This window comes from Streptomyces gilvus (assembly GCF_022513565.1).
Classification (GTDB): Bacteria; Actinomycetota; Actinomycetes; order Streptomycetales; family Streptomycetaceae; genus Streptomyces; species Streptomyces gilvus.
In genome coordinates, this window is sequence record NZ_JAKWBE010000005.1 from 56,196 (window position 1) to 171,538 (window position 115,343).

Consider the following 115,343-nt stretch of genomic DNA (forward strand, 5'->3'; position numbering starts at 1 on the left):
CCCTGGGCGGCTGGGACTCCCAGGCCCAGCCCAGCCAGGAGATCCAGTTCACGCCCGCCCGCGTGATCATGCAGGACTTCACCGGCGTTCCCTGTGTCGTGGACCTCGCCACCATGCGTGAGGCCGTCAAGGAGCTGGGCGGCGACCCGGCGAAGATCAACCCGCTGGCGCCGGCCGAGCTGGTCATCGACCACTCCGTCATCGCGGACAAGTTCGGCACGAACGACGCCTTCAAGCAGAACGTCGAGCTGGAGTACGGCCGCAACAAGGAGCGCTACCAGTTCCTGCGCTGGGGCCAGACCGCCTTCGACGAGTTCAAGGTCGTCCCGCCCGGCACCGGCATCGTCCACCAGGTGAACATCGAGCACCTGGCCCGTACGGTCATGGTCCGGGGTGGGCAGGCGTACCCCGACACCCTCGTCGGCACCGACTCGCACACCACCATGGTCAACGGCCTCGGCGTCCTCGGCTGGGGCGTCGGCGGCATCGAGGCCGAGGCCGCGATGCTCGGTCAGCCGGTCTCCATGCTCATCCCGCGCGTCGTCGGCTTCAAGCTCACCGGTGAGCTGCAGCCCGGCACCACCGCCACCGACCTGGTGCTCACCATCACCGAGATGCTGCGCAAGCACGGTGTGGTCGGCAAGTTCGTCGAGTTCTACGGCGAGGGTGTCGCGGCGACGAGCCTCGCCAACCGCGCCACCATCGGCAACATGTCCCCGGAGTTCGGCTCCACCGCCGCGATCTTCCCGATCGACGACGAGACCCTGAACTACCTGCGCCTGACCGGCCGCAGCGACCAGCAGGTCGCGCTGGTCGAGGCGTACGCCAAGGAGCAGGGCCTCTGGCTGGACCCGAAGGCCGAGCCGGACTTCTCCGAGAAGCTGGAGCTCGACCTCTCCACGGTCGTGCCCTCCATCGCCGGCCCGAAGCGCCCGCAGGACCGTATCGTCCTCGCCAACGCGGCCCAGCAGTTCAAGTCCGACGTCCTCAACTACGTCGACTCCGTGGACGAGTCCGGCAAGGAGTCCTTCCCGGCGTCCGACGCCCCGGCCGTCGCGCCGAACGGCGTGCCGTCCAACCCGGTCACCGTCACCGCCCCCGACGGCTCGACGTACGAGATCGACCACGGCGCCGTCACGGTCGCGGCCATCACCTCCTGCACCAACACCTCCAACCCGTACGTCATGGTCGCCGCCGCGCTCGTCGCGAAGAAGGCCGTGGAGAAGGGCCTGACCCGCAAGCCGTGGGTCAAGACCACCCTCGCCCCGGGTTCCAAGGTCGTCACCGACTACTTCGACAAGGCGGGCCTGACCCCGTACCTCGACAAGGTCGGCTTCAACCTGGTCGGTTACGGCTGCACCACCTGCATCGGCAACTCCGGCCCGCTGCCGGAGGAGGTCTCCAAGGCCGTCAACGACCACGACCTCGCGGTCACCTCGGTCCTCTCCGGCAACCGCAACTTCGAGGGCCGGATCAACCCCGACGTCAAGATGAACTACCTGGCCTCCCCGCCGCTGGTCGTCGCCTACGCCATCGCGGGCTCCATGAAGGTGGACATCACCAAGGACGCCCTGGGCATCGACCAGGACGGCAACCCGGTCTTCCTGAAGGACATCTGGCCCTCCGAGGCCGAGGTCAACGACGTCGTGGCCAACGCCATCGGCGAGGACATGTTCAACAAGTCCTACCAGGACGTCTTCGCGGGCGACGCCCAGTGGCAGGCCCTGCCGATCCCGACCGGCAACACCTTCGAGTGGGACCCGGAGTCCACCTACGTCCGCAAGCCCCCCTACTTCGAGGGCATGCAGCACGAGCCGTCCCCGGTCTCCGACATCTCCGGCGCCCGCGTCCTGGCCAAGCTGGGCGACTCGGTCACCACCGACCACATCTCCCCGGCCGGCGCGATCAAGGCCGACACCCCGGCCGGCAAGTACCTCACGGAGCACGGCGTCGAGCGCCGCGACTTCAACAGCTACGGCTCCCGCCGCGGCAACCACGAGGTCATGATCCGCGGCACGTTCGCCAACATCCGCCTGCGCAACCAGATCGCGCCGGGCACCGAGGGCGGCTACACCCGCGACTTCACGCAGGACGGCGGGCCGGTCTCCTTCATCTACGACGCCTCCCGCAACTACATCGAGCAGGGCGTCCCGCTCGTCGTCCTCGCGGGCAAGGAGTACGGCTCCGGCTCGTCCCGCGACTGGGCCGCGAAGGGCACCGCGCTGCTCGGCGTCAAGGCCGTCATCGCCGAGTCCTACGAGCGCATCCACCGCTCGAACCTCATCGGCATGGGCGTCCTGCCGCTGCAGTTCCCGGAGGGCGGCTCGGCCCAGGCCCTCGGTCTGACCGGCGAGGAGACCTTCTCCATCACCGGCGTCGAGGAGCTCAACGACGGCACCACCCCGCGCACGGTGAAGGTCACCACCGACACCGGCGTCGAGTTCGACGCGGTCGTCCGCATCGACACCCCCGGTGAGGCCGACTACTACCGCAACGGCGGCATCATGCAGTACGTGCTGCGCAGCCTGATCCGCAAGTAGGCGGTACGGCAGGGCAGTCGGGCCACGGAAGGGTCGTATCCCCGTATGTCGGGGGTGCGGCCCTTCCGCCGTTTCCCCCCGATGTCATCACCGACCCTCAGGCTGAACACAGGGTTCCGACAGCGGACCGGGACAGTATCGAGACATGTCAGGCACCCTGGGGTCCCCCTCCGTCCGCGTCCGTGCGACCGCCGTCGGCCACGCGTTCTCCCCCCGGCACCCGGTCGACGGTCCCCGGACGCCGGCGGTCCGCGCCGCGGGCGGCAGGGACCACACGGGCGGGCCGGCGGAGGACGGCAGATGACCGGCCGCCCGCGCGCCCGCTCCCCGCGCACCCGCGCCCGCTCCCCGCGCGCCCGCTCCCTTCGCGCCCGCCTGCTCCTGTTCGTCACCGCCACGCTCGTCGTGGTGTGCGCCGCGATGGCGCTCACCACCGCCCTGGTCCAGCGCGGCTATCTGATGGGCGACCTCGACGACCGCGTCACCGACGCCGTCGCACGCAACCTGGACGGCGCCCAGTCCCGCCCCGACGACCCGACGAGCCTGTCCTTCCTCACCGAGAACGGACACCCCGCCGGGATGCTCGCCGCCCGGCTCGACGCCGACGGCACCGTCCTCGCGGCGGCGCGCGTCACCCAGGGCGCCCCACCGCACGCCCTCACCGCCGCCCAGCGCGCCGCCCTGCGGGGCATCGCCCCCGACGGCTCCGCACACACCCGCACCCTCCCCGGCCTCGGCACCTACCGCGTCGCCGCCGCCCAGAGCGGGGGTGTGCGCGTGCTGACCGGGCTGCCCATGGACGACGTACAGCACACCCTCGGCGCGCTCGTGCTCGCCGAGGCCGGGGTCGCCGCGCTCGGGCTGACCGCGGCCGGCGTCGTCTGCGCGGTGGTCATCCGACGCCAGCTGCGCCCCCTGGGCCGGGTCGCCGCCACCGCGGTCGAGGTCTCCCGGGCCCGGCTGGACCACGGCGAGGTCACCGGCCTCACCCGCGTCCCGGCCGGGGACACCGACCCCGGCAGCGAGGCCGGGCAGGTCGGCGCCGCGCTCAACCGGATGATCGACCACATCGAGTCCTCCCTCGCCGAACGGCAGCGCGGCGAGGAGCGCGTCCGGCGCAGCGAGGAACGCATGCGGCGCTTCCTGGCCGACGCCGGCCACGAGCTGCGCACCCCGCTGGCCGCGATCGCCGGGTACGCGGAGCTGATGAACCGCGGCGCGGACCGTGTCGAGCCGGTCCTGGCCTGGCGCCGGGTCTCGGCGGAGTCGGCCCGGATGACCGGCCTGGTGGAGGACCTGCTGCTGCTCGCCCGGCTGGACGAGGGCCGGCCCCTGGAGGCGGGCGAGGTCGACCTCGCGGCCGTCGTCGCCGAGGCGCTGTGGGACGCGCGGGCGGCGGGCGACGGCCACGACTGGCGGCTCGCGCTCCACGTGGACGAGGCCCCGGCCGTGGTCACCGGCGACATGAGGCGTCTGCACCAGGTGGTGGCGGCCCTGCTGGCCAACGCCCGCACGCACACACCGGTCGGCACGACCGTGACGGCGGAGGTGCGGTCGGCGGGGGAGCGCTGTGTGATCCGGGTACGCGACGACGGGCCGGGGATCCCGGCCGAGCTGCTGCCGACGGTCTTCGAGCCCTTCACCCGGGCCGACACCTCCAGGTACCGTGCGCCGGGTTCGACGGGCGGCTCGGGACTGGGGCTGGCCGTCGCGGCGGCGATCGTGTGCGCACACGGGGGCCGGATCGGCGTGGAGAGCCGCCCGGGCCACACGGAGTTCACGGTGGAACTGCCGACCACGAACGCCGACGGCGTCCCTCCGCATCACGGGCCCGATCGCCCCGAGGGCACGGTACGACAGGAAAGCGCCCCTACCCTCACCCCGTGACCCCAGCCGACCGCCTCCAGCGCGCCCTCGACGACCCCGGTGATCCGCCCCTGCTTCCACTGCCACCCCAAGTGGCCGAACTACTCAGGGGCTTGGCGGCCCCGCCCCGCCTCGCGGCCCACCGGACGACCTGAGCCGCGCCCCCGGTTTACAGTCGCGCCCATTCGCGCTAACTTCCGCAACAGGCGGGGTGGGAGCGCTCCCATAAGGGCGGCGGACCGGAACCCGCCGCCCCCGGCGCCCCCACCCCGCTCGTGTCCGCACATCACCGGCACCCGCGTCCGTAAGGCCGTATCGAAGGAATCGGACTGTCATGATCCTGACAAGAAGCTCCCGATCGGCGCCCGGCTCCCCGCGTCGATTGACGACCCCCACCCGAGCCCTCTTCCTCATCCTCGTCTCCCTCCTCGCCACCATCCCCGCCTTCGCCCTCGTCGTCACCGCGGGCGGGAAGGCGCAGGCCCACGGCACCCCGATGAAACCCGGCAGCCGCACCTTCCTGTGCTGGCAGGACGGGCTGACCGACACCGGCGAGATCAAACCCGTGAACCCCGCCTGCAAGGCGGCCCAACAGGTCAGCGGCACCACGCCGTTCTACAACTGGTTCTCCGTCCTGCGCTCCGACGGCGCCGGCCGCACCCGCGGCTTCGTCCCGGACGGGGAGCTGTGCAGCGGCGGCAACCCCAACTTCACCGGCTTCAACCTCCCGCGCAACGACTGGCCGCTCACCCACCTCACCTCGGGCGCGACCGTCGACTTCTCCTACAACGCCTGGGCCGCGCACCCGGGTTGGTTCTACGTGTACGTCACCAAGGACGGCTACGACCCGACCAAACCCCTCACCTGGAACGACATCGAGGACAAGCCCTTCCTCACGGTCGACCACCCACCGCTCAACGGCACCCCGGGCACGGTCGAGGCCAACTACTCCTGGACCGGCAAGCTCCCGGCGAACAAGTCGGGGCGGCACGTCATCTACATGGTGTGGCAGCGCTCGGACAGCGCGGAGACCTTCTACTCCTGCTCCGACGTCGTCTTCGACGGCGGCAACGGCGAGGTGACGGGCATCCACGACCCGGGCAACCCGACCGACCCCGTCCCGGGCACCTGCTCGGCCACCCGCAGGACGACCAACAGCTGGAACGGCGGCTACCAGTCCGAGGTGACCGTCACCAACACCGGTGACGTCCCCATGCTCGGCTGGATGGTCGACTGGACCCTGCCGGGCGGCCAGCAGGTCGCGAGCCTGTGGAACGGCAACGCCACCTACACCGGCCAGGACGTGATGGTCCACAACGCCGACTGGAACGGCTCGCTCAGTCCGGGCCAGAGCGCCACCTTCGGGTACGTGGTCCAGGGCGACGGCGGGGACAGCTCGACGAGCCTGCCCTGTCGCGTCGGTTGAGGCACCGCTCAGGGCGGACCCGGTGGCGGTGTGTCGCCCCACCGGGTCCGCGAGCCGGTCCAGGCCGGGGGAGTACCTGTCCGGGTGTGGCCGGCGAGCCTCGCCAGGACCGCGCGTGACACTGCCGGGGAACACGGACCCGCACGTGTTCACGCCGACGTCGGGCTGATCGGCAACACCTCCCGCATCCAGGCGAGTTGGCGGCGCACGTGCACCGCGTCGCCGCCCTCGTGGCCGTTGTGGGGATAGGCGCGGATCTCCTTGCGGGGGTCCGCGCCGCTCGTTTCCGCGTAGCGGTTGAAGGCCGCGTACGCCCCGCTCGGCGGGCACACGGTGTCGCGCAGACCGACCCCGAAGTGGGCCGGGGCGTGGGCGCGGCGGGCGAAGCTGATGCCCTCCAGGTAGGAGAGCGTGCGGTGGGCGGCCGTCTCGGCGTCCCGGTGGACGGCGAGGTAAGCCGTGATCTCGCCTTACGGGCTCGCGTCCGTGAGCTCCAGGGCCCGCCGCATCCCGCACAGGAAGGGCGCGGTGACCAGCACCGCCGCCAGATCCGGGACCAACCCGGCGACGGCCAGGGCGAGTCCGCCGCCCTGGCTGTTTCCCACGGCCGCGACCCGGCTGCCGTCCACGCCGGGCAGTGCCCGCACCGCCGTCACCGCGCGCACCGCGTCGGTGATGAGACGGCGGTGGTGGTGGTCGTACGGTGAGAGCAGGCCCCGTACCACCGCGCCGGGGCCGCCCGGTGCCGTCCCGGCCTGCGGATCGGGTGTGTCGCCGCCGCAGCCGTACTGGTCGCCCTGACCGCGGTTGTCCATCAGCAGATGCGCGTATCCGGCGTTCACCCAGGTCAGCCGCTCGTGCGGAAGGCCGCGGCCGCGGCCGTACCCCGCGTACTCGACCACGGCGGGCAGGGGGTCCGGGACCCCGGCCGGCCGGCTGAACCAGGCGCGGACCGGGTCCCCCGCGAAGCCCCGGAAGGTCACGTCCCAGGTCTGGGTCAGCCGCAGGCCGCTGTCCACCGGCCGCACGGACACCAACGGGTCCTGGTCTTCAGCCTCCTTGAGGGTCTCCCGCCAGAACTCGTCGAAGTCGGCGGGCTCTTCGAGGGCGGGGCGGTAGTGCTCCAGTTCGCTGGGCGGCAGATCGAACGCGGGCACGGCGGCACCTCGCAGGAGTCGGTCCTCACAGGGAAACTTGCGGAAGCCCGGGGACGGGGTCCTCGAGTTCTACCCCGTCTCCGACGGGTTCCAACACCCCACGGCCGCCTCACGATTCTCCTGCGGCACCCATTGACAGCGCTTTCTAAGTGCCTCTAGGTTGCCGCGAAGTTACCGGTAAGAGCTCGAAAGTTTCGGCCACTTCTCCGCCCACACGGGAGGACCGAGCATGAGCACCACCACCACGTCGGCCTCTCCGCCCGGCACCCAGGAACCACCACCGAAGACCGTCGCCCGCCCGGCCCGGCGCGGCGGCTGGCGGCGGGCGCTGCGCCGGGACTGGCAGCTGTACTCGCTCGCCGTCCTGCCGCTGCTGTTCTTCCTGGTCTTCCGCTATCTGCCGATGATCGGCAACGTGATCGCCTTCCGCCGGTTCCAGCCGGGCGGCTCGCTCTTCGGCGAGCAGTGGGTGGGGCTGCGCTATGTGCGCATGTTCCTCACCGACCCGAGCTTCTGGCAGGTCTTCCGCAACACCCTGTGGATCGGCGGGCTGACCCTCGTCTTCTGCTTCCCGATCCCGATCGTGCTCGCGCTGCTGCTCAACGAGGTGCGCCGGCGCTCGCTGAAACGGTTCGTGCAGTCGGTGTCGTACCTTCCGCACTTCCTGTCGATCGTGATCGTCGCCGGCATCACCCTGCAGATGCTCGCCACGGACGGCCCGGTCAACCACGTCCTCGGCTGGTTCGGCCACGACCCGGTCCGCTTCATCCAGGAACCCGGCTGGTTCCGCACGATCTACGTCGGCTCGGAGGTCTGGCAGACCGCCGGCTGGGGCACGATCCTCTACCTCGCCGCGCTGACCACCATCGACGAGGACCTGTACGAGGCCGCGCGCATCGACGGCGCGAACCGCTGGCGGCAGATCTGGCACGTCACCCTGCCCGGCATCCGCCCCACCATGATCACGCTGCTGATCCTGAACATCGGCACGTTCATGGCGGTCGGCTTCGAGAAGGTCCTGCTGCTCTACAACCCGCTGACGTATCCCACGGCCGACGTGATCCCGACGTACGTGTACCGGATGGGCGTGGAGTCCAACAGCTTCAGCTACGCCGCCGCCATCGGCCTGTTCGAGGCGGTGATCGGCCTGGTGCTGATCACCTCGGCGAACACGCTGTCGCGCCGCACGGTGGGGACGAGCCTGTGGTGAGGCCGAGCCGCTCCTACCGCGTCTTCCAGGGCGTCAACGGGGTGGTCCTGACCCTCGTCGTGGTCGTGACCCTGTACCCCTTCGTCAACATCGTCGCCCGTTCCTTCAGCGGCGAGCGGCAGATCCGCTCCGGTGACGTCACCCTGTGGCCCAAGGGGTTCAACCTCACCACCTACCGGATCGTCTTCCACGACTCCGAGTTCTGGCGCTCCTACGGCAACACCGTCTACTACACGGTCGTCTCGACCGTCGTGGCCATGGTCCTGACGACCTGTTACGCCTACGTCCTGTCGAAGAAGCAGCTCAAGGGGCGCGGACTCCTCGTCGGCGTCGCCGTGTTCACCATGTTCTTCACCGGCGGACTGATCCCCAACTACGTCCTGGTGACCAGCCTCGGCCTGAAGAACACCGTGTGGGCGCTGGCCCTCCCGAACGCCATCAGCGTCTTCAACCTGCTGGTGATGAAGGCCTTCTTCGAGAGCCTGCCCGGCGAGCTGGAGGAGGCCGCGCAGATCGACGGACTGAGCACGTACGGCACCCTGCTGCGGATCGTGCTGCCGCTGTCGAAGGCGGTCGTGGCGACCATGGTGCTGTTCTACTCGGTGTCCTTCTGGAACTCCTGGTTCGGGGCCTTCCTCTACATGGACAGATCCGAGCTGATGCCGGTCACCGTCTATCTGCGCAACCTCATCGCGGGCGCCACCGGCGGCAGCAACGCGGGCGCCGCCACGGCCGACCTCAGCCAGGTCGGGGCGAACATCCAGGCGGTCACGATCGTGCTCACCTCGCTGCCGATCCTCTGCGTGTACCCCTTCGTCCAGCGCTACTTCGTCTCGGGCGTGATGCTCGGCGCCGTCAAGGGCTGACCGATCCGCACCTCACCTACGGAACAAGGGAGTCTCCGTGAAGAACGAAGGACAGCTGTCGCGGCGTCAGATCCTCGCCGCCGCCGGTTTCGTCGGCCTCGCCACCCTCACCGGCTGCGGCGGCGGGGGAGACGGCGGCGACGCCAAGGACCTGTCGAAGAAACAGAACGGCGCGATGAAGGAGTACCGCGTCGGCCAGCAGTTCAAGGCGAGCAAGCCCCTGTCCTTCTCGATGCTGCACAACGACAACCCGGGCTACCCGTACAAGGCGAACTGGCTGTTCTGGAAGGAGGTCACCAAGCGCACCGGCATCACCCTGAAGCCCGTCGACGTCCCCCTCGCCGACTACGAGAAGAAGCGCAGCGTCCTCATCGGCTCCGGCGACGCGCCCTTCCTGATCCCCAAGACGTACCACCCCTCCGAGGTGGCGTTCGTGTCCTCGGGCGCGATCCTCCCCGTCAGCGACTACACCCACCTGATGCCCAACTTCCAGGCCAAGGTGAAGAAGTGGAAGCTGGAGCCCGAACTCGACTCCATCCGCCAGTCCGACGGCAAGTACTACCTGCTGCCCGGCCTGCACGAGAAGCCCAAGTCCGGCTACTCGCTGTCCTTCCGGACCGACGTCCTCGACAAGCTCGGCCTGAGCCTGCCCACCACCTGGGACGAGGTCCACCAGGTCTTCACGGCGATCAAGCAGCAGTACCCCGACCGCTACCCGCTCTCCGACCGCTGGAGCACCAACACCCCTTTCGCCGTGGGCGCGTTGCAGAGCTACCTCGGTCAGGCCTACGGCGTGAAGGCCGGCTGGACGTACGACAACATCAGCTTCGACTCGACGGCGAAGAAGTTCGTCTTCACCGGCGCGACGGACGCCTACCGGCAGATGATCGAGTACCTCGGAAAGCTCGTCGCCGAGAAGCTGATGGACCCCGAGAGCTTCACCCAGACCGACGACCAGGCGATCCAGAAGCTGCTCGGCGAGAAGTCCTTCGCGATCAGCGCCAACCCGCAGGAACTGGTGCAGACGTACCGCTACAACCTCACCAAGCAGGTCAAGGGCGCCACCATCGAGATGGTCCCGGTGCCGATCGGCCCCGCGGGCCCGGTCGTGCTGGGCGGCATCCGGCTGGAGAACGGGGTCATGGTCTCCAGCAAGGCCCTCAAGAGCGCCGACTTCGTGGCGATGATGCAGTTCGTCGACTGGCTCTGGTACTCCGACGAGGGCCAGCGCTTCTGCAAGTGGGGCGTGGAAGGGGTGACGTACACCTACTCGGGCGGGAAGTACCGGCTCAAGGACGGCATCAGCCTCATGGGCTCCGACGCCGGCGCCCCCAAGGACCTGCAGAAGGACTACGGCTTCTTCAACGGCGTCTTCACCTACGGCGGCAGCTGGGCCCTGGTCTCCTCCTCCTTCAGCCCGGACGAGAAGAAGTTCCAGGACGCCATGGCCCAGCGCCGCCAGCTGCCCATCGACCCGCCCCACCCGCTGGAGTCGGCCGAGCAGGAGCAGGCCTCGCTGTGGACCACCCCGCTCCAGGACCACGTCACCCAGAACACCCTCCAGTTCATCCTCGGCAAGCGGCCCTTGTCCCAATGGGGCGCCTACGTCAATGAGTTGAAGGCGAAGAACATGCAGCAGCTCGTCGACCTGCACAACAAGGCGTACGAGCGCTACCAGAAGGAGAACGGGTGATTCCCGAGGAGGCGGCGGGCGAGGAACCGGAGTGGGGGGACGAGAGCCGCCTCCTCGGAAGGGACCCGCGATGACCGCGCCCTCCGTCACCTTCGGCGACGGTCCCCTCTCGCGTGCCGCCGCCCTCGTCCACACCCTCGTCACCGTCGAAGCCCTGCTGCTCGTGGCCGCCGCGCCGGGACTGGTCCTCCTGTTCCTCGTCGGCCCGGACCCGTCCAACCTCCCGCTGGCCGCCGTGGGGCTGCTCCCGCTCGGCCCGGCCCTCTCGGCCGCCCTCTACGCCCTGCACCACCGCGACCGCGACCTCACCGACCTCCACCCGGCCCGCACCTATCTCCGCGGCTGGCGCCTGGGCGCCCTCCCGGTCCTGCGGCTGTGGGCGCCCCTGCTGGCCTGGCTCACGGTCATCGCCTTCACGCTCACCCACTTCACGGCGACCGGACTGCCCGGCTGGTGGGCGGTGCTGCTGGCCGGCATCGGGCTCGGCTCCCTGCTCTGGGGCGCCCACGCGCTCGTCCTGACCTCGCTGTTCACCTTCCGCGCCCGCGACACCGCCCGCCTCGCCGCGTACTTCCTCTTCCGGCACGGCCGCACCACCCTCGCCGCCGCCTCCCTGCTCGTGCTGACCGCCGGCCTCACCGCCCTGCTGACCGAGGCCCTGCCCGCCCTGCTGGCCGCCCCGCTGCTGCTCTCCCTGCTCCACAGCAGCCGCCCGGTGATCGCCGAGACCAAGAAGGACTTCACCGCATGACACACAGGATCCGGTACGGCGGCGACTACAACCCCGAGCAGTGGCCCGAGGAGGTCTGGGACGAGGACCACCGTCTGTTCACCCGGGCCGGCATCGACACCCTCACCGTCGGCGTCTTCTCCTGGTCCCTCACCCAACCCGCCGAGGACACCTACGACTTCACGGTGCTCGACCGCGTCCTCGACCGGGCCGCCGCCGAGCACCGAAGCGTCTGCCTGGCCACCGGCACCGCGGCCCTCCCGCCCTGGCTCGCCCAGCGGTACCCCGAGGTCAACCGCACCGACTTCGAGGGCCGGCGCCACCGCTACGGCCAGCGCCACAACTTCTGCCCCAGCTCACCCGCGTACCGCCGGCTCGCCACCGCGATGGCCGCCCGCCTCGCCGAACGGTACGCCGGACACCCGGCGTTGCTCGCCTGGCACATCAACAACGAGTACGGCGGCGCCTGTTACTGCGACCGCTGCGCCGAGGCCTTCCGCGACTGGCTGCGGGACAGGTACGGCACCCTCGACGCCCTCAACGACGCCTGGTGCACCACCTTCTGGTCCCACCGCTACACCGACTGGGGCCAGATCGAGCCTCCCAGCGCCCTCACCGAGCACTGGCGCGGGCCCGACCACACCGCCTTCCAGGGCACCACCCTCGACTACTTCCGCTTCACCACCGACGCGCTGCTCGGCTGCTTCCTCGCCGAGAAGGAGGCGATCCGGCACCACGACAGCGAGACGCCCGTGACCACCAACCTCATGGGCATGTTCCGCCCCCTCGACTACCACCGCTGGGCCCCCCACCTCGACTTCGCCTCCTGGGACAGCTACCCGCCCCTCGACGCCCCGCCGACCTGGGCCGCCCTCGGCCACGACCTGATGAGGGGGCTCAAGGACGGTGCCCCTTTCTGGCTGATGGAACAGACCCCGTCGACGACGGCCTGCCGGGACGTGAACCCCCTGCGCCGTCCCGGTGAGCTGCGTCTGGCCACCTTCCAGGCGATCGCCCACGGCGCCGACGCGACCCTGTACTTCCAGATGCGCGCCTCACGCGGCGCCTGCGAGAAGTACCACGGCGCGGTCATCGGCCACGCGGGCCGGGACGACACCCGCGTCTTTCGCGAAGTCGCCGAACTGGGACGGCAGTTGGAGCAGCTGGGCGCGGCGACGCTCGGCGCCCGCACCCCCGCCCGTACCGCCCTGCTCTTCGACTGGGACAGCTGGTGGGCCCTGGAGATCTCCGACGGCCCCTCCCGGTCGGTCCGGTACCAGGAGGTGGTCCACGCCTACTACCGGGCCGCCCGCGAGGCGGGCGCCGACGTGGACGTCGTCCCGCAGACGGCCGACCTCACACCGTACGACGTCGTCCTCGCACCCGTCCTCCACCTGGTCAAGGGTGATTTCGCCGACCGTCTCGAAGCGGTGGCCCGACGCGGCGGAACGGTCCTGACCACGTTCCTCTCCGGCCGCGTCGACGAACACGACCGCGCCTTCCTCGCCGACGTCCCCGGGCCCCTCGCGCCCCTCATGGGCGTCCGCGTCGACGAATGGGACGCCCGCCCACCGGAGTTCGCGCAACCTGTCCCCGAACTGTCGGCCGAGGCACGGCTCGTCTTCGAACTCGTCCTGCCCCGCGGCGCCGAGCCGATCGCCACGTACGGCACGGACTTCTACGCCGGAACCCCCGCCGTCACCCGGCACGCGTTCGGCGAGGGCGAGGGCTGGTATGTCGCCACCGCCCTCGACCGTCGAGGCGTGGAGCAGGTGGTGCGCCGCGTCCTGGCCCGCCACGACCTGATCGGCCCGTACGCCGACCAGGAGGGCCTGGAGACCGCGACCCGCGTCGCCCCCGACGGCACCCGCCTCCTCTTCCTCCTCAACCACGCGACGGAAGCGGCCGAGTTGACGGCCCACACCACCGCGACCGACCTGCTCACCGGCAAGCAGGTCAAGGGCGGCGACCCGCTCACCCTCGACCCGCTCGGCGTCGCCGTACTGCGCCTTCAGTAGATCGTCCGCCCCCGCCCGTCCGGCACCCCGGACTTCCGGAAGAAGTAGCTGTTGATCTGGTCGCGCCACTCGCGGGCGCTGCGGAGCTGCTCCTCGTACCGCTCCGCCACCCGCGCATGGCGCTCCGGAGCGACGACGTCCGCGAGCGAGGCCCACACCTTCCGCGCCCGCTCCACCTCCTCCACGCCCTCGAAGTGCGTGTCGTAGATGTGCTGGATCACGGTCCTGCCGCTCTTCAGGACATGTCCGTACGGCACATGGTGGAAGAACAGCAGCAGTTCGTCCGGGCAGCTCTCCGGCGACTCGTACACCTCCGCCCACGGCTTGGCGTACTGCCCCGCGTACCCCGTGCCGGTGGCGCGGCTGCGGTCCACGCCGACCCCGTCGCGGTCGGCGAAGTGGTAGGTGCCCCAGGGGCTGTACTCGTAGCCGTCCACGCTCGGCCCGTAGTGGTGGCCGGGCTGCACCATGAAGCCGACCCCCAGCGGGGCCGTGTACTTCTCGTACGTCCGCCACGAACCGTCGAGCACGGAGCGCAGCCCGTCGGCCAGCCGCCCGGGGGCACCGGGGAAGGTGAGCCCGATCCACTCGTCGAGGATGCCGCCCGGATCCGCGTCCGGCCGCCAGGCCAGCCGCCCGAAGGTGTAGAGGTTGGCCTGGGCGAGGGGGTGCCCGGTCCAGAAGGGGTCGTCGCCGGCGTTGGACACGGCCACGAGCTCCTCGAAGGGCAGCCCGTCCCGGGCGCCGAAGCGCAGTACCTCGCTCCACATCGGGCCGAGCCAGCAGACGTGGCGTTGCTGGCCGGTGTACTCCTGGGTGGCCTGCAGCTCCACGGCGAGAGCGGTGTGTGACATGGCACTGATCAGCGGCGACACCGGCTCCCGCACCTGGAAGTCCATCGGCCCGTGCTTCACCTGCAGCACGGCGTTCGCCGCGAACTCCCCGTCCAGCGGCACGAAGTGGTCGTACGCGGCCCGCGCCCGGTCCGTCGCGCGGTCCCGCCAGTCCTGGCGGTGGTCGTAGACGAAGGCCCGCCAGTGGACCGTGCCGCCGTACGGCCGCAGAGCGGCGGCCAGCATGTTCGCGCCGTCCGCGTGACTGCGGCCGTACGCGAAGGGACCCGGCTGCCCCTCCGAGTCGGCCTTCACGACGTAGCCGCCGAAGTCGGGGATCGCCTCGTACACCCGCGCGGTCGCCCCGGCCCACCACTCCCGCACGCCGTCGTCGAGGGGGTCGGCCGTCTCCCGCCCGCCGAGCACCATCGGCGCGGCGAACGTGACCGAGAGATGGGTGCGGATGCCGTACGGCCGCAACGCCCCCGCGATGTCCGCCACTTCACCGATCCGGTCGGTCAGCAGACGCGCCTCGGCCGCGTGCACGTTGACGTTGTTGACGGCCACGGCGTTGATCCCGCAGGCCGCCAGCAGCCTGCCGTACGCCCGCACGCGCTCCAGGTCCCCGCGGGCCCGTCCGTCCGCCCAGAACAGCGAACCGCCGGCGTACCCCCGCTCGACCTGGCCCATGACCGGGTGCACGGCCACGTTGTCCCAGTGGTCCAGCATCCGCACCGCCAACGCGGGCCGATGTTCCCGGAGTTGGCGCTCGCCTTCGAACGCCGCCGCACCGAGCCGTACGACGTGGAAGAAGCCGTACAGCAGTCCGCGCCCGCCGGACGCCGTGACCGTCGTACGACCGTCACGGCGTCCGAGCGTGAACGCCTCGCTCTCGTCGTCACCCGTCGACTCCAGCACCAGCTCCGGGTCCTTGGACACGAGAGCGCCGCCGAACCGGGCGCAGGCCTCGGCCGCTTCCGCGTGCACCGTCTCCACCAGCGGCCCCGATCCCCGGATCAGGATCCGCCGGCCGCCGAGCGCCCGGAACGCCTCCTCCGGCAGCCAGGCCGGATCGACACCCTCGGACAGGACGGGTACGGGAAGCGACATGAGACCCCCAACTCCATTGCTCAGGCGAGCAGTTCGACCTCCGACACGGTCGCCTGGCCGTCGAACACCAGACGGTACTTCCCGTACGTACCCGGGTTGCCCACGCTGAACGCCCGGGTCTGCCGGTCCCAGGTGAAGGACTCGCCGGACCGCTGGTCGAGCGTCTTCCACGTGGTGCCGTCGGCGGAGCCCTGGAGCGTCCAGCCGGTCGGCGCCTTGGTGTGGTCCCCCGAGGAGGTCAGCGTGTACTGAAGGCCCTTGACCGGACCGGAGACCGGCAGGTCCACGGAGGTCACGGTGGCGTCCGTCGCCGAGGTGTTGTCGAACAGCGGCCCGTCACCCTTCAGTACGTCCGCGCGAGGCGTCGCCACCTGGTCGCCCTGGGTGATGGACACCGGCCCCGCGTTCTTGCCGGAGCCCCAGCCCGAGGGCTTGGCCCCCATGTCGAACTCGATGACCCCGCCCTTCGACAGCAGCGAGTGCGGCAGCGAAGTCGAGTTCCACGCACGGCCGTTGAAGCGCACGCCCTGGACGTAGACGTTCTTCTGGCTGTTCCTCGGCGCCTTGATCACCAGGTCCTGCCCGTTCTCCAGGTGCACCGTGGCCTTCTTGAACAGCGGGGAGCCGATGGTGTACTCGCCGCTGCCCATGACCAGCGGGTAGAAGCCGAGCGCGGAGAAGAGGTACCAGCCCGACTGCTCGCCGTTGTCCTCGTCGCCGTGGTAGCCCTGGCCGATCTCGCTGCCCACGTAGAGCCGGGACAGTATCTCGCGGACCTTCGCCTGCGTCTTCCACGGCTGGCCGGCCGCGTCGTACAGGTACGGGATGTGGTGCGCGGGCTGGTTGGACTGCCCGAGCATGCCCATCCGGGTGTCGCGGGCCTCGGTCATCTCGTGGATGACGCCGCCGTACGAGCCGGAGAAGCGCGGATCGGCCGTCTCCGGCGTGGAGAAGAACGTGTCGAGCTTCTTCGCCAGCGCGTCCCGGCCGCCGTACAGGTTGGCCAGGCCCCGGGTGTCCTGCGGGACCGTGAAGGCGTACCCCCAGCCGTTGCTCTCGGTGTAGTCGTAGCCCCACACGCGCGGGTCGTACGTCGAGGCGTCCAGCCGCCAGTCGCCCCGGTCGTCCCGGCCCTGGAAGAAGTCGACCTGCTTGTCGTAGAGGTTGACGTAGTCCTGGGCGCGGTTGAGGAAGTACGCGGACTCCTCCTTGTAGCGCCTGTCACCCGTCTTCGCGTAGAGGGCCCGGCCCATCCGCGCGATGCCGTAGTCGTTGTTGTAGCCGTCCATCGCCCACGAGAAGCCCTCACCCGTGGAGGTGGTGGTGTAGCCGAGGAACGGGGAGGTGGCCATGCCCTTGCGGCCCACGCCCGACGTCGGCGGAACGACCGTCGCGTTCTTCACGGCCGCGTCGTAGGCCGCCTTCGCGTCGAACTTCACGCCCTTGACGTAGGCGTCCGCGAAGGCCACGTCCGAGGACGTGCCGGTCATCAGGTCCGCGTAGCCGGGGGAGGACCAACGGGCCGTCCAGCCGCCGTCCTTGTACTGCTGGACGAACCCGTCCACCATCTCGCCCGCCTGACTGGGCGTCAGCAGCGAGTAGGCGGGCCAGGTCGTCCGATAGGTGTCCCAGAAGCCGTTGTTGACGTACACCTTCCCGTCGACGATCTTCGACCCGGTGTGGGTCGGGGTGTCCGCCCCGGGCATCGGGGAGAACGGCGAGGCGTACTGCTCCTTCGAACCCACCTTCTCGAAACCGGAGTTGGGGTACAGGTACAGCCGGTACATGCTGGAGTACAGGGTGGTCAGCTGGTCGCTCGTCGCGCCCTCGACCTCCACCTTGCCCAGCAGCCCGTCCCAGGCCCGCTGGGCGTCCTTCTTGACCGTGTCGAAGGACGTGCCGTCCGGTATCTCCTGACGCAGGTTGTCCTTGGCCTGGTCGACGCTGATCAGCGAGGTGGCCAGCCGCAGGTTCACGGTGTGGTCGGAGCCCGCGTCGAAGCGCAGGTAGCCCTTGACGCCGCTCGCCGAGCCGTCCGTCACGGGCCTGTCGAAGACGCCGTACACGAACAGCCGGGTGGCGCCGGTCGACAGCCCGGACTTGACGTCCGAGTAGCCGGTGACGACCCCGTTCGCCTTGTCGAGGGTGAGCCCCGCCTGCTCGGTGACGTTGTCGAAGACCACGCTCGCGTCGTCGCCCGGGTAGGTGAAGCGCAGGGCCGCCGCATGGTCGGTCGGGGCCATCTCGGCCTTCAGACCGTTCTCGAAGCGCACCCCGTAGTAGTACGGCCGCGCGGTCTCGTTCTCGTGCCGGAACGCCAGCTCACGCGCCTCGCGGCCGGTGTCCGGAGTGCCGGCGGCCGCCGACGGCATCAGCTGGAAGGTCTGCCGGTCACCCATCCACGGGCTCGGCTCGTGGCTCGCGCTGAACGCCTGGATCGTCGGCAGGTTGTCGTCGTTGTTGGCCCGCGCGTAGTCGTACAGCCAGCTCAGCGAGGACGCGTTGGTCACCGGGGTCCAGAAGTTGAACCCGTGCGGCAGCGCGGTCGCGGGGAAGTTGTTGCCGCGCGAGAAGCCGCCGCTGGAGTTGGTGCCCCGGGTGGTCAGCACGTAGTCCGACAGATGCGCCTTCGGCTTCTCCTGCGCCACCGGCCTGATCGCCAGGTCGTCCAGCCAGCCCCGGAACTTCGCCGGGCCCTTGGGGGAGTCGTACCCGATCAGGATCCGGTCGACGGTCTTCCCGGCCGCGACCGACCCGATCCTGGAGACCACGTTGTTCCACTGGTTGACGTACAGCACCTTCGACGCGCCCTGGCCCTGGGGACTGAGCGGGAAGCCGTGCTGGTCGGCGGCGCCCAGGTCGCTGAGGTAGGTGCCGTCGGTGAAGACCAGGTCGACGGAGACGTTCGTGGCGTCGTAGTCGCGGTCGCCGTCGGCCATCTGCGGATACAGCCGGTACGACAGCTGGGTGTCCCGGTCGACCTTCACGTTCACGTCGAAGATCTTGTTGTACGAGTACGCCCGCCCGTCGGCCGTGTGCCGGCCGGCGTAGCGCAGCGCACGCTTTCCGGTGAACCCGGCGGCCGCCTTCGCGGTCGGCGACCCGGCGGGCCCGCGGTCGACCAGGGACAGCATGTCCTCGGGCACCGAGCCGCCGCTGCCGCCCGTGGAGAGCTGCAGGTCCGCCAGCTGCAGGATGTCGGCGCCGTTGTTCCTGGTGATGTCGAGCCGGAAGTGCGCGTACTCGGCCGGCGCCGCGAGGTCGTACTGCTTCGTCTGGAACCGCTCCGAGAAGGACTGACCGGAGCGGGTGTCGAGGGTCTTCCAGTCCTTGCCGTCCGTCGAGCCCTGCAGGGTCCAGTCCTGCGGGTCGCGCCCGGCCTCGTCATTGGCGGAGGTCAGCGCGTAGGTGGTGATCGCGTACGGCTTGTCGAGGTCGAACTCCACCCAGCCGGTGGGCGCGAAGGTCAGCCACTTGGTGCCGGACTCGCCGTCGACGAGGTTCTCCTTCACCTCGCCGCCGCCCGAGTTCTCGCTGCTGGCCCGGACGTCCGTGACATGGTCGTTCACGTTCCCGGCGACACCGCTGCTGTAGCCGCCGTCGACGCCGGATGCCCGCTTGCTCCCGTCCGGCGCGGTGTCCACCGTGTTCAGCCAGGTCGGCGCCGGGTCTCCCGCCTCGAAGGAGGACGCGAACTCCCGGTCCGCCGCGGCCGGAGCCTCCGGCAGAGCGACCGCCGCCCCCTGCGACCCCACGGCCATGACAAAGGCGGCCGTGAGAACGACCGCCGTACCCCGCCTGTGCCGAGTTCTGTGTCTCATGGACCAGCACCCTCCCGCGCCATCTGGACAACGTTGTCAACTTTGCTGCGCAGAGACCAGTAGTGGGTCAAGTGGTCTGTGCTGTCAAGGGTGTTGAGTGTGGCATTCAGGGCTTATGTCGCGGATTTTTCCGGCAAGCGGTACACAGGGCGCTCATATTTCCGGCAGGTCTCAACTCGGAAAAGACCGATGGCCAACCCTGCATTCGATCTTGCTCCGTCCGCGGGAAGTGGACTATACCTGTCGGCACTTCACACGATCGACACGGCATGATCCGTACGTCCTGCACGACCCTGCTTGACCTGACCGCGGTGCCCGGAGGATCCGGTTCACCGCCTGAGTCCTGGAGAAGGCGAGGACTGTGAGCGTGACTCCACCCAGGCGAGAACGCGCGGGCCACCTGCGGCGCCGGCCGAGCAGCGCCGTGGAGGGCCGGCCCGGCCCAGGTGAGGACGTTCAGCGCGCAGGTCATTTCCCCGAGCGCCTGTGTCTGTCGCGCCGTCGGACGGAGGGGGAACGTGCAGGCGCGGATCGTCGACAGCTGTGGGCGACCCGTACCCGATGCAGTCCGAGGCTCTGCGCGCCACCGGCGAATCCGCGAACCTTCCGGGCCCCAACCACGCGGCGACTCTTCGTACATCGCCGGCATGTCAACTACGCGGTTCCTGACCACTTCACCCATGCGCGTGAAGTGGCCGTCCCGGCTCCGTCCCGGGGCGTCCTCAGGGGCCCTCGATTCCTCCACTGGCTGAAGCGGGCAGTTCCCTCGAAGGAGTTCTGATGGGTTCCACGCACACCGAGAGCAACGGCACCGACGACCGCGACATGACCGGAGTCGGCCGCCGCGATCTGATCAAGCGATCGGCCGCGCTCGGCCTGATCTCCGTCCCCACGATGAGCTTTCTGTCGGCGTGTGCCAGCAGCGGCGGCGGCGACAACGGAAGCAAGGCCAAGGCGGGCAAGAAGACCGCCAAGAACCCCCTCGGCGTCAACGAGACCGCGGGAATGGAGTTCGTGCTCTTCGACGGCGGCTTCGGCAAGGAGTACGCCCAGGACGCCGTGAAGATCTACGAGAAGAACTTCCCGAAGGTGAAGGTGAAGTTCTCCGCCACCCAGAAGATCCAGTCCACCCTTCAGCCCCGCTTCAACCAGGGAACACCGCCGGACCTCATCGACAACTCCGGCGCCGAGCAGATGGACATGGGCGTGCTGGTCGGCAAGAACCAGCTCGCCGACCTCACCCCGCTGCTCGACGCCCCGTCCTACGACGACCCGAACAAGAAGGTCCGTGACACGCTGCGTCCCGGCATCGTGGAGATGGGTCAGTTCGACGGCAATCCGGTGTGGATCATGTACTACGCCTACACGGTGTACGGCGTCTGGTACTCGCAGAAGGCCCTGGACTCGCTCGACGCGGAGTACCCGAAGACGTGGGACGAGATGCTCGCGGTGTGCGAGAAGGCCAAGAAGAAGGGCATGGCGGGCTGGACGTACGCGGGCAAGTACCCGTACTACATCCCGTTCTCGCTCTACCCGATGATCGGCAAGGTGGGTGGACGCGAGGTCCTCGACGCCATCGACAACCTTGAGCCGAACGCGTGGAAGCACCCGGCCGTCAAGGCGTGTTTCGACGCCTATTACGAGCTCTACAAGAAGGGTTACATCCTCCAGGGCACGCCGGGCCTGGACCACATCCAGTCGCAGACCGCGTGGGCCAAGGGCAAGGCGCTGTTCATCCCGAACGGATCCTGGGTCGAGAACGAGTCGGCGAACGTCATTCCCTCCGACTTCAACCTGGCCGTCTCCGCGCCGACCGGCATCGACAGCTCCGACAAGATGCCGTTCGGGACGATCTGGGCCTCGGGTGGTGAGCCTTTCATCGTGCCGGCCAAGGCGAAGAACCCCGAGGGCGGCATGGAGCAACTGCGCATCATGCTCAGTGAGGCCTCCTCGAAGAACTTCACCACCAAGGTGAAGTCGCTGACCGCGTACAACGGCGGAACCACCGGGATCTCCCTGACACCGGGGCTCACGTCCGGTGTGGCGGCGCTGAAGCTGGCCGGACAGAACGTGCTCAATCCGCGCCTGCAGGACTGGTATGTACAGCTGCAGAAGGAGCAGATCGGTGTGGCGGGCCTCGGTGAGATGATGGCGGGCCGGGCCACCCCGGCGGAAACCATCAAGAAGATCCAGGGCTTTGCCGACGCGGCCGCCAAGGACACGTCGATCAAGCACTACAAGCACCAGTGAGAGTCCGTCACCAGCGGCAGCACCCGCCCAGAGATCGGGGTAGGTAGTAATGCAGCACGGCAAGTACCGGTTCATCGTGGGGTTCTTGGCGCTTCCCCTGGGCCTTTACGCGCTATTCGTCGTCTGGCCGTTCATCCAGTCCATCTACTACTCGTTCACGGACTGGACCGGTCTCAGCCCCGAATTCAAAATGGTCGGCTTCGACAACTACAGAAGGATGTTCCACGACGAGATCTTCTGGAAATCGCTGGAACACAGCCTGCTGTTCGCGTTGGTGCTGCCGCTGGTGACGATCAGCCTGGCCCTGTTCTTCTCGTTCATGATCAACGTGGGCGGGCGGAGGAGGAAGGGCGGCCCGGCGATCTCCGGTGTCCGCGGGTCCTCTTTCTACAAGATCGTCTACTTCTTTCCGCAGGTGCTCTCGATCGCCATCGTCGCCTTGTTGTTCGCTTTCGCGTACAACCCGGACAGCGGCGCGATCAACTCGTTCCTGCGCGGCATCGGACTCGACAGCGTCCAGCCCCTGTGGCTGGGTGACCCGAGCCTGGCCCTGTGGTGCGTGATGGCGGTGCTCGTATGGTCCACGGTCGGCTTCTTCGTGGTCCTCTTCTCCGCCGGCATGGCCTCCATCCCGGCGGACCTCTACGAGGCCGCGCTGCTGGACGGAGCGAATCGCATCAGCACGTTCTTCCGGATCACCCTGCCGCTGTTGTGGGACACCGTGCAGTCCGGCTGGGTCTACATGGGCATCCTGGCCCTGGGCGCCGAGTCGTTCGCGGTCGTGCAGATCATGACGACCGGACCCGGTGGTCCCGACTACTCGACCACCGTCATGGTCCTGTACGTGTACCAGAAGGCGTTCCGTGACGGGCAGGCCGCCTACGCGACCACCATCGGCGTCGCCCTGCTGGTCGTGACGCTGCTGTTCGCGGCGATCGTGATGAGGCTGGGCCGACGCGAGCGGTTGGAGTACTGATCAGATGAAGACGACCGACACCCATGCCTCCGTACCGGCCGAGTCCGGGGCCACCGTCAGCAAGGTCGACGTCCCGGCCGCCAAGCCCGCGAAGGAGAAGACCGAGGGCAGGGTCCTCAACGTCTTCTCGCACGGGATGCTCGTCCTGTGGGCCTTCATGGTCGTGCTGCCGCTGCTGTGGGCGGTGATGACGTCCTTCAAGGACGACAGTTCCATCTTCAGCTCACCCTGGGCGCTGCCGGACAAGCTGCACTTCGACAACTGGGCGCGGGCCTGGACCGACGCCAACATGAGCGACTACTTCCTCAACACCATCCTGGTGGTGGCGGGCTCGCTCATCGGCACCCTGGTGCTCGGCTCGATGGCGGCGTACGTCCTCGCCCGGTTCGACTTCCCGGGGAACCGCTTCATCTATTTCCTCTTCATCGGCGGCATGAGCTTCCCGATCATGCTGGCGCTGGTCCCGCTGTTCTATGTCGTCAACAACATGGGCCTGCTGAACACGATCCACGGGTTGATCCTGGTCTACATCGCCTACTCGTTGCCGTTCACGGTCTTCTTCCTGACGGCGTTCTTCCGCACTTTGCCGACCTCGGTCGCGGAAGCGGCCTTCGTCGACGGGGCCTCGCACACCCGCACGTTCTTCCAGATCATGCTGCCCATGGCCAAGCCCGGCCTGATCAGCGTGGGCATCTTCAATTTCCTCGGCCAGTGGAACCAGTACATGCTGCCCACGGTGCTCAACACCGACCCGGACAAGCGCGTGCTCACCCAGGGGCTTGTCCAGCTCGCGGCCAGCCAGGGGTACAAGGGCGACTGGTCCGGTCTCTTCGCGGGCCTGGTGATGGCGATGTTGCCCGTGCTGGCGGCGTACATCGTCTTCCAGCGGCAGGTGGTGCAGGGACTGACGGCCGGCGCCCTCAAATAAAGCCCGCGGGACTCCACGAGCGCCGCTCCCTTTACCGGGGGGCGGCGCCGCTCATATGTGCGTCCATACACCCGGATCCGGTTCAACCTCTTGACGGGAGGCAACCCGAACGGCTCAGCTTAGAGTTCACTAGTTGGACATAGTCGGGGCCTCATCGAGGCGGTCCCGTGCGCAGGAGGTCGTCGTGGAGACTCCGGGGTCGCAGTCGTCGCTGCACCGAGCCAACCTGGAACGGGTCGTACGGGCCGTCCGGCTGGCCGGGTCCCTCACGCAGGCGGAGATCGCGAGGACCACGGGCCTGTCCGCGGCGACGGTCTCCAACATCGTCCGTGAGCTCAAGGACGGCGGAACCGTCGAGGTCACGCCCACCTCGGCGGGCGGCCGCAGGGCCCGCAGCGTCTCGCTGAGCGGGGACGCCGGCATCGTCATAGGAGTCGACTTCGGGCACACGCACCTGCGGGTCGCCGTCGGCAACCTCGCCCATCAGGTGCTCGCCGAGGAGTCCGAGCCGCTGGACGTGGACGCCTCCTCGACCCAGGGCTTCGACCGGGCGGAGGAGCTGGTCAATCGCCTGATCAGCGCAACGGGCGTGGACCGCTCGAAGATCGCCGGGGTGGGCCTCGGCGTACCCGGGCCGATCGACGTGGAGTCCGGGACGCTGGGCTCCACGGCCATCCTGCCGGGCTGGACCGGCACCAGGCCCGCCGAGGAGCTGCGGGGGCGGCTCGGCGTGCCGGTGCACGTGGACAACGACGCGAACCTCGGCGCCCTCGGCGAGCTGGTCTGGGGCAGCGGCAGAGGCGTTCGTGATCTCGCGTACATCAAGGTCGCCAGCGGTGTGGGCGCCGGGTTGGTGATCAACGGGAAGATCTATCGCGGGCCGGGTGGCACAGCGGGAGAAATCGGTCATATTACTCTTGATGAATCCGGCCCCGTCTGCCGCTGCGGAAACCGGGGCTGCCTGGAGACCTTCGCGGCCGCGCGCTATGTGCTGCCGCTCCTCCAGTCCAGTCACGGCACGGATCTGACGATGGAAGGCGTCGTGCGGCTGGCCAGGGACGGAGACCCGGGCTGCCGTCGGGTGATCGCCGACGTCGGCCGCCACATCGGCTCTGGAGTCGCCAATCTCTGCAATCTGCTGAACCCGAGCCGGGTGGTGCTCGGCGGTGATCTCGCCGAGGCCGGTGAGCTGGTGCTCGGGCCGATCAGGGAGTCCGTCGGCCGCTACGCCATCCCCAGCGCGGCGCGCCAACTGTCCGTTCTCCCCGGGGCACTTGGGGGCCGTGCGGAGGTGCTCGGAGCACTCGCTCTCGCGCTCAGTGAGATGGGTGATTCGACCCTTTTGGACGGCACGCTCACTGCGGCGACCCCTGCCTTCACTTAGAGAACGGATGGCACCGTTGCCATCTCGTTAAGGATTTACTTCTTGACGTCGCACGTGTGGCCGAGTTGACTTCCAGCCACCTCGGCCGCAACGTCGCGGCCTCGTCAGGGAGGTTTCTGAAGTGAACACGCGTATGCGTCGTGCCGCGTTTGCCGTTGCTGCCGGTGCGATGGCCGTTTCGCTGGCCGCCTGTGGCTCTGCCAAGGAGTCCGGCAACAAGAGCAGCTCTTCGAGCTCGGCGTCCAAGAAGGGCGACAACATCAAGGTCGGTCTCCTGCTTCCGGAGAACCAGACCGCGCGTTACGAGAAGTTCGACAAGCCCCTGATCGAGAAGAAGGTCAAGGAGCTGACCAACGGCAAGGGCTCGGTCGTCTACGCCAACGCCAAGCAGGACGCCAGCCTCCAGGCCCAGCAGGTCGACACCATGGTCACCCAGAAGGTCGACGTGCTGATCGTGGACGCGGTGGACTCCGCGGCCATCAAGAACTCGGTCCAGAAGGCCAAGGACGCCGGCATCCCGGTCGTCGCCTACGACCGCCTCGCCCAGGGCCCGATCTCCGGCTACACGTCCTTCGACAACGAGACCGTCGGCAAGACGCAGGGCCAGGCCCTGCTCACCGCCCTCGGCTCGAAGGCCAAGTCCGGCGACATCGTCATGATGAACGGCTCGGTCACCGACCCGAACGCCGCCCAGTTCAAGAAGGGCGCCCTCTCCGTCCTCCAGGGCAAGGTGAACATCGGCAAGTCCTACGACACCAAGGACTGGAAGCCGGAGAACGCCAACGCCAACATGGAGGCGGCGATCTCGGCCCTCGGCAAGAACAAGATCATCGGTGTCTACTCGGCCAACGACGGCATGGCCGGCGGTATCATCACCGCCCTCCAGGCCGCGGGCCTGAAGGTCCCGGTCACCGGCCAGGACGCGGAGCTCGACGCGGTGCAGCGCATCGTGACCGGCACGCAGTACATGAGCGTCTACAAGCCCTACCCGACCGAGGCCAACACCGTCGCGGAGATGGCCGTCGACATCGCCCAGGGCAAGGACCTCAGCTCCGTCGCCCCGGACAAGGTCGACAGCCCGACCAACAAGGGCATCCCGGCGAAGATCATCTCGGTCTACTCGCTGACCAAGGACAACATCAAGGACACCGTCATCAAGGACGGCATCTACACGGTGTCCGACATCTGCACGGCCCAGTACAAGGCCGCCTGCGACAAGATCGGCCTGAAGTAGACAGCGGCAGGTCCCTTCCCAGGTAGGGGAATTCGCTCTTGAATTCCCCTACGGGACGCCCGCTCCGAAGGCTCCTCCGGCGCCCCGCGCATCACACAGCCCCGCAAGCTAGCTGCGGGGCGCCGGACGGATCAGCCCCCCAAACTTCTGCACAACCTCCCGCCGGGTCAGGCGGCGAAGGAGATGGTTCACGTGTCCGCTACGCCCGTGCTGGCGTTGCGCGGGGTCTCCAAGCGGTTCGGTGCCGTCCAGGCGCTCACCGACGTAGAGCTTGAGGTCCACGCCGGTGAGGTGGTCGCCCTGGTGGGCGACAACGGCGCCGGAAAGTCCACGCTGGTCAAGACGATCGCCGGCGTGCACCCCATCGATGAGGGCGTCATCGAGTGGGACGGCAGGTCCGTCTCGATCAACAGGCCGCACGACGCGCAGAACCTGGGCATCGCGACGGTGTACCAGGACCTCGCGCTGTGCGACAACATCGACGTCGTGGGCAACCTGTACCTGGGCCGTGAGGTCCGCAAGTACGGCGTGCTCGACGAGGTCGAGATGGAGCGCCGCTCGCGCGAGCTGCTGGACCAGCTGTCCATCCGCATCCCCAGCGTGCGGATCCCGATCGCCTCGCTGTCGGGTGGTCAGCGCCAGACCGTCGCCATCGCCCGTTCCATGCTGGGCGAGCCCAAGCTGGTCATCCTCGACGAGCCCACCGCCGCTCTCGGTGTCGAGCAGACCGCGCAGGTCCTCGACCTCGTGGAGCGGCTGCGGGAACGTGGTCACGCCGTGATCCTCATCAGCCACAACATGGCCGACGTGAAGGCCGTCGCCGACAAGGTGGCGGTGCTGCGTCTGGGTCGCAACAACGGCGTCTTCGAGGTCAAGTCGACCTCGCAGGAAGAGATCATCTCCGCCATCACCGGCGCCACGGACAACGCCGTGACCCGTCGTGCGGCGCGCACCTCCGGGGAGATCAAGAAGTGAGCATCGACAAGACCTCCACGCCTCCCGAGGACCACGTGGTGGAGAACCCCGAAGCCGCGGCCGGTGCCGCGACCGTGGTCGACCCCCGGCTGCTGGTGCGCGAACAGGGCTTCGCGGGGTACATCACCGAGTTCAAGCGCAAGATCAAGGCCGGTGACCTGGGCTCCATCCCGGTCGTCATCGGTCTGGCGGTCATCTGGATCATCTTCCAGAGCCTGAACTCCAACTTCCTGAGCGCGAACAACCTCTCCGACATCTCCGTCGCGATGGTCGGTACGGGCATGATCGCCGTCGGCATCGTCTTCGTGCTGCTGCTCGGCGAGATCGACCTGTCGGTCGGCTCCGTCTCCGGTGTCGCGGGCGCGAGCTTCGCCGTGCTGAACGTCAACCACGGCATGAGCGAGTGGCTGGCGTTCGTCCTGGCGATCCTCACCGGCACCGTCGCCGGCGCGATCCACGGCTTCGTCTTCGCCAAGATCGGTGTGCCCGCGTTCGCGGTCACCCTGGCCGGCCTGCTGTTCTGGAACGGCTTCATGCTCCAGATCCTGGGCTCCAACGGCACGATCAACCTCAACAGCGACGGCATGGTCGCCAAGCTGACGACGTACTACTTCAGCGACGTGGCCGCCTCCTACGGCCTGGCCATCGCGGTGACCGCGCTGTTCTTCCTCAGCTCCTACTTCGGCAACAAGCGCCGCGAGGCGGCCGGCGTGCCGTCCCGGCCGGTCAGCGAAACCATTCTCCGTACGGTGCTGCTGGCGATCGTCGCCTTCGCGGTGGCCATCATCTACAACCAGTACAAGGGCCTGCCGCTGGCCGTCGTGATCTTCGTCGGCGTGCTGCTGGTCACGGACTTCGTCCTGCGCCGCACGCCGTACGGCCGGAAGATCTTCGCGCTCGGCGGCAGCGTCGAGGCCTCCCGGCGTGCCGGTATCAACGTGGAGATGGTCCGGATCTCGGTCTTCGCGATCTCCGGCACCTTCGCCGCGATCGGCGGTCTGTTCATCGCCTCGAAGATCGCCTCGGCCAACCAGGGCGCCGGTGGCGGTGACCTGCTGATGAACGCCATCGCGGCGGCCGTCATCGGTGGCACGTCCCTCTTCGGCGGCCGCGGCCGCACCTGGAACGCGCTCCTCGGTGTGCTGGTGATCGTCTCCATCCAGTACGGCCTGGCCCTGCAGGGCATCGCCTCGCCGGTGCAGTACATGATCACCGGTGGTGTTCTGCTGGCGACCGTCGTCATCGACGCGATCACCCGCAAGACGCAGAAGACGGCCGGACGCGCGTAACCGACCGCACCCGATGCCCGGCACCCCACAGGTGCCGGGCATCGTCGTGTCGTAGGACCGGCCGATCGTGGGTACAGCCGATCGCGTGACCCACGACGCACCGCCCGGGCGTCACCCGCACAGGCGGAACATTAGACTCGACAAGCCCGGCAACAGCTCTACTGCAAGGAGGCACGGGTGCCGCTGCTGACCCGTATCAGGGGACCGCGCGATCTGGACCGGCTCAGCCCCGAGGAGCTGGTGCAGCTGGCAGAGGAGATCCGGACCTTCCTCGTCGACGCCGTCTCCAAGACCGGCGGCCACCTCGGCCCCAACCTCGGTGTGGTGGAGCTGACCATCGCCCTGCACCGGGTCTTCGACTCGCCCCGGGACAAGGTGCTGTGGGACACCGGCCACCAGTCCTACGTGCACAAGCTGCTCACCGGCCGCCAGGACTTCTCGCGGCTGAAGATGAAGGGCGGTCTGTCCGGCTACCCCTCGCAGGCCGAGTCCGAGCACGACGTCATCGAGAACAGCCACGCCTCCACGGTCCTCGGCTGGGCCGACGGGCTCGCCAAGGCCAACCAGATCCTCGAGCGCGACGACCACGTGGTCGCCGTGATCGGTGACGGCGCGCTGACCGGCGGCATGGCCTGGGAGGCCCTCAACAACATCGCCGACGCCAAGGACCGCCCCCTCGTCATCGTCGTCAACGACAACGAGCGCTCCTACGCGCCGACCATCGGCGGCCTCGCCAACCACCTCGCGACCCTGCGCACCACCGACGGCTACGAGCGCTTCCTGGCCCGCGGCAAGGACCTCCTGGGGCGCACCCCGGTCGTCGGCAAGCCCCTCTACGAGACCCTGCACGGCGCCAAGAAGGGCCTGAAGGACTTCATCGCGCCGCAGGGCATGTTCGAGGACCTGGGCCTGAAGTACGTCGGCCCCATCGACGGCCACGACATCGAGGCGCTGGAGTCCGCGCTGGCCCGCGCCAAGCGGTTCGGCGGCCCGGTGATCGTCCACTGCCTCACCGAGAAGGGCCGCGGCTACCAGCCCGCCCTCCAGGACGAGGCCGACCGCTTCCACGGCATCGGCCCCATCCACCCCGACACCGGCCTGCCCATCAAGGCCTCCGGCGCCGACTGGACCTCCGTCTTCGGCGACGAGATGGTCGAGCTCGGCAGGGAGCGGAACGACATCGTCGCCATCACGGCCGCGATGCTCCAGCCGGTCGGCCTGAAGAAGTTCGCGGACGCCTTCCCCGAGCGGATCTACGACGTCGGCATCGCCGAGCAGCACGGCGCCGTCTCCGCCGCCGGCCTCGCGCACGGCGGACTGCACCCCGTCTTCGCCGTGTACGCCACCTTCCTCAACCGCGCCTTCGACCAGGTCCTGATGGACGTGGCCCTGCACAGGTGCGGGGTGACCTTCGTCCTGGACCGGGCCGGTGTCACCGGCACCGACGGCGCCTCCCACAACGGCATGTGGGACATGTCGATCCTCCAGGTCGTCCCGGGTCTCAGGCTCGCCGCGCCGCGCGACGCCGACCAGGTGCGCGCCCAGCTCCGCGAGGCCGTCCAGGTGAAGGACGCGCCGACCGTGGTGCGCTTCTCCAAGGGCGCCGTCGGACCCGCCGTACCCGCCGTGGGACGGGTGGGCGGCATGGACGTCCTGCGCGAGCCGGGCACGGACACGCCGGACGTGCTGCTGGTCTCCGTGGGCGCGCTCGCGCCCATGTGCCTGGAGATCGCCGAGCTGCTGAAGAAGCAGGGCATCTCCACCACGGTCGTCGACCCGCGCTGGGTCAAGCCGGTGGACGAGGCCATGGCCCCGCTCGCCGAGCGGCACCGGGTGGTCGTCACCGTCGAGGACAACTCCCGCGTCGGCGGCGTCGGTTCGGCGATCGCGCAGGCGCTGCGGGACGCGGGCGTCGACGTACCGCTGCGCGACTTCGGCATTCCGCCGCGCTTCCTCGACCACGCCTCCCGCGCCGAGGTGATGGCGGAGATCGGCCTCACCGCCCCCGACATCGCCCGCCAGGTCACCGGACTCGTCTCCAGGCTCGACGGCCGTTACGACCGCACCGCCGCCGAGGTCGAACCCGCACGGGACTGACGCGCGACCCGCCTCCCATGGGCCGCTCTCGCCACCGCCAGGGGTGGTGAAAGCGGCCCATTCGCGTGAATCCGCCCGCGCCGGGGCATACGCTCCCCCAACTCTCGACTTCGCTCGACCCGGGGGCACCCCCATCGCCCCCTCTCGATCATGTCGGGGACGACACAGCGTGGGAGGTACGCCCGTGAGCAGCACCCTCTTCAGGACCAAGAACATCGAGCAGTCCATCCGGGACACCGAGGAGCCCGAGCACGCGCTCCGAAAATCCCTGTCCGCCCTGGATCTGACGGTCTTCGGCGTCGGTGTCATCATCGGCACCGGCATCTTCGTCCTCACCGGCACGGCCGCCAAGAACACCGCGGGCCCCGCCGTGTCCCTGTCCTTCGTCGTCGCCGGCGTGGTCTGCGCGCTCGCCGCGCTGTGCTACGCCGAGTTCGCCTCCACGGTCCCGGTCGCGGGCTCCGCGTACACCTTCTCGTACGCGTCACTGGGTGAGTTCCCGGCCTGGATCATCGGCTGGGACCTGGTGCTGGAGCTGGCCCTGGGCACGGCGGTGGTGGCCGTCGGCTGGTCCGGCTACATCCACTCGCTGCTGGACAACGCGGGCTGGCATCTGCCCGCCTCGCTCAGTGGCCGGGACGGCGCCCACGGCTTCGGCTTCGACATCCTCGCCGCCGCGCTCGTCCTGCTGCTCACCGCCATCCTCGTCATCGGCATGAAGCTCTCCGCGCGGGTCACCTCGGTCGTCGTCGCCATCAAGGTCGCCGTCGTCCTCGTCGTCATCATCGCGGGCGCGTTCTTCATCAAGGGCGGCAACTACGACCCGTTCATCCCCAAGGCGCAGACCGTGGAGGCGGGGGGCAACCTCAAGGCGCCGCTGATCCAGCTGATGTTCGGATGGGCGCCCTCCAACTTCGGCGTCATGGGCATCTTCACCGCCGCGTCCGTGGTGTTCTTCGCCTTCATCGGCTTCGACGTCGTCGCCACGGCGGCGGAGGAGACGCGCAACCCGCAGCGGGACGTGCCGCGCGGGATCATCGGATCCCTGATCATCTGCACGACGCTCTACGTGGCCGTGTCGATCGTGGTGACCGGCATGCAGAAGTACACGAAGCTGTCGGTGGACGCACCGCTGGCCGACGCGTTCAAGGCGACGGGGCACCCCTGGTTCGCGGGTCTGATCAGCTTCGGCGCGGCGGTCGGCCTGACCACGGTCTGCATGATCCTGCTGCTGGGCCAGTCCCGCGTCTTCTTCGCGATGAGCCGCGACGGGCTGCTGCCCCGCTTCTTCTCCCACACCCACCCGCGCTTCCGCACGCCGTACCGCCCGACCATCCTGCTCGGCGTGGTCATCGCGATCGTCGCGGGCTTCACCAGCCTCAGCGAACTGGCCGAACTGGTGAACATCGGCACGCTCTTCGCGTTCATCGTCGTCGCGATCAGCGTCATCATCCTGCGCAACACCCGCCCCGACCTGGACCGCTCCTTCCGCACCCCGTGGGTCCCCTTCGTGCCGATCCTGTCGGTGCTCGCCTCCCTGTGGCTGATGCTCAACCTCCCCGCCGAGACCTGGCTCCGCTTCGCCATCTGGATGGTCATCGGCTTCGCGGTCTACTTCCTCTACGGCCGCACCCACAGCCGCCTGGCCCGCCGCGAGCAGCAGCCGGCGGTTGATTGAGGACGGGGATCGCCGGGTGCCGGGTGCCGGGTACAGGTTGGCGGCTGAGTCGGCTTGGCCGGCTGTGTCACTGGCGGCTGCGGGGTGGCCGGCCGGGCTGGACGGCGCGGCGGTCGGTGCCGGTCGCCCCGTCGGGCGGAGCGGCGTGCCGGTCCGTGGCTGGTCGTCCTGTCCGGGGGAGCGGCGTGCCGGTCCGCAGCTGGTCGTCCCCTCGGGCGCAGCGGCGTGCCGGTCCGCGGTTGGTCGTCCTGTCCGGGGGAGCGGCGTGCCGGTGCGTGGCCGGTTACCCCGTCGGGCAGAGCGGCGTGCCGGGTCCGTGGCCGGTTGCCCCGTCGGGCGCAGCGGCGCGCCGGCCCGCGGCTGGTCGTCCCATCGGGCAGGGCGGCGTGCCGGGTCCGTGGCCGGTGGCCATCGGTCGGGGCCGGCGGTGGAGGGGGCCGGTGCTCGTGACGCCGGTGTCGGCCGGGCAGCAGGGCGGTGTCGTGGTCGGCGGTCAGTGGGTGGTCAGGTCGGTCTGACCGTCCGCGGGCCCGCCACCTCCGCGCCCAACTCCGTCACCCGGCGCCGCAGTTCCCGGTCCGCCGTCACCACCAGGACCGGGCGGTCGGCCGCGGCCGCCACCAGCGCGACCATGTGGTCGTCCCCGCTGCCCGGCGCCGACTCGATCGCCACGCCCGGCACCGGCGTCACTCCGCGCGCCGCGCCCTCGACCACGAGCACGATCTCCACGGGCCCGGCGTGCCCCGGCACGCCGTCCGCAGCCAGCCGGTCCCGCAGCCGCTCCGCGGCTCCCCGCCGGTCCCGCCACCACCCGTCGGGCACCGATCCGACGACATTGGCGCTGTCGACGATCACCAGCAGCGGGTGGCTCTCACTCATGGGGCAAGGTTCGCACAGCCGTCGACCTCAGTCCGTCGGCTTCTCCTCGAAGCTCGCGTAGTACGCCGCCGCCATGTCCTCCTCGCCGTGCCCCAGGCTCGCCGCCCGTTCCATGCGTTCGGCGGTGGCCGTGGCCACGTCCAGGCGTACGCCGTTGTCCCGGCCGGCCTCGACGATGAGGCGGGCGTCCTTCCCGGCGGTGGTCACCGCGAACTGCGCGGGGGACAGCCGCCCCTCCAGGACCATCCCGGCCTTCGCCTTCAGATAGCCCATGTCCAGCGGCCCGCCCGCGATCAGGTCGAAGAAGCCGGCCGGGTCGACGTCCAGCGCCTTCGACAGGGCCAGCACCTCCCCGGCCGCCGCCGTGGCCGCGAGGACCCAGCTGTTGGCCACGAGCTTCAGCCGCGTCGCGCTGCCCGCCCCGCCATCGTCCCCGGTCCACACCGTCCGCGCGCCCACCGCGTCGAACACCGGCTCCACCGCCCCCCGTCCCTCGACGGGCCCGGCGGCCAGCACGGTCAGCTGCCCCGCCTCGGCGGGCTGGCGCGTACCGAGCACCGGGGCGTCGTAGAAGACGAGCCCCTTTTCGGCGGCGAACGCGGCCAGGTCGGCGACCGCGTCGATCCCGGCGGTGGTCGACTGCACCCACGCGGCGCCCGACCGCAGTCCGGAAGCGGCCTCGCGCATGACAGCGAGGGTCGCGGGACCGTCGTACAGCATGGTCAGGACGACGTCGGCGCCGCTCACCGCCTCCGCGGGCGTGTCGGCGATGTGCGCCCCGTCCGCGGCGAGCGGCTCGGCCTTGGCGCGGGTACGGTTCCAGGCGCGGACGGTGTGTCCGGCGCGGGCGAGGTTGCGGGCCATGGCGGCGCCCATGATGCCCGTACCGAGGACGCTCACGGTGAGCTTGTCGGTCATGAGATCGGCTTCCTTCTCACTTCTGTTGCCGGGGGTCGCGTTGCTGCTCGGGAACAGCCTGCCGGTTCAGTACCCCCTCGTGCTCGTGGGGCACGCGCCTCGGTGGGGCCGGACCGCGCGGCGCCGGGGCGGCCGCTTAAAGTGAACTGGTGAACGGCGACTGGCTTCTGCGCGGCCGTGACGGCCGGCTCAGTGTGTACCTCCCGACGGACGATGCCGTGCTGTGCCGGGCGGAACGCGCCCCCGGCGGCCCCTGGACGGACCCGCGCAGGGCCGGCGGCGAGCAGATGCTGCACCCGTCCTCGTGCGCCGTCGGTCAGGGCGCTGACCTCTACGCCCATCTGGTGTGCTGGCGCCCCACGACGGCCGGTGAGGCGGGCCTGGTGCACTCCACCCACTTCCGGCCCCGGCTCGCGGCCCTCGACTGGGCGTCCATCGGGCACCCCGACAAGAAGGGCGCCCTCACCGGCCCGCCCGCCGTCACGGTCGACGCGGAGGGCCGCGCCCATGTCTTCGTCCGCAACAAGGCGGGCGGGGTGAGCCTGGCCGCGCAGAAGGAGAAGGGCGGCTGGGAGCCCTGGGCGGACCTCAAGGGACGCGAAGTCCAGGGCGAGTTGGCGGCGGTGACGGGGGAGTCGGGACGCGTGGAGCTGTACGCGGCCGTCCCCGGCGGCATCCTGCACTGGCGCCAGGAGGAACCGGGCGCCACGCCCACGCTGGAGGAGGCGATGGAGGCACCGGTCCGCCCGGACACCCTGCGCGCCCTCGCCACGTCCCCCGACAGCACGACGCTCTTCTACACCGACGACTCGGGCGACCTGTGTGCCTGGCGCCCGGGCGCCAAGCCCGTCACGCTGCTGCCCTCCGCCGGGCCCGGTCCGGTCTCCGCCATCCGCTGCGAACTCGACGGCCACGACTGCACGTTGCTCGCCCAGCGCTCGGCGGCCGGCCGGGTCTCCTTCGCCGCGTACCCGACCGAGCAGGAGTCGGCGGGCGCCTGGTGGACCGACTCCGGACCCGCGCTGCCCGCGGACGCCACGGTCTCCCTGACGGTGGACCAGGACGACCGCGTGGTGGCGGCGACGCTGTCCCCGTCGACCGGCGTGCTCCTCCTCACCCGCCGCAAGGACGAACCGGGGCTGGCGCTGGAGGCGTGGCGGGAGGTCTGAGCCGGGCGAAGGGTGGGCACACGACCGTCACTCCGTGTTCGTCAAGTGTTCGACCTATGATGGGGCGCGCTCGGCCTCCCCGTGCAACAGGTGTTCGGGAATGGGCAGGTCAGCCTCGCCGGGCGGCAGGGAAGGGGCGGGCCACGTCATGCGGACCGGATCCGGGCGCGGCGCCGCCCGACGCAGAGCGGCCGACAGCGTAGTCGTACCCGAGGCGACCGGGCGGCAGGCGGCCGAGGCGACCGTGGAGGGCCGCTGGCTGGTGCTCGGCAAGGACGGCAGGCTGACTGCTTACGCCCGCACCCGCGGCGGTCTGCTGCGTTGGACCGAGGCCCGGCCGGGCGGCCCGCACTGGACGGGACCCGAGTTCTTCCCGGTGGCGGACCTCACCCAGCTCTCGATCGTCCAGGGCGCGGACACCTACGTCCACTTCCTGGGCCGGCGCGAGACACGCAAGGGCGACGGGCCGCCCGCCGTCGACATCGTGCACGCCATCCAGTACCAGACCGGCCGTCCGGTCACCGAGTGGCGCTCGCTCGGCAATCCGCACCAAGACCGGGAGAAGGCCGCGCGTTTCGGCATACCCGTGGGGGCGGTGAGCGGGTCGGGCCGGGTGCATGTCTTCGTGCGCAACGCGGGCCATGGGCTGATGCTGCGTCGGGAGGGACCGAGCGGGAAGTGGCAGCCCTGGGAGGACCTCAAGGGCAGCGGAGTGCAGGACGGACTTGCCGTCGTCGCCCATGGCTCCGGGCGCATCGAGGTGCTTGCGGGCGGCGCCCAGGACGCCATGTGGTGGCGGCAGCCGGAGGCCGACGGCGACTTCCGGCAGGAGCCGGACCTCGCGCTGCGGGTGACGCCGGGCACGGCGGCGGCCCTGGAGACGGCGCCGGACCGGGCGACGTACTACTGGACCGACCAGGACACGGGACAGTTCGTCGCCCACCGCCCCGGCGGCTGGCTGATCCCGCTCGGCGGGGCCCCGGCCGGCGACCCCCTGACGCTGCTGCGTGCGACGCTCGACGGTTTCGACTGCACGGTGCTGGCCCATCGTGGCCCCGACGGCCAGGTCATGCTCGCCGTATGCGGCGCCGAGAACGAACAGGCGGGCCTGTGGTGGGCCCCGACCGGCGAACAGTCCGTCGGCGCCCCGGCCCTGGCCCTGGACGCCCACGGCCGCGTCGTCCTGGCCACCGTCACCGCCGACGGCGCCCTCCACATCGCCCGCCAGTCCGGAGGCCCGGGCCTGGCCCTGTCCCCGTCGACCCGGGTTTGACGACTGCTCGGCCGGGGCGGCCGTCAGAGCCCGTGTCACATCCCCGGCCGGGCGCGCGATGTCTGGCACGCACTCTCCCGCTGCCTCAAGGGCGTGGGGGGCGGGAGTTCTCGGCAGTCCGAATCCAATCAGATCCGATGGTGATTGCTGACAGGGTTTGACGACAGACAGGGTCCGGTCCTCCGTACGGAAGGGCCCCACGGTGGCGAACCTTGTCTTCAAGCGGGTCTCGACCGACCAGCAGTCGACCGCCCGGCGACACCTGGTCCTGGACGAGGCTGCCATCGAGGACCCGGTCGTCTTCGAGGAGGACGCGGGCACCTCCAGCCGCCTCCACCCGCTCCAGCGCCCGGAGTTCCGCGAACTGCTCACCTACGCGCGGCCGGGCGACCGTGCACATCTCCGAGATGCTCCGCCTCGTACGCGGTACCGGGCACATCCTCGACGTGCTCGACGTCCTCCACCGCGACCAGGTGGCGCCCAGGGCGTCCCGGCTCAGCGAAAGGCCCGCCGCGAGTACGCAACCGCGTCAACACCCTCGCGGGCGAGACCCCCGTAGCGAGTCGTCCTGCTCGGAGCACCCCCGGGAGCGGCGCATCGGCATCGGCCCGATGGCCGTATCACTGCACGGCGTCAGGCGCTTCGACGGTAAACGTCACAACTTCGACCTCGGCATCGGAGGGCAAGCCGGGATAGTGGCCCTGGAGCCCCTTCTTGAGTTCGTCGATGCTCGTGCCGCCGTCGAGCCGGGCCTGGGCGGCGGTGAGGCGATCGAGCCGGTGGCGTTTGACGCCGGTGACGGTGCCGTTCAACGTGCGGTGGGCTTCGTCGTCCTCGAAGAGGAAGATCGCGGGGCCCAGTGCGATCGGATCGTCGTAGCGGACGGTGGTGTCCGGCAGAAGCTTCCGAATCGGCCGCAGTGTCGGCCCTTCGTCGGTCGGTACGGCGACGAAGATGTCGGGATGGAGGTCGAGAAGCGCTTGGCGGCAGCGACCGCACGGCGGGATGAGGCCGCGACCTTGATCTCCCGCGGCGGCGATGGTGACGAGCGGGCCGGCTCCCGCTGCGGCGGCGGCACCGAGTACGACGAGCTCGGCGCACGGACCGCCGGTGAAGTGGTGGACGTTGACCGCCTCATGGATCCTTCCGGCCGTGTCCATCGCCGCTGCGGCCACGGTGTGGTTCGGGTCGCTCCCGAGCGTGGCGGCGAGCCGTTCCGCAGTCTCGACAACGCGGCGCTCGGAGTCGAAGAGCTTCATGGAGACCATGGCGCCGACCCTGGATCGGCCCGGCCGGACTCCTCGACACAATTGTCCGACAGCCCCCGCACCCGCGGCCTGGGCATCACTCGCAGCTGATCGGGCTCACGGACGGCCCGGCGGCCGGCGGGGGTCGCGCACTTCCATCGCTGCGGGAGGCGCGGCGACGCCCTTCCCCGGGAGCGCTGCCGAGGTCGCTGCCGTCCGGCCCGCCCCGTCTATCACATGGGGTGATGCTCTGGGCTGGAATCGGGGATCACCTCATACTCTGCGGGGGCACCTGGCACTGTCGCGCGCGAATCACGCCAACGATCAAGGAGCGGGCCGGTGCCCACCAATTTTCTGAGCGAGGAACAGCGCAGGCGCTTCGGCCACTTGACCGAGGACCCGGACGAGACAGCTCGCCGGGTCCTTCCTGCTGGATCAGACCGCGCGCCGCCGGGCGATGGCCGCCCGTGGCGCGCGGAACCGGATCGGCCGGGCAGGTGACGCAGGCTCTCAGGACGCCGAACCCCCCGTCGCCGGCGACTTCTTCGCCGCGGCCGGGATCTCCTTGTCCTGGCGCAAGGCCTGCCACAGCTGCCCGGACTGGGGCTGGGCGGCGACCACGCGGTTCGGGTCCTGGGTGTCGTAGCGGACCGGGAGCATGATCGTCTCCATCGTGGCGGGGTCGATGCCGTTCATGCTGCGGCTGAACTCGGCGAGCTTGGTGAGGGAGGCGAGCCCCGAGTCGGTGGTGAGGGACTCGGTGAGACTGTTTGCGATCCTGTACGCCTTGGTGGGGCTGCCGAGCAGGTCCTGCTTCTTGATCTCGGCCAGCAGGGCGATCATGAACTTCTGCTGCAGGCCGATGCGGCCCAGGTCGCTGCCGTCACCGATGCCGTGCCGGGTGCGCACGAACTGCAGCGACTGCGTGCCGTCGAGCCGGTGCGTGCCCTTGGCCAGGTCCAGCCCGCTGGACTTGTCGTGGATGTCCTGGCCGACGGTGACGGTCACCCCGCCGATCGCGTCGACCAGCCCCTTGAAGCCCGCGAAGTCGATCTCCACGAAGTGGTCCATCCGGACCCCCGACATCTGCTCGACCGTCTTCACCACGCACGCGGGACCGGCCAGCGAGTAGACCGAGTTGAACATCACACGCTTCGCCGACGGCAGCGTCGAGCCGTTCTTCGCCGTGCACTCGGGACGCGTCACCAGAGTGTCGCGCGGGATGCTCACCGCGACGGCCTTCCGGCGGCCCTCGGGTATGTGGATCACCAGCGCGGTGTCGGAGCGCGCCCCGGAGACCTTGCCCGTGTTCAGCGACGCGTTGGCGCCTGCCCGCGAGTCGGAGCCCAGGACCAGGAGGTTCTGACCGGACGTGGGGAGCTTCTCCGGGCGGTCGTCGCCGATCGCCTTCTCCAGGTCGACGCCCTTGATGTTGCCGTTCAGATCGCTGTACAGCCAGTAGCCGACGCCGCCCGCGGCGAGCACGAGCAGCACCAGCGCGAGCGCGATCCAGCGCCAGACGCGACGGCGCCGGCGCGGCGGCCTGGCGGCCCGGCGGCCGGACGGTGCGCGGCGCGTTCCCTGGGAGCCCGTCTCCGTCAGGGCGTGCGTCATGTGCGTCGGTCCTCTCTCCTCGACCAGGTGGCTCGGGGCACGAGTGGGGGGAGAGGCCGGGCCCGTCTGCGGCGGCGGACGGTCGTCCACCGGTCGTCAGACGTTCAACGTGACGTAAGGGTTGTATGTGTTTTCTGTCATTTCTGACTGCTGTTGACAGCAGTGTGAGCGCTTGCTGATGATGTGCCGGTCCTGTGAAGGTTTAATATTCGGTATGAACCGCGGGCGGCGATTTGCCGTTGTCTTACGTGGTCGCAAAGGGGGCCGTGCTGATGCGTGCGTCAGCCCGTGGGGGGCGAGCGACGTGACGACCGTATCCGAGCATGCTCTGCGGCACGGGGCGGGCAGCGCGGGAGGCCAGGCCTCGCAAGGCGCCCCCGCTCGCCGGCCCGCCGCCCGGACCGGCCCGACCACCGTCACCGCGGAGCACGGTGACGTCTACGTCGAGCCCGGCCTGACCCCGCTGTCGGCCCGCGAGGCCAACCGCTCCGCTCTCACCGCCCTGCTCGACTCGGCCGGCGTCCCTCACTTCGCCGTCCGCGGCACCGTCGATCACGGCACGGTCGTCGCCGTCGCCGAGGAGGACCGCGAGCGGGTGCTGGGCGTGGTGTTCCGCGGACTCGGCCAGTACCCGGGGCACCTCAGCGTGATCGACCCCGACGCGCCCCGCCCGCCCAAGCCGGTCTCCACCCGCGACCCGAAGGCCTGGCGCGAGGTCTCCGCCGCCCGGATCCTGCAGATCAGCTGGTACCGCACCGACCCGGGCCGGCATCTGCTGCTCGGCCACGAGTACGGCTGCGCGATCGAGTTCTGGCAGCGCGACGGCACGTATCTCGTCGCCCCGCGCGCCAACCGCGCCACCTGGGCCGTCGCCGCCGACGGCCAGAACGTGCTCGGCTCCGCCCGGCTGTTCAGCCGATTCGTCTCGGACTGGACCCCGCGCCACCTCGCGCCCGCGCTCGCCACCCGCCCCGAGTTCCTGGTGAACTGCGCCGACGACATCGCTTTCCCCGTCGACGCCGTCTACACGTGGGTCGACGGCAACGACCCGGCCTGGAAGCAGCGCAAGGCCCAGGCCAAGGGCGAGGTCTACCACGCCGAGTCGGCCAGCGACGCCCGCTTCATCAGCCGCGACGAACTGCGCTACTCGGTGCGCTCGCTGCACCTGTTCGCGCCCTGGATCCGCAACGTCTACGTCGTCACCGACGACCAGGTCCCGGACTGGCTGCGCGAGGACGTGCCCGGGCTGCGCATCGCCACCCACCGCGAGATATTCCGCGACCGCTCCGTGCTGCCGGTGTTCAACTCGCACGCGATCGAGTCGCAGCTGCACCACATCGAGGGCCTGGCCGAGCACTTCCTGTACTTCAACGACGACATGTTCATGGGCCGCCCGGTGGCCCCGCACGCCTTCTTCACGCCCAGCGGCACCGCCCGCTACTTCCCCTCGCGCAACCGCATCCCGCAGGGCCCGGTCGTCGAGACCGACACCCCCGTGGACGCGGCGTGCAAGAACAACCGGGCTTTGCTGCTGGAACGTTTCGGCAGAGTGATCACCCAGCCGATGGAGCACATCCCGTACGCGATCCGTCGCAGCGCGATGGAGGAGGCCGAGCGGGACTTCCCCGAGGCCTGGGCGCGCACGGCGGCCAGCAGGTTCCGCGCGATGACCGACCTGTCGCCGACCTCGTCGTTCGCGCTGTACTACGCGGCGCTGACCGGCCGGGGACAACCGGGCTCGATGCCCTTCACCTACCTCCAGCTCGCCGTGCCGGACCTCGCGGACCGACTGAAACGGCTGCTGGACGGCCGTGACCAGGACACCTTCTGTCTCAACGACGCCTTCTCGACACCCGAGGACATCGAGGCGCAGCAGGAGTTGCTGGACGGCTTCCTCAACGCCTACTTCCCCACCCCAAGCCCCCACGAGCGATGAAACGGAGTTCATGACGTGCCGGACCCGACGTCCATGAGCTCCGCGGCCAACGTCTACAAACGCCTCGTCCCCCAGCCCGTACGCTCCGCCGCCGCGACCACGGTCCCCGTGCGCGTACGCCGCAAGGTCAAGCGCCGCCTGGCCCGGACGCTCAGCCGCCGCGAGGCCCGGCTGCACCGGCGTGCCCTGCGCCGGGTGCGCCGGGCGGAGCTGGGGCGCTCCGAGCGCCGTACCCAGGCACCCGACGGCAGGGTCGGCCATGTCCACACCGGCCTCACCCCCGACCTGGCCCGCCACCTCGACCACGACCTGGTCACCCAGGCCCTGGACACCGCCGAGATCCCCTGGTTCGCGGTGCCGGCCCTCGACGACCGCCGGATCTGCCTGGCCGTCGACCAGCGGGACAAGGGCGCCGTACGCCGCGTCCTGCGCGCCTTGCTGGAGGAACACACGGGATACGTCGTCTCCGTCTCGCCCGCCCAGAAGGACATCCAGGACGTCCCGGGCAGCCATGTGAAGGCGTGGAAGCACTACGGCAAGGCCAAGGTGATCCGGCTGACCTGGCTGCGCACCGAGCCCACCGAGAGCCTCTGGGTGGGGGAGGACCAGGGCATCGAGATCGAGTTCTGGGCCACCAACACCGACCTGCCCACCGAGCGGCTGATCGGCCCGCGCCCCAACCGCGTCCAGCGCGCGGTGCCCAGCGACGCACCCGGCATCGAGATCGGCCTGGACCGGCTGTCCGGCTACTGCGACACCGACGGCGACCTGGTGCCGACGATCACGCTGGAGAACTTCGACGTCGTACGGCTGGAGGAGATCACCTTCCCCGTCGACGCGGTCCTGCTCTGGCAGCACCCCACCCCGTGGGGCGAGGAGCTGCTGCGGGCCGCGCTGCGCTCCCTGCACCAGTACGCGCCCTGGGTGGACGTCGTCCATGTGGTCGCCGAGGCGGAGCCGCCGGCCTGGCTGAAGGCCGACGACCGGCTCACCGTGGTCCGCGCCCGGCCCGGCTCCGAGTGGCATCTGCACCAACTGCCGGACGTCGCCGAGCAGTTCCTGCTGCTGCGCCCCGGCGCTCTGCTCGGCCGGCCGGTCCGCCCCTTCGACTACTTCACCCCGAACGGCGCGAGCCGCCCCCGGCGCGGCCCCTGGAACGCCCAGGAGTCCTTCGCCCCGTGGACCCGCGCCGCCTACTCGGCCACCGGCCGGGTCGCCGCCCACGGCTACGCGCACGGCCCGCAGCCGCACCGCGCCGAGACGCTCGCCCGCCTGGCCGCGACCGGCGCCGCCCCGGTGCCCAGCGACGACATCCAGCGGCTGCCCGCCGTACCGGGGACGCACCCGCTGGACGGCGTGGTCCACCACCTCGGCCACAGCGCGGGCCTCGCCGACCCCTCCGGCGAGGCCTCCGTGGCGCTGCACGCGGCGCTGCCCGGCATCGCCACCCACCTGGAGCGGCTCCTGGTCCGCCGGGACACCCAGCAGATCCAGCTGTTCGGCCTCGGCACCGACGAGGCGCGCGCCCGCGGCGGCACCGGGGCCGTGGTGCGCTTCCTGCACCGCTACTTCCCCGTCCCGAGCCCCTTCGAGAGCGACCGGAGCGGCGACCGACGCGACGAGGCGGTCCGGCAGCCGTGAGCATGGGCAACCCCGAGGCGTCCGCCGCGGTCGGCGCGTACCGCACGCTGGTTCCCGCCGGCCTCAGACGCCGTATCGCGCGCCGTGTCCCGCCGCGTCTGCGGATGGCGCTCAAGCAGCTGCTGCGCCGGCTGCACACCGTGAACCTGATCGCCCGTGTCGTCCGCGGTGCCCGCGCCCGCCGCCGCTGGCCGCACCTGTCCGGCGCGGGAGAGCGGCTCACCGCCCTCGCCGGGCACGGCGCGCGGATCGCGCTGGTACGGCCGACCGTGTCGCCGCTCGGCCTGCGCGAGGCCAACCTCGAACTCGTCGTCACCGCCCTCGAGGAGATCGGCGTCGACTACTTCGCCGTGCGCGGCGCCTCCGACTTCCGCTCCTGCCTGGCCGTCGCCGAGGCCGACCGCGAGCGGGTGGGCCAGGCGCTGGAGCGGTGCGCCGAGCGCAGCCCCGTGCATCTGCGGGCCTGCCGGGGCGAGTCCCCGCAGGGCCGCACCGTGCTGGCCGGCTCCCGGGCCGGCCGGCACCTGGCCCGGGAGGCGGACGTGCTGCGCGTCGGCATGGTGTGGAGCGACCCGGCCGGCTCCCTGGTGCTCGGCCTGGAGCACGGCTGCGACATCGAGTTCTGGCGACCCGAGGACGGCCGCCTGCTCGCCCCGCGCCCCAACCGCGTCACCGAGGACGTCGCCCCCGACGAGCCCCGGGTCACCGTGCCCGTCAGCCGGCTCACCGGCTTCGCCGCCCTGCACACCCGCCGCACCCGCTCGGTGCGCACCATCGGGCCCTGCGCCGACGCGCTGCCCGAGGACGTGCGCTTCCCCGTCGACGTCGTCTACACCTGGGTCGACGGCAGCGACCTCGCGTGGCAGCGGCGGCGCGGCGCGTACGGCGACCACGGCTACCACACCGAGTCCGCGAACGCCGCCCGCTACATCAGCCGCGACGAACTGCGCTACTCCCTGCGTGCGCTGGAGCAGAACGCCCCCTGGGTGCGCCACGTCTACGTGGTGACGGACCGTCAGCGCCCGGCCTGGCTGAACGACGGCCACCCGCGCCTCACGGTCGTCGACCACTCGGAGATCTTCGACGACCCGGCCGCGCTGCCCACCTTCAACTCGCACGCCATCGAGAGCCGGCTGCACCACATCAAGGGACTGTCCGAGCACTTCCTCTACTTCAACGACGACATGTTCCTCGGCAGCCCCGTCACCCCGCAGGACTTCTTCCTCTCCAACGGCATGACCCGCACCTTCTTCTCGCCCTCCCAGGTGCCCCGGTGGGACCTGACCCCCGTGGACCGCCCGGTCGACGCGGCCGGCAAGAACAACCGGCGCCTGCTGCAGGACCACTTCGGCACCGCCATCGTGCAGAAGCTGCGGCACGCCCCCTACGCGCTGCGGCGCAGCGTCCTCGCGGAGATCGAGCACGAGTTCGCCGAGGAGCACCGCGCCACGTCGCACAGCCGCTTCCGCAGCGCCACCGACATCTCCATCCCGTCCTCGCTGTACCACTACTACGCCTACTTCACCGGCCGCGCCGTGCCCTCCAACATCAGCTTCGCCTACCTCGACCTCGCCAAGCCGGAGATCCAGCGCCGCCTCGGCATCCTGCTGGCGCGCCGCGACCGGCAGGCGTTCTGCATCAACGACACGCTCTCCGACGGCCACGACGTGGACCGCCAGACGCAGATGCTCAAGACCTTCCTGCGCGCCTACTACCCGGTGCCCAGTCCCTTCGAGCGCAAGGAGGGCGAGGTCCGGTGAAGATCTCCTTCCTGATCAACAACATCTACGGCATCGGCGGCACCAACCGCACGGTCATCAACCTCGCCGAGGCGCTCTCCGTCCACCACGAGGTGGAGATCGTCTCGGTGTTCCGGCGGGCCACCGCCACCAAGTTCGAGATCTCCCCGCGCATCACCGTCCGCGCCCTGGTCGACCTGCGCCCCGGCTCCGCCGACCGCGGCGCCGCCGGCAGCGGCGAACCCAGCGAAGTGGTGCCGCGCCAGGAGGAGTTCTACGCCCAGTACAGCCGCTTCACCGACGGCCGCATCATCCGCGACCTGCAGAAGACCACCGCCGACGTGGTCGTCGGCACCCGCCCCAGCCTCAACCTCTTCGTCGCCGCCCACACCCGCGACGGCGCCCTGCGCGTGGCCCAGGAGCACATGACACACCTGGCCATCCCGCCCGCGGTGCGCGAGGAGATGGCCCGGGTCTACCCCCGCCTCGACGCGATCACCACGGTCACCGAGGCCGACGCCCGCTCCTTCATGGAGAACACGCCGATCCCCGGCATTCCCGTGGTCGGCATCCCCAACAGCGTGCCCGAACCGTCCGTCGAGCCCTCCGACTGCTCCCGCAAGGTCGTCGTCAGCGCCGGCCGCATGCACCACATCAAGCGCTACGACCTCCTGATCCGCGCCTTCGGCCGGCTCGCCGAGGAGTTCCCCGACTGGCAGCTGCGCATCTACGGCGACGGCGGCGAGGCCGGCAAGCTGCGCGCCCTGGTCACCGAACTGGGCCTGACCGGGCGGGCGTTGTTCATGGGCGGCTTCTCCCCCATCGAGTCCGAGTGGGCCAAGGGCTCGATCGCCGCGGTCACCTCCAGCGCCGAGTCCTTCGGCATGACGCTGGTCGAGGCGATGCGCTGCGGACTTCCGGTGGTCTCCACCGACTGTCCCGTCGGCCCCCGGGAGATCCTGCGCGACGGCGAGGACGGCTTCCTCGTTCCCAACGGCGAAGTGGAGGGCATCGCCTGGGGCCTGCGCCGTCTCATGGCCGACGAGCCGCTGCGCCGCACCATGGGCGCCGCCGCCCTGCGCAACGCCGCCCGCTACGACCCCGCGGCCGTCGCCGACCGCTACATGGAGCTCTTCGAGGACGCCGCCCGCCGCCGGGCCGCCGCCGAGCGCGGCTACCGGGCCCCCGCCGGTCCCCGCAGGACGGCCGGCCGGCAGCTCACCGTGCCCCCGGTCTCCCTCGGCGCGGCCACCGTCGACGTCACCGCCGACGACGCGGGCTTCCTGCGCTTCAGCGCCGACGGGCCCGAAGAGGGCCGCCGCCGCTGGCAGTTCGTGCTGCGCCACAGGCCCGCCGACGGCGACCGCCGCCCCGACCTGCCCCTGCGCACCTCCCGCAAGGACCTCGACAACGGGGGCACCCGCTACACCGCCGTCCTCACCCCGTCCGCCCTCGACGAACTCGGCGACGGCCGCTGGAAGGTGACCATGAGCGCCCCCAAGTCCCCGCCCGTCCACATGAAGGCCGGTGTCCGCGACACGCGCGCCCTCATCGACGCCCGCGCCCGCCTGGTCGCCCGCCCCCCGACCGGCCCGGTCGGCTGGAACCTCCCGTACGCCCAGCCCAACGGCCGCCTCATGCTGCGCACCGTGCTGCGCGAGGAGCACGCCGAGTGCACCCGGGTCGAGGTCGCCGACGGCGCCGTCACCCTGCGCGGAGTGCTGACCGGCGGACGCCGCATCGAGCCGGGCGCGCTGTTCATCGTCAGCCGCCGCGGCCGCCACAGCCGTACCTTCTCCGTGCCCGTGGAGGTTCTCGGCCGTCAGGCGTTCCGCGCCGAGGCACCGCTGCGCCATGTCGTCGACCACCGCCTCGAGCGCTGGGAGGACTGGGACTGGTGGCTGCAGCCCGACCCGTTCGACCGCCGCAAGGTGCGCGTCTGCCACCTGCTGGAGGACTTCCCCGACGTCAAGGGCGCCTACGTCTACCCGTCCGTCCCGCTGGTCGGCCAGGAGGCCTCGCCGTACGCGGTGGTCCACCCGGCCCGCCCGGTGTGGGTGCGGCCCTACTGCTCCGCCTCGGGCGCCATGGCCATGAACGTGGTCGACCGATGAGCCCGACCGACCCCGACGGCCGAGGAGGGCCGATGACCGAACCCACCCGCTCCATCCTGCACATCGTCGCCCACCAGGACGACGACCTGTACTTCATGAACCCCGACCTGGTGCGCTCCCTGCAGGACGGCGACCGCATCACCACGGTGATCGTCACCGCGGGCGAGGGCGACGGCATCAACGTCGACACCAACGAGCCCCAACGCCCCGCCGTCGCACCGGACTTCGCCCGCTACAGCACCGAGCGGGGCTGCGGACTGCGCTCCGCGTACGCCCGCATGGCCACCGGCGACCGCGACCACCCCTGGCGGCGCGAACCCGTCGACCTGGTCCCCGGATTCGCCGCGGAACGCTTTAACCTCGTCGACCACGACGACGTTTCGCTCTACTTCCTCCAAGTGCACCAGGGCGCCCCCACCGACCGCGGCACCCGCACCCGGCTGCACGACCTGTGGGAGGGCGCCCTGCGCACCCAGGCCACCCTGCCGGTGCACGGCTGCACCGTCGGCGAGGTCCAGCACGTCACCCGCGAACAGCTGATCGGCGCTCTGGCCGCGCTGCTCGACCACCTCCGCCCCACCACCGTCCGCACCATGGACCCGGACCCCGAACACGACGGCGGCAAGCCGGAGTTCGTCTGCTCCGACCACGTCGACCACGCGACCACCACCCAGTTCGCGCTCGCCGCCCTCACCCGGCACCGGGAGGCCGGCCACAACCCGGTCGTCGAGCACTACCGCGCCTACGCCAACCGCTTCTGGGGCTTCAACCTCGACTCGGCCGCGGCGGCGGAGAAGGCCGAGTACCTGGCGACGTACGGAGGCATCGACGCCCCCACGGTCTGTCCGCACGGCACCTGCCAGACCTGCGGCGACCGGCAGCTCGGGCCCAACCCGTACCGCTCCACGCACATGATGAGCGCCGCCTACCGCTACTCGCCGACCACGAACTGGCTGCGGCTGGGCCCGGGCGGGCGGCTCAACGCCTTCGGGGTGCTGGCCGGGCGGCTCGCCTTCTGGACGGAGACCGGTCCGGCGAGCGGCGAGTGGAAGGGCCCGTTCGTGCTCGGCGACGGCTGGATCGCCCCCACCCTCGCCGTGACCGGTCTGCCCGGCGGCCCGGCCGAACTCGTCGGACTGCGCCGCCAGAACGTCGTCGGCGGCGGGGTCACCGTGGACGTCGTGCACACCGTGCAGGACCCCGGCGGCAACGGCTTCAACGGCTGGCAGACCCTGGAGAACCCCGACTGGGCGCACGGCGACGGCCGCCGCCAGCGCGAGGCGGGCGTGCCCTCGGCCGCGGTCGACGCGGCCGGCCGCCTCTATGTCTTCGTCCGCAACTTCGACCAGGGCATCAGCTGCCGCCGCCGGGAGGCCGACGGCACCTGGCAGCCCTGGGAGAACCTCGGCGGCAGGTTCCTCCAGGACGCGGGCACGGCCCTGACCACCGAGCGCGGCACGGTCGAGCTGTACGTACCGGGCAAGAACACGGTCTGGCGCTGGCACCAGTCGGAACCCGGCGGCCCCTTCGTCCTCGACGACACCCTCCAGACGGGCCGCCCGGCCACCGGCGGCATCACCGCCGTCGACTCCGGCGCCGGCCGCACCTGCCTCTACTTCCGGGAGGCTGGCACCCAGCAGGTCATGGCCTACCGCCAGCACGCCGACGGCCGCTGGCCCGGCTCCGGCGCGGGCCTCGGCGGCCACGGCGGCACCGGAGCCGTCGCCGCGCTGTGGGCGCCCGAGCGCGGCGCCCGCGAGGCCTTCCTGGCCCACCGCGGCAGCCGCGGCCGGCTCGTCGTCTCGCTGCCCGACCGGGACAAGAAGGTCTCCGGCACGCACTGGCACGAGTCCGGCGAGATGTTCGCCCAGGCCCCGGCGATGGCATACGACGCGGCGGGCGCGCTCGTCGTGGCCGTCATCGGCACGGACGGCGAGCTCCACGTACGCCGCCAGCTCTCCCCGACGGTGGGCAGCCCGCTGGGACCGTGGCTGTCGTAGCGCTCCGGTGAAGCAGAGAGGGCCCCCGCCGAAAGCGGGGGCCCTCCTCACATGCGCCCGAGTGTCACGCCGGAACCGACGCCACGCCCTCAGCCAGGAACTTCCTGCCGTTCACGCGCTCCGAGACGCCCTCGCGGTCCAGGTACGGCGTGATGCCGCCCAGGTGGAAGGGCCAGCCCGCGCCCGTGATCAGGCAGAGGTCGACGTCCTGGGCCTCGGCGACGACGCCCTCGTCGAGCATGAGCCCGATCTCCTGCGCCACCGCGTCCAGGACGCGGTCGCGGACCTGCTCCTCCGAGAGCACGACATCGCCCTGCTTCAGCAGCGCCGCGACCTCCGGGTCCAGCTCCGGCTTCCCGCTGTCGTACACGTAGAAGCCGCGCTTGCCCGCCTTGACGACGGCCGCGAGGTTCGGGGAGACCGTGAAGCGGTCCGGGAAGGCCCGGTTGAGGGTCTCCGAGACGTGCAGACCGATCGCGGGGCCGACCAGCTCCAGCAGGACGAGAGGAGACATCGGCAGGCCCAGGGGCTCCACCGCCTTCTCCGCCACCTCGACCGGGGTGCCCTCGTCGATGACGTTCTGGATCTCGCCCATGAAGCGGGTGAGGATGCGGTTCACGACGAACGCCGGGGCGTCCTTCACCAGGACCGCCGTCTTCTTCAGCTTCTTGGCGACGGCGAAGGCCGTGGCCAGCGACGCGTCGTCCGTCTGCTCGCCGCGGACGATCTCCAGCAGCGGGAGGATCGCGACCGGGTTGAAGAAGTGGAAGCCGACGACCCGCTCGGGGTTCTTCAGCTTCGACGCCATCTCCGTGACGGAGAGGGAGGAGGTGTTGGTGGCGAGGATCGCGTGCGCCGGGGCGACCGCCTCGACCTCCGCGAACACCTGCTGCTTGACGCCGATCTCCTCGAAGACGGCCTCGATGACGAAGTCGGCGTCGGAGAAGCCCTCGGCCTTGTCCAGCACGCCGGTGACCAGGGCCTTGAGGCGGTTGGCCTTGTCCTGGTTGATGCGGCCCTTGCCGAGCAGCTTGTCGATCTCGGCGTGGACGTAGCCCACACCCTTGTCGACGCGCTCCTGGTCGATGTCGGTCAGCACGACCGGCACCTCCAGGCGGCGCAGGAAGAGCAGCGCGAGCTGGGAGGCCATCAGACCGGCGCCGACGACACCGACCTTGGTGACCGGACGGGCGAGCGACTTGTCGGGGGCGCCAGCCGGACGCTTGCCGCGCTTCTGCACCAGGTTGAACGCGTAGATGCCGGCCCGCAGTTCACCGCCCATGATCAGGTCGGCGAGGGCCTTGTCCTCGGCGTCGTAGCCCTGCTGCAGGTCGCCGTTCTTGGCGGCGGCGATGATGTCGAGGGCGCGGTAGGCGGCCGGGGCGGCGCCGTGCACCTTGGAGTCCGCGATGAAGCGGCCCTTGGCGACGGCCTGGTCCCAGGCCTCACCGCGGTCGATCACCGGACGCTCGACGACGATCTCGCCCTTGAGGACGGACGCCGTCCACAGCAGCGACTGCTCCAGGAAGTCCGCGCCCTCGAACAGCGCGTCGGCGATGCCCAGTTCGTAGACCTGAGCACCCTTGAGCTGCTTGTTCTGGTTGAGGCTGTTCTCGATGATCACCGAGACGGCCTTGTCGGCGCCGATCAGGTTCGGCAGCAGGGTGCAGCCGCCCCAGCCGGGGACCAGGCCGAGGAAGACCTCGGGGAGCGAGAACGCGGGCAGGGCAGCGGAGACCGTGCGGTACGTGCAGTGCAGACCGACCTCGACGCCACCGCCCATCGCGGCGCCGTTGTAGTAGGCGAAGGTCGGCACCGCGAGGCCGCCGAGGCGCTTGAAGACCTCGTGGCCGCCCTTGCCGATGGCGAGCGCGTCCTGGTGCTCCTTCAGCAGCTCGACGCCCTTGAGGTCGGCGCCGACGGCGAAGATGAACGGCTTGCCGGTGATGCCGACACCGACGATCTCGCCGGCCGCGGCCTCCTTCTCGACCTGGTCGATGGCGGTGTTGAGGTTCGCCAGCGAGGCCGGGCCGAAGGTGGTCGGCTTGGTGTGGTCGAAGCCGTTGTCCAGTGTGATGAGCGCGAAGCGCCCAGCGCCGAACGGCAGGTCGAGGTGGCGTACGTGCGCGGACGTGACGACCTCGTCGGGGAACAGCTCGGCCGCACCCTTCAAAAGCTCAGCGGTGGTGCTCACTTGTCCCCCTCGAAGTGCGGGTTCTCCCAGATGACCGTCGCGCCCATGCCGAAGCCGACGCACATGGTGGTCAGGCCGTAGCGGACGTGCGGCTGCTCCTCGAACTGGCGGGCCAGCTGCGTCATCAGCCGGACGCCGGAGGAGGCCAGCGGGTGGCCGAAGGCGATGGCGCCGCCGTACTGGTTGACGCGCTCGTCGTCGTCGGCGATGCCGTAGTGGTCGAGGAAGGCCAGGACCTGGACGGCGAAGGCCTCGTTGATCTCGAAGAGGTTGATGTCCTCGATCGAGAGACCGGCCTTGGCGAGGGCCTTCTCGGTCGCCGGGATGGGGCCGTAGCCCATGACCTCGGGCTCGACGCCCGCGAAGGCGTAGGAGACCAGGCGCATCTTGACCGGCAGGCCGTTCTCGCGGGCGAAGTCCTCGGACGCGATGATCGAGGCGGTGGCGCCGTCGTTCAGACCGGCCGCGTTACCGGCGGTGACCCGGCCGTGCACGCGGAACGGCGTCTTGAGGTTCGCCAGGTTCTCCAGGGTGGTGCCCGGGCGCATCGGCTCGTCGGCCGTGACCAGGCCCCAGCCGGTCTCGCCGGCCTCCGGGTTGGTGCGGCGTACGGAGATCGGGACCAGGTCGGCCTGGATCTTGCCGTTGGCGTAGGCCTTGGCGGCCTTCTCCTGGGAGCGCACGGCGTACTCGTCGGCGCGCAGCTTGGTGATGTGCGGGTAGCGGTCGTGCAGGTTCTCCGCGGTCATGCCCATGAACAGCGCCGACTCGTCGACCAGCTTCTCGCTGACGAAGCGCGGGTTGGGGTCGACGCCCTCGCCCATCGGGTGGCGGCCCATGTGCTCGACGCCACCGGCGATGACGGCGTCGTAGGCGCCGAAGGCGATGGAGCCGGCGGTGGTGGTGACGGCGGTCAGCGCACCGGCGCACATACGGTCGATCGAGTAACCCGGGACCGACTGCGGCAGCCCGGCGAGGATGCCGGCCGTGCGGCCGAGGGTGAGGCCCTGGTCGCCGATCTGCGTGGTCGCGGCGATGGCGACCTCGTCGATCTTCTTCGGGTCGAGACCGGGGTTGCGGCGCAGCAGCTCCCGGATCGCCTTCACGACGAGGTCGTCGGCGCGGGTCTCGTGGTAGATGCCCTTCGGGCCCGCCTTGCCGAACGGGGTACGGACGCCGTCGACGAAGACGACGTCCCTGACGGTACGAGGCACGATGGCTCTCCTCCAGATGCGGGATCTGCACTGCTGCGGCCGCGCTGAGCGCGCGCTCAGTCCCATGCTACTTATGAGTAACGTAGCTGCACAGTCCTGCGGGCGGGAGCGGCGAAGGTCACACCCGGGGAGGCGCCGTGGAGCCTCGCGGAGTGAGCACGGGAGTGGGTACGGGATGCGACCCGGGGCCCTCTCCGGTGATCACCCCGAACAGGGTCCGTGCCGCGTCCGCGCCGAATCCGTGCACATCATGACTCATCGCGGACAGGGTCGGATGGGTGAGCCGGCACAGCTGCGAGTCGTCCCACGCCAGCAGCGACACGTCGTCCGGCACCCGCAGCCCCATCTCGGCCGCCACCGACAGCCCCGCCACCGCCATGATGTCGTTGTCGTAGACGATCGCCGTGGGCCGGTCCGGCGGCGTGGCCATGAGCAGGGACCGGGTGGCCCGCGCCCCCGCCTCACCGGAGTAGTCGGTGGTCACCTGCCAGGCGCCGGCCAGCTCCAGCACCCGCGCGGCCTCGTCGAACGCGGCCGTCCGCATGGCGGTGTGCCCGAGCGCCGCCGCACCCCCCACCCGCGCGATCCGCCGGTGACCGAGCGCCGCCAGATACCGCACGGCCTGGGTCACCGCGGTCGCGTCGTCGGTCCACACGGACGTCAGGGAGCCGGTCAGCGAGGGGTGCCCGACGGCCACCACCGGCATCCCCAGCCGTTCGGCCGCGGCCACCCGGGGGTCGCCCAGCTGGAAGTCGACCAGGATCGACCCCCCGATCTGCCGCCCCCGCCACCAGGCCTCCTGCAGCCCGACCTCCTCCTCCACGTTCCGCACCAGCCGCAGCAGCAGCGAGCACGACCGCTCGGTCAGCACGCTCTCCACGCCCGACACGAACTCCATGTAGAAGGGTTCGAGTCCCAGCAGCCGGGCCGGGCGGCAGATCGCCAGCCCCACCACGTCCACCCGCGAGCCGGCCAGCGTCCGCGCCGTGAGGTTCGGCGCCCAGCCCAGCTCCCGCGCCGCCGCGAAGATCCGGTCCCGGGTCGCCTCCGACAGCCCCGGCTTGTGGTTGAAGGCGAGGGACACGGCGCCCTTGGACACACCGGCGCGCGCGGCGACGTCCTTGATGGTGACGCGGGACGTGGTCATGCGGCGGGCTCCAGGCAGTACAGGGCGGACCGGGCGGCGTCCGCGTCAGGAGTCTCCCAGCCCCGCACCCCGATGGTGACCGTCTCCCCGGGCAGCAGGGTGACCAGCCCCCGGTCGGCGCGGGCATCGGGGTGCAGCCGGTCGGCCTGCAGCAGCAGGTCCCGTACGAGGGTGCGGGCCGTCACCGTGACCGAGCCCGGCGCCACCGAGACGTCGAACTCCGGCCGGGGGTACGGCACTTCCCGGTCCGGCACCGGAAAGTGCACCGCCCGCAGCCCGTCCGCGTCCGCCACCAGGAACTCCTTGGGCCCGGTCGGTTCCAGCTCGCGGGGAACCGGCACTTCGCGCACGGCCCGGCGCCCCGCCTCGAACGGCACCTCCGCCTCGCCGACCACGATCCCCTCGACGGACATCCGCCGCAGCACCGCCGTCCCCGCCCACCCCAGGGCACCCTGGTTGACGAGGGCCAACACCAGCCCACCGTCCCGCACTTGAAGCGTCGGCAGCCGGTCCGCGTACAGCCTGCGCAGCTCGTGGTAGAGCGGCTTCTCCCGCCCGTCCCCGTCCACCGCCGCCCAGGACGTCACCGGCCAGCAGTCGTTCAGCTGCCAGACCACCGTGCCCGCGCAGACGGGCCAGTGCGAGCGCCAGTGCTCGATCCCGGCGGCCACCGCCCGCGCCTGATTGACCTGCGTCAGGTAGTGCCAGCGGTCGAAGTCCCCTTCCGGCACGGCGAAATGACGCGCGAGCCCCCGCTCCAGCTTCCCCTGCCCGTCGTCGGCCTTCTGGTGGTGCAGCATGCCGGGGGAGTCCGCCGCGAGCTCCTCACCGGGCAGCGCCCGCCGCAGCGTCTCGTAGGTGGGCGGCGCCTGCCAGCCGAACTCGGCCACGAACCGGGGCACTTGGCGCCGGTAGTCGGCGTAGTCCGCCTGGTTCCACACCTCCCAGGAGTGGTGCGTGCCGTGCGCCGGGTCGTTCGGGTGGTGCGCCCACGATCCGGACCACGGACTGCCCGCCGTGTACGGCCGCGTCGGGTCCGACTCCGCCACCACGCGCGGAAGCAGCCCCAGGTAGTACCCCTCGCCCCAGGAGTCCCCGCCCAGCCGCTCCTCCCAGCCCCAGTCGCGGAAGCCCCACAGGTTCTCGTTGTTGCCGTTCCACAGCACCAGCGACGGATGGGGCATCAGCCGTACGACGTTCTCCCGCGCCTCCGCCTCCACCTCGCCCCGCAGCGGCTGCTCCTCCGGATAGGCGGCACAGGCGAAGGGGAAGTCCTGCCAGACCAGCAGCCCCAGTTCGTCGCAGGCGTCGTAGAAGTCCTCGCTCTCGTAGATCCCGCCGCCCCAGATCCGCACGAGGTCCACTCCCGCGGCGGCGGCCTGCCCGAGCCGCTCCCGGTACCGCTCGCGCGTGATCCGGGACGGGAACACGTCGTCCGGGATCCAGTTGACGCCCCGCGCGAAGAGCCGTTCGCCGTTGACGACGAGGGTGAACCCGGTGCCGTGCTCATCGGCCGAGGTGTCGAGCCCGACGCTGCGGAAACCGATCCGACGCCGCCACACATCCAGCACCTCGCCGCCGTCGACAAGCGTCAACTCGACCTCGTACAGCGGCTGTTCGCCGTACCCGCGCGGCCACCACAGCCGTGCGTCCGGCACCTCGAGACGTACGACGCCCGAGGTCCCCTCGATCTCCCCCCGCACCCGCGCCCCGCCCACCGACGCCTCGACGGACAGCGGCACCTCGACCCGTGAGCGCTCCACCTCGACGTGCAACTCGACCACGCCCAGGGCGCCTTCGACGGTGACCAGCGGCCGCACCCGGGCGATCCGCGCCGTGGACCAGCCCTCCAGCCGCACCGGCCGCCAGATCCCGGCCGTCACCAGCGTGGGTCCCCAGTCCCAGCCGAAGGAGCAGGCCATCTTCCGGACGTAGTTGTAGGGCTCGGTGTAGGCGGCGGGCCGCTCGCCCAGCCGCCCCCGCACCGCCTCGGCCTCCGCGTAGGCGGAGACGAACCGCACCGAAAGCCGCCCCGCGAGGCCGGTCACGTCGAAGCGGTACGAGCGGTGCATGTTCCTTGTCCGGCCCAGGAGTCGACCGTCGAGTGTCACCTCCGCGACGGTGTCGAGCCCCTCGAAGACCAGGTCCGTCTGCTCGTGCCCGGACCCGGCGCGCAGCTCGGTCTCGTACGTCCACTCCCGCTTCCCGACCCAGGCCACCTCGGTCTCGTCGCGCCCGAGAAAGGGGTCCGGGATCACCCCGGCCGACAGCAGGTCGGTGTGCACACAGCCCGGCACGGAGGCCGGCAGCGCCTGTCCCTCGTGCCGCAGGACCCATCCCTCGGTGAGCGGTGTCGCCTCCAGCATGCACACTCCCTAAACCGTTTCATCCCAATAGGTGAACAGTTTTCTCCAGCCTTGGCGGATTAGCGACTTTACCGGTTGAGAAAGCGCTGTCAGAGTTCCGAACCAGCCAACCCGCTCGTGCTCGTCCGTCCCATGAACGCGATCCATGAACGGAGCTGATGCACATGTCCCGCCGTACAGTTCTCGCCGTCGCCGCCGGAGCCGCCCTGGTCCTCACGGCCTGCACCGGCACCGGAGGCACCTCGAAGGGCGCGGAGGCCAAGGCGCCCACCGACCCGTCGCAAGTGAGCGGCACCATCAAGGTCCTCACCCAGCGCACCGACCTCGTGCAGGACGGCACGATGAAGAAGTACGCCGCCGCCTTCAACAAGACGTACCCGAAGGTCAAGGTCGAGTTCGAGGCCCTCACCAACTACGAGGCCGACGTCAAGATCCGCATGAACACCGAGGACTACGGCGATGTCCTGCTGATCCCGGGCGTCGTCAAGAAGAGCGACTACCCGAGGTTCTTCGCCTCCCTCGGCACCCAGGCGGAACGCAGCGAGAAGTACCGCTTCACCGACTTCACCACCGTCGACGGGAAGGTCTACGGCCAGAGCCCCATCGGGGTCAGCCCGGGCTTCGTCTACAACAAGAAGGTCTGGCGCGAGGCGGGCGTCACCAAGTGGCCCACCACACCCGCCGAGTTCCTGGACGACCTCAAGGCCATCAAGGCGAAGACCGACGCCGTCCCCTACTACACCAACTTCGCCGCCCAGTGGCCGCTGACGTCCTGGACGTTCGTCAACGGCTCCGTCAGCTGCGACACCGGGGTCACCGCCAAGCTGGCCGAGGGCGACCCCTGGGCGAAGGGCAGCGACCTGCGCGTCGGCGACACCCTGCTGTACGACATCGTCCACCAGGGCCTGGCCGAGAAGGACCCGACGACCACCAACTGGGAGCTGTCGAAGCCCCAGTTGGCGAAGGGGAAGATCGCCACGCAGTGGCTCGGCACCTGGGCGATCGTCCAGTTCCAGGACGCCGCGAAGAAGGCCGGCGTGAGCCCCGACGACATCGGCTTCATGCCGTTCCCGGCCCAGGTGGGCGGCAAGTTCTGCGCGGTCATCGGCCCCGACTACAACCAGGCCGTCAACGTCCACTCGAAGCACAAGGCGGCCGCCCGCGCCTGGATCGACTGGTTCACCGACAAGTCCGGCTACGACCGGGACAACCTGGCGATCTCCCCGCTCAAGAACGCCTCCCTGCCCACTGCGCTGAAGCCCTACGAGGAAGCGGGCGTCAAGTTCATCGAGCTCGACGACAGCAAGGGCGCCCAGGTCAAGGCGATCGACGACCAGTCCGAGGTCGGCATCAACAAGCCCGACTACCGCCAGGACCTGGTCGACCTCGCGCGCGGCGCCCGCAAGGGCAGCCTGGACGACTTCCTCGCCGGCCTCGGCAGGAAGTGGGCCGCGGCCCAGAAGACCGTGGGGTCGCGATGACGGACACCACCCACCGCACGGCCCCACCGGCCACCGCGGGGCCCCCGCCCACCGCCACCCCGGCCCCCGCCCCACGGGCCGCCCGGGTGTGGCGGGGGCTGACCCCCTGGCTCTTCCTGCTGGCCCCGCTCGCGCTCCTGGTCACCTTCACCTACGCGCCGATCGTCAACATGCTGGCGTACAGCTTCACCGACTGGGACGGGGTGAGCCCCGAACTGCACTACACGGGCGTCGGCAACTACACCGAACTCTTCACCCGCCCCGACCTGTTCGAGGTCTTCTGGGTCAGCGGCTACTACCTGGCCGCGTCCGTCGTCCAGATCGTCCTGGCCCTCTACTTCGCCACGGTGCTGAGCTTCAACGTCCGCTTCCGGAACTTCTTCAAGGGCGTGCTGTTCTTCCCGTACCTGATCAACGGGGTGGCGATCGGTTTCGTCTTCCTCTACTTCTTCCAGGACGGCGGCACCCTCGACTCGGTCCTCGCCCTCTTCGGCCACCACACCGACCACGCCTGGCTCGGCACCCCGGTCTCCGCCAACATCTCCCTCGCCGGCGTCTCCGTCTGGCGCTACCTGGGCCTGAACTTCGTGCTCTTCCTCGGCGCGATCCAGTCCATCCCGGGGGAGCTGTACGAGGCCGCCGAACTGGACGGGGCCAACCGCTGGCACCAGTTCCGCCACATCATCGCGCCCGGCATCAGGCCGGTGCTCACGCTCACCGTGATCCTGTCGATCTCCGGCTCGCTGTCGGCCTTCGACATCCCGTACATCATGACCGGCGGGGCCACCGGCACCGAGACCTTCGTGATCCAGACGGTGAAGCTGGCCTTCCAGTTCAACAAGACGGGCCTGGCCTCCGCGGCGGCCGTCGTCCTGCTCCTGATCATCCTCCTGGTGACCTGGATCCAACGCCGCCTCGTCCCCGACGAGAGGGTGGACCTCGTATGACCCGCCGAACCGTGGCCCGGACCCTCGTCTACGTGTCCCTGGCGGGCGCGAGCGTCGTGGTGCTGCTGCCCCTGGTCGTCGTCTTCCTGACGTCACTGAAGACGGAGCGGGAGACCTCGAACGACACCGGGGCGCTGAGCCTGCCCCACGACCTGCTCAACTTCCACAACTACGTCACCGCGTTCCAGGACGGCCGGATGCTCTCGGCCTTCGGCAACACGGCCTTCATCCTGGTGGTCTCGGTCGGCGGTACCGTCCTCATCGGCTCGATGACCGCCTACGCCATCGACCGGTTCAGCTTCCGCTTCAAGAAGCTGGTGGTGGCGCTGTTCCTGGTCGCGGCCCTGGTCCCCGGGGTGACCACGCAGGTGGCGACCTTCCAGATCGTCAACAGCTTCGGGATGTTCAACACCCGCTGGGCCCCGATCGCCCTCTACATGGGCACCGACATCGTCTCGATCTACATCTTCCTGCAGTTCGTCCGCTCGATCCCGGTCAGCCTGGACGAGGCGGCCCGCCTGGACGGCGCGAACGCCTTCACCGTCTACCGCAGGATCATCTTCCCGCTGCTCAAGCCGGCGATCGCCACCGTGGTGATCGTGAAGGGGATAGCCGTCTACAACGACTTCTACATCCCCTTCCTCTACATGCCGTCGCAGGATCTTGGCGTGATCTCGACGTCCCTGTTCCGCTTCAAGGGCCCCTTCGGAGCCCACTGGGAGACGATCTCGGCGGGAGCGATCCTGGTCATCCTGCCGACCCTGGTCGTCTTCCTGTGCCTGCAGCGGTACATCTACAACGGTTTCACCCGGGGCGCGAGCCGGTGAGCGGCCTCAGGTCCCGGCGGACAGCGCCGCCACCAGGACCGGCGTCACCTGCTCGACCTGCCAGGGCCGCGCCCCGTACCCGGCCAGCGCGCCCGCCACCGAGTCGGCGTCCACCACCGCCGGCGGCTCCCAGCAGACCCGCCGCACCGTGTCCGGCGTGATCAGGTTCTCCTGCGGCATGGTCAGGGTCTCGGCCAGCGCCGAGACCGCGGCCCGCGCGGCGGACAGCCGTGCCGCGGCCGCGGGGTCCTTGTCGGCCCAGGCCCGCGGGGGCGGCGGCCCGGTCACGGGCTGCCCGGGAGCCGGCAGCTGCGCCTCGGTCAGGGCCTTCGCCCGGTCCACGGCGGCCTGCCACTGCTCGAGCTGGCGCCGCCCCGTGCGGTGCCCGAAGCCGTTCAGCGCGGCCAGCGCGTGCACGTTCGCCGGCAGGGCGAGCGCCGCCTCCACGATGGCCGCGTCGCTGAGCACCTTGCCCGGTGACACGTCCCGCCGCTGCGCGATCCGGTCCCGGGTCTGCCACAGCTCCCGCACCACGGCCAGCTGCCGGCGCCGGCGGACCTTGTGCATCCCGGAGGTGCGGCGCCAGGGGTCCTTGCGCGGCTCGGCCGGCGGCGCGGCGGCGATGGCGTCGAACTCCTGCCGCGCCCACTCCAGCTTGCCCTGCCGGTCCAGCTCCTTCTCCAGCGCGTCGCGCAGATCGACCAGGAGCTCCACGTCCAGCGCCGCGTACCTCAGCCACGGCTCGGGCAGCGGCCGGGTCGACCAGTCGACCGCGGAGTGCCCCTTCTCCAGTACGAAGCCGAGGACGCCCTCGACCATCGCGCCCAGGCCGACCCGCGGGAACCCGGCGAGCCGTCCCGCAAGCTCGGTGTCGAACAGCCGCGTCGGCACCATGCCTATCTCGCGCAGACAGGGCAGGTCCTGGGTGGCCGCGTGCAGGACCCATTCGACGCCGGACAGCGCCTCACCGAGCCCGGACAGATCCGGACAGGCCACGGGGTCGATCAGCGCGGTGCCCGCGCCCTCGCGGCGCAGCTGCACCAGATAGGCCTTCTGGCCGTAGCGGTAGCCGGACGCGCGTTCGGCGTCGACGGCGACGGGGCCGGAACCGGCGGCGAACGCGGCGATCGCCCTGGCGAGCGACTCGGCGTCGGCGATCACGGGCGGAATGCCCTCGCGCGGTTCCAGCAGAGGGATCGGCGCCCCGGTGTCAGAAGATCCGCCGTCGTCCGGAGGGGCGCCTCCGGTGGTTCGCAGTGATGTGTCTGCTGCGGTTTCTTGGGCGTCGGTCACCTGTCAAGGGTATCGGTGGATGGACGGCGCCTGCCGATGGAACGTTCCGTCGGCAGGCGCCCGAGGGTCGCAAACCAGTCAGTTCGACGAAAGCCCTGGTTCACGGACAGGGACACCGGGGCCCGCCCGCCTCAGTGGATGATGCCGGTGCGCAGGGCCACGGCCACCATCCCGGCGCGGTCGCCGGTGCCGAGCTTGCGGGCGATCCGGGCGAGGTGGCTCTTGACGGTGAGCGCGGACAGGCCCATGGAGACGCCGATCGCCTTGTTCGACTGGCCCTCCGCGACCAGCCTCAGCACCTCGACCTCCCGGCCGGAGAGCTCGCGGTAGCCGCCCGGGTGGCTCGGGGCACCCGGGGGGCGGCGGTGCATACGGGCGGCGGCGGATCCGATGGGGGCGGCACCGGGCCGGGTGGGGAGCCCGACGTTGGTGCGGGTGCCGGTGACGACGTAGCCCTTGACGCCGCCCGCGAGGGCGTTGCGCACGGCGCCGATGTCGTCGGCGGCGGACAGGGCCAGGCCGTTGGGCCAGCCCGCGGCGCGGGTCTCCGAGAGGATGGTCAGGCCCGAGCCGTCGGGCAGATGGACGTCGGCGACGCAGATGTCGCGGGGGTTGCCGATGCGGGGACGAGCCTCCGCGATGGACGAGGCCTCGATGACGTCGCGCACACCGAGCGCCCACAGGTGGCGGGTGACGGTGGAGCGGACGCGCGGGTCGGCCACGACCACCATGGCGGTCGGCTTGTTCGGGCGGTAGGCGACCAGGCTTGCGGGCTGCTCGAGGAGAACGGACACCAGGCCTCCTGGGGTGCGGGACGGCTTTCAAGGTCACAGTCGTCTTCGGCAGCGAACCCGGGGTCCTTTAGTGAAAGATCACGATTTAGTGAGTAACAATCCGTGCAATTCGGACACGCTATCGATCGTTCGGTGAACGAATCGGTTCGTTCGAGGGCCGGTTCGTGACTGAAAGTGGCCGTATCGACAAAGTGACGCCCAAAAAGCGCGTGTCAGCGTGACTGCGGTCCCCGCCGCTGCGGCAACGTCACCACCGACGCGTCACCCGGCCCGGCCGGCGGCAGCCCCGCGACCTGGGCCAGCAGATCGCACCAGGCCGCCAGATGGGCGGCCGTGTCCGGGATGCCGCCCAGCCCCTCGCGGGGCGTCCAGGAGGCGCGGATCTCGATCTGCGAGGCCGCGGGACGCTCCGAAAGCCCGCCGAAGTAGTGCGAACTCGCGCGCGTGACGGTGCCGCTGGGTTCGCCGTACGACAGCCCGCGCGCGGTCAGCGCGCCGGTCAGCCAGGACCAGCACACGTCCGGCAGCAGCGGATCGGCGGCCATCTCCGGCTCCAGCTCCGCGCGCACCAGCGTCACCAGCCGGAAGGTGCCCCGCCAGGCGTCGTGCCCGGACGGGTCGTGCAGCAGCACCAGACGCCCGTCGGCCAGGTCCTGCTCGCCGTCGACGACGGTCGCCTCCAGCGCGTACGCGTGGGGCGCGAGCCGCTGCGGGGCACGGGTCGGCTCCACCTCGATCTGCGGCCGCAGCCGGCTGCCGCGCAGGGCCTGCACCGCCGCGAGGAAAGCCGGCGGAGCAGCCCCGCTCCCGTCCCCGTCCCCCTCCTTGCCGTCATCCATCCCGCCAGCGCCGTCCGACAGTCGTTCCTGAGCCGCAGCCATGCCGGAAGATTAAGGGGAACAGGGGCGTGGTGCGGGCCTAGACACCCGGGATCTGGTGTACATGGCTCCAACCCCGTGCGGGGCGGGAGCCCCGCCGGCGTCATGTCAGACTTGGCCCGTGAGCGCCAACGAGACCCAGCAGCCGTCCCCCACGCACGACTCCGCCTTTCTCAAGGCCTGCCGCCGAGAACCCGTACCCCACACCCCGGTGTGGTTCATGCGCCAGGCGGGGCGCTCGCTCCCGGAGTACCGCAAGGTGCGCGAGGGCGTCCCCATGCTCGAGTCCTGCATGCGCCCCGAGCTGGTCACCGAGATCACCCTGCAGCCGGTCCGCCGCCACAACGTGGACGCGGCGATCTACTACAGCGACATCGTCGTCCCGCTCAAGGCCATCGGCGTCGACCTCGACATCAAGCCCGGCGTCGGCCCGGTCGTCGCCCACCCGATCCGCACCCGCGCGGACCTCGCCCAGCTCCGCGACCTGACCCCCGACGACGTCTCCTACGTCACCGAGGCCATCGGCCTGCTCACCCGCGAGCTCGGCGCCACCCCGCTGATCGGTTTCGCCGGCGCGCCTTTCACCCTCGCGAGCTACCTCGTCGAGGGCGGTCCCTCGCGCACGTACGAGAACGCCAAGGCGATGATGTACGGCGACCCCGACCTCTGGGCCGACCTGCTCGACCGTCTCGCCGACATCACGGCCGCCTTCCTGAAGGTGCAGATCGAGGCCGGCGCCTCGGCCGTCCAGGTCTTCGACTCCTGGGTCGGCGCGCTCGCCCCCGCCGACTACAAGCGGTCGGTGATGCCCGCCTCCGCGAAGGTCTTCGAGGCCGTCGCCGGGTACGGCGTCCCGCGCATCCACTTCGGCGTGGGCAGCGGCGAGCTGCTGAGTCTGATGGGCGAGGCGGGCGCGGACGTCGTCGGCGTCGACTGGCGCGTCCCCCTGGACGAGGCCGCCCGCCGCATCGGCCCCGGCAAGGCCCTGCAGGGCAACCTCGACCCGACCGTCCTCTTCGCGCCCACGGAGACGGTCGAGGAGAAGACCCGCGAGGTCCTCGACGCGGCCGCCGGCCTGGAGGGCCACGTCTTCAACCTGGGCCACGGCGTCACGCCGTCCATCGACCCCGACGCGCTGACCCGGCTCGCGGAGTACGTGCACACGCAGACCGCGCGCTGACCGCCTCCGTCGCTCACCAGGTGTGCCGGGGCTGCGCCTTCCTGCCGAACAGCAGGCCGCGCGGTTCCGGCGGCGGAGGAGTGCCCGGCTTGAGCGGCCAGGCGAGCAGCATGCCGGCGATGAACCCCACGACATGCGCCGCGTACGCCACCGTGCCCGCGGCGGAGACGCCCTCGCCGGCCGAGTAGAAGGCCTGCAGCACGAACCAGAAGCCCAGCACCAGCCAGGCCGGCAGCCGGAGCGGCAGGAAGATCAGGAACGGCACGAGGACCCACACCCTGGCCTTCGGATACAGCACCAGATAGGCGCCGAGCACGCCCGCGATGGCACCCGAGGCGCCGATCAGGGGGTCGCCGGAGTCGGCGTTGAGCAGGGCGAAGCCGTAGCCGGCCGCGTAGCCGCAGACGACGTAGAAGAGGGCGAAGCGGATGTGGCCCATGCGGTCCTCGACGTTGTTGCCGAAGATCAGCAGGAACAGCATGTTGCCCAGCAGGTGCAGCCAGCTGCCGTGCAGGAACATCGCCGTGAGGACCGACAGCGCGGGGGACTTGTCGTAGGCCGGCGGGCCCACCACACAGCCCGCGCCGTGCGCGCCCACGCCGATGTCGCCGGTCGGCACCAGCCGCGGCATCTGATGGTGGATCAACTCCCGTGGCACCGCGGCGTAGTGGTCCAGGAAGGCCTGGAGATGGCACGTCTGCGACAGGTCGCTGCCGCCCGCCACGGAATCGGCGATGCCGGGCGTGGACAGGAACACGAAGACGTTCGCGGCGATGAGCGCGTACGTCACCCAGGGGGTGCGGCGGACCGGGTTCACGTCATGAACGGGGATGACCACAAGGGATTAGTGCCCCCGATGAGCGGGGCGAATCGGTGAACGTGGGCGCGCGCGTGTGCGTATGACTCGTCAACCGCCCGCGGCGCGGGGAAGGCGTGCCGCGGGGACGACGTGAGGAACAGGCGATGAACGACCGAGCGACTCCCTCGATGCATGCTCTTCCCGACGGTGAGGCCGAGATATCCCTGGTGGTGAGGCTGCCGTGGGAAGACGTGGCGAGGCTCGGCCAGGAGGCCGGGCGGCTCGCGTCCCAGATGCAGCGGCCGGTCACCCTGGACGAGGCGGTGAGCCACCGGCTGCGCTCCACACGGCCGGCGGCGGCGCACGCGAAGCCCGCCGAAGAGCAGCCGGTCGCGATGACGACGACGGCGTCGGTGTCGTCACTGCCGCCGCGGCCTCCGGCGGAGCAGGCGCGGCAGGCCATCGAGCGGATCAACGGGTCCGCGTAGGCTCGCCCCTTACCGGTGTTGCTGTACTGCCTTTGATGCCTTGCGGGCAGCCACCAGTACCGGGTCCCAGACCGGGCTGAACGGGGGTGCGTAGCCCAGGTCCAGGGACGTCATCTGTTCCACCGTCATTCCGGCTGTGAGGGCGACGGCGGCGATGTCGACCCGCTTCGCCGCGCCCTCCCTGCCCACGATCTGTACGCCCAGCAGGCGGCCGGTTCTGTGTTCGGCGAGCATCTTGACCGTCATGGGGGAGGCGCCGGGGTAGTAGCCGGCGCGGCTCGTGGACTCGATGGTGACTGCCTCGAACCGCAGGCCCACCCTGCGCGCGTCCTTCTCGCGCAGGCCCGTGCGGGCGATCTCCAGGTCGCAGACCTTGCTGACCGCGGTGCCGACCACGCCGGGGAACGTCGCGTAGCCGCCGCCGGCGTTGGTGCCGATGACCTGTCCGTGCTTGTTGGCGTGGGTGCCGAGGGCGATGTGGCGTTCCTGGCCGGAGACCAGGTCGAGGACCTCGACGCAGTCGCCGCCGGCCCAGATGTTCTCGTGCCCGCGCACCCGCATCGCCAGATCGGTGAGCAGGCCGTGGTGGGCGCCGAGGGGGAGGCCGGCCGCCTCGGCGAGGGCCGTCTCCGGGCGGACGCCGATGCCCAGGACCACCACGTCCGCCGGGTACTCGGCGTCCTCGGTGGCGACCGCCCGCACCCGGCCGTCACCGTCGGTGAGGATCTTGGTGACGGCGGCGTCGTTCACCATCGTGACGCCGAGGCCCTCCATGGCCTCGTGTACCAGGCGGCCCATGTCCGGGTCGAGCGTCGACATGGGCTCGCTGCCGCGGTTGACGACCGTGACCTCGTAGTCGCGGTTGATGAGGGCCTCGGCCATCTCCACGCCGATGTAGCCCGCGCCGATCACCACCGCTCGCCGGCCACGCGTGCGTGCCAGTGAGTCCAGCAGGGCCTGGCCGTCGTCCAGGGTCTGCACCCCGTGGACGCCCGGGGCGTCGGCGCCCGGCATGTCCGGGCGGATCGGGCGGGCGCCGGTCGCGATCACGAGCTTGTCGTACGACGTCCAGGACTCGGCGCCGGAATCGACGTCACGCGCGCGTACCCGGCCGCCCGCCACGTCGATCTCCGTGACCTCCGTCCGCACGCGCAGGTCGATGTCCCGCGCGCGGTGCTCCTCCGGAGTGCGGGCGATCAGCTGGTCCCGCTCGGCGACGTCGCCGCCCACCCAGTACGGGATGCCGCACGCCGAGTAGGAGGTGAAGTGGCCGCGTTCGAACGCCACGATCTCCAGCTCGTCCAGGCCCCTCAGCCGGCGTGCCTGCGACGCCGCGGACATCCCCGCGGCGTCGCCGCCGATCACCACCAGTCGTTCCCGCGCAGCGCTCATGCTCATGCGAACACGCTACGGGGGCAGGGCATTTCAGTCCTGCCGGCCCTCCTCGCGCGGGCTCGTGCCCTCCGGGGCCGGACGGGCCGTCGGCAGCGGGCCGAGCGCGCTCGTCGCCGGTGCGGTGGCCGGGCGGCGCGGCAGCCGGGGCCGCACCAGCCGCAGCCAGGCCAGGACGAGCAGCACGGCCACCGCGGCGAAGGGCAGCACCGCGCCGAAGGCCACCGCCAGCCACCGCAGCATCGTCACGAAGGCGTGCCAGCCGCCCGTCAGCGCGTCCAGGAAGCCGGGGCCGTCGTCCTTCGCGGCCGCCTTCACCGGCGTCTCGGACAGGGACAGCGTGATGGTGGCCATGCTCGTGCGGTCCTTCAGCGACGCCTGCTGGGCGAGCAGCGCCTCCAGATCGGCCTCCCGGCTGCTCAACTCGCCCTCCAGGGCGACGACATCGCTCAGCTTGGTGGCCCGGTCCATCAGCTCGCGGACCCGCGCGACGCTGACCCGCTGCGACTTCACCCGGCTGTCGACGTCGACGACCTGGTCGGTGACGTCCTCGGCCTTCGCCGTGCGGTCGATCAGCCTGCCCGTGCCCTGGAGGTCGGCGAGCACCTGGTCGTAGCGGTCCACGGGCACCCGCAGCACCACACGCGTGTGCTCGCGGCCCTCCGGGTCCCGGCCGGTGGTCTCGTCGCCGACGTAGCCGCCCGCGCTCTCGGTGGTGGTCCGCGCCTCGTCCAGGGCCTTCGGTACGTCCTTGACCTGCACGGTCAGGGAGGCGGTGCGGATGATGCTGCTCGCGGTGAGCTTCGGCGCCCGGGGCTTCGTACCGCTCGTCGCCCCCGCCCCGCCCGCCTCCTTCGCGCCGCCCGGAGCGGCCGCCTTCGCGTCGTCCGGAGCGGCCGCCCTCTTGTCGGAGGCGGAGCCGCCGGAGTCGGCCGCGGAACCGCATCCGGTCAGGGCGAGTGCCGCGGCCAGCAGGAGTCCGGCCAGGGCCCGGACGGATCGTACGGAACGTCGTGCGCGCATGTGGGCGTACCCCCCGAGGGTCGTGACGACTGACGCTCCTTCGACGCCGGAAGGGCGCGGGACGTTGGGCTCCGGTGGTCCCGATGCGGTCACGGTCGGGACTCGGCGGGGCCACATGGGCCCTGGCACGACTGTCAGTTGCGTCTGAGACAGTGGAGCCATGAACGGATCACATGCCGGTACCCGGGTGGTCGTCGTCGGAGCCGGGATCGCCGGACTCGCCGCGGCCCACCGGCTGCTGCTGCGGGGCGCCGGTGTGACGGTGCTGGAGGCGTCGGACCGCGTCGGCGGCAAGCTGCTGCCCGGGGAGATCGCCGGGGTGCGCGTCGACCTCGGCGCCGAGTCGATGCTGGCCCGCAGACCGGAGGCGGTCGGTCTGGCCCGCGAGGTGGGGCTCACGGACCGCCTCCAGCCGCCGGCCACCGCGTCGGCCTCGCTGTGGACCCGCGGCGCCCTGCGCCCCATGCCCAAGGGTCATGTGATGGGCGTGCCGGGCACCGCGGACGCCCTCGCGGGCGTCCTCTCCGAGGAGGGCCTGGCCCGCATCGGGCGCGACGCCGACCTGCCGCGCACGGAGGTCGGCGACGACGTGGCCGTCGGGGAGTTCGTGGCGGCGCGGCTCGGCCGCGAGGTCGTCGACCGTCTCGTGGAGCCGCTGCTGGGCGGTGTCTACGCGGGCGACGCGTACCGCATCTCGATGCGCTCGGCCGTCCCGCAGCTCTTCCAGGTCGCGCGGACGCACACCTCGCTCACCGAGGGCGTCCGCGAGATCCAGGCGAGGATGGCGGCCGGTCAGCAGGCCGGCCCCGTGTTCATGGGCATCGAGGGCGGCATCGGCACCCTCCCGCTCGCCGTCGCCGAGTCGGTGCGCGCGGGGGGCGGCGAGATCGTCACCGGCGCCCCGGTGACCGAGCTGCGCCGTGACGCGTCCGGCGGCTGGCGGGTGGTCGCGGGCGACCGCGTCCTGCGCGCCGACGCCGTGATCGTCGCCGTGCCCGCCCCGGCCGCGGCCGGCCTGCTGCGCGCCGAGGCCCCGGAGGCCGCCGCCGAGCTGGCCGCCGTCGAGTACGCCTCCATGGCCCTGGTCACCCTGGCCTACCGCCGCTCCGACACCGCCCTGCCGGAAGGCAGCAGCGGCTTCCTCGTGCCGCCGGTCGACGGCCGCACCATCAAGGCGTCGACCTTCGCCTCCCAGAAGTGGGGCTGGATCGCCGACGAGGACCCGGACGTCCTGGTCCTGCGCACCTCCGTCGGCCGCTACGGCGAGACGGAGATCCTCCAGCGCGACGACGCCGGCCTGGTGGACGTCTCCCGCCAGGACCTGAAGGCCGCGACGGGCCTGGACGCCACCCCGCTCGAAACCCGCGTCACCCGCTGGACCGACGGCCTGCCCCAGTACCCCGTCGGCCACCACGCGCGCGTGACCCGCATCCGCGAGCACGTCGCCAAGCTCCCCGGCCTCGCCGTCTGCGGCGCGCAGTACGACGGCGTCGGCATCCCGGCCTGCATCGCGAGCGCGTACGCGGCGGTCGACCAGCTGGAGGGCGACCTCACCGGTGTGCAGCAGCTCACCGCCGACCCGGTGCAGAGCCTGCACGGCGGAGCGGGAGAATAGCCGCATGAGTGACGACGCCCCCATCACCGAGGCCGCCAGGATCCCGAACAAGGGCAAGCTGGCCAAGGACCTCAACGAGGTCATCCGCTACACCCTGTGGTCCGTCTTCAAGCTGAAGGACGTGCTGCCCGAGGACCGCACGGGCTACGCCGACGAGGTCCAGGAGCTGTTCGACCAGCTCGCCGCCAAGGACGTGAAGATCCGCGGCACCTACGACCTCTCGGGGCTGCGCGCCGACGCCGACCTCATGATCTGGTGGCACGCGGAGACCAGCGACCAGCTGCAGGAGGCGTACAACCTCTTCCGCCGCACGAAGCTGGGCCGCGCCCTGGAGCCGGTCTGGTCGAACATGGCGCTGCACCGCCCCGCCGAGTTCAACCGCTCGCACATCCCCGCGTTCCTCGCCGACGAGACCCCCCGCGACTACGTCAGCGTCTACCCCTTCGTGCGCTCCTACGACTGGTACCTGCTGCCGGACGAGGACCGCCGCCGCATGCTCGCCGACCACGGCAAGATGGCCCGCGGCTACCCCGACGTCCGCGCCAACACGGTCGCGTCGTTCTCCCTCGGCGACTACGAGTGGATCCTCGCCTTCGAGGCCGACGAGCTGCACCGCATCGTCGACCTCATGCGCCACCTGCGCGGCTCCGAGGCCCGCCGGCACGTCCGCGAGGAGGTCCCGTTCTACACGGGCCGCCGCAAGGACGTCGCCGAGCTGGTCGCCGGCCTCGCCTGATCAGCGCCCCGCCGCGGGCCGGGCCGTCGCGGAGCGGCTGTCCGGCCTCGTCGGCTCGGGGGCGGCGTGCGGGGCGCAGGACGCGTGCCGCAGCGGCAGCCGCCCCCGCAGCAGATACGCGTCCAGGTACGCGTTGACGCACCGGTTGGGTCCGCCCGCGATGCCGTGCGTCCCCGCGTCCCGCTCCGTCACCAGCACCGCCCCCGACAGCCGCCGCCGCAGCTCCAGCGCCCCCTGGTACGGCGCCGCCGCGTCCCGCTCCGCGGCCAGGATCAGCGTCGCCGGCACCTCACCGGGACCCGTGCGCACATCGACCGGCCGCTGCCGCGGCGCGGGCCAGTACGCGCAGGGCAGGTTCGTCCACACGTTGTCCCACGTCTCGAACGGCGCCACCCGCGCGAGGCGGGTGTTGTCCCGGTCCCAGACCCGGAAGTCCGTCGGCCAGGACGCGTCGTTGCACTCCACGGCCGTGTAGACCGCGCTGCTGTTCTCCACCTCGGCCGCCGCCTCCACCACCGGCGACGCCTGCTCGATCAGCGGCTTCGGGTCTCCCTTCAGGTACCGCGACAGCGCCTCGGCCCGCTGCGGCCAGAAGTCGTCGTAGTAGCCCGCCATGAGGAACGCGCCCTGCAGCTGCCCCGGCCCCACCGTGCCGCCCGCCGGTTCGGCCGCCAGCCGCGCGCTCGCCCGGTCGTAGCTGAGCTGCACCGCCTCGGCCGTGCCGCCGAGTCCGTAGACGTCGTCGTGCTCGGCGATCCACTCCCGGAAGTCCGCCCAGCGCTCCTCGAACGCGGCCGACTGGTCGAGGTTGTTGCGGTACCAGACCTGCTCCGGATCGGGGTTCACCGCCGCGTCGAACACCATCCGGCGCACATGGGAGGGGAACAGCGTGGCGTACAGCGCGCCCAGATAGGTGCCGTACGACGCCCCCATGAACGTCAGCCGCTCCTCGCCCAGCGCCGCCCGCAGCACGTCCAGGTCACGGGCGTTGTCGAGCGAGGTGTAGTGGCCGAGCGCCTTTCCGGCCCGCTGCGCGCACCCGCGCGCGTACGCCTTGGCCCGCGCGACGCGTTCCCGCTTGTACGACGGCGAGGGGTGCGTCAGGGCCGGGGAGGGCCCCTTGAAGAAGCGCCTGGGGTCCTCGCAGGACAGGGGCGCCGAACGGCCGACACCGCGCGGGGAGTAGCCGACGAGGTCGTAGGCGCCGGCGATGCGCTTCCACTGCGGCAGCAGGCCGACGAGCGGGAAGTACAGTCCGTCGCCGCCGGGCCCGCCGGGGTTGTAGACCAGGGCCCCCTGCCCGGGCACCCGGCGCCTGCTGTCGCCTGGGTCGCGGTGGGTGGCCCGCACCCGGCTGACGGTCAGCCTGATCTGCCGCCCGCCCGGGTCCGCGTAGTCCAGCGGGACGGAGACCGTGCCGCACTCCAGGCTGCCCGGCATGTCCTGCGCGTTCGAGCAGGCGCCGAAGTCGACACCGGCGGCCCGGGCCCGCGCGGCGGCCACCGCCGTGCCGCGCAGCTCGGCCGTGCCCGGGGCGGCGGGGGCGCCGCCGGCCGGGGCCGTGGCGAGGGTGGTCAGGAGCAAGGATCCGGCGGCCGAGTAGAGGGCGGCTGCTCTCATCGCGTATCCCTTCGGTGCACGGCGGCGACAAAAGGGAAGTCTCGTTCGGCCCCCGCCGAAGGCAAGCACCGTCACGGCGATGTCGCCCCAATGCCCCCCGTGCGCCCCCGGCACACGGCTCACACCCGAAAGACCGTCCTGGACCTGTCCTAGACCATGTCCTAGACCCGGTCGCGATGTGCGAAGGCGGCGCGCAGGTCCGGTTCGCCGACCGCGTGGACTCCGCGGACGGCGACACAGGTGAGGTACGTACGGTCGTCGCCGTCCGAGGGGCGGCGGGCCAGGGTGCCCAGCAGGCGCTGACCGGCCGGGGAGGCCCAGCGGGAGTAGGGGTGCGCCTCGACGCGGGCGATGGCCAGGCAGCTCAGGCTCAGGGCGAGCGGCAGCGCGAACCACAGGGCGACCAGGCCGCGCGGCATGGCCGGCTCGGCCGGGGCCAGCAACGCGGTCGCGCCCAGGGCCAGGACCGCCGGCACGGCGAGCCGCACCTGGCGCACCGCGGCGGCGACGGTCGTCCGGGCGCCCGCCGGCACGGCCAGTCCCGCGCGGACGAGCCGGTCGCCCAGGTTGCCCACCGCGTCCGCGGCGGCGGCCGCGGCGCGGACCGGGGCGATGCGGTTCTGTCCCTCGGGCCCGATGGCCCCGATGACCGACTGCTCGATCTCGTCCCGCCCGCGCGGGTCGACCACCGTCGCCCAACCGGTGTGGGCGAGCAGCAGCCGGCGCTGCCGGGCCATGGAGACCATGGTCAGATCGGCGACCCGGCGCGGACCGCCGGAGAGGAACGCGGCCTCGTAGAGCGTCAGATCACGCTGGACGGGGTCCGTGTCCACGGCCGCCGCGCGTACGGCGGCCAGGCACAGCCGCGTACACGCCGTGCCGGCGACGGCCCAGGCCAGCAGTAGGAGGAGGACCCAGAACATGCCGCGTTTCTATGCCAAAGGCCCTCTCGGGCGCCATGCCTTGTTCACAATCCGGACGGAGCGTTGTCTGCCTGTGACGTTCCGCTTGTCCTGAACCGGACTACTGCGGAGGCGGGCTGGAGGCGGCCGGCGGCAGCGAGTAGGTCGCGGACGGCGAGGGGGCGACCGGGACGGCCGGACTCGGGTCGGTCGTCGGACCGGGCGGGGCGGGGGAGTTGACCAACGGGGGAGTGCTCGCGGCGGCCATGTTCCGCGCCAGGGCGTCCCAGTCGACGTCTCCCGTCGCCTCCAGGACCTTGATGTGGTCCAGCACGGTCGTGTTCGCGTCGTCCGCGAGGGCGCGCACCAGCGAGTTGCGGGTGGTCGCGCGGACCTGGGCGACCAGCGAGAAGACCTTGCCGTGCGCCAGCCGCGCGATGTTCACGAAGTCGTGGTCGTACTGCACGCCCTGCGCCTGGTTCAGGGTGGTGAGCCACTGCCGCTGCTGGGCGGTGGGCTCGTTGGGCAGCTCGATGCCGAGCTTGGCGGCGACGTCCCTGACCCGCTGGTCGAGGAAGGTGTGGCCCTGGACGAGGTGCTGCCCCGCCGTCCGTACGGCCTGGGTGGTGCCCTTCTGCTCGGCCTCCTGGCCGGCGGGCAGCTCCCACAGCCCGGCCTGGCGGACCTTGGTGAGGAAGTCGCGGTCCTGGCCCGACAGGGGGCCGTAGTTCGTGGCGACGGTCTGGGCGTTCAGCACGCTCACGCCGGTTCCCGACCGGTCGGCGTAGGACCAGATCGGGAAGATCAGTGCGAGCAGGGTCGCGAGCAGACCGGTGACGATGACGCCGGTTCCACTGACGATGCCCCGGCCCTTGATGGGTGGTCTCGGTCGCATGGTGCCTCCTGCCTGCGGCACCGCACGCTGGTCGGTTGTGAGTGCGGGACTGGCATGTTACTGCGTGGTGCACGCACCGATGCCGTAAGGAGGCGTATCCCACACTCCGCCGCTCAGCGGTGCGACAGCACCCGCCGCGCCACCCGGGCCACCCGCCCCCGCCCGGACCGGGGTGGCACCGGCCCCGACCGCTCCAGCCACCAGGCGCGCAGCTCCCGCCGCACCCGTCCCTCCGCGAGCCGCCCCGACAGCAGCAGATGCTCGGCGAAGTCCAACGCGTCCCGGCGGTAGCCGCCGGTCATGGGGTGCCCCTGCGCGTACGCGAGGAATGCGATCCGGTACGCCTCGCCGAGCATCCCCGGCAGCTCGGGCGCGACCTTCCCCACCACATCGGCCCGCTTCCCGGCCAGCGCCCGCGCCTGCACCCCGAGCCGCCCCCGGTCGAACCCCTCGGGCACGGGCGTCCCGGCGACGAGCGCGGACAACAGAGCGGCCTGACCGAGCGCGAGCCGCAGCCGGACGCCGTCGCTGAGGGCGACGGGAGGCTGAGCCGGGGTGGTGGCGGCGGGGGAGGGGGTGGCGGTCGGGGGTTCCTCGGTGGTTGCCGCTGTCACTGTCCCGGTGCCCGCCACGGTCGCCGCCACCTCCCTTCGCACCGCCCGCGCCGGCTCGCCGCCCGCCGCCCCTCCTTTCTCCACGGCCGCCCGGATCGCGGCCAGCTCCCCCTCCAGCACTCCGGGCTCGGGGAAGTTCTCGTCCCGCTCCAGCAGCACGCCCGGCGGCCGCACCCGGGACGCGAGGTCGGTCAGGACGTCCAGGACGGCGTCCGGCACCGGGTGGGCGTGGCTGTCGTGCCAGACCCCGTCGCGTTCGAAGCCGCCCGCGACATGGACGTACGCGATGGCCTCGACGGGAAGCTCGGCGAGGGCCTTGGCCGGGTCCTCGCCGCGGTTGACGTGGTTGGTGTGCAGGTTGGCCACGTCCACGAGCAGCCGCACCCCGGTCCGGTCGACGAGGTCGTACAGGAACTGCCCCTCCGTCATCTCCTCGCCCGGCCAGCAGATCAGCGCGGCGATGTTCTCCACGGCGAGCGGCACGGGCAGCGCGTCCTGCGCGATACGGACGTTCTCGCACAGCACGTCGAGGGCGTCCCGGGTGCGCGGGACGGGCAGCAGATGACCGGCCTCCAGCAGCGGGGACGCCGTCAGCGGCCCGCCCGCCCGGACGAAGGCGATGTGCTCCGTGACCAACGGCGACCCCAGCGCCTCCGCCCGCTCGGCGAGCGCGGCCAGCCGGCCCGCGTCGGGGCGGTCGGCCCCGCCCAGGCCCAGGGAGACACCGTGCGGGACCACCGTCACGCCACGCTCCCGCAGCCGCAGGAGCGCGTCGGGAAGGTGCCCCGGGCACACGTTCTCGGCCACGACCTCGACCCAGTCGATGCCCGGCATCCGCTCCACGGCGTCGGCGATCTCCGGCCGCCAGCCGATGCCCGTCCCCAGTCGCTCCATGGTCGTCCCCTCCCTGCCGTCTCCCCGAAGAACGTGACGGGGGTATGGCCCCGGCGCCCGGCCCCGAACCGCGCCTCCCGCACCTTCAGAGCAACATTTGAGGTTCCTCGCGTCCCGCCCGTCTCACCCGAGGACGCCCGCCGTGTCCACCGGATCCGGCCGTCCGGTGTTGACCGTGCCGGGCGCGCCCGGCGAGACGCTGGACGTCGTCGGCAGGTTCGCGCTGGGCTCGGCCGCGGGCGCCGAGGGCGCGATCTGGCCGGGCACGGGGGCCGCGGGTCCCGTCGGGCTGGCGGTCGTCCCGGACACCGCGTCGTTGGCGATGGCGTCGAAGTCGACCTTGCCGGTCTTCTCCAGGATCGTGATGTGGTCCAGCACGGTCTGGTTGGTGTCCGAGGCCAGCTGCCGTACGAGGGTGTTGCGGGTGGTGTTCCGGACCGTGCCGATCACCGGGAAGATCTTGCCGTGCGCGGCCCGCAGCAGGTTCACGAACTTGTACTCGTACTCCGCTCCGCTCGCCGCCGACATCTCCTGCAGCCAGCCCTGCTGCTGCTCGTTCGGCTGGTTGGGCAGGGCGACGCCCAGCTGGGCCGCGACGATCCGGACCCGTTTGTCGAGGTCGGTGTGGCCGACGATGAGATGGTCGCCGGCCTCCTTGATGGCCTGGCTCGGCGCGCGCTCCAGGGCCTGCTGCCCGGCCGGCAGCTCCCACAGACCGGCCAGCCGCACCCGCACGATCAGATCGCGGTCGGCGGCGGTGAGCGGGCCCCACTGGGTGTTCACGGTCCCCGCCGCCACGTTCGCCTGACCGGTGCCCGACCGGTCGGCGTACGACCACACGGGGAACGCGATCGCTCCGACGGTGGCGACGAGGGCCGCGACGAGGAAGGTCGTGCCATTGATCCGCATGCGCTGCAAAGTCCCTCCCAGGTGAAACCAACTGGTCTGCGGCGCGGGGAAGTTGACCGAGCGCCGGTGACAGGAGGTACGCGGGAGCGGGCGTGGTTGTTCAAGCGACGGCCAAATAGCTAAATGGCTGGTAAAGCGATACGGGCGCTCAGTCCCGTTTCGTCCACACCTCCGGCGTCCGCCCCGGCGGCCGCGGCGTCTCCGCCGACGGTCATCGCAACGCCGGATGATCGGCGACGACGGTGCACGAGCCGGGCGCGATCTCGGTGAACCCGGCGTCCCGCACCAACGGCAGCCCCCCGCCGGTCAGTTCGGCCCAGCGCCCGCGCTCGGCGGTCCGCACGGCCAGCGGGAACCCGGCCTCCCGCCACGCCGCGCGCTCCTCGTCCGACAGCTCCCACCAGGCGAGTTGGGCGCCGTGGCCCACCTGGGCCATCGCCTTGCCGGCGGACATGTCCAGCTCCGGGTTCAGCCACAGCACGGGCTGCGCGGTGTCGGCCGGCACCGGCGCCTCGGGATCGTCGAGATCGGTGCCAGACACCTGCAGCCGGGCCAGCTCCTTCGGCCACCCGTCGAGCGGCACCGGCGGGAAGACCCGCACCTCGGCCGACTTCCCGGTGACGGTGATCCCGTCCAGCCCCTCGGCCCGCCGCCACTCGGCCCCGCGGGCCCGCCGTACGACCTTCCGGATCCGCGCGTCCTGCCACTCCCGCATCACCTGGGCCCACTCGCCGTCCCCCAGGGACCGCTCGTCGCTGAGCATGACGAGCACGGCCCGGGCGGCGGTCTCCAGGGCGTCGGTACGGGCGGGCGGCGCCGCCTTCTCGATCCGCACGACGAGCGGCAGCACGAACTGCGGGGCCTCGTCGCGGGCGGTGCGCTCGGAACGGAAGGGACTGTCACCGGTTGCTGTCGAATCAGGGCTCACACCAGGCAACTTTAAGGGGGCCCATCCGGCCCGCGGACCCCCTCACCTCCCGCCGCTCACCCCGAGCAGGCCCCGCGCTGGGCCTCCTGCCACTCGCACACGGGGCACATCGTGATGCCCTTGTACGACTCCGGGTACTCCGTCGGCTCCCGGCACAGCACGCACTCCGCGTACGGCGGACCCTCCGCCGTCGGCGGCTTCGTGGCGTCGGCGATCGTGCAGTACTCGTCGCTCATGAATCCAGCGTAAGCCGCTCGCCGACTCGCTCAGCGGCGTCCCTTCGCGTCCCCGACCAGCTCCGAGACCTTCACGAACCGGTACCCGCGCGCTCGCAGTTCCGGCACGATCGTGCGGACCGCGCGCTCGGTCACCGGGGCCGCGCTGCGGGTGCAGTGCATGACCACCACCGAACCGGGGCGCACGCCGTCCAGGACCTGCCGGGCCACCGCGTCCGCGTCCGTCGCGAACGCGTCGCCGCTCACCACGTCCCACTGCACGGCGGTGACGCCGACGGGGGCCAGCGCCTTGAGGGCCCGCTGGTCGTAACAGCCGCCGGGGAAGCGGAAGTACGGCATCGCGTCCGTCACCCCGGCCCGGCGGAACGCCGTGTACGCGCGCTCCACGTCCGTCCGCATCCGGTCCGCGGTGACGGTCGGCAGGCCGTAGCAGTCGCCGGTGAAGGCGTAGTGGCTGTAGGAGTGGTTGGCGATCTCGAAGAGCGGGTCGCGGTCGATGGACCGCGCCTGCACCGGGTACTCGTCGGCCCACCGCCCGGTCATGAAGACGGTCGCCGGCACCTTCAGCGCCCGGAGCGCCGCGATGAGCTGCGGATTGTCGAACCGCTCGCCCGCCGCGGCCCGCTTGCCCTCGTCGGCGGTCATGTCGGCGTCGAAGGTGAGCGCGACGATCTTGCCGTCGGTGCGGGGGCCGTTAGTGAAGACCGGCGTCAGGCCGCCCGGGCCGGGGGCCAGGGTCGGCGGCCGGGAGGGCGCGGCGGAGGTGGCGGACGGGGCCGGGTGGGCGGCGTGCGGGGCCTGGACGGTGCCGCAGGCGGTCAGCGCGGTGCCGAGGGCGCAGAGGGCAGCGGCACGTCGTACGGGAGTGATCACCGTACGAACGTAGAGCTGATTGTCTTATTTGTGCGGTCAGGGGGTGGTGTTGGGGGTCGGCGTCACTCGGTCAGGTCACCCGGTCAGATGTCCCGGCGCTCCAGCGGTCGCGTCGCCGGGCCCTGGACGACCTTGCCGTCCTTGTCGAAGCGGGAGCCGTGGCAGGGGCACTCCCAGGCGCGTTCGGCGGAGTTGAAGGAGACCAGGCAGCCGAGGTGGGTGCAGCGCGGGGAGACCGCGTGCAGGCTGCCGTCGTCGTCCCGGTACACCGCGACCCGGTCGTGTCCGGCGCGGACCACGGCGCCCTCGCCGGGCGGCAGCGACTCCAGCGGCGGCACCGGACGCAGCCGGTCGCCGACGAAGTGCCGGGCCACCTCGGCCTGCGTCTTGAGGAACGTCGGCGCCTCGCGCACCGCGGTGCGCAGCCGCCGCGGGTCGTACAGCTCGCTCCACGCGCACGGCTCGTCGAGGATCTGCGCGCACAGCAGCCGGCCCGCCATGATGCCGCCGCTCAGGCCCCAGCCGCCGAAGCCGGTGGCCACGTAGGCGTGCCGGGCGCCCGGGTGCAGCAGGCCGACCATGGGCACCGTGTCCGTGGGGTCGTTGTCCTGGGTGGCCCAGCGGTGGGTGAGGTCGGCGTCCGGGAAGTGGTCGCGCGCCCAGGCCGTCAGCCGCTCGAAGCGGGTCCGGGTGTCCCCGGTGCCGGGCGTGAAGTGCTCGCCGGTGACGACCAGGAATCGCCGCCCGTCCTCGCCGTACGGCGCCGTCCGCACCGACCGGGTCCCCTCGTCCGGCGTGATGTACATGCCCTGCGGGTCCCGTTCGACGGGGAGCGGCCCGGCGACGACGAGTTCGCGGCGCGGGGAGAGCCGGGTGAAGAGCAGGGCCCGGTCGAAGATCGGGTAGTGCGTGGCGACCACGACGTCGCGGGCGGTCACCGTCGCGCCGGACGCGGTCGCCACCCGGCACGGCTGGCCCTCGTCGAGGCCGGTGACCGTGGTGTGCTCGTGGATGTGCCCGCCCCGGCGGACCAGGTCCTCGGCGAGCGCCAGCAGGTACTTGCGCGGATGGAACTGCGCCTGCCCGGTCACCTTCACCGCGCCCGCCACCGGGAACGGCAGCCCGGTGTCGGTCGTGAACGAGGCCGGCAGCCCCGCCTCGCCCGCGGCGGCCGCCTCGGCCCGCAGCTCCTCCACCCGGCCCGCGTCGCAGACGTAGGTGTAGGCGTCGCGCCGCTCCCACTCGCAGTCCACGCCGAGTTCATCGGCGACCTCGGCGGCGTGCTCGACGGCCTCGCTCTGCGAGCGGGCGTACAGCCGGGCGCCCTCGGGGCCGCGGGTGCGGCGCAGCTTGTCGTAGATCAGCGTGTGCAGCGCGGTGAGCTTGGCGGTGGTGTGGCCGGTGACGCCGGCCGCGACCCGGTGGGCCTCCAGCAGCGCGACCGACCGGCCGGCCCGCGCCAGCTCCCACGCCGTGCTCAGCCCGGCGATCCCGGCGCCGATCACCGCCACGTCGACCGTGCGGTCCTCGGTGAGCGGCGGATGGTCGGGGCCCGGGGCGGTCTCGAGCCAGTACGAGCCGTTGACGTGCTGGTCCTCGTTCATGGCGGCCGGGTACCCAGCCCGGGAGGCATCAGTGGTCCAGGAGCCGTTCGCGGCACTCGGCCGGGTCGAACCCGGGCTCGGGATACCGCGGGTCCAGTGCCTCGAGATGCTCCAGGAGCAGTTGGGCCACGGCCCAGTCGCGGTACCACTTGCGGTCGGCCGGGATCACGTACCAGGGGGCGTGCGGGGCGGAGCAGCGGTGCAGGGCGATCTCGTACGCCTCCTGGTAGGCGGGCCACAGGGCGCGGTCGTCGATGTCGCCGGGGCTGAACTTCCAGCGCTTGTCGGGGCGGTCCAGGCGCCTGAGGAGCCGGCGGCGCTGCTCCTCGAAGGAGAGGTGCAGGAAGCACTTGACGAGGGTGACCCGGTCGTCGGCCAGGCGCTGCTCGAAGCGGTTGATCTCGTCGTAGCGGCGCTCGATCTCGTCGCGCGGGGCCAGGGCGCGGACGCGGGGGACGAGGACGTCCTCGTAGTGCGAGCGGTCGAAGGCGCCGATCTCGCCGGGGCGGGGGAGTTCCTTCTCGATGCGCCAGAGGAAGTCGTGCTCGCGTTCCTCGGCGGTGGGCGCCTTGAAGCCCATCGTCCGGCAGCCGGCCGGGTTGAACAGCCCGACGACGTGCTTGATCGTGCCGCCCTTGCCGCTGGTGTCCATGCCCTGCAGCACCAGCAGCACCCGGCGCCGGTCGCCCGCGGTGCCGGCCGCCCAGAGCCGCTCCTGCAGCTCGGCGAGCCGCTTGCCGGTGCGGGCGGTCTCCGCGCGCCCCGCGGCCTTGTCCTTCGGGCCCGCCGGCCCGTGCCGGGTGTCGTACTCGGCCAGGTCGAGATGCTCACCGCCGGGCACGCGCAGCAGCGTGCGCAGATCCTGGTGCTTTCCGTCCTTGGCCACGGCAGTGTCCCTTCCGGTCAGCGGCCGTAACGGCCGGTCAGGGTGCCCGAGGCCAGTGTGTGGCCGGCGAGTGCGCGCCCCAGGTCGTCGGGCGAGGCGTCGGAGGGCAGATGGAGGGTGCGGTCGACGGCGTAGACCGTGAAGACGTAGTGGTGCGGCCGGTTTCCCCTGGGCGGGCAGGGGCCGCCGTAACCGGTGCGCTTGAAGCCGTTGCGGCCCTGGACCGTTCCGCGCGGGACCTGGCCGGCGGGCCAGCCGGTCCGGTCCTGGGGCGCGTTCCACAGCAGCCAGTGGGTGAAGGGGCCGTGCGGGGCGTCGGGGTCCTGGACCAGGAGGGCCAGGGTGACGGTGGCCGGGGGCAGGCCGGAGAAGGCGAGCGGCGGTGAGACGTCCTCGCCGTCACAGGTGTGGCGCCGCGGGATCGTGCCGCCCTCGGCGAAGGCGGAGCTGGTGACGGTGAGGCGCCGTGCCGCGCCGGGGGAGGGCGCGGAGGAACCTCCTCCGCCGTCCCCGCAGCCCTGGATCAGCCCCACCGCCATCGCCACACCGACGATCACCACCGTGCGCCGCATGCACGGAACGCTAGCCCCGCTCTCCGCGGCCCGCCAGCGGCGTGCTCACTTCTCCAGGCGATGGTCCTGCGGGTGGTCCTGCGGGTGTTCCTGGGCCCTCTCCAGGAAGCGGAGCAGCTCCACCGGGAAGGGGAGCACCAGGGTCGAGTTCTTCTCGGCGGCGACCGCGACGATCGTCTGCAGCAGCCGCAGTTGGAGCGCGGCCGGGGTGTCCTCCATCTGCTGGGCGGCCTCGGCCAGCTTCTTGGAGGCCTGCAGTTCGGCGTCGGCGTTGATGATGCGGGCGCGGCGCTCACGGTCGGCCTCGGCCTGGCGGGCCATGGAGCGCTTCATCGACTCCGGCAGCGAGACGTCCTTGATCTCCACACGGTCGATCTGCACGCCCCACCCGACGGCCGGACTGTCGATCATCAGCTCCAGGCCCTGGTTGAGCTTCTCGCGGTTGGAGAGCAGGTCGTCGAGGTCGCTCTTGCCGATGATCGAACGCAGGGAGGTCTGCGCCATCTGGGAGACGGCGAACTTGTAGTCCTCGACGTTGACCAGCGCGGCCGCCGCGTCGACCACCTTGAAGTAGACGACGGCGTCCACCCGCACCGTCACGTTGTCCCGCGTGATGCCCTCCTGGGCCGGGATCGGCAGCGTGACGATCTGCATGTTGACCTTCGCGAGCCGGTCCACGAACGGGACGATCATCGTGAACCCGGGACTGCGCACCTCACCGCCGAGCCGCCCGAGCCGGAAGAGCACCCCGCGCTCGTACTGCTTGACGACGCGCGCCGCCGCGGCGGCGTAGACGAGCGCGCCCGCTCCGCCCGCGACCACGGCTGTCACCAGCTCAGGGACCATCACGACCTCCTCTGGGAGAGGTCTTTCTGTCTGCTTCTGCAACGATATGCCCGGTGGCCGGTCCCGGGCCACGAGGGTCCGGGACCGGCCACCGGGTGCGGACGGCCGCCCGGGGTGCGGGACGGCTGCCCGGTGTGCGGACGGCCGCCCGGGGTGCCTACGCGGCCGTCGTCACCCGCACCGGTTCGGAGCCGACCGCGCTGTGCCGCTCGGCCCAGTTCTCCAGCGCCGTACGGCAGGCGTGGTCCAGGTGGTGCAGACCGGAGAGGTCCAGCTCCACCGGGCGGTCCTGGGGCAGCGCCTCCAGGCTGTCGAGGATCTTCGGCAGCTTGAGGAAGGTCGCGTTGCCGGTCAGGTGGACCTGGACGGGACCGGCGCCCTTGTCCACGATCTCGGTCCTGAGGTGCGAGGTCTCCCAGGCGGTCTTGACCACGGACAGGGCCAGACCGATGAGCACGCCCTCGAACATGTTGACCGCGACGATGGCCACGGCCGTGACCACGAGGATCAGCGCCTCGCCCCGGTGGCTGCGCCACAGCGCCGAGATCTGCCGGAACGGGATCAGCTTCCAGCCCGCGTGGACGAGGATGCCGGCCAGGGCGGGGATCGGGACCAGCGCCAGGGCGGAGGGCAGCGCCGCCGCGAACAGCAGCAGCCAGGCGCCGTGCAGCACCCGCGAGGCCTTGGTCCGCGCGCCCGCGTTGACGTTGGCGGAGCTGCGCACGATCACCGCGGTCATCGGCAGCGCGCCGAGCAGACCGCACACCGTGTTGCCCACGCCCTGGGCGACCATCTCCTTGTCGTACTCGGTGCGCGGACCGTCGTGCAGCCGGTCCACGGCCGCCGCGCTGAACAGGCTCTCCGCCGAGGCGATCAGCGCGAACGCCACGATGGTGCCCCAGATGGCCGGGGTGGCCAGCTCGCCGAAGGCGTCGCCGCCCGGCACCTGGATGACGCCGAACAGGCCCTCCACCGTGACGGTGGCGACCGGCAAGCCGAACGCGAGGGTGGCGACCGTGGCCAGGACCACCGCGGCGAGGGCGCCCGGCACCGACCGCAGCGCCTTCGGCATCCTCTTCCACAGCACGATGACGGCGATGGTGCCCGCGCCGATCGCGAGCGAGGCCAGCGCCGCGGTGCTGCCGACCGCGTCGGCGAAGGCCCCGGGCAGGCCCGCGATCTTGCCGAGGCCGGTCGCCGGCGCCTTCAGGCCCGCCGCCGCGTAGATCTGCCCGGCGATGATCACCAGGCCGATGCCGCAGAGCATGCCCTCGACGACGGAGACGGATATCGCCCGGAACCAGCGGCCTATCCTGAAGAAGCCCATGGCGAGCTGCAGCAGACCGGCCACCAGCACGATCACGCCGAGCGTGCCCACACCGAACTCGCTGACGGCCTCGAAGACCAGCACCGTCATACCGGCGGCCGGCCCCGAGACCTGCAGGCTGCTGCCGGGCAGGAAGCCGGTGACCAGACCGCCCACGATGCCGGTGACCAGGCCCAGTTCCGCCGGGACCCCGGAGGCGACCGCCACGCCGACGCACAGCGGCACGGCGACCAGGAAGACGACTATGGAGGCGAGGAAGTCCTGCCGCAGATGGGGGAACTTCGAAGTCAGGGTCGTCATCGCCGCGCTCACAGGGCCTTGAAGACGTCGACGGCCGGGTCGTGCGCCTGCACGGCGCCGGTGTGGACCTCGTAGAACCAGGCGTGCAGCGTCAGTTGACCGTCCTTCAGCTTCTTGTCGATGTACGGGTACGAGCGCAGCCTGAGCAGCTGCGTCAGGACGTGGCTCTGCACGCCCTCGGACACGGTCGGGTCCTCCACCGTCCCCGTCGGGCGCGGGGTGGCGTGCGCGAGCCAGTCGCGCACGGCCGGTACGGCGTCCAGGTCGTCGCCGCGCACCAGGGCGCCGACGGCGCCGCAGTGCGAGTGCCCGCAGACCACGATGTCGCGGACGCCGAGCACCTCCACGGCGTACTCGATGGTGCACGCCTCGCTGGTGGGGTGCTCGGAGGCGTACGGCGGCACGATGTTGCCCGCGGTGCGCAGCTCGAAGAGCTCGCCCGGGCGGGCGCCGGTGATCAGGGCCGGCACGACCCTGGAGTCGGAGCAGGTGATGAACAGCACCTGCGGGGACTGGCCTTCGGCGAGTTTGGCGAACTCCTCAGGGCGCTGTCCGAACGTACGGGCGTTGTCGATGAGGGGCTGCATGATGTGGTGACTCCTCCTGACGCGCCGTGGGGGGCACGTCGGTGTGGGCAGGAACAGGGTGGGGGAACTGCTCTTCTGCTCGGCTCCCTCAGCAGCGGAAGACCTGAAGTGCCGCCGGGGAGCGCGATGTCGAGGGTCTCGACGGATGCGGGGCGCGGGGCGCCACCGGTTCGCGGGCGGACGCCGGGTCCGGGCCCGGCAGGGGGCGCTCGGGGTCCTCGGGCGTGCACGCGGTGTTGACATGACGGTCGCGGGTGCGCAGGGGGCCGGTCGGGTCCCCGGAGAGCCCGCAGTCGCCGTGTGTCGCGGACTCGTCACGCAGTGCCTTGCCGGAGGGCTTTGTTCCGGGCAGGTCCTTGGCCACGGCATGACGGGCCGTGTGCGCGGCTGCGAAGGAAGCGTTCGGAGCGAAGAGCTGGAGGGCGAGCAGGGCGGCGGCGAAGAGGGCCAGGACGGTCCTGGCCGTCGCACCTCGGAACATGCGCCCCCCTCCGTGCTCTTCGTGTCTCTCGTCTCGACCAAGGGATGGTCAACGGCTGGTCAAGAGACACGGTAACCCGGTGATCACGTTTGCAGGGTTAACTTTACGTTTCGAGCTGAAGACAGCCTGAATAGCGCCGGTGGGTTGGCGAGATCTAGTCGGCGGTGACGAGTGTCTTGCCGTCCCGGGCCAGCGCGGTGAGGCGGGATATCGCCCGGAAGTACTTCTTGCGGTAGCCGCCGTTCAGCATCTCCTCGCTGAACAGCCGGTCGAAGGGCAACCCCGAGGCCACGACCGGGACTTCACGGTCGTAGAGCCGGTCCGCGAGCACCACCAGCCGCAGCGCCGTCGCCTGGTCCGGTACCGGCTGGACGTCGGTGAGGCAGACCGCCCGCACGCCGTCGGTGAGCGCGCCGTAGCGGCTGGGGTGCACCTTGGCGAGGTGGTCGAGGAGGCCCGGGAAGCCGTCGAGGGAGGCGCCCTCGGTGGCGTGCGCCGCCCTGGTCACCTGCTCGTCCGAGAACGGCGCCGGAGCCTCGGGCAGACCCCGGTGGCGGTAGTCCTCGCCGTCGATGCGCAGCGGCCGGAAGTGGGCGGACAGGCCCTGGATCTCGCGCAGGAAGTCGGCCGCCGCGAAGCGGCCCTCGCCCAGCTTGCCGGGCAGGGTGTTGGAGGTGGCGGCGAGCGCGACGCCCGCCTCGACCAGCCGGCCGAGCAGGGTCGACACCAGGACGGTGTCGCCGGGGTCGTCCAGCTCGAACTCGTCGATGCACAGCAGACGGTGACCGGAGAGCGTCTTCACCGTCTGCTGGAAGCCCAGCGCGCCGACCAGGTTGGTCAGCTCGACGAAGGTGCCGAACGCCTTGAGCGCGGGCTCCGCCGGGGTGGCGTGCCACAGGGAGGCGAGCAGATGGGTCTTGCCGACGCCGTAACCGCCGTCGAGATAGACACCGCGGGGTCCTGCGGGGGTCTTGGGCGCCTTGGCCTTCCCGAAGCCGAAGAAGCCGCGCTTGCCGCCGCCCGCCGCGTGCGCCCCGCCGAGACCGGCCGCGAAGCCCTCCAGGACCCCTACCGCCTCGGTCTGGCTGGGCTGCTTCGGGTCCGGTATGTAGGTGCTGAAGCGGACCGAGTCGAAGCGTGGCGGGGGCACCATCTCGGCCACCAGCCGTTCCGCGGGGACGTGCGGCGCGCGGGCGCACAGGGACAGCGGGGCCGCGTCGGTGGTGGGACGCAGGCCGGGAGCGGAAGGCGAGGACGACACGGTTACCCATGCTAAGCGTCGTGGAACACTGCACGGCATGCGACGCCTGTTCCCTGTGACCGACCAGACAGCGCCGACCGCCTCCGGGCAGGGGCCCGGTGAGCCGGACGGCGGTGAGTGGAGCCCGGCCCGGCTCGCCGCCGCCTACGCCTATCCGGAGCCCGTCGCCGGGGGGCAGCGGGTGCCGTGGCTGCGGGCCAACATGGTCTCCACACTGGACGGGGCCGCGCAGCACGACGGGAAGTCGCAGCCCATCTCCAACGCCACCGACATGCGGATCTTCGGCACCCTGCGGGCGCTGGCGGACGTGGTGGTCGTCGGTGCCGAAACGGTACGGCAGGAGGGGTACCGGCCCGCCCGGGTGCGCGCGGAGTTCGCGGCGGCGCGGGAGGCGGCCGGGCAGACGCCGGTGCCGGCGATCGCGGTCGTCACCGCCGGGCTCGACCTGGACTTCTCGCTGCCCCTGTTCGCCTCGCCCGAGGTGCCGACGCTGATCCTCACCGGTGCCGCGGCCGCCCCGGACCGGGTGCTGGCCGCGGAGAAGGCGGGCGCCCGGGTGGTGGTCGCCGGGGACGGCGTCGGCGTGGAGCCCGCCCGTGCCGTACAGGCCCTCGGTGAGCTCGGTCACACACGGCTGCTGACCGAGGGTGGGCCGCGGCTGCTGGGGCAGTTGGTGGCGGCGGGGGTGCTGGACGAGCTGTGTCTGACCGTGGCCCCGATGCTCACCGCCGGGGACGCCCAGCGGATCGCCGGGGGGCCGTCGGTCGCGATTCCGCAACGGTTCGCGCTGGCGTCCCTGCTGGAGGAGGAGGGGTTTCTGTTCAGCCGCTACCAGCGGACTTGAAAATCGTTCAGCGGTACGCCCGTCCCGAAAACGGCGGAATCTACCGTTCCGCTTACCGCGCGGCGGGCACACTGAATCTCGCAGTCCCCGTGAGATCACGGGGCAGGATGGTTTCCGCAGAAGGGGCGCCCGGTGTTCACAAGCGTACTGATGATCGAGAAGGCCCTGACGTCCGCAGACGTGGAGTTCGTCACCGGCCTGCACGGGGAGGAGGAGGTCTCCTTCCACGTACTGCTCCAGCCCCGCGGCGACCAGGCCGACCGCCTGCTGCGGGCCATCGACGACGTCGCCCTCGGCGAGCTGGACGAGGCCACGCGCGAGGGGCTGACCCCGGAGGGGGAGGAGGCGAAGAGCTTCGGGGAGCGGGCGCTGGCGGTGTCCCTGCAGGCGCTGACGGCGGCCGGCAGCGCGGCGGAGGGCAGACTGATCGAGGACCATCCGCTGGACGCGCTGAAGTCCCTCGTGGAGGAGATCGGCGCGGACGAGGTGATCGTGCTGACCGACCCCCACTACGTGGAGGAGTTCTTCCACCGCGACTGGGCGTCCCGGGCCCGCCACAAGGTGGGCGTCCCGGTCCTGAAGCTGTTCTCCCACAGCAAGGTCTGAGGCAGGCCCCCGGCTAGGCTGACCCCCGTCGCTTCGTCGTACTGCCGCGTACTACCGCTACCTACCGCTACTGGAGAACTTGCATGGCACCCGGTCTCCCCGCCTCCCTGGAACGTCCGCACTTCATCGGGATCGGCGGGGCCGGGATGTCCGGGATCGCCAAGATCCTCGCCCAGCGCGGGGCGAAGGTCGCGGGCAGCGACGCCAAGGACTCCGAGACCGGGGCGGCCCTGCGCGCGCTCGGGGTGACCGTGCACATCGGGCACGCGGCGGAGCACCTCGCCGACGACGCCAGCTGTGTCGTCGTCTCCTCGGCGATCCGCAAGGACAACCCGGAGCTGGTGCGCGCCGCGGAGCTGGGCGTCCCGGTCGTCCACCGCTCCGACGCCCTCGCCGCCGTGATGGACGGGCTGCGGCCGATCGCCGTGGCCGGCACCCACGGCAAGACGACCACCACCTCCATGCTGGCCGTCTCGCTGTCCGCGCTGGGCCTTCGCCCCTCGTACGCGATCGGCGGCGACCTGGACGCGCCCGGCTCCAACGCCCTGCACGGCGAGGGGGAGATCTTCGTCGCGGAGGCGGACGAATCGGACCGCAGCTTCCACAAGTACGCGCCCGAGGTGGCGATCGTGCTGAACGTGGAGCTCGACCACCACGCCAACTACGCGTCCATGGACGAGATCTACGAGTCCTTCGAGACCTTCGCCGGCAAGATCGTGCCCGGCGGCACCCTGGTGATCTCCGCCGACCACGAGGGGGCCCGGGAGCTGACCCGTCGGCTGGCCGGCTCGGTCCGGACGGTGACGTACGGCGAGGCCGAGGACGCCGACGTGCGGGTCCTCTCCGTCGTCGCCCAGGGCCTGAAGAGCGAGGTCACCGTCGAACGGGACGGCTCGCCGCTCACCTTCACCGTCTCCGTGCCCGGAAAGCACTACGCCCACAACGCGGTCGCCGCCCTCGCCGCCGGTGTCGCGCTGGGCGTCCCCGCCGCCGAGCTGGCGTCCGCCCTCGCCGCGTACACCGGGGTCAAGCGGCGGCTGCAGCTCAAGGGCGAGGCGGCCGGCGTGCAGGTGATCGACTCCTACGCCCACCACCCGACGGAGATGACGGCCGACCTGGAGGCGATGCGCGCCGCGGCGGGCGAGGCCCGGATCCTGGTCGTCTTCCAGCCGCACCTGTTCTCCCGGACGCAGGAACTCGGCAAGGAGATGGGACAGTCGCTCGCGCTCGCGGACGCCTCCGTGGTCCTCGACATCTACCCGGCCCGCGAGGACCCGGTCCCCGGTGTGACGAGCGAGCTGATCATCGAGGCCGCGCGGGCGGCGGGCGCCGACGTGACGGCGGTGCACGACAAGGCCGAGGTGCCGGACGTGGTCGCGGGAATGGCGAGGGCCGGTGATCTCGTTCTCACCATGGGCGCGGGCGACGTCACCGACCTCGGCCCGCGCATCCTGGACCGTCTCGCGAACTAAGGGGCTGAGCTTCATGTCGTACGACGTCGACAAGCCGGACGAGCAGTGGCGTGCGGAGCTGACTCCGGCCGAGTACGCGGTCCTGCGGCAGGCCGCCACGGAGCCGGCCTTCACCGGTGAGTACACGGACACCAAGACCAGGGGCGTCTACTCCTGCCGCGCCTGCGGTGCCGAACTGTTCACCTCCACCACCAAGTTCGAGTCCCACTGTGGCTGGCCGTCCTTCTACGACCCGAAGGACACCGACGCGGTGGAGCTGATCGAGGACCGCTCGCACGGGATGGTGCGCACCGAGGTGCGGTGCGCCCGCTGCGGGTCGCACCTCGGGCACGTGTTCGAGGGTGAGGGGTATCCGACCCCGACGGACCAGCGGTACTGCATCAACAGCATCTCCCTGCGGCTCACGCCCGACGAGGCCTGAGCCGGAACCCGCCGACGGGTTCCGGCTCGTGGTGCCGGCCGGGGTACCGTGACCGGCGTGCCACCGGAGCCCATCAGCGTCGACGCGCCGGGCGGCATCGCGCGTCCGCTGCTCACCCAGTCCTGGCTCGACCTCGCGTTTCTGCACTGGGCCGCGGACCCCGCCGACGTGGCCCCGCTGCTGCCCGCCGGGACCGTCCCGGACACCCTGGACGGGGTCACCTACGTCGGGCTGGTCGCGTTCCGGATGCACCGGGTCGGCTGGTTCCGGCTCCCGGGCGTGCCCTGTCTGGGGACCTTCCCCGAGACCAACGTGCGGCTGTACTCGGTGGACGGGCACGGGCGGCGGGGCGTGGTCTTCCGGTCGCTGGACGCCTCCCGGCTGCTGCCGGTGGCCGTGGCGCGGATCGGGTTCCGTATGCCGTACGTGTGGTCCCGGATGAGTGTCCGCGCCGACGGCGACACCGTGTCCTACACCAGCACCCGGCGCCGGCCCGGCCCGCGCGGCGCGCACAGCCGCATCACCGTGCGGGTGGGGGAACGGATCGGGGAGCCGACGCAGTTGGAGCACTTCCTCACCGCGCGCTGGGGTATGCACGGCACGTTCTTCGGCCGGCCGATGTACCTGCCGAACGCCCACCCGCGCTGGTCCCTGCACCGGGCCGAGCTGCTGGAGTGCGCGGAGGACCTGGTGGCCGCGGCGGGGCTGCCGGCGCCGGAGGGCGAGCCGGTGAGCGTGCTGTACTCACCCGGCGTCCCGGCCCGCTTCGGCCGGCCCGCCCGCCCGGCGGGCATCCCGACGCCGTGAGCGGGCCGAAGGCCGGTGACGGGAACCCGCCCGCCCGGCGGGCATCCCGACGCCGTGAGCGGGCCGAAGGCCGGTGACGGGAACCCGCCCGCCCGGCGGGCATCCCGACGCCGTGAGCGGGCCGAAGGCCAGTGACGGGAACCCGCCCGGCTCACAGCACCTTTCGCTGCACCAGCGCCGACAGCACCAGCGCGCCCGGCAGCAGCGGCAGCCACACCGTCAGCACGCGGTAGCCGATCAGGGTCGCCGCGGCCAGGTCCACCGGGGCGCCGAGCGCCGACAGCGTGAACACCATCGCCGCGTCCACCGGACCGATGCCGCCCGGCGCGGGCACCGCGCCGACCGCGCTGCTGGCAGCGAGGAACGCGAACGCGACCTGCGCCCAGGACAGCGTCAGCCCCAGCGAGGCGCCGACCGCGTGGATCACGCTCGCCTGGAGCAGCGGCGCGGCGGCCGCCCCGCCCCACAGGGCGAGCACCCGCGACGGGCGGCTGTGCAGCAGCCGTACGTCGGTCAGGGCGGAGCGCACGCCGTTCAGCAGCGGTCGGCGCAGCGGTCGTACGGTCGTGACGAGGACGCCGGTGACGGCGAGGCCGGCGGTGGCGCCGGCGACGATCATCAGCAGCGTCCGCCCGTCCGGGGCGAGCCCGTCGAGGCCCAGCAGATCGGGGAAGGCGAGCAGGAAGACGAGCAGCACCGCGGTCTTCGCGATCGGCCGGACCAGGGAGTACAGGGCGAGGGAGGCGGTGGCGCGGGCGAACGGGATGCCGCGACGCACCAGGAAGCGCAGGGTGACGGCGTGTGCGCCGAGACTCGCCGGCAGCACGTGGTTGGCGGCGCCGGCCGCGAACTGCGAGGCGATCAGCAGCCCGGGCGGCAGCCGCTCGGGCAGGGCGCCCTGCCGTACGCAGGCAGAGGAGAGCCAGCACAGGCAGGTGAAGAAGAACGCCACCAGCAGCCATCCCGGGTCGGCGGAGCCGAGTCGCGCGGTCCCGTCCCGCAGCGTCCGCCAGTCGACGACCGCCCAGACGGCGATCAGCAGCAGGGGGAGGAGGACGAGGGCACGCCGGGTAATGGTGGCGAGTGGACGGCGGCGAGCGGGGGAGTCCGTGGACTCGTCCGCGGAGGGCGGCCGCAGGAGGGCCGACACGGCCGCGGTGAGGGCGGGGCGGCGCGCGGTCGGGGCCGCGCAGGCCGGCGGGGAACCGGCCGGGGTGGCCGGGGTGGCCGGGGTGAGCGTCGCGGGCGTGGCCGCGGGGGACGGTACGGCGGGGCACAGGGCCGGTGCCGTCTCGGTGGTGGCGTCGAGCGGGAGCAGGGACACGGCGCACGTCGTCCTTTCACGGCACGTCCGGCGGCCGGGTGCGGAGCGCGGGCGTGACGGGTGCGGGGCGAGGCAGGAGGGGACGCCGGAACCGTTCCCGTCCGGTGTGACGCCATGGTGTCCGGGAGCGGAAGGGGCGGGGGCGGGTGGACGACGGGGCAGACGTGGCCGCTTTCCGGCCATGGGGGCTTCCGTCGACCTCCCAGGCTCTATCTCTGCCACCCGTCCGTGGCGGCGAAACCCGCTGCGCACGTTGTCCTCGGCGCCGACCTGCGGTGATGTGCGCGACAGCACACGGCGTAGATGAATCAATCATCCAGCAAAGGGTTGACTTCCGGCTGAGCGAGTCAGAAGAATTCCAGAGGTGACCTCCCCGCACGTCCGCGAGACCCAGCCCCCGTCTCCCGTCTCCTCCGACCTGGACGAGGCCGTCCACCGCTGTCTCGTCGCCGGCTTCGAGGGCACCACGACCTTCCCCGACACCCTCAAGCGCCTGATCGACCGCGGTCTCGGCGGCGTCATCCTGTTCACCCGCAACGTCCGCGACGCCGAGCAGGTCCGCGAGCTGACCAACGCGCTGCGCGCGATCCGCCCCGACCTGCTGGTGGCCATCGACAACGAGGGCGGCGGCATCGGCCACCTGGTCGCCGCCGGCGCCCCCGAGGTCCCCGGCAGCTACGCCCTCGGCGTCGTCGACGACCCGAACCTCACCGCCCGCTGCGCCGACGCCCTCGCCGGGCACCTCGCCACCCTCGGCATCACCGCCTCGTACGCCCCGGTCGCCGACCTCCAGCACCAGCCGCTGAACCCGATCGTGCGCACCCGGTCCTTCGGCGCCGACCCCGAGCTGGCCGCCCGCCATCTGCGGGCCTGGATCGGCGCCACCGAGGCCCGCGGCATCGCCTCCTGCGCCAAGCACTTCCCCGGCCACGGCGGCACCGAGACCGACAGCCACCACGACCTGGCCGTGGACCCGAGGCCGGGTGACGAACTGCGCGCCGACCTCGAACCGTTCCGCGCGGCCGTCGCCGCCGGCGTGCCGATGCTGATGAGCGCGCACGTCGTCTACCCGGCGCTGGACGCGAACCGTCCCGCCACTCTCAGCCGCCGCATCCTGGGCGACGTCCTCCGCCTGGACCTCGGTTTCGAAGGCGTCCTGGTCAGTGACGCCCTGGAGATGAAGGCCATCGCGGGACGCTACGGCGAGGCCGCCGGCGCCCGTATCGCGCTCGCCGCGGGGGCCGACCAGGTCATCGTCGCCGTACCGGACCTGGAGGTCACGCTCGCCTGCCGGGACGAGGTCCTGGACGCCCTGCACTCCCGGCGGCTGTCCGAGGAGCGGGTCTGGGAGGCGGCCGGGCGGGTACGGCGGCTCGCCGAGCGCTACGCGGCCCCCGGCGCCGGGCCGGTCGCGAGCTGGGACTCCGGGGCCGGGCTCGAGGCGGCCCGCCGCGCGGTGCACGCCCGGCCCGTGCCGGCACCCGTGCGCGGCGCCCATGTCGTCGACCTCTTCCCGCCCCCGCACCCCGCCCTCAACTGGGGCGGCGAGGACCTGCTCACCGAGGTGCGCGCCCTCGACCCCACCGCCTGCGGTACGGCCGTCAGCGGCGAGCCCAGCGACCCCGCCGCCCTCGCCGACGGCATCCTGCGCGTGTCCCGGGGCGCCCCGCTGGTCGTGGCCACCTGCGACGCCGGACTGCACCCCTGGCAGGCCCGGCTCCGCGACGCCCTGCTGACCCGGCGCCCGGACGCGGTACGCGTGGACACCGGGCTGCCGGAGGGCGGGGACGTCCTCTCGTACGGACGGGGCCGGGTCAATCTGCGGGCGGTCGCGGAGGTGCTGGCCGCCGAGTGCTGAGGCCGGGCGGCTACGGCCGTACGGTCCTCACGATCCCGCGTGCCGCCAGGTACGCGGGATCGTGGGCCCGTTCGGCCAGGATCACGGCCGGGCGCTCGCCCTGCGCGCGCAGCCGCATCCATGCCTCGAAGTACGCGCCTCCCGGACCGGAGACGGAACGGGTGGCGGGCGTGCAGTCCAACACCAGGGCGGTGGTGCGCGCTTGGGGGGACGGGGGCTGGGCGCGCAGGTCCGCGACCGTCTCCGCCAGGGCCTCGGCGATCGGCTTCGGCCGGCCCGCCGAGTCGAACAGGCCCAGGGTGTACTCCAGTTCCGGATAGTCGGCCAGGGACCGGTCCACGTCGTGCGAGCACCACCAGGTCACGCCCCACAGGTCCGTGCACCCGGCCGCGTTGAGCACGGTGGCGCGGGCGAAGTGCGGGGCGTCGGCGGCCGGGATGTGCGGCTCGGGGGCGCCCGTCTCCTGGACCCACACCGGGCGGGACGGATCCTCGGCGTACGCCTTGGCCAGCTCCGTGCCGTACTCGGCGAGATGCAGCACCTCGAAGGAGCCGGAGCCGTACCGGCCCGCGCAGTTCGCGGAGAACACCCAGGGGTGGACGGTCGTCAGGTCGCCCTTGCGGGCCGAGGCCTGAGGCGTGAAGGGGTGGTCGTCGCCGTACCAGGCGGCATCGTAGGCGGAGTGGGTGGTGAGCCGCCCGGGACCCAGGCCCTCCCGGGCCGCCGTCAGCAGCGTGTCGAGGTAGCGGTCGACCTCCTCGGCCGTCACCGGGTTGTGCTCGACCAGGTTGTTGAGCTCGTTGCCGAGCTGGAGGCCGAGGAGGTTCGGGCGGTCGGCGAGGGCGCGGCCGAGGGTGCGCAGGAGTTCGGCCTGCGCCTCGACCGCCTCCGGGTCGGTGAAGACGTTGCGGTGGTGCCAGCTGCGGGTCCACTCCGGGTAGAAGTCGAAGCTCGACAGGTGTCCCTGCACGCCGTCGACCATGACGTCCAGACCGGCCTCGGCCGCGAGGTCCACGAGCCGCACCAGCTGGTCGACGGCGGCCGTGCGGATGAGCCTGCGGTTGGGCTGGAGCAGCGGCCACAGGTGGAAGACGCGGACGTGGTCCAGGCCGAGGCCGGCTATCTGGGCCAGGTCCTCGCGGGCGTGGTCCGGGTCGAAGTCGTACCAGGAGTGGAACCAGCCGCGGCGGGGCGTGTAGTTGACGCCGAAGCGGAGTGCGGGGATGGGATCCTCCTCGGGGCGGGGCCGGTCCCCGGTGCGGGACTCGTCCGTGGGACGGGGCTTGTCCTCGCTGAATGTATCAACCACCATGGTCGGTAATGAATAGCGATTTGAACCAAGCTTTCGGTGAGACGGGGCCGGGGCCGGCTCCGGGGCCCGTCGCGGCGGAGGCGGCGCTGGTCGTCGGGCTGGACGCGGGCGGTACGCGGACGCGGGCCGTCCTCGCCGCCGCGGACGACGGGCGGCTGCTCGGGGAGGGGGCCGGCGGGCCGGGGAACGCCCTCACCGTGCCGCCGGCGCGACTGACCGCGCATCTCGCCGAGGCCGTGGCCCGTGCGGTGCCGGAAGCCGCGCGGGGGCGGGTCGTCGCCGTGGCGGGCGGGTTCGCGGGGGCGACCGGGTCCGACGAGGCCGACCCGGGGCGGGTCAACGCCCTGACCGCCCTCACCGCCGCGCTCCGCGAGGTCGGCATCGGTACGGGCAGGCTCGCCGTCAGCAGTGACATCGAGGCCGCCTTCGCCTCGGCGCCCGGCGCCCCGGCCGACGGGCTCGCCCTCGTCGCCGGCACCGGCGCGGTCGCCATGCGCATCACCGACCGCCACGCCACCACCACGGTCGACGGCGACGGCTGGCTCCTCGGCGACGAGGGCAGTGGCTTCTGGATCGGCCGAGAGGCGGTACGCGCCGCGTTGCGAATGGCCGACGGGAGGGGCGGCGCGACAACACTGACGCTGGCGGTGGGCCGGGCACTGGGGGTACCGGGGGATGTGCTCCCGGGGGAGGGGGGCGGCGCGGCGAGCGGGGGTCTCGGCGGCGGCAGTCTGCGGGTTGGGGCTGCGGGCGCTGGCGGGGGTTCGTCGGCTCGCGGAGGGGCTGCGGGCGCTAGCGGGGGTTCGTCGGCTCGCGGAGGGGCTGCGGATGCTGGCGGGGGTTCGTCGGCTCGCGGAGGGGCTGCGGATGCTGGCGGGGGTTCGTCGGCTCGCGGAGGGGCTGCGGATGCTGGCGGGGGCTCGTCGGCTCGCGGAGGGGCTGCGGGCGCTGGCGGGGGCTCGTCGGCTCGCGGAGGGGCTGCGGGCGCTGGCGGGGGTTCGTCGGCTCGCGGTGAGGCCGCGGGCGCCGGCGGGGGTTCCTCGGCTCGCGGTGAGGCCGCGGGCGCAGGGGGCGGGGCTTCGGGTGTGCGGGGCGCGGATATCAGTGCGGGGGGCGGGCCTTCGGGTGTGCGGGGTGGAGGCCCCGGGCTTGCTTGGTCCCGTGCCGGCCGTGAGGCCTTCCGTAGGCAGCTGCTGCCCGCCGTCATGGCCGAGCCCCCCATTCGGCTCGCCCGGCTCGCTCCGCTGGTCGTCGAGGCTGCGCGGGGGAAGGATGCCGTGGCCGAGGCGATTCTCGAGGGGGCCGTCGATCAACTGGTGGTCACCGTGAGCGCGTTGGATCCGCGGCCGGGGGAGCGGGTCGTCGCCACCGGTGGTCTGCTCGGACCCGAAGGCCCCCTGACCGAACCTCTCACCGCACGCCTGCACGCCCTCGGCCTCACCCTCGACTGGGTCCCCGACGGCTGCCGCGGCGCGGTCGCCCTGGCCCGTCTCCTCGTCTGAATCCCCCGACTCCACCCTCGAAAGGACCGGCCGCATGCCGACCCCGGACCCCGCGGCCACCCGCGCCGAACCCCTGAGCCGGACCGTCGCCCACCCCCTCTACCGCGACCCCTCCGCCCCCCTCGACGCCCGTGTCCAGGACCTCCTCGCCCGGATGACCCTCCGGGAGAAGGTCGGGCAGGTCAATCAGCGGATGTACGGATGGGACGCGTACCGCCGTTCCCCCGACGGCGGTCATGAGCTCACCGACGCCCTGTACGCCGAGACCGACCGCTTCGAGGGGCTCGGGGCCCTCTACGGGCTGATGCGGGCCGACGCCTGGTCCGGGGTCGGGTACGGCAGCGGGCCCGGAGCCGAGGACAGCGCCCGTCTCGCCGAGCTGGTGCAGCGGCACGTCGTCGAGCGCAGCCGCCTCGGCATCCCCGCCCTGTTCGTCGAGGAGGTCCCGCACGGCCACATGGCCCTCGACGGCACCGTCCTCCCCGTCAACCTCGCCGTCGGCGCCACCTGGGACCCCGCCCTGTACGAGCGAGCCGCCGCCCACGCCGCCGCCGAACTGCGTGCCCGCGGCGGCCACGTGGCCCTGGTCTCCGCGCTGGACATCTCCCGCGACCCCCGCTGGGGCCGTACCGAGGAGTGCTTCGGTGAGGACCCCCACCTCGCCGCCCGCCTCACCGAGGCGCTGGTGCACGGCATGCAGGGAGATCCCGCCGAGTGCTTCGCCGCGGACAAGGCCCCCGTCGTCCTCAAGCACTTCGCCGGCCAGGGCGCCACCGTCGGCGGCCGCAACTCCGCCGAGTCCCAGCTGGGCCTGCGGGAGCTGCACGAGATCCACCTCCCCGCCGCCCGCGCGGGTGTCCGTGCCGGAGCCGCCGCCGTCATGGCCGCCTACAACGAGGTCGACGGCATGCCGTGTTCGGGCAACCGGTGGCTGCTGACCCAACTCCTCAGGGAGGACTGGGGGTTCCAGGGGCTGGTCATGGCGGACGGGCTCGCCGTCGACCGGCTCGCCCGGATCACCGGCGACCATGTCTCCGCCGGCGCTCTGGCCCTTGACTCCGGGGTGGATCTGAGCCTTTGGGACCGGGGCTTCACGCTGCTGGAGGAGGCGGTCGAGCGCGGTCTGGTGCGCGAGGAGACCCTCGACCGGGCCGTCGCCCGTGTGCTGCGCCTGAAGTTCCGGCTGGGCCTCTTCGAAACGCCGTACACCACGGCCCGGATGCCGGCCGGAGGCGAGGAGCTGAGCAGGGAGGTCGCCCGGGCCGCCGTCACCCTGCTGCGCAACGACGGCGTGCTGCCCGTCGCCGCGAGCGTCTCCCGGATCGCCGTGCTCGGCCCCCAAGCCGCCACCACCGCCCACCAGTTGGGCGACTACACGGCCCCGCAACGCCCCGGCACCGGCAGCAGCGTCCTCGACGCCCTGCGCCGGCTCGCCCCCGCCGGCCTCGACGTCCGCCACGCCCCCGGCTGCTCCCTCACCGGCGCCGATCTCTCGGGCATCCCGGCCGCGATCGCCGAGGCCGCCGCGTCCGACCTCGCCGTGCTGGTGCTGGGCGGCAGCAGCGCACGCGCGCCCGAGACCGAGTTCGACGCCAACGGGGCCGCTCTCCCGGCCACGTCCGAGATGACCTGCGGCGAGGGCGTCGACCTCGCCGGGCTACGGCTGGGGGAGGCGCAGTACGCGCTGCTGGACGCCGTCGTGGCGACGGGCACACCGACCGCGGTCGTGCTGGTCCAGGGGCGCCCCCACCTCGTGCCGGACACCGCCGCCGCCCTGCTCACCGCCTGGTACCCCGGGCCGTGGGGCGGTGACGCGATCGCCGAGGTGCTGCTCGGGCTGACGGACCCGAGGGGTCGCCTGCCGCTCTCCGTGCCCCGCTCGGTGGCCCAACTGCCCGTCTACTACAACCACAAGGACACCGAGTACGGCGGTTACGCCGACGAGAGCGCCGAGCCGCGCTACTCCTTCGGGCACGGGCTGTCGTACACGAGTTTCGACTACGGCACCCCGCGCGTCACGGGGCGCACCGTCGAGGTCGACGTCACCAACACCGGGCCGCGGTACGGGCGTTCCACGGTCCAGGTGTATCTCCGCCGGCTGGTCACCGCCACCTGGCCGCGCACCCTCGAACTGTGCGCGTTCGAGGGTGTCGGCCTGGAGCCGGGCGAGTGCCGCACCCTCGCCCTGCCCATCCCGGAGCTCACCGGCACGGCCGAGATCAGGGTCGCGGCATCCGCCCGGGAAGCGCTCGGCGCCCCGGGTCAGAGCTTGACGGCGCCCGCCGCCACTCCCCGGTAGAACCAGCGCTGGGTGATCACGAACAGCACCAGCACCGGGACGACCGAGATCACCGAGCCGGCCATCACCACCCGCTGGTCGTAACCGAAGGACGAGCTCTGCAGCCGGGACAGGCCCAGCGTCAGCGTCATGTGGCTCTCGGAGCGCAGCACGATCAGCGGCCACAGGAAGTCGTCCCAGGCGCTGATGAAGGTGTTGATGGTGACCACCATGATCGCGCCCCAGGCGGAGGGGAGGTAGAGGTGGCGGAAGCGCTGCCACTCGTTGGCCCCGTCCAGCATCGCCGAGTCCTCGATCTCGCGCGGGACCGCGAGGAACGCGCCGCGCATCAGCAGGACGTTGATGGCGCCGACGAAGCCGGGCAGCCAGACGCCCGCCAGGTTGTCGACCAGGCCCAGGTCCCGGATGCTCAGGAACAGCGACACCATGATCGACTCGAAGGGGAACATCATGGAGGCGACCAGCACCACCCAGACCGCCTTGCGGCCCTTCCAGCCGGGCTTGGAGAGCATGTAGCCGGCCGTGGTGGAGAACACCAGCTGGCTCGTGACGGACAAGGCCACCACGATCAGGCTGTTGCGGATGTACGTCGCCACCGGGACCTGGTCGAAGACCTCGCGGTAGGCACGCAGGGTGGGATGGTGGGGCAGGAGGGAGGCGTTCGCGCCGAACACGTCCTCGCCCACGCCCTTCAGCGAGGCCAGGAACTGCCACAGCAGCGGACCGACCGTGATGCCCAGCACGAGCAGCAACAGCAGGTAGCGGACGACCAGTTCACGGGGACGGCCGTAGTCCCGCCAGCGGGGCACAAGGCGCCGGGGCTTGTCGAGGGCGGTCGTCATGCCTCGTCCTCCTTCGTCAGGCGCTGCGCCAGCAGGGTCAGGCCGAGGGTCAGCACGAACAGGGCGACGCTGACCGCGGAGCCGTAGCCGGCGTTGCCGGTGATCGGGTCCAGGCCGACGTCGCGGATGTAGAACGGCAGGGTGCGGTCGGCGCCGCCGGGGCCGCCGGTGGAACTGCCCAGCATGAAGATCTCGGTGAAGACCCTGAGGCAGCCGATGCCGGTGAGCGTGCCGACCAGCATCATGGCCTGCCGCACGCCCGGCACGGTGATGTGCCAGAAGCGGCGGACCGTGCCCGCGCCGTCCATCTGCGCCGCCTCGTGCAGCTCCTTGGGGACGTTCCCGAGGGCGGCCAGGTAGAAGATCATGTACCAGCCGAGGCCCTTCCACAGCGTGAGGCCCATCGCCGACAGCAGGATCAGCCAGGAGTCCGACAGAAACGGGATGGCCGACTTGATCAAGTGGGCCTTCTGCAGCCAGGTGTTGACCAGTCCGTCGTCCGCCAGCAGCCACTGCCAGCTCAGGCCCACGACCACGCTGGAGGCGAGGACGGGCGTGTAGAAGGCGGAGCGGAAGAACCCGATGCCGGGGAGGTTCCTCTCCACCAGGACGGCCAGCATCAGCGGCAGGAACACCATCAGCGGGACGACGATCACGGCGTACAGGACGCTGTTGCGGGTCGCCAGCCAGAAGTCCGAGTCGCCCAGCATCCGGCGGTAGTTGTCCAGCCCGACGAAGCTCGCCGCCCCGCCCAGCGGCTTGGCGTTCGTGAACGACAGGACGACGGTGTTGAGGAACGGGAACACGCCGAAGACGACCGCGCAGCCGATCGCCGGGGCGGTCCACAGCCAGGGCAGCCACCAACGCCGGTACAGGGCCGCTCCGTTGGCGCCCGCGGCGGGGCCGGGCAGCACGGCCCTCATGACGCGCCGGGCACGGGACGGGGCCGTGCCCGGCGCGGGGGCGATGCCCTCCGCGCCGGACACGGACACCGGCTTCGCGGTCTGGGTCGCCACCATCAACCCGCCTGCTTCAGCAGCTCGTCGGCCTTGGCCTGCGCGTCCTTGACGGCCTGCGCGGGGCTCTTCTTGCCCTGCATGGCCAGCTGCACCTGCCCCACGATCGCGTTCTGCACGGCCGGGGAGAGGTTGGTCTGGTTGGTGTCGGCCGTCTTGAGCTGGTCGGCGACGAGCTTGCGCGCCTGGGAGAAGGGATCACTGCCGGTCACGTTCTGGAAGAACGGGTCGTCGAGCGAGGCGGTCGTCGTCGGGAAGATGACGACGTCCGGGTCCTTGCACCAGGCCGTCTGGTTCTGGGCGTTGGTGAGGTACTCCGCGAAGGACAGCGCCACCGGCGCGTGCTTGCTGGTCGCGGCGACCGATATGTACTGCGGGGCGCCGGCGGAGGCGCGGCCGAGTGCGTCGTAGGGCTGCTGGCCGACGGCCGTCTTCGCGTAGACGGAGGGGCTGTTCTGCTTCACGAACCTGACGAAGCTCGGGTTCGTCGAGCCGTACGCCACCTTGCCCTGGCTGTAGAGCGTGGACGGGTCGTTGCTGGAGGACAGCGAGTCCTTCGGCATCGCGCCCTCCTTGTACAGCTTCGCCATCCAGGCCACCCACTGGGTGGTCCTCGGGTCGTCGGCGAAGACCGCGGACTTGCCGTCGGCGGAGAGCGTCTTGATGTTCATCTGGTCCCAGTCGGCGGGGATGCGCCAGATCGGGTTCGCCATCGTCGCGTAGTACGTGCCCTTGGCCGCCTTGGCGATCTTCTCGTAGTCGGCGAACAGCCCGAAGATCGTCGTCGGCGGCTTGGCCGGGTCGATGCCGGCCTGGTCCAGCAGGTCCTTGTTGTACGTCAGCAGGACACCGCCGGTGTACCAGGGGAGCGTGGTGTGGATCGCCTTGCCGGAGGCGTCCTCGAAGGTGGCCGACTTCCAGAAGGAGGGGACGAACGGCCCCGCGGCCCCCGGGTCCTTCACGCCCAGGTTCATCAGGTAGCCGGCCTTGGTGAGGGCGGTCGCGGTCGGGGCGTTGACGTTGATGACGTCCGGCAACGTGCAGGCCTGCGCGTCGGCGACCGTGCGCTGGGTGAAGGTGTTGTCGCCCGGGTCGTCGATCCACTTGACCTCGGCTCCGGGGTGGGCCTTCTCGAAGGACGCGATCACTCCGTTGAAGAACTTCCCGAAGTCTTTCTTCAGGTTGGTCGTCTGGAAGGTGATCCGGCCCTTGACGTCACCCGTCAGCTTCCCGGACCCGACGTTGCCCTTGTCGACCTTGCAGCCCCCGGCGGTGGAGTCACCCCCGGAGGAGCCGCCGGAGAGGCCGCAGCCGGCGGCCGTCAGCGTCAGGGCGATGATTCCCGCCACGGATGCGGTGAGTCTTCCAGCGCGCATGTCCACCCTCCTGGGACCAGCCGCGGTGGCTGGTTCAATCAACCAACTTCGACTCCGATTGATGAAAAGGTGGACCAGAATTCATCGGAGGTCAATGGGTTGCGGTGTTGCTTTTGGGTTCCGGCCGTGTTCAGTGGCGGTGTTCGTGGTCCTGGTGCGAGGGATCGCCGGGGTGTTCGTGCCCGGCCGCGTAGACCACATCCGCCCGAGCCTGGTCGAACCAGTCGAAGAAGGCCCGCCGCCCCGCCGCCTGCCGCAACTCCCGCCCGATGCCCTCGCGGACCTGTTCGTACGGCAGGAAGTCGGCGGGGGTGGCACGGCCGAAGGGGTCGATCCCGCGCCGCAGCGCGTCCGGGGTGAGGAAGCGGTCCCGGTTGCGCCGGTAGTAGTCCGCCACGGCCGTCTCCGGCACGTCCTGCGCGGACTCCAGATCGGCGAGCAGCACACGGGCGGCCGGTGAGTGGGCGAGGGTGGCCGCGACGATGCTGCCCATGTCCTCCACGGTGAGCAACTGGGTCGCGCGGACCTCGTCCGGGACGGGGAGGTCGCGGTCCGCGCAGGCGCGGCGGGCCAGTTCGTCGCCCACGACCACCTGGGTGGCCCAGCGGCGCCGTTGTCGCTGCGCGGAGGCGGACAGGGCGGTGCCGCCCCGGCCGCTCAGATAGGCGTCCACGCGGTGTTTCCCGACCGGCTCGCCGTGTACCAGGGCCGCGTGGTCCGTCATGGGGTCACCTCCAGGGGGATCGCCTCGGTGTAGGCGACCCGGCCGTGGCAGGCGATCTTCGCCATCAGCCAGTAGGAGCCCGGGGGGATCGCGGCGCCGTCGACGTCGACGAAGACCTCCCGCCGCTCGCCCGGGGGCACGGTGAAGCCCTGGCAGGCCGGGGTGACGCCGGCCCAGGTGCCCCACGAGGAGACCGCCCACACGGTGCCGTCGACCGGACCGCGGGTGGGGTTGCGCAGGGTCACCGGGACACGGGCGCGCTCGTCCCGGGCGACGGTCAGCCGGTCGACTCCCAGACCGGTGACCAGGGTCGGGCCCGGTGGCGCACCCGGGACGTCGAGGGAGGCCACGTCCTCGTACGTCTGGCCCTCGTACGTCAGACGGGCGGTCAGCCAGTGGCGGCCGGGGGCGGCGTCGGGCGGGGGCGTCACCGTGACCTCGGTGAGCGTGAAGCCGCCCGGGGCCAGGCCGTAGGGCAGTTCGGCGGGTTCGGCGGACCAGCCGGGCGGGACGCCGACCGACACGGTGCCGTGGACGGGCGCGTCGGTCAGCTCCGAGGCGACGCGGACCGTCGCGGTGACCGGCCGGCCGCCGGGGGCGGTCAGCGAGCCGGGCGAGAGGTAGACGGTGACCGGCATGTTGCCGCGGGGCGCCGGACCGGAGTTGTGCAGCCAGTAGCGGGTGGCGACCGGCTGGGCCGGTTCGTGGGCGGCGATTCCGGGGTCGTAGGGGGTCCTGGGGGTCTCGGGCGGTGTGGCCAGGACGGTCGCCACCTCGAAGCCGGTCAGGCCCAGGCCCAGCGCCCCCTGCCCGTCCGGCGCGAGCGCCTCACCGGGTGTCTCCAGCACGTCCGCCCGGGCGCCGCGCACCCACGGCCCGGGGCCGTGCACCCGCGCCCGCACCGGACGCCCGTTCACCTCGTGCATCCGTACGACGACCCCGCGCCCCGGATCGACGGGCGCGACGCTTCCCCGGGCGAGCGGCGAACCGGCCGGCTTGAGGGCGTCGAGCAGCACCTCGCCCGCCGGTTCCAGGGCCAGCAGGACCGACTCGCGCGGCAGCGAGCCGCCGTCCGCCGTCCCCCGCACCCGGGCGGTCAGCGGATGGTTGAACTCATGCCCCAGGCGCGGCAGTTGCTGCCGGCGCCAGTCGCCCTCGCCCGCGACGACCGCGTACTCGAAGGTGTGGGACCAGCGTTGGAGCTGGAAGCCCGAGCCGTCGGGGGCCGTGCGGCGCGGCGGGTCGACCCAGACGCCGGACGGCCAGCCGGTGCAGGAGCGCATCAGCGACATGTGGAGATCGCCGGAGGAGGTGACCACACAGCCGGGCGTGCCCCGGTTGAGCACCGCGAAGCCGCGCCCGTCCCAGGCGTCGCCCGGCGGCAGTGCCTCGCCGCCGCCCGCCGCCGTCGCCGTGACGACCGCGTCGTCCAGGTCGGCGATCAGCGCGTCCACCGCCTTCGCGTCCCCGTTCGCGTCGGCGCCCGCGATCACCAGCAGCGGAAGCCGCTCCAGGTCCCGCAGATCGGCCCCGGGCACCCACTCCTCGCGCAGCCCGGCCCGCGGCGCGACCCACACGGCGGCCACTCCGCCCTCGGCCACCTGCCGCCGCAGTTCGCGCCCGGCCGCCGGATCCCAGGCCAGCGCCTCGGCCACCACCGAGTTGCGCTCCGGGGCGCCGACGGCGATCCGGATGTCCGGCAGGTTGGAGTCGACCTCGAGGTCGCCGTAGCGGGGGCCGCCGGCGATCGTCGAGGTCGCCGTGACCCCGGCGCGGACCAGCGCGGCGGCGAGCGGGGTGCCCGGCTCACCGGCCTCCTCCCAGGAGGGGTACACCAGCTCGGCGACCCCGATCGAGCGCCGGCCCGTCACCTTCCCCGTCTCGTCCCGCAGCTCCACCCGGGCCGTGGAGCCGAGCCCGAACCAGGTGTTGGCCGGGTTGTCCAGCGTCCACGGGAACCGCTCGCTGTCCACGTCCACGAACCCGAAGCCGCGCCCGATCACCGCGTCCGCGACCTCGTGCACCGGCAGCCCGCCCTGGACGTCGGAGGGCCAGCGGACGCGGATCAGCCGGTCGGCGCCGTCGTAGCCGTCGACGGTGGTGGTCACGTCGAGGCGCGGGACGCCGGTCCACAGCGTCAGACGTTGCGTGTACCGGAAGAGGCCCAGGTCGGCGCGGACGGTGATGCGCGAGCCGGCCGGGGAGTGCTCGACATCGATGTCCGCGCGCACGTCCCGGCTCCGGGCGGCCGTGGTGCCGGTCGGGGTGAGGTGCCAGGGGCCCTCGCCGAAGCGCGGGTGTCTCGGGTACTCCTCCTGGACGACCAGCTCGTTGCCGATGTCCCCGGCGCGCAGCAGCTCCCGGCCGCCCTCGGTGAGCGCGCGCAGACTGCTGACGCCGCCGCCGCGCGCGGGGTCGACCGTCACCTCGTAGAAGGCGTTGCGGATGGTCGTGCCCTCGCCGGGCGTCCACTCGGGGACGGAACCGTCGGTGAGGGGAAGGGCCTTGTAGCCCATGCCCGGCAAGTCCGGGACCACCACGTGGAGTTGGCCGTCCTCGCGGACCGCGGGCAGGCCGGCCGGCGCGAGGCCCGGGTCGTCGATCGTCAGCACGTCCCCGCGGGTCCAGGTCGAGGGGTTGAAGACGACCAGATCGGGCCCGTCGCCCGGCGTGACGTGGTCGGCGAGGGCCTGGGTCGCGTCGGCGTGGACCAGCCGGGCCAGGTCGTACAGCTCGCGCCAGCCGGTCATCAGGTCGATGTAGACCTGGTCCGACTCGGAGCCGGTGATGGCGTCGTGGTGGGCGCCGTAGATCAGTTGCCGCCAGGCCTTGTCGAGGGCCGCGTCCGGGTAGGGCCGGCCGGTGACGAGACAGGCGAGGGTCGCCCAGGCCTCCGCGTCGGCCAGCAGCGTCTCGCCGTACCGCTGGGCCTGCTTGGTGTCGATGTAGGAGACGTCCTTGCCGGTGTAGACCGGGTTCATGTCGCGCGTCTGGGGCGAGGCCTTGCGGCCCTCGGCGTCGAGTTCGGCGCGGACGGCGGCGAAGAAGTCGCGCGGGGTGCCGCTGACGAACCGGGGCCAGACGTAACGGGCGTTCCAGTCCCGGTGGATGTCCATCACCCAGCGGCAGGGGGGCGCGTAGTCACCGCCGACCGGGAGCAGGACGTTGCGGGTGAGGGCGACCGACCTCAGGCCCCGGAACAGCTTGAGGGCGGCCGCCTCCGCCGCCGGCAGGGAAGGGGCGTTGTCGATCGCCCAGCCGGCGCCGTAGTGGTTGACCATGTAGGCGGTCAGAAGTCCCCGCCCGGACGGGGCGATCCAGCTGAACTCCGCCGGGAACTGCATCCGCCCGGGATCGCGCGGCTCCTCGCCGAACACCGAGAGGGCGGGCCCCCACTGGTGGAACGGGCCGCGCGCCCAGGAGCTGGAGCCGATCCCCGCGTCCGCCATCAGCCCGGGGAACTGCGGATCGTGCCCGAACGCGTCCAACTGCCAGGCGGTCTGAGGCGATCCGCCCATGATCCCGCGCTGGAAGCCGTCGCCGTACAGCGCGTTGCGCACGGTCGCCTCGGCGCCGGTGAGGTTGGTGTTCGGCTCGTTGTAGGTGCCGCCCATGATCTCCACGCGGCCGGTGCGCATCAGCTCGCGCAGGAAGGCGCGCTCCTCCGGGAAGGCGTCCCAGTACGGCTTGAGATAGTCGACCTCCGCGAGCACGAAGGTGTACGCCGGGTCGCGCCGGGCCAGGTCGCAGTGGGCGCGCACCAGGCTCATCCCGGACTGGCCGCGCGAGTCGAAGGTGCGGGCCGGCAGGCCGGTGACGGCGGGCTCGTCGGCGACGTCCCAGGTCTCGGTGTAGGCACCCTGGGTGTTCCACCACACCGGGTCGTAGTGGAAGTGGCTGACCATGAACATGGTCCAGCCGGTCTCGGCGGCCGTGAACGCGAAGGAGTGCCGGGCCACTTGGCCGCCGTCGACGGCGGTGAGCGTGACCTCGCACCGGTCGCCGGGCGTCAGACCCTCGACGTTCACGGGTATCTCCGCGCGTACGGCCCCGTCGTCGCCCGTCTCGGCGACCGCGTCACCGGTGACGCCCGGGCCCTCGACGGTCAGCAGCACCGTCCGTCCGGGGGAGTGCTCGATCTCGACGGCCACCACCTGCTGCGGATGCTCGGCGGTGCCGACGAACAGCTCGGTCGACTCGGCAGCGGTGACGCGCATGGGTCTCCTACCAGGATGCTCGGCGGAGCCCCATCCTGGCATCGGAGGGATGATTCAAACAACCATCCGCACGTTTTCTCGGTGGTTCATCCATACAGATCCGCCCACCCCCGGCCGACGCGGCACGGATCCGGTCATCTCGCCCGGCGCGACTTCACCGCGTGCTGCGGGGTGATGTGGTCGGTCAGGGCGAGCGAGGCGCTGGCGCGCTGGTAGGAGAGCTGGCCGACCCGGACGTAGAGACAGTCGACGATCATCAGGACGGAGTGGCGGCCGCCGATGCTGCCGGTGCGGAAGCTGGTCTCGGAGGTGGCCGGGATCAGCCGGATGTCGGCGGCCCGGGCCAGCGGCGAGCGCGGATCGGTGGTGATCGCGATCGTGGTGGCGCCCCGTTCCTTGGCCATCTCCAGCGGCTCGAGCGTCTCGCGCGTCGCCCCGGAGTGGGAGATCCCTATGGCCACGTCCGCCGGGGTGAGCAGGGCCGCCGAGGTGGCCGCCCCGTGCACCTCCGTCCAGCCGCGGACCTGGCAGCCGATGCGGAACAGCCGCGTCTCCGTCTCCTGCGCCACCGCTCCGCTGCCGCCGACGCCGTACACGTCGATACGGCGTGCCTTGGCCAGGGCCTGGGCCGCGCGCTCCAGCGCGTCGAGGTCGATGCGGTCGATGGTCTGCTGGATCGCGCGCAGGTCCGCGCTGCCGACGACCTGGACCACCCGCTCCAGGCTGTCCTCGGGCGAGATGTCGGTGTCGATCTCGGTCGAGCCCCAGGCGGAGACCTCGCCGCGGCCGCGCTCCTGGGCCAGTTCGATCAGCAGATGCTGGTAGGAGTCGAGGCCGATGGCCCGGCAGAACCGGGTCACCGTCGCCTGGGAGGTGCCGGTGCGGCGGCCGAGCTCCGCGGCCGAGCAGTGGGTGACGGCCGCCGGATCCTCCAGGATCAGCTCGCCGACCTTCCGCAGGGAGCCGGCCAGGCGGGGCAGCTCGGTCCGGATCAGTGTGGTGACGTCCGTGGAGGGCATGCACAGAAGGTATCAGCCACCCTCAGGGGCATGGATTGAATACCAGGACCATAAAGGTGAGCGGTGTTCGTCCATTGCTCGCCGCATGAGCCATGTGATTTATTGATTCATCTGTGACGGTGTACGGGGTGGTTCAAGCCACCAGTGGGGAGTGTCGCGTGTCCGACGAGTCCGTGAACGCCGAGGGCTTCGCGCGGGAGAGCCTGACCGTCCTGCGGGACCTCACCGAGTCCGCGCGCGAGGAGGTGGCACGCGCCGCCGAACTGATCGCCGGCTGTGTGCGCTCCGACGGGGTGATCCAGGCCTTCGGCACCGGCCACTCCCAGGCGATCGTCCTCGAACTCGCGGGCCGCGCGGGCGGGTTGGTGCCGACCAACCGGCTGAGCATCGCCGACCTGGTGCTGTACGGCGGTGACGCTCCGGGCGTCCTCGACGATCCGCTGCTGGAGCGGCGGGAGGGTGTCGCCGAGCGCATCTACCGGCTCGCCGAGCCCCGCCCCCAGGACCTGTTCGTGATCATCTCCAACTCGGGCGTCAACAACGTGATCGTGGAGACGGCCCTGCTGGCCAAGGAGCGGGGCCACCGGCTGCTGGCCGTCACCTCCCTCACCCATACCCGGGCGGTGCCCGCGGGGCATCCCAGCGGCAGGAAGCTCGCCGACCTGGCCGACGTCGTCCTCGACAACCGGGCTCCCCGGGGGGACGCGCTGCTGGAGCTTCCGGGCGGGGGCGCGGTGTGCGCGCTGTCCACACTGACCGGCGTGATGCTGGTCCAGATGGCGGTGGCGGAGGCGTCGAAGCTGCTCCTCGACGCGGGGGAGCGGCCGCCGGTCTACGTCTCCGCCAACGTGCCCGGCGGCTTCGAGGGCAACCTGGAACTGGAGAAGCGGTACGCCGGACGGATCCGGCGCACCGCGAGTTGACTCCGTCGGCGGCGCGGACACGAAGCTGCGGGCCGGTGGGGGCCGGTCGCGCAGTTCCCCGCGCCCCCAGGGGGCGAGGGTCACCGCCAGTGGACAGGGACCGGTCGCGATCATTCAGTGGGGCGCCGGTCCGCTGCTGCGGCGGACCACGAGTTCCACCGGGACCAGCGGCTCGACCGGCACCGGTTCGGCGCGGCCCTCGACACGGTTCAGCAGGAGACGGAGCGAGCGGGTGCCGATCTCGGTGAAGTCGGTGCGGACGGTCGTCAGCGGCGGCAGCAGATGCGCGGCCTCCGGGATGTCGTCGTAGCCGACGACGCTGACCTCCTCCGGTACGGCGCGGCCGGCCTCGTGGAAGGCGTGCAGCGCACCGAGCGCCATCTGGTCGTTGGAGGCGAACACCGCCGTGACGTCGGCGCGGCGGGCCAGGACGCGGCCGACCTCGTGGCCCGAGTCGGCGCTCCAGTCGCCGAAGCGGGGCTCCGGCACCTCGGCGCCGACCGCCGTCAGGGTCTCCCGCCAGCTCGCGAGGCGCCGGTCGGCGGAGCTCCAGCCGGCGGGGCCGGCGATGTGGTGGACCGTGCGGTGCCCCAGGCCCAGCAGGTGCTCGGTGGCCAGGCGGGCGCCGGTGCGGGAGTCGGCGGTGACGACCGAGGGGCCGCCCTCGACGTCGTTCTCCAGCACCACCAGCGGGGTGTCGAGCCGGGCGTCGGTCAGCGCCTGGCCCACCCAGCGCTGCGGGGCGATGGCGATCACGCCGTCGGCGCCCTCGGCCGACAGCCGGTCCACCGCCCGGACGACCGTGTCCCGGTCCGCCGTGTCCAGCGCGATCGAGCTGACCAGATAACCGGCGTCCTGGGCCGCGGTGTTGATGGCGGTCAGCACGGAGGCGGGGCCGTACCGGGCGGCGTCGAAGGAGATCACCCCGAGCATCCGTGTCCGCCCACTGGCCAGCGAGCGCGCGCTACGGCTGGGCCGGTACCCGAGCGCTCCCATGGCGGCCGTGACCGCTTCCCGTGTCTCGGGCCGTACGGACGGATGGTCGTTCAGCACCCGGGACACGGTCTGCTTGGACACCCCGGCCAGCCGCGCCACGTCGTCCATCACGGGCCGGGCCCCGGCGAAGTTCCGCCGCCGCCGCCCTTTCGGGGAGGAGCCGTCGGCGGGGGTGGCGGTCATGGGGGCTGTCCTCGACTGGGGTTTCATGGGCGGCGGGCGGGGCCCAGCATAGGCGGGCTCGCGGGTGCCACCCCTGACCGCGCCCCGAGCCCGGGTCCGAGTTCTCCTACCGAATCGCACTCCTCCGCACGACAACCCACTCCGCCCCCTCGACCACCGCCCTCCCCAACCCGGCCCGGGCCTCCTCCGGCACGTACACCGCCGCGTCGTCCGCCAGCGGCAGCACGCACAGCCGCAGCGGCCCGGCGGGCAGCCGCCCGACGCCGATGTCCCAGACCCGTCCCGAGAAGAACTGGTCCGCGACCAGCGCGTCCCCCAGGTACGCCCGCGCCACGTCCCCGCTCCACCGGACCCGCAGAATCGCACCGTCCGGCAGCCCCTCGGGCACCTCGACCCGGTGCTCCGCCGCGACGGTCTCGAAGTACTTGTCCGCCGGCACGCTCGCCCGTCCCTGTACTCCCGTCACAGGAGCCGGTGCCGCACCCGCGGGCCGCACCAGGTCGACCGACACCTCCGGAACCTCCCCAAGGCGGTCCGCCTCGACCGCGTACCGGGTGAACACCCCGTCCGCTCCCTGCCGTACGGCCCCCGCGAGGTCCCGCTCCGGTGCCGGGAGTACGGCGACGGACGGCCGCTCCGCGCGGCTGTGCACCCGTACCTCGTCGTGGTCGAACACCACTCCGTCCGCGCACAGCACCAGCCGCTCCGCGCCCCACGCGACACCCCGGTAGAGCGTGCGCGCGCCCGCCGCGTCGAGGACCAGCAGACCGACCCGGCCGCCGTCGGCCGTGTCCACCTCCACCAGCGCGTCGGTGCCGGGCCGGATCCCGGTGACCAGGACCCGGCCGTCGGCGCGTACGACGTCTCCGGAGGGCGCCCGCACCGAGGTCAACGTGCCCGCGTCCAGGGCGAGTTCGGGAGCGATGCCGTCCGTCGCCGCCAGCACCAGGACCGTACGGCCGTCGACGTCCACCGTGCACACCGGCTGCGCGGTCGCCCACTCCAGCCGGAGCCCGGCGACGTCGAGCCGCAGGGGCCAGCAGAAGTACGCGCCGGACGGGACCGTGACCGGGGTGCTGGGGAAGGTCAACGCCCCGCCAGCGTCCGGGAATGCGACCTCGAACGACGTCCCCGGATGCTCGGGCAGCGGCTCGTGCGGCTGGTGGTTGTTGACGAACAGGAAGCCCGAGGCGCCGTCCGAGCGCACCGCCCAGCGCAGGGTGTCCCGGTCTCCCTGGCCCTGCGGCCGCCGCTCGGGCAGCACGGACTCCATGGGGGCGAGGAGATGCCCGTACTGGGCCAACAGCAAGTGCTGGAGCCGGAGTTCGTGGTACGAGGGCCGGTACTGGCCGTGCTCGCCGAGCGGCGCCTGGAAGTCGTACGTCAGGACCGGCAGGTCGTTCGGGTAGCCGGTGGCGTGGGACTCCTGGAGGGTGGTGTGCTCGCCGGCCGGGTTGGTGCCGCCGTGGAACATGTAGAAGCCCTGCCACACCGAGCCGCAGCCGATCTTCGTGAGGCCGAGGGCCCCGATGTCGGCCGCGTCGACGCGGGGCCGCCGGTGGTAGGAGACCGCCATCCCGCCGCCCAGTTCGCAGGTGGCCCAGGGGAAGCGGTCCGCGAAGGCGTCCGGTTCGCCGCCCCGGACGGTCGTCGGGCGCAGATCGGCGCCGATGCCCTCGTCGTCGCGCTGGTGGGTGAAGAAGAAGTGCTTGCGGCAGGTGTCGGGCCAGCCGCCGTCCGCCTCGGTCCAGAAGGCCTCGGTGTAGCCGCCGTAGAGGGGCAGCAGTTCGTCGGGCGGGAGCCGGACCCCGCCCCAGGCGGTCGACGTCCACAGGGGTGCGGCGAGCCCCGCCTCCTGGGCCATCCGTTTCAGGGTGAGCAGGTGGCCGGGCTGGTCGTAGAGCTCGTTCTCGATCTGGACGGCGACGATCGGGCCGCCGTGGGCGCGGTCGAGGCCGCGCAGCTGCCCGGCGATCGCCGTGAACCAGGCGCGTACGGGTTCCAGGTAGGCGGGGTCGTCGGTGCGGGGTGTGCAGCCGCGGGCCATCAGCCAGTCGGGGAGGCCGCCGTTGCGTACCTCCGCGTGGGACCAGGGGCCGATGCGGGGGATGAAGTCCAGGCCGTGGCGGGCGCACAGCTCGGCGAACCGGCGCAGGTCGCGGTCGCCGTCGAAGCGGACACGGCCCTCGGTCTCCTCGTGGTGGATCCAGATGACGTAGCTCGCGACCGCCGTCACCCCGGCCGCCTTCATCTTCAGCAGCTCCTCCTCCCATCCGGCGGCCGGGAAGCGGGAGTAGTGGAACTCGCCGGAGACCGGGAACCAGGGACGGCCGCCCCTGGTGAGCCAGCGGCCGGTCACCTCGATCGGGTCGGCGGCTCCCGGCGCGTCGGCGAAGGGGAGGTGGCCGGTCGGCGGAGGTGCGGAGGGAGCGGGGACGCGGAGGCGGTGCGGTCGGTGCGGTGCGGGCATCGAGGGCTTCTCCCAGGCGGCCGAAGGGTGTCGTGTTACCGGTAACATAAGTCCCCGCCGGGACCTTGGGAAGTGGGCCGCTGCCCCCCAAGTGTTCGAGGTTGTGGCCTGTGTCACAGTGGGTCTAGGGTGATACCGCCTGGAGGAAGTGATCGCGGTGTCCGTCGCCTGGGACGACATCGGCGGGCTCGTCGATGCCCACGAACGTTTTCTGGCCGGGGCACGCGTGGAGGCGGAGGTCCGGGACGATGTGCTGGAGTCCTGGAAGCGGTGCCGCTCCGCGGGGCTCCAGCCGCACCAGCTGCTGGTCCCGTACGCGCCGGACCTGACCCTGGACGAGCGGTTCCTGCGGGCGGCCGACCCGGTGCTGCAGCGGCTGACCGACTCCCTCGCCGAGGCCGGCATGACCATCGCGCTGTGCGACACGCACGGGCGCATGGTCCAGCGGCTCGGCGGGGACGCGCGGCTGCGCGACCGGCTGGACGCGGTGAACTTCGCGCCCGGGTTCGACGCCTCCGAGCCGGTCGTCGGCACCAACGGCGTGGGCACCGCGCTCGCCGAACGCGGGCCCGTCTACGTCGTCGGCCGTGAGCACTTCGCCGACTGTCTGCAGCCCTTCGCCTGCGCGGGGGCGCCGGTGCGGGACCCGCTCAGCGGGCACATCGAGGCCGTGCTCGACCTGACCTGTCTGCGCGACGACGGCGACCCCACCATGGTGCGGCTGGTCCGCGAGGCCGCGCGGAACATCGAGGCGCGGCTGCTGGAACAGTCCACGGAGCGGGAACGCGCGCTGATCGCCGCCTACCGGCGCGCCGACCTCGCCACCGGCGGACGGCCCGAAGGACGCGGCGGGGACGACCTCGGCCGGATCGACCTCGCCCTGCTGCGTGAGCGCGCCGAGGAACTCATCGCCTCCCCCAACCGCACCCTGGACGAGGTGGCCCTGTCGGGCGGACGCGTGGCCACGCTGCTGCGCCGCCAGATCATGGGCGCCGCGGGGGAGTCCGGGGTGGCGGTCGAGGCACGGATCCTGGGCGGGCCCCGGCTCGGCGGACCGGCACTCACGCTGCCGGACGGATCCACCGCGACGGCTCCCGCGCAGGCCGTACGGGCGACGCCCCCGGTCCCCGCCGCGCACCCCGTCGCCGTACGAGCCGTCGTACCCCTGGTGAACCGGGCGGCCCCCGCTCCCCCAGAGACCGTCGGCGACATCATCGACGACGGGGAGAGCCGGCTGCTGCTGGTCGGGGAGCCCGGGGTCGGGCGGCTGGCCGTGCTGGCCCGCCGGCGGCTGGAGTGGCTGCACGACGCCGGGGTGCGGGTCGGGACCACGCTCGACGTGACGCGGACCGCGGAGGAACTGGCCGAGGTGACCGTGCCCCGGTTCGCCGACTTCGCCGCCGTCGACCTGCCCGACGCGGTGCTGCGCGGCGAGGAGCCCGGCCCGCTGGGCCCGGACACCCCGCTGCGCCGGATCGCCCTGGGCGCCGTGCACGAGGAGTCGCATCTGTACGGGGTCGGGGACACCGTCGAGTACGTGCCGTCGACACCGCAGGCCCGCAGCCTGGAGAGCCGGCGCTCGGTGCTGGAACCCGTGCTGGCCGACGCGGGCGGCTGGATCGCACAGGACCCCTCCCGGCTGGAGCGCACCCTCGCCGCGGGCATCCACTCCCTGATCACGGTGCCGCTGCGGGCGCGCGGCACGACCCTCGGCGTGGTCAGCTTCTACCGGTCCGAGAAGCCCGCCCCCTTCGAGGACGACGACCTCTCCCTCGCCCAGGAGCTGGTCGGCCGCGCGGCGATCTGCATCGACAACGCCCGCCGCTACACCCGCGAGCACAACACCGCACTCGCCCTGCAGCGCAGCCTGCTGCCCAAGGGGCGGCCCGAGCAGAGCGCCGTCGAGGCCGCCTACCGTTATCTGCCCGCGCAGGCGGCGGTCGGCGGCGACTGGTTCGACGTGATCCCGCTGTCCGGCGCGCGGGTCGCGCTGGTCGTCGGGGACGTCGTCGGGCACGGTCTGCACGCCGCCGCCACGATGGGCCGGCTGCGCACCGCCGTCCACAACTTCTGCTCCCTGGACCTGCCCCCGGACGACCTCCTCACCCACCTCGACGACCTGGTCGGACGGCTCGACCGGGGCGAGGGCTGGGCGGTGGACAGCACCCAGGCCGACTCCGGCATCGTCGGCGCGACCTGCCTCTACGCCGTCTACGACCCGGTGTCCCGGCGCTGCACTCTCACCCGCGCCGGGCATCCGCTGCCCGCGGTCGTACGGCCCGACGGCACCGTCGACTTCGTGGACCTGCCCTCCGGTCCGCCGCTCGGCCTCGGCGGCATGCCCTTCGAGACCGTCGAGCTGGAGCTGGCCGAGGGCAGCCAACTGGTGCTCTACACCGACGGGTTGATCGAGGACCGGCTGCGTGACATCGACTCCGGACTGGACCGGCTGCGCAGCGTCCTCGCCGTGGCCGACCGGGCGCCGGAGGACACCTGCGAGGCGGTCCTGGACGCGCTGCTGCCGGCCCGGCCCGGCGACGACGTGGCCCTGCTCGTCGCCCGCACCCATGTCCTCGGCCCCGAACGGGTCGCGGAGTGGGAGCTGCCCAGCGAGCCGGCGGTCGTCTCCCGCGCCCGCACGGCCGTCACCGAACAGCTCGCCGCCTGGGACCTGGACGACCTCGCCTTCACCACCGAACTGGTCGTCAGCGAACTCGTCACCAACGCCATCCGCCACGCCACCGGCCCCCTCCAGCTCCGCCTGCTGCGCGACCGCGCCCTGATCTGCGAGGTCTCCGACGGCAGCAGCACCTCACCCCGGCTGCGCCGGGCCCGCACCGAGGACGAGGGCGGCCGCGGACTCTTCCTGGTCGCCCAGCTCACCGAGCGCTGGGGGACGCGGTACACCGCCGACGGCAAGGTGATCTGGACGGAGCAGCCGCTGCCCGCGTCTCACCACCACGTCAGCAGCAGGTGATTGACGAGCAGCGCCAGGACCGCCTGCGCGGTCAGCCAGGCCCGTCGACGCGGCAGGAGCGCGCACGCCGGGAGCAGCCACACCGCGAACGGCAGCCAGATCCGTTCCGTCTCCGCCTTGCTCATGCCGGAGACGTCGGCGACGAGCAGCGCGAGGAGAGCGGCGGCCGTCACAACGCCCAGCCGCAGGGCGGGAGTCGGGGAGCGCTCGACCAGCGCCGTCCCCGCGCGCCGCAGACCGGCCACCGTCGCCGGGCCGACGACGAACACCGTGCAGGCGAGGTTCGCCCACACCCAGTAGGCGTACGGCCGTACGCCGCCCGATCCTTGGTAGTAGCGGGTGACCAACAGGCGGTACGCCTCCCACCAGTTGAAGCCCAGGGCGGTGAACACGGCCGGGACGACCGCCAGTCCGGCCAGGAGGAAGGGGAGCGGACGGGCGCGGCGGGAGCCCAGGAGGAGGACGGCCGCGGCGACGAGGGCGAGGAGCGTCAGGCCGTAGGAGAGGTAGGCGGTCAGGCCGAGGAGGAGGCCGGCGGCGAAGCCCGTCGTCCGTGGGCGGCGCCCCGGCACCGCGAGCGCCAGCAGCGCGAGCCCCCAGGCGGAGACCCCCGTGAAGTAACCGTCCGCCGAGGTCCCGACCCACACCGCGCCCGGCATCAGCACCAGGAACGGCGCGGCACGGCGGGCCAGGTGCTCGTCGGCCAGCGCCCGTACGGCGACCAGGACCGCGGCCGCCGCGGTCGTACCGACGGTGATGACGAAGGCGCCCGCCCAGCCGCCCCCGCGCAGCCCGATCCGGTCCAGCAGGACGAAGGTGACGGTCGCGCCCGCCGGATGCCCCGCGACATGGGCGGGCCAGTTGTCCGGAGTGCCGATCAGGATGTGCCGGGTGAAGTCCCGCAGGGTGTCGGGGATGTCGTGGAAGCGGCCGATGACCTGGAGGTACTCGTTCCTCGTGGTGAGCCGCCGGGCGACGCCCCGGTCCCAGCCGTCGACGAGTGCGAGCGACCACGTCCAGGCCATGGACCCGCCCCAGGCGGTCAGCAGCAGCGGGCGCCAGGGCAGCCGGACGGCGAGCGCGGGGCCGTACGCCACCACGACGGCCGCCACCAGGATCGCGGCCGGGGTGCCGGGGCCGAGGTGCGGGCCCCAGACCGCCAGCAGCGGGGGCCAGCCTGCGCGCAGTGAGCCGTCACGGTGCTGGACGGCGGTGCCGACGACAGCGGCCACGACGACGAGCGCGGCGGCGGCCGACGCGGCGCGGAGATCTCGCTTCAGGTCGCGGTTCACGGTCGAAACGCTAGGCCGGGGAGCCGTGTCCGGACCTTTGACGTGCGCGGACGTCAGAATTTCGTCATGGTTCGCACGGCCGCTCCGGGGCCCGTACGGACCTACGGTCGGGGCATGGCACGGTCACCCTTCTCACCCGCCTT

At 71.7% G+C, this 115,343-nt stretch carries 86 protein-coding genes and 2 pseudogenes (2 of these 88 cut by a window edge); 44 read left to right on the forward strand and 44 right to left on the reverse strand.

Annotated elements, in window-relative coordinates; translation table 11 throughout:
• The 4 genes from acnA to MKW14_RS10420 form a co-directional block, all read left to right on the forward strand.
• Window positions 1-2,540, forward strand: the 3' portion of a protein-coding gene (acnA, locus tag MKW14_RS10405; protein ID WP_308314590.1) for an aconitate hydratase AcnA. It extends 178 nt beyond the left edge of the window; 2,540 of the gene's 2,718 nt are visible here — the last part of the coding sequence; its start codon lies off the left edge, out of view; the stop codon is at window positions 2,538-2,540.
• A gap of 300 nt (window positions 2,541-2,840) precedes the next feature.
• Window positions 2,841-4,427, forward strand: coding sequence for a sensor histidine kinase (locus MKW14_RS10410; RefSeq protein WP_240861418.1), 1,587 nt, complete (start codon window positions 2,841-2,843; stop codon window positions 4,425-4,427).
• Window positions 4,424-4,561: a hypothetical protein gene (locus tag MKW14_RS10415; protein WP_240861420.1), complete on the forward strand. Its 138-nt coding sequence runs from the start codon at window positions 4,424-4,426 to the stop codon at window positions 4,559-4,561. The genes MKW14_RS10410 and MKW14_RS10415 overlap by 4 nt, the downstream gene beginning before the upstream one ends.
• A 179-nt stretch (window positions 4,562-4,740) precedes the next feature.
• Window positions 4,741-5,832: a lytic polysaccharide monooxygenase gene (locus MKW14_RS10420; protein WP_240861424.1), complete on the forward strand. Its 1,092-nt coding sequence runs from the start codon at window positions 4,741-4,743 to the stop codon at window positions 5,830-5,832.
• A gap of 149 nt (window positions 5,833-5,981) precedes the next feature.
• On the opposite strand, the pseudogene MKW14_RS10425 reads toward MKW14_RS10420, so the two are convergent.
• Window positions 5,982-6,989: pseudogene (locus MKW14_RS10425) on the reverse strand (acetylxylan esterase).
• A gap of 229 nt (window positions 6,990-7,218) precedes the next feature.
• Between MKW14_RS10425 and MKW14_RS10430 the strand changes: the two are divergent.
• From MKW14_RS10430 to MKW14_RS10450, 5 genes are all read left to right on the forward strand, one after another.
• Complete coding sequence (locus MKW14_RS10430) at window positions 7,219-8,199, forward strand: ABC transporter permease (protein WP_240861427.1); 981 nt, start codon at window positions 7,219-7,221, stop codon at window positions 8,197-8,199.
• Entirely contained in the window at window positions 8,193-9,065 is an 873-nt protein-coding gene (locus MKW14_RS10435; RefSeq protein ID WP_240861429.1) for a carbohydrate ABC transporter permease, read from the forward strand. The genes MKW14_RS10430 and MKW14_RS10435 overlap by 7 nt, the downstream gene beginning before the upstream one ends.
• Before the next feature lie 37 nt (window positions 9,066-9,102).
• Window positions 9,103-10,758, forward strand: coding sequence for an ABC transporter substrate-binding protein (locus tag MKW14_RS10440; protein WP_240861432.1), 1,656 nt, complete (start codon window positions 9,103-9,105; stop codon window positions 10,756-10,758).
• Between the two features lie 70 nt (window positions 10,759-10,828).
• Entirely contained in the window at window positions 10,829-11,509 is a 681-nt protein-coding gene (locus tag MKW14_RS10445) for a YesL family protein (protein ID WP_240861435.1), read from the forward strand.
• Complete coding sequence (locus MKW14_RS10450) at window positions 11,506-13,506, forward strand: beta-galactosidase (RefSeq protein ID WP_240861436.1); 2,001 nt, start codon at window positions 11,506-11,508, stop codon at window positions 13,504-13,506. The genes MKW14_RS10445 and MKW14_RS10450 overlap by 4 nt, the downstream gene beginning before the upstream one ends.
• Here the strand turns inward: MKW14_RS10450 and MKW14_RS10455 are convergent.
• Together MKW14_RS10455 and MKW14_RS10460 are read right to left on the reverse strand one after the other, a co-directional pair.
• Complete coding sequence (locus MKW14_RS10455; RefSeq protein WP_240861438.1) at window positions 13,500-15,449, reverse strand: alpha-glucuronidase; 1,950 nt, start codon at window positions 15,447-15,449, stop codon at window positions 13,500-13,502. The genes MKW14_RS10450 and MKW14_RS10455 overlap by 7 nt on opposite strands.
• 20 nt (window positions 15,450-15,469) lie before the next feature.
• Window positions 15,470-19,270, reverse strand: coding sequence for a GH92 family glycosyl hydrolase (locus MKW14_RS10460; RefSeq protein WP_240861440.1), 3,801 nt, complete (start codon window positions 19,268-19,270; stop codon window positions 15,470-15,472).
• 780 nt (window positions 19,271-20,050) lie between these two features.
• Here MKW14_RS10460 and ngcE point away from each other — a divergent pair.
• From ngcE to MKW14_RS10505, 9 genes are all read left to right on the forward strand, one after another.
• On the forward strand, window positions 20,051-21,520 hold the full coding sequence (gene ngcE / locus MKW14_RS10465; protein WP_240861442.1) for an N-acetylglucosamine/diacetylchitobiose ABC transporter substrate-binding protein: 1,470 nt from the start codon (window positions 20,051-20,053) through the stop codon (window positions 21,518-21,520).
• 49 nt (window positions 21,521-21,569) lie between these two features.
• Window positions 21,570-22,496, forward strand: coding sequence for a carbohydrate ABC transporter permease (locus MKW14_RS10470; protein ID WP_240861443.1), 927 nt, complete (start codon window positions 21,570-21,572; stop codon window positions 22,494-22,496).
• Between the two features lie 4 nt (window positions 22,497-22,500).
• Window positions 22,501-23,424, forward strand: coding sequence for a carbohydrate ABC transporter permease (locus tag MKW14_RS10475; protein ID WP_240861444.1), 924 nt, complete (start codon window positions 22,501-22,503; stop codon window positions 23,422-23,424).
• Window positions 23,425-23,608: 184 nt separating this feature from the next.
• The gene (locus MKW14_RS10480) at window positions 23,609-24,808 is read left to right on the forward strand and encodes an ROK family transcriptional regulator (RefSeq protein WP_240861445.1); all 1,200 of its coding nucleotides are present in this window, start codon (window positions 23,609-23,611) and stop codon (window positions 24,806-24,808) included.
• 133 nt (window positions 24,809-24,941) lie between these two features.
• Window positions 24,942-26,042: a sugar ABC transporter substrate-binding protein gene (locus tag MKW14_RS10485; RefSeq protein WP_240861821.1), complete on the forward strand. Its 1,101-nt coding sequence runs from the start codon at window positions 24,942-24,944 to the stop codon at window positions 26,040-26,042.
• A 183-nt stretch (window positions 26,043-26,225) separates the two neighbouring features.
• Window positions 26,226-27,017: an ATP-binding cassette domain-containing protein gene (locus tag MKW14_RS10490; RefSeq protein ID WP_240861448.1), complete on the forward strand. Its 792-nt coding sequence runs from the start codon at window positions 26,226-26,228 to the stop codon at window positions 27,015-27,017.
• Entirely contained in the window at window positions 27,014-28,306 is a 1,293-nt protein-coding gene (locus MKW14_RS10495) for a sugar ABC transporter permease (protein ID WP_240861451.1), read from the forward strand. Before MKW14_RS10490 ends, MKW14_RS10495 begins: the two co-directional genes overlap by 4 nt.
• Before the next feature lie 177 nt (window positions 28,307-28,483).
• Window positions 28,484-30,403, forward strand: a complete 1,920-nt coding sequence (dxs, locus tag MKW14_RS10500; RefSeq protein ID WP_240861453.1) for a 1-deoxy-D-xylulose-5-phosphate synthase — start codon at window positions 28,484-28,486, stop codon at window positions 30,401-30,403.
• 184 nt (window positions 30,404-30,587) lie between these two features.
• Window positions 30,588-32,081 carry an amino acid permease gene (locus MKW14_RS10505; protein WP_240861455.1) on the forward strand — a complete coding sequence of 498 codons (1,494 nt, stop codon included), beginning with the start codon at window positions 30,588-30,590 and terminating at the stop codon, window positions 32,079-32,081.
• 504 nt (window positions 32,082-32,585) lie between these two features.
• Here the strand turns inward: MKW14_RS10505 and MKW14_RS10510 are convergent.
• Complete coding sequence (locus tag MKW14_RS10510) at window positions 32,586-32,960, reverse strand: NTP pyrophosphohydrolase (protein WP_240861457.1); 375 nt, start codon at window positions 32,958-32,960, stop codon at window positions 32,586-32,588.
• 27 nt (window positions 32,961-32,987) lie between these two features.
• On the reverse strand, window positions 32,988-33,878 hold the full coding sequence (locus tag MKW14_RS10515; RefSeq protein ID WP_240861459.1) for an NAD(P)-dependent oxidoreductase: 891 nt from the start codon (window positions 33,876-33,878) through the stop codon (window positions 32,988-32,990).
• Window positions 33,879-34,027: 149 nt separating this feature from the next.
• On the opposite strand from MKW14_RS10515, the gene MKW14_RS10520 reads away from it, so the two are divergent.
• A complete protein-coding gene (locus MKW14_RS10520) occupies window positions 34,028-35,047 on the forward strand; it encodes a PLL family lectin (protein ID WP_240861462.1) in 1,020 nt (339 codons plus the stop codon).
• Window positions 35,048-35,195: 148 nt separating this feature from the next.
• Window positions 35,196-36,320 carry a PLL family lectin gene (locus MKW14_RS10525; RefSeq protein WP_240861465.1) on the forward strand — a complete coding sequence of 375 codons (1,125 nt, stop codon included), beginning with the start codon at window positions 35,196-35,198 and terminating at the stop codon, window positions 36,318-36,320.
• Between the two features lie 620 nt (window positions 36,321-36,940).
• Here the strand turns inward: MKW14_RS10525 and MKW14_RS41525 are convergent.
• Window positions 36,941-37,588 carry a hypothetical protein gene (locus MKW14_RS41525; RefSeq protein ID WP_374116552.1) on the reverse strand — a complete coding sequence of 216 codons (648 nt, stop codon included), beginning with the start codon at window positions 37,586-37,588 and terminating at the stop codon, window positions 36,941-36,943.
• Window positions 37,589-38,077: 489 nt separating this feature from the next.
• A complete protein-coding gene (locus MKW14_RS10535; RefSeq protein WP_240861466.1) occupies window positions 38,078-39,181 on the reverse strand; it encodes an LCP family protein in 1,104 nt (367 codons plus the stop codon).
• A gap of 304 nt (window positions 39,182-39,485) precedes the next feature.
• Between MKW14_RS10535 and MKW14_RS10540 the strand changes: the two genes are divergently transcribed.
• Genes MKW14_RS10540 through MKW14_RS10560 form a run of 5 tightly spaced genes read left to right on the forward strand, consistent with a single transcriptional unit; the run spans window position 39,486 to window position 48,611 of the window.
• Window positions 39,486-41,117, forward strand: a complete 1,632-nt coding sequence (locus MKW14_RS10540; RefSeq protein WP_240861468.1) for a stealth family protein — start codon at window positions 39,486-39,488, stop codon at window positions 41,115-41,117.
• A gap of 15 nt (window positions 41,118-41,132) precedes the next feature.
• Window positions 41,133-42,758: a stealth family protein gene (locus MKW14_RS10545; RefSeq protein WP_240861470.1), complete on the forward strand. Its 1,626-nt coding sequence runs from the start codon at window positions 41,133-41,135 to the stop codon at window positions 42,756-42,758.
• A gap of 2 nt (window positions 42,759-42,760) precedes the next feature.
• Window positions 42,761-44,518 (forward strand): stealth family protein, encoded by a 1,758-nt coding sequence (locus MKW14_RS10550; protein ID WP_240861824.1) that lies wholly within the window; start codon window positions 42,761-42,763, stop codon window positions 44,516-44,518.
• Window positions 44,515-46,611 carry a glycosyltransferase family 4 protein gene (locus tag MKW14_RS10555; protein WP_240861472.1) on the forward strand — a complete coding sequence of 699 codons (2,097 nt, stop codon included), beginning with the start codon at window positions 44,515-44,517 and terminating at the stop codon, window positions 46,609-46,611. The genes MKW14_RS10550 and MKW14_RS10555 overlap by 4 nt, the downstream gene beginning before the upstream one ends.
• Window positions 46,612-46,643: 32 nt before the next feature.
• A complete protein-coding gene (locus MKW14_RS10560) occupies window positions 46,644-48,611 on the forward strand; it encodes a PIG-L family deacetylase (protein ID WP_240861475.1) in 1,968 nt (655 codons plus the stop codon).
• A 64-nt stretch (window positions 48,612-48,675) separates the two neighbouring features.
• Here MKW14_RS10560 and MKW14_RS10565 read toward each other — a convergent pair whose 3' ends face one another.
• The 4 genes from MKW14_RS10565 to MKW14_RS10580 form a co-directional block, all read right to left on the reverse strand.
• Window positions 48,676-50,805 (reverse strand): 3-hydroxyacyl-CoA dehydrogenase NAD-binding domain-containing protein, encoded by a 2,130-nt coding sequence (locus tag MKW14_RS10565; protein ID WP_240861477.1) that lies wholly within the window; start codon window positions 50,803-50,805, stop codon window positions 48,676-48,678.
• Complete coding sequence (locus tag MKW14_RS10570; RefSeq protein ID WP_240861479.1) at window positions 50,802-52,019, reverse strand: thiolase family protein; 1,218 nt, start codon at window positions 52,017-52,019, stop codon at window positions 50,802-50,804. The genes MKW14_RS10565 and MKW14_RS10570 overlap by 4 nt, the downstream gene beginning before the upstream one ends.
• A 118-nt stretch (window positions 52,020-52,137) precedes the next feature.
• Complete coding sequence (locus tag MKW14_RS10575; RefSeq protein WP_240861480.1) at window positions 52,138-53,166, reverse strand: LacI family DNA-binding transcriptional regulator; 1,029 nt, start codon at window positions 53,164-53,166, stop codon at window positions 52,138-52,140.
• Window positions 53,163-55,532, reverse strand: a complete 2,370-nt coding sequence (locus MKW14_RS10580) for a glycoside hydrolase family 2 protein (RefSeq protein WP_240861483.1) — start codon at window positions 55,530-55,532, stop codon at window positions 53,163-53,165. The genes MKW14_RS10575 and MKW14_RS10580 overlap by 4 nt, the downstream gene beginning before the upstream one ends.
• A 164-nt stretch (window positions 55,533-55,696) precedes the next feature.
• Between MKW14_RS10580 and MKW14_RS10585 the strand changes: the two genes are divergently transcribed.
• From MKW14_RS10585 to MKW14_RS10595, 3 genes are read left to right on the forward strand one after another with little or no spacing between them, the layout of a single operon-like run.
• The gene (locus MKW14_RS10585) at window positions 55,697-57,013 is read left to right on the forward strand and encodes an extracellular solute-binding protein (RefSeq protein WP_240861485.1); all 1,317 of its coding nucleotides are present in this window, start codon (window positions 55,697-55,699) and stop codon (window positions 57,011-57,013) included.
• A complete protein-coding gene (locus MKW14_RS10590) occupies window positions 57,010-57,960 on the forward strand; it encodes a carbohydrate ABC transporter permease (protein WP_240861490.1) in 951 nt (316 codons plus the stop codon). Before MKW14_RS10585 ends, MKW14_RS10590 begins: the two co-directional genes overlap by 4 nt.
• Window positions 57,957-58,787: a carbohydrate ABC transporter permease gene (locus tag MKW14_RS10595; RefSeq protein ID WP_240861491.1), complete on the forward strand. Its 831-nt coding sequence runs from the start codon at window positions 57,957-57,959 to the stop codon at window positions 58,785-58,787. The genes MKW14_RS10590 and MKW14_RS10595 overlap by 4 nt, the downstream gene beginning before the upstream one ends.
• Window positions 58,788-58,793: 6 nt before the next feature.
• Here the strand turns inward: MKW14_RS10595 and MKW14_RS10600 are convergent, their stop codons facing one another.
• The 3 genes from MKW14_RS10600 to MKW14_RS10610 all read right to left on the reverse strand — a co-directional run bounded on the left by MKW14_RS10600 (window position 58,794) and on the right by MKW14_RS10610 (window position 61,755).
• Entirely contained in the window at window positions 58,794-60,080 is a 1,287-nt protein-coding gene (locus MKW14_RS10600) for a ribonuclease D (protein WP_240861494.1), read from the reverse strand.
• A 131-nt stretch (window positions 60,081-60,211) separates the two neighbouring features.
• Complete coding sequence (locus tag MKW14_RS10605; RefSeq protein WP_030939825.1) at window positions 60,212-60,874, reverse strand: response regulator transcription factor; 663 nt, start codon at window positions 60,872-60,874, stop codon at window positions 60,212-60,214.
• A gap of 212 nt (window positions 60,875-61,086) precedes the next feature.
• Window positions 61,087-61,755, reverse strand: coding sequence for a DUF3000 domain-containing protein (locus MKW14_RS10610; RefSeq protein ID WP_240861496.1), 669 nt, complete (start codon window positions 61,753-61,755; stop codon window positions 61,087-61,089).
• A gap of 118 nt (window positions 61,756-61,873) precedes the next feature.
• Here MKW14_RS10610 and hemE point away from each other — a divergent pair, with 118 nt between their 5' ends.
• Window positions 61,874-62,932, forward strand: coding sequence for a uroporphyrinogen decarboxylase (hemE, locus tag MKW14_RS10615; RefSeq protein ID WP_240861498.1), 1,059 nt, complete (start codon window positions 61,874-61,876; stop codon window positions 62,930-62,932).
• A gap of 13 nt (window positions 62,933-62,945) precedes the next feature.
• Here hemE and MKW14_RS10620 read toward each other — a convergent pair whose 3' ends face one another.
• Complete coding sequence (locus MKW14_RS10620; RefSeq protein WP_240861501.1) at window positions 62,946-63,770, reverse strand: rhomboid family intramembrane serine protease; 825 nt, start codon at window positions 63,768-63,770, stop codon at window positions 62,946-62,948.
• A 125-nt stretch (window positions 63,771-63,895) separates the two neighbouring features.
• On the opposite strand from MKW14_RS10620, the gene MKW14_RS10625 reads away from it, so the two are divergent.
• Window positions 63,896-64,219: a hypothetical protein gene (locus MKW14_RS10625; protein ID WP_240861505.1), complete on the forward strand. Its 324-nt coding sequence runs from the start codon at window positions 63,896-63,898 to the stop codon at window positions 64,217-64,219.
• A 9-nt stretch (window positions 64,220-64,228) separates the two neighbouring features.
• Here the strand turns inward: MKW14_RS10625 and MKW14_RS10630 are convergent, their stop codons facing one another.
• Together MKW14_RS10630 and MKW14_RS10635 are read right to left on the reverse strand one after the other, a co-directional pair.
• Window positions 64,229-65,617: an FAD-dependent oxidoreductase gene (locus MKW14_RS10630; protein ID WP_240861509.1), complete on the reverse strand. Its 1,389-nt coding sequence runs from the start codon at window positions 65,615-65,617 to the stop codon at window positions 64,229-64,231.
• A gap of 27 nt (window positions 65,618-65,644) precedes the next feature.
• Window positions 65,645-66,634, reverse strand: coding sequence for a DUF4349 domain-containing protein (locus MKW14_RS10635; RefSeq protein WP_240861510.1), 990 nt, complete (start codon window positions 66,632-66,634; stop codon window positions 65,645-65,647).
• Window positions 66,635-66,794: 160 nt separating this feature from the next.
• Between MKW14_RS10635 and hemG the strand changes: the two genes are divergently transcribed.
• The gene (hemG, locus tag MKW14_RS10640; RefSeq protein WP_240861512.1) at window positions 66,795-68,249 is read left to right on the forward strand and encodes a protoporphyrinogen oxidase; all 1,455 of its coding nucleotides are present in this window, start codon (window positions 66,795-66,797) and stop codon (window positions 68,247-68,249) included.
• 4 nt (window positions 68,250-68,253) lie between these two features.
• Window positions 68,254-68,985, forward strand: coding sequence for a hydrogen peroxide-dependent heme synthase (hemQ, locus tag MKW14_RS10645; protein ID WP_240861513.1), 732 nt, complete (start codon window positions 68,254-68,256; stop codon window positions 68,983-68,985).
• On the opposite strand, the gene MKW14_RS10650 is transcribed toward hemQ, so the two are convergent.
• The 16 genes from MKW14_RS10650 to zapE form a co-directional block, all read right to left on the reverse strand.
• A complete protein-coding gene (locus MKW14_RS10650; protein ID WP_240861517.1) occupies window positions 68,986-70,605 on the reverse strand; it encodes an alpha/beta hydrolase in 1,620 nt (539 codons plus the stop codon).
• Between the two features lie 161 nt (window positions 70,606-70,766).
• On the reverse strand, window positions 70,767-71,528 hold the full coding sequence (locus tag MKW14_RS10655) for a TIGR04222 domain-containing membrane protein (protein ID WP_240861520.1): 762 nt from the start codon (window positions 71,526-71,528) through the stop codon (window positions 70,767-70,769).
• A 100-nt stretch (window positions 71,529-71,628) separates the two neighbouring features.
• Window positions 71,629-72,402, reverse strand: a complete 774-nt coding sequence (locus tag MKW14_RS10660) for a DUF4142 domain-containing protein (protein WP_240861522.1) — start codon at window positions 72,400-72,402, stop codon at window positions 71,629-71,631.
• A gap of 113 nt (window positions 72,403-72,515) precedes the next feature.
• Window positions 72,516-73,910 carry an MbnB/TglH/ChrH family RiPP precursor modification enzyme gene (locus tag MKW14_RS10665; protein WP_240861523.1) on the reverse strand — a complete coding sequence of 465 codons (1,395 nt, stop codon included), beginning with the start codon at window positions 73,908-73,910 and terminating at the stop codon, window positions 72,516-72,518.
• A gap of 123 nt (window positions 73,911-74,033) precedes the next feature.
• On the reverse strand, window positions 74,034-74,819 hold the full coding sequence (locus MKW14_RS10670) for a DUF4142 domain-containing protein (RefSeq protein WP_240861524.1): 786 nt from the start codon (window positions 74,817-74,819) through the stop codon (window positions 74,034-74,036).
• Window positions 74,820-75,030: 211 nt separating this feature from the next.
• Entirely contained in the window at window positions 75,031-75,747 is a 717-nt protein-coding gene (locus tag MKW14_RS10675) for an aminoacyl-tRNA hydrolase (protein ID WP_240861525.1), read from the reverse strand.
• Window positions 75,748-75,803: 56 nt separating this feature from the next.
• Window positions 75,804-75,983, reverse strand: a complete 180-nt coding sequence (locus tag MKW14_RS10680; RefSeq protein ID WP_240861526.1) for a hypothetical protein — start codon at window positions 75,981-75,983, stop codon at window positions 75,804-75,806.
• 30 nt (window positions 75,984-76,013) lie between these two features.
• A complete protein-coding gene (locus MKW14_RS10685; protein WP_240861527.1) occupies window positions 76,014-76,856 on the reverse strand; it encodes a polysaccharide deacetylase family protein in 843 nt (280 codons plus the stop codon).
• An 83-nt stretch (window positions 76,857-76,939) separates the two neighbouring features.
• The gene (locus MKW14_RS10690; RefSeq protein WP_240861528.1) at window positions 76,940-78,460 is read right to left on the reverse strand and encodes an FAD-dependent oxidoreductase; all 1,521 of its coding nucleotides are present in this window, start codon (window positions 78,458-78,460) and stop codon (window positions 76,940-76,942) included.
• A gap of 28 nt (window positions 78,461-78,488) precedes the next feature.
• Complete coding sequence (locus tag MKW14_RS10695) at window positions 78,489-79,346, reverse strand: PPK2 family polyphosphate kinase (RefSeq protein WP_240861530.1); 858 nt, start codon at window positions 79,344-79,346, stop codon at window positions 78,489-78,491.
• Between the two features lie 17 nt (window positions 79,347-79,363).
• Window positions 79,364-79,918: a YbhB/YbcL family Raf kinase inhibitor-like protein gene (locus MKW14_RS10700; RefSeq protein WP_240861532.1), complete on the reverse strand. Its 555-nt coding sequence runs from the start codon at window positions 79,916-79,918 to the stop codon at window positions 79,364-79,366.
• A gap of 45 nt (window positions 79,919-79,963) precedes the next feature.
• Window positions 79,964-80,764 (reverse strand): slipin family protein, encoded by an 801-nt coding sequence (locus MKW14_RS10705; RefSeq protein ID WP_240861534.1) that lies wholly within the window; start codon window positions 80,762-80,764, stop codon window positions 79,964-79,966.
• 157 nt (window positions 80,765-80,921) lie between these two features.
• Window positions 80,922-82,391 carry a SulP family inorganic anion transporter gene (locus tag MKW14_RS10710; protein WP_240861536.1) on the reverse strand — a complete coding sequence of 490 codons (1,470 nt, stop codon included), beginning with the start codon at window positions 82,389-82,391 and terminating at the stop codon, window positions 80,922-80,924.
• An 8-nt stretch (window positions 82,392-82,399) separates the two neighbouring features.
• Window positions 82,400-82,978 (reverse strand): carbonic anhydrase, encoded by a 579-nt coding sequence (locus MKW14_RS10715; RefSeq protein ID WP_240861537.1) that lies wholly within the window; start codon window positions 82,976-82,978, stop codon window positions 82,400-82,402.
• 88 nt (window positions 82,979-83,066) lie between these two features.
• Window positions 83,067-83,459, reverse strand: coding sequence for a hypothetical protein (locus MKW14_RS10720; protein ID WP_240861540.1), 393 nt, complete (start codon window positions 83,457-83,459; stop codon window positions 83,067-83,069).
• Between the two features lie 154 nt (window positions 83,460-83,613).
• On the reverse strand, window positions 83,614-84,720 hold the full coding sequence (gene zapE / locus MKW14_RS10725; protein ID WP_240861542.1) for a cell division protein ZapE: 1,107 nt from the start codon (window positions 84,718-84,720) through the stop codon (window positions 83,614-83,616).
• Between the two features lie 37 nt (window positions 84,721-84,757).
• On the opposite strand from zapE, the gene MKW14_RS10730 reads away from it, so the two are divergent.
• From MKW14_RS10730 to MKW14_RS10750, 5 genes are all read left to right on the forward strand, one after another.
• Entirely contained in the window at window positions 84,758-85,564 is an 807-nt protein-coding gene (locus tag MKW14_RS10730) for a pyrimidine reductase family protein (RefSeq protein ID WP_240861545.1), read from the forward strand.
• A gap of 132 nt (window positions 85,565-85,696) precedes the next feature.
• A complete protein-coding gene (locus tag MKW14_RS10735; protein WP_240861546.1) occupies window positions 85,697-86,170 on the forward strand; it encodes an indole-3-glycerol phosphate synthase in 474 nt (157 codons plus the stop codon).
• A gap of 83 nt (window positions 86,171-86,253) precedes the next feature.
• The gene (murC, locus tag MKW14_RS10740) at window positions 86,254-87,642 is read left to right on the forward strand and encodes a UDP-N-acetylmuramate--L-alanine ligase (protein ID WP_240861549.1); all 1,389 of its coding nucleotides are present in this window, start codon (window positions 86,254-86,256) and stop codon (window positions 87,640-87,642) included.
• A gap of 13 nt (window positions 87,643-87,655) precedes the next feature.
• Window positions 87,656-88,063 (forward strand): peptide-methionine (R)-S-oxide reductase MsrB, encoded by a 408-nt coding sequence (gene msrB / locus MKW14_RS10745; RefSeq protein WP_240861553.1) that lies wholly within the window; start codon window positions 87,656-87,658, stop codon window positions 88,061-88,063.
• Between the two features lie 57 nt (window positions 88,064-88,120).
• Window positions 88,121-88,870, forward strand: a complete 750-nt coding sequence (locus MKW14_RS10750; RefSeq protein WP_240861555.1) for a YqjF family protein — start codon at window positions 88,121-88,123, stop codon at window positions 88,868-88,870.
• 151 nt (window positions 88,871-89,021) lie between these two features.
• Here MKW14_RS10750 and MKW14_RS10755 read toward each other — a convergent pair whose 3' ends face one another.
• A complete protein-coding gene (locus tag MKW14_RS10755) occupies window positions 89,022-90,194 on the reverse strand; it encodes a lysylphosphatidylglycerol synthase domain-containing protein (RefSeq protein ID WP_240861558.1) in 1,173 nt (390 codons plus the stop codon).
• 364 nt (window positions 90,195-90,558) lie between these two features.
• On the opposite strand from MKW14_RS10755, the gene nagZ reads away from it, so the two are divergent.
• Window positions 90,559-92,052, forward strand: coding sequence for a beta-N-acetylhexosaminidase (nagZ, locus tag MKW14_RS10760; RefSeq protein WP_240861561.1), 1,494 nt, complete (start codon window positions 90,559-90,561; stop codon window positions 92,050-92,052).
• 10 nt (window positions 92,053-92,062) lie between these two features.
• On the opposite strand, the gene MKW14_RS10765 is transcribed toward nagZ, so the two are convergent.
• Window positions 92,063-93,364 (reverse strand): glycoside hydrolase 5 family protein, encoded by a 1,302-nt coding sequence (locus MKW14_RS10765; protein WP_240861565.1) that lies wholly within the window; start codon window positions 93,362-93,364, stop codon window positions 92,063-92,065.
• 8 nt (window positions 93,365-93,372) lie between these two features.
• Between MKW14_RS10765 and MKW14_RS10770 the strand changes: the two are divergent.
• From MKW14_RS10770 to MKW14_RS10780, 3 genes and pseudogenes are all read left to right on the forward strand, one after another.
• Window positions 93,373-93,987, forward strand: a pseudogene (locus MKW14_RS10770) (BadF/BadG/BcrA/BcrD ATPase family protein); the annotation flags it as partial.
• Between the two features lie 582 nt (window positions 93,988-94,569).
• Window positions 94,570-94,866, forward strand: coding sequence for a hypothetical protein (locus tag MKW14_RS10775; protein ID WP_240861835.1), 297 nt, complete (start codon window positions 94,570-94,572; stop codon window positions 94,864-94,866).
• Between the two features lie 34 nt (window positions 94,867-94,900).
• On the forward strand, window positions 94,901-97,165 hold the full coding sequence (locus MKW14_RS10780) for a glycoside hydrolase family 3 N-terminal domain-containing protein (RefSeq protein WP_240861568.1): 2,265 nt from the start codon (window positions 94,901-94,903) through the stop codon (window positions 97,163-97,165).
• On the opposite strand, the gene MKW14_RS10785 is transcribed toward MKW14_RS10780, so the two are convergent.
• From MKW14_RS10785 to MKW14_RS10810, 6 genes are all read right to left on the reverse strand, one after another.
• The gene (locus tag MKW14_RS10785; RefSeq protein ID WP_240861572.1) at window positions 97,129-98,007 is read right to left on the reverse strand and encodes a carbohydrate ABC transporter permease; all 879 of its coding nucleotides are present in this window, start codon (window positions 98,005-98,007) and stop codon (window positions 97,129-97,131) included. The genes MKW14_RS10780 and MKW14_RS10785 overlap by 37 nt on opposite strands.
• Window positions 98,004-99,026, reverse strand: a complete 1,023-nt coding sequence (locus MKW14_RS10790) for a carbohydrate ABC transporter permease (protein WP_240861576.1) — start codon at window positions 99,024-99,026, stop codon at window positions 98,004-98,006. The genes MKW14_RS10785 and MKW14_RS10790 overlap by 4 nt, the downstream gene beginning before the upstream one ends.
• The gene (locus tag MKW14_RS10795) at window positions 99,026-100,399 is read right to left on the reverse strand and encodes an extracellular solute-binding protein (RefSeq protein ID WP_240861581.1); all 1,374 of its coding nucleotides are present in this window, start codon (window positions 100,397-100,399) and stop codon (window positions 99,026-99,028) included. Before MKW14_RS10795 ends, MKW14_RS10790 begins: the two co-directional genes overlap by 1 nt.
• Window positions 100,400-100,529: 130 nt before the next feature.
• Window positions 100,530-101,123, reverse strand: coding sequence for a peptidyl-prolyl cis-trans isomerase (locus tag MKW14_RS10800; protein WP_240861584.1), 594 nt, complete (start codon window positions 101,121-101,123; stop codon window positions 100,530-100,532).
• A complete protein-coding gene (locus tag MKW14_RS10805; RefSeq protein WP_240861588.1) occupies window positions 101,120-105,340 on the reverse strand; it encodes a glycoside hydrolase family 38 N-terminal domain-containing protein in 4,221 nt (1,406 codons plus the stop codon). The genes MKW14_RS10800 and MKW14_RS10805 overlap by 4 nt, the downstream gene beginning before the upstream one ends.
• 134 nt (window positions 105,341-105,474) lie before the next feature.
• Entirely contained in the window at window positions 105,475-106,359 is an 885-nt protein-coding gene (locus MKW14_RS10810; protein ID WP_240861590.1) for a MurR/RpiR family transcriptional regulator, read from the reverse strand.
• Window positions 106,360-106,517: 158 nt separating this feature from the next.
• On the opposite strand from MKW14_RS10810, the gene MKW14_RS10815 reads away from it, so the two are divergent.
• Complete coding sequence (locus MKW14_RS10815; protein WP_240861591.1) at window positions 106,518-107,282, forward strand: sugar isomerase domain-containing protein; 765 nt, start codon at window positions 106,518-106,520, stop codon at window positions 107,280-107,282.
• A gap of 114 nt (window positions 107,283-107,396) precedes the next feature.
• On the opposite strand, the gene MKW14_RS10820 is transcribed toward MKW14_RS10815, so the two are convergent.
• Window positions 107,397-108,461: a LacI family DNA-binding transcriptional regulator gene (locus tag MKW14_RS10820; protein WP_240861595.1), complete on the reverse strand. Its 1,065-nt coding sequence runs from the start codon at window positions 108,459-108,461 to the stop codon at window positions 107,397-107,399.
• Window positions 108,462-108,567: 106 nt separating this feature from the next.
• Entirely contained in the window at window positions 108,568-110,931 is a 2,364-nt protein-coding gene (locus tag MKW14_RS10825; RefSeq protein ID WP_240861598.1) for a beta-galactosidase, read from the reverse strand.
• A gap of 157 nt (window positions 110,932-111,088) precedes the next feature.
• Here MKW14_RS10825 and MKW14_RS10830 point away from each other — a divergent pair, with 157 nt between their 5' ends.
• Entirely contained in the window at window positions 111,089-113,908 is a 2,820-nt protein-coding gene (locus tag MKW14_RS10830) for a SpoIIE family protein phosphatase (RefSeq protein ID WP_240861602.1), read from the forward strand.
• Here the strand turns inward: MKW14_RS10830 and MKW14_RS10835 are convergent.
• Window positions 113,884-115,200, reverse strand: coding sequence for a hypothetical protein (locus tag MKW14_RS10835; RefSeq protein ID WP_240861606.1), 1,317 nt, complete (start codon window positions 115,198-115,200; stop codon window positions 113,884-113,886). The two genes, MKW14_RS10830 and MKW14_RS10835, sit on opposite strands and share 25 nt — an antisense overlap.
• Before the next feature lie 114 nt (window positions 115,201-115,314).
• Between MKW14_RS10835 and MKW14_RS10840 the strand changes: the two genes are divergently transcribed.
• Window positions 115,315-115,343, forward strand: partial view of a molybdopterin-dependent oxidoreductase gene (locus tag MKW14_RS10840; RefSeq protein ID WP_240861609.1) — the beginning only. It continues 1,195 nt past the right edge of the window; 29 of the gene's 1,224 nt are visible here — the first part of the coding sequence; its start codon is at window positions 115,315-115,317; its stop codon lies beyond the right edge, outside the window.

What these genes read in the sequence shown, in the direction of transcription:
- MKW14_RS10720 (WP_240861540.1), bottom strand. Translation starts at nt 83,459, where the DNA reads ATGTTCCGAGGTGCGACGGCCAGGACCGTCCTGGCCCTCTTCGCCGCC.
- MKW14_RS10475 (WP_240861444.1), top strand. Translation starts at nt 22,501, where the DNA reads ATGAAGACGACCGACACCCATGCCTCCGTACCGGCCGAGTCCGGGGCC.
- MKW14_RS10820 (WP_240861595.1), bottom strand. Translation starts at nt 108,461, where the DNA reads ATGACCGCCACCCCCGCCGACGGCTCCTCCCCGAAAGGGCGGCGGCGG.
- MKW14_RS10490 (WP_240861448.1), top strand. Translation starts at nt 26,226, where the DNA reads ATGGTTCACGTGTCCGCTACGCCCGTGCTGGCGTTGCGCGGGGTCTCC.
- MKW14_RS10690 (WP_240861528.1), bottom strand. Translation starts at nt 78,460, where the DNA reads ATGAACGAGGACCAGCACGTCAACGGCTCGTACTGGCTCGAGACCGCC.
- MKW14_RS10510 (WP_240861457.1), bottom strand. Translation starts at nt 32,960, where the DNA reads ATGAGTGAGAGCCACCCGCTGCTGGTGATCGTCGACAGCGCCAATGTC.
- MKW14_RS10650 (WP_240861517.1), bottom strand. Translation starts at nt 70,605, where the DNA reads ATGAGAGCAGCCGCCCTCTACTCGGCCGCCGGATCCTTGCTCCTGACC.
- MKW14_RS10710 (WP_240861536.1), bottom strand. Translation starts at nt 82,391, where the DNA reads ATGACGACCCTGACTTCGAAGTTCCCCCATCTGCGGCAGGACTTCCTC.
- MKW14_RS10630 (WP_240861509.1), bottom strand. Translation starts at nt 65,617, where the DNA reads ATGAGCATGAGCGCTGCGCGGGAACGACTGGTGGTGATCGGCGGCGAC.
- MKW14_RS10535 (WP_240861466.1), bottom strand. Translation starts at nt 39,181, where the DNA reads ATGACGCACGCCCTGACGGAGACGGGCTCCCAGGGAACGCGCCGCGCA.
- MKW14_RS10800 (WP_240861584.1), bottom strand. Translation starts at nt 101,123, where the DNA reads ATGACGGACCACGCGGCCCTGGTACACGGCGAGCCGGTCGGGAAACAC.
- MKW14_RS10580 (WP_240861483.1), bottom strand. Translation starts at nt 55,532, where the DNA reads ATGCTGGAGGCGACACCGCTCACCGAGGGATGGGTCCTGCGGCACGAG.
- hemG (WP_240861512.1), top strand. Translation starts at nt 66,795, where the DNA reads ATGAACGGATCACATGCCGGTACCCGGGTGGTCGTCGTCGGAGCCGGG.
- MKW14_RS10665 (WP_240861523.1), bottom strand. Translation starts at nt 73,910, where the DNA reads ATGGAGCGACTGGGGACGGGCATCGGCTGGCGGCCGGAGATCGCCGAC.
- MKW14_RS10780 (WP_240861568.1), top strand. Translation starts at nt 94,901, where the DNA reads ATGCCGACCCCGGACCCCGCGGCCACCCGCGCCGAACCCCTGAGCCGG.
- MKW14_RS10700 (WP_240861532.1), bottom strand. Translation starts at nt 79,918, where the DNA reads ATGCGGCGCACGGTGGTGATCGTCGGTGTGGCGATGGCGGTGGGGCTG.
- msrB (WP_240861553.1), top strand. Translation starts at nt 87,656, where the DNA reads ATGTCGTACGACGTCGACAAGCCGGACGAGCAGTGGCGTGCGGAGCTG.
- MKW14_RS10610 (WP_240861496.1), bottom strand. Translation starts at nt 61,755, where the DNA reads ATGGCTGCGGCTCAGGAACGACTGTCGGACGGCGCTGGCGGGATGGAT.
- MKW14_RS10705 (WP_240861534.1), bottom strand. Translation starts at nt 80,764, where the DNA reads ATGGTCCCTGAGCTGGTGACAGCCGTGGTCGCGGGCGGAGCGGGCGCG.
- MKW14_RS10730 (WP_240861545.1), top strand. Translation starts at nt 84,758, where the DNA reads ATGCGACGCCTGTTCCCTGTGACCGACCAGACAGCGCCGACCGCCTCC.
- MKW14_RS10550 (WP_240861824.1), top strand. Translation starts at nt 42,761, where the DNA reads ATGGGCAACCCCGAGGCGTCCGCCGCGGTCGGCGCGTACCGCACGCTG.
- MKW14_RS10455 (WP_240861438.1), bottom strand. Translation starts at nt 15,449, where the DNA reads ATGTCGCTTCCCGTACCCGTCCTGTCCGAGGGTGTCGATCCGGCCTGG.
- MKW14_RS10715 (WP_240861537.1), bottom strand. Translation starts at nt 82,978, where the DNA reads ATGCAGCCCCTCATCGACAACGCCCGTACGTTCGGACAGCGCCCTGAG.
- MKW14_RS10775 (WP_240861835.1), top strand. Translation starts at nt 94,570, where the DNA reads ATGGCCGAGCCCCCCATTCGGCTCGCCCGGCTCGCTCCGCTGGTCGTC.
- MKW14_RS10410 (WP_240861418.1), top strand. Translation starts at nt 2,841, where the DNA reads ATGACCGGCCGCCCGCGCGCCCGCTCCCCGCGCACCCGCGCCCGCTCC.
- MKW14_RS10765 (WP_240861565.1), bottom strand. Translation starts at nt 93,364, where the DNA reads ATGGTGGTTGATACATTCAGCGAGGACAAGCCCCGTCCCACGGACGAG.
- ngcE (WP_240861442.1), top strand. Translation starts at nt 20,051, where the DNA reads ATGGGTTCCACGCACACCGAGAGCAACGGCACCGACGACCGCGACATG.
- MKW14_RS10460 (WP_240861440.1), bottom strand. Translation starts at nt 19,270, where the DNA reads ATGAGACACAGAACTCGGCACAGGCGGGGTACGGCGGTCGTTCTCACG.
- MKW14_RS10525 (WP_240861465.1), top strand. Translation starts at nt 35,196, where the DNA reads ATGCGGACCGGATCCGGGCGCGGCGCCGCCCGACGCAGAGCGGCCGAC.
- MKW14_RS10790 (WP_240861576.1), bottom strand. Translation starts at nt 99,026, where the DNA reads ATGGTGGCGACCCAGACCGCGAAGCCGGTGTCCGTGTCCGGCGCGGAG.
- MKW14_RS10515 (WP_240861459.1), bottom strand. Translation starts at nt 33,878, where the DNA reads ATGACCGACAAGCTCACCGTGAGCGTCCTCGGTACGGGCATCATGGGC.
- murC (WP_240861549.1), top strand. Translation starts at nt 86,254, where the DNA reads ATGGCACCCGGTCTCCCCGCCTCCCTGGAACGTCCGCACTTCATCGGG.
- MKW14_RS41525 (WP_374116552.1), bottom strand. Translation starts at nt 37,588, where the DNA reads ATGGTCTCCATGAAGCTCTTCGACTCCGAGCGCCGCGTTGTCGAGACT.
- MKW14_RS10825 (WP_240861598.1), bottom strand. Translation starts at nt 110,931, where the DNA reads ATGCCCGCACCGCACCGACCGCACCGCCTCCGCGTCCCCGCTCCCTCC.
- hemQ (WP_240861513.1), top strand. Translation starts at nt 68,254, where the DNA reads ATGAGTGACGACGCCCCCATCACCGAGGCCGCCAGGATCCCGAACAAG.
- MKW14_RS10795 (WP_240861581.1), bottom strand. Translation starts at nt 100,399, where the DNA reads ATGCGCGCTGGAAGACTCACCGCATCCGTGGCGGGAATCATCGCCCTG.
- MKW14_RS10810 (WP_240861590.1), bottom strand. Translation starts at nt 106,359, where the DNA reads ATGCCCTCCACGGACGTCACCACACTGATCCGGACCGAGCTGCCCCGC.
- MKW14_RS10660 (WP_240861522.1), bottom strand. Translation starts at nt 72,402, where the DNA reads ATGCGACCGAGACCACCCATCAAGGGCCGGGGCATCGTCAGTGGAACC.
- MKW14_RS10420 (WP_240861424.1), top strand. Translation starts at nt 4,741, where the DNA reads ATGATCCTGACAAGAAGCTCCCGATCGGCGCCCGGCTCCCCGCGTCGA.
- MKW14_RS10595 (WP_240861491.1), top strand. Translation starts at nt 57,957, where the DNA reads ATGACCCGCCGAACCGTGGCCCGGACCCTCGTCTACGTGTCCCTGGCG.
- MKW14_RS10445 (WP_240861435.1), top strand. Translation starts at nt 10,829, where the DNA reads ATGACCGCGCCCTCCGTCACCTTCGGCGACGGTCCCCTCTCGCGTGCC.
- MKW14_RS10560 (WP_240861475.1), top strand. Translation starts at nt 46,644, where the DNA reads ATGACCGAACCCACCCGCTCCATCCTGCACATCGTCGCCCACCAGGAC.
- MKW14_RS10470 (WP_240861443.1), top strand. Translation starts at nt 21,570, where the DNA reads ATGCAGCACGGCAAGTACCGGTTCATCGTGGGGTTCTTGGCGCTTCCC.
- MKW14_RS10450 (WP_240861436.1), top strand. Translation starts at nt 11,506, where the DNA reads ATGACACACAGGATCCGGTACGGCGGCGACTACAACCCCGAGCAGTGG.
- MKW14_RS10625 (WP_240861505.1), top strand. Translation starts at nt 63,896, where the DNA reads ATGAACGACCGAGCGACTCCCTCGATGCATGCTCTTCCCGACGGTGAG.
- MKW14_RS10485 (WP_240861821.1), top strand. Translation starts at nt 24,942, where the DNA reads ATGCGTCGTGCCGCGTTTGCCGTTGCTGCCGGTGCGATGGCCGTTTCG.
- MKW14_RS10670 (WP_240861524.1), bottom strand. Translation starts at nt 74,819, where the DNA reads ATGCGGATCAATGGCACGACCTTCCTCGTCGCGGCCCTCGTCGCCACC.
- MKW14_RS10585 (WP_240861485.1), top strand. Translation starts at nt 55,697, where the DNA reads ATGTCCCGCCGTACAGTTCTCGCCGTCGCCGCCGGAGCCGCCCTGGTC.
- MKW14_RS10430 (WP_240861427.1), top strand. Translation starts at nt 7,219, where the DNA reads ATGAGCACCACCACCACGTCGGCCTCTCCGCCCGGCACCCAGGAACCA.
- MKW14_RS10575 (WP_240861480.1), bottom strand. Translation starts at nt 53,166, where the DNA reads ATGACCACGTCCCGCGTCACCATCAAGGACGTCGCCGCGCGCGCCGGT.
- MKW14_RS10655 (WP_240861520.1), bottom strand. Translation starts at nt 71,528, where the DNA reads ATGTTCTGGGTCCTCCTCCTACTGCTGGCCTGGGCCGTCGCCGGCACG.
- MKW14_RS10590 (WP_240861490.1), top strand. Translation starts at nt 57,010, where the DNA reads ATGACGGACACCACCCACCGCACGGCCCCACCGGCCACCGCGGGGCCC.
- MKW14_RS10680 (WP_240861526.1), bottom strand. Translation starts at nt 75,983, where the DNA reads ATGAGCGACGAGTACTGCACGATCGCCGACGCCACGAAGCCGCCGACG.
- MKW14_RS10805 (WP_240861588.1), bottom strand. Translation starts at nt 105,340, where the DNA reads ATGCGCGTCACCGCTGCCGAGTCGACCGAGCTGTTCGTCGGCACCGCC.
- MKW14_RS10635 (WP_240861510.1), bottom strand. Translation starts at nt 66,634, where the DNA reads ATGCGCGCACGACGTTCCGTACGATCCGTCCGGGCCCTGGCCGGACTC.
- MKW14_RS10785 (WP_240861572.1), bottom strand. Translation starts at nt 98,007, where the DNA reads ATGACGACCGCCCTCGACAAGCCCCGGCGCCTTGTGCCCCGCTGGCGG.